The sequence below is a fragment of the Blautia sp. MSJ-9 genome, assembly GCF_018919065.1.
Classification (GTDB): Bacteria; Bacillota; Clostridia; order Lachnospirales; family Lachnospiraceae; genus Blautia_A.
Genome location: NZ_JAHLQG010000012.1, coordinates 1 through 115,343 on the forward strand (window position 1 = coordinate 1; position 115,343 = coordinate 115,343).

Sequence of the window (115,343 nt, forward strand, 5' to 3'; positions counted from 1 at the left end):
TTTCCTTCCAGTGCTTTTTCTTTTTTTCCGTATATGCGGTTGCCAGCCAGCTTAATCGCCATATGTAATGCCGAAGTACCCGAAGTTAACGCAACTGCATATCCGCAGCCGATAATCTCCGGAATTTCTTTCTCGATTACCTCAATATTTCCACCGGCAGTAGTCATCCAATTTGTGTCATAAGCTTCCTGCATATACCGAAGTTCTTCTCCATGCATTGTAGGAGATGCCAGCCATATTTTCTTATCAAATGGTATCCATTTCGTTTCTTTATACATTCTTCTCTTTCTCCTGCATTCCAGAAAGATCTTCCACATCTATATAATCCATTTTCGGTGTTTCAATCTCTGGCAGTGAATCCAGTAATTTTATATGTTTGTGGTACATATTCAGTAATTCAGTTTTAAACTTACTGACATCCAGAAGAGCACTGTTATAATCTCTTTGAAGGCTTTCAAATTTTGTTTCCGCTGTACTGATTATGTTATGAGCCTCTTTTTTCGCATCTTCCACGATCTGTCTGGCAATTCTTTCCTGTTCCTGATGAAACAGTTCTGTCTCATTTTTAATTTCTTCTGCCTTTTGATTCGCTTCTGTGACAATCATCTCACTCATTCTCTGAGCATTCAGAATCGCATCCTGAATGGTTTTCGGATCAGCCTCAGAATTGTTTTCATTCCTTAAGATTTCAAGCTGTCTTTCGAGTTCTATGACTTTCTGTTCCAGTTCTACATTCTTATCCTGAAATTCAACCCTGTCTGTTCTCTCTCTGTCCACCGTATTATTAAGACGTTCAATCTCACCATTTAAATCTGTGATCTGTCCTTCCCATTTTCCCTGTCTCTTTTCTACGATTTCCATTTCGGATTCCAGTCTCGCTATATAATCATCTACATCTGCTTTGTTATATCCTATAAAAGAATTTCGAAATATTGGTTTACTCTGATTATCTGTGCTCATTTTTTATCCTTCCTGCCAGTTATTTCTCATCGGAATGTTTCTTTTCCCATTGTTCCCATTCTTTCTGACGTTCTGTTTTCTCATTATGTCTGTGTTCTGTCCCATGGCTTCCATGGTATCCATCTCCATGGTAATATCCATAACTCTTATTTTTCTTCAGTTCTTTCACACTGTTTACCACGCATCCCATGATCTCCATTCCTGATTTCTTCAACCTGGAAAGTGCATCTCTGATTTCTTCCATGCCGGCCTTGTCAAATCCAACAACCAGAAGTGCAATATCCGCAAGCTGATTCAGACTCATGGTATCTGCAACCTGTCCGACTGGTGCGGTATCCATAAGAAGTACATCATACCCTTCATGCAAATGACTGACCAAATCCAATAATGCATCGTCCAGTGGTACCGGCTTTCTTTCCAGAACAGATGGCAGGATATCCAGATTTCCGGTAAGTTTCGTAATCGCTTCTTCAGTTGAAGTCTCTCCTCTGTATAAAGCATTCAGAGAATGTTCATACTCCACTTTATTCAGAAACAGACCTCCCAATTTTGGATTTCTGGTATCGAAATCAATCAAAAGAACCTTCATTCCAAGTTCCGCCAGCTGAACTGCCAGATACGCGGTGACTGTTGTTTTCCCCTCATTTTTGGCAGCAGATGTGACATAAATACATGGGTGATCCATTGTTTTTATGCGATTCTTCAAAATATGAGCTGTTGAAACATAATTATCAAGAATATCAGAACCTGCCCAGTCATCTTCGCCTGTTAATATGAGATTTCTTTTTTTTCTGAAAAATCCTTTTTCCTCTGGTATCTCTCCAAGAATTTCCAGTCCAAACAATCGCTCCATATCTGAAGTTTTCAGTAACGTCGGACTCAATAAAAGCATGATCACTGACAATCCTACGCCAAACGCCATTCCCAGGACAGCCATATATACCCACATAGAAGCATTCAGGCTTCCACCTATCAGGTACTGTGACTTCGGCTGATTGATAACAGAAACATTCCCTATCTTCAGCGTTTCCACCAGAATATTCGGTGCCACCTCCATAATCGCATTCAGAATCTCTATCCCTTCTTGTGCACTTCGCCAATACAGGGTGATTTCTATTACCTGCGTTTTATTGTATTGCTCCATAATGAGATTGTTATAGATATCCTTCGTAGAAACTCCCATCAGATTCAGTCTCTCTACTGCCGCATCAAGTACCTTATCACTTTTCATGACGAATATAACAGAATCTACCATATCCTCCGCCAGATAAATATCTGTAGAGTTAGGGTCATTGGACTGCGTGGTAAATAATCCATTTTCATTCTGGGAAGTAACCGCGATTGCTGCTTTTATCGCATAGGATTTACTCATCTCTCCTCTCATATAAGAAACTACTGATAATGCAATTCCCAATATCAGTCCAATGCCTGTACATAAAACAATAAGAAGCAAATGTTTTCGTACTGCATATATAACATCTATTAACTGTAGCTGTTTTCGCTCATATCTTCCATGCTCTTTTCCTGAAGCAGTATTATTATATTTCTCTTTATTATCTTTCTCCTCTGCCAACGCTTACTGCTCCTCTCTTTCTGCTTTTCTTTGTTTATTTTTTTTGATCAAAACTATTATTAGTATAAACAAACCAAGAGCAAATCCTGCTGTTGCAAATAATGCTCCGATATCAGCGGTTGTCCAACGCTCAAATGTAAATGTCTGGATTTCAGTCTTATCTTCAACTGAAATCTTCTGCTCCTCTTTTCCACTGATCACTACCATGTAATCTCCTGGCTCCAGCCCTTCAATTGTCGTTTCAAGACCGGTTGTATTCCAGGACTTAATTACATTCTTCTCGGAATCATACAGTCCAATATTGACATCCGATACCTGACCGCGGAAAATTTTATCCCGCACGCCTATGGAAATTCGAATCAGACGATTGGTAAGTTCTATTTCCGTACTGCTGTTTCCGTCAATCAGACCTTCACTGTTAACAGTAAATGTATGATCACCATAGTCCATCTGGTAATCTTCTACTGCTTTCGTTTGTTTAATATGATACTTTGTGTTCTTCTTCAGATTAGAGATCGTAAAGCGTCCCTGTTTGTCTGTTTCAAACTTATCTACTGTCTTTCCGTCATCTGTACTCAATGTAAAGCGGGCGCCGGAAATATATGTCGTGTCATATAAAGCATCTTTTAAAATCACATTTACTGATGTCATTTCTTCGGAAACCGCTGTTATTTCAGAATCACTTGTATCACTCTTACTTCTTAATTCCACCGAGGTATCCGCTGTATTCAGCGCATAATATTTCGGTGCTTTCGTCTGTTTCAATGTATAATTGCCAAGGTATAATTCCTGGCTTTCCGCATATCCATTCTCATCTGTCTTAATGGTATCTACAATATCTCCTTCCTTATATCTGGTCGTTCCGTCTTTCGTAATAATGTTCTCAGCAGCAATCACATTAAATTCTGCCCCGGATACTGATTCCCCACTGTCCCTATCATTCAACTGCATACGGATAATATTTTTTGATGGAGTTAAAGATACAGTGACAATGTACGGCTCATCCCAGTCATATGACTGATCTACCGTAAATTCCGTGTTTTCCCCCACATCATACCCATCAATTTTAGAAAGGCAATGTAGATAATAGCTACTGAGTGGTATTCTTTCCGGTAAGTAGAAAGTACCACTTTCATCTGTCTGATATTTTTTATAATCTGTTTTCTTAGGATAATATGTGCTCAGAACCTGTAAAGCAGAATTCGTACCATATAGTTCAAATTCTATTCCTTTTGTCTTTATAGTACGGTTAGTTTCACCATCCACTGTCTGAACTAATATGGCTGCTTTATCCGTTCCATCTCCATTTCCAGCACCAGGATCTGGATCTATATATTTTTCTTTATCTTCCTCACCATCACCTTCTCCACCAGCATTTCCTCCTCCACTTCCATCCTTTTCGCTTCCTTTTCCCTGTTTCCAGGAATCACCTTCTTCATCGTCTACCTGGCCATAAGCATGATTTCCACCACCAGGATCCTCATCATTAAACTGTTCATAGCTGTCCCCCAAGTCCTTATCCACATAATCCTCATCCGGAATACGGACCAGATACAGTATCAGAAGCAGCATGACAAGAAGCACACACAGCAACAGTCCTACCATGCTGTCTGCCAGCGGCTGCCAGTAATTTATCTCTTCATTGTTTTTATTTAATTTTTTCATCCTTTATTCCTGTTCTGTTGCTGTCTCAAATGCCTCTATACTCATTGGTTTATAGAAATAATATCCCTGACCGTATACACATCCTGCTTTTTTCAGATTTGTGATCTGTTCTGTATTTTCGATTCCTTCTGCCATCAGCTCAATATTTAATTTTCTCGCCTGTTCGAAATAAGAAGCAATTTCGTTATCTTTATCTTCTGCAAGGAAACGAAGATCCAGCTTCAACGCATCCGTTTCCATATTTTCCAGCATATTGACAGAGATGTAATCTCCGTCAAATCCGTCCATGATAACCTTAAATCCAAGGCGTCTCAGTTCTCCCGCTACTTCCACAGTCGTTTCTTCACTCTGTGTATAGGCATTCTTGGCAATCTCCAGTTCCAGGGCTCTCGGCGGGATTCTGTACTTCTCCAGCATCTGTCTGAAGAATCCCACAATATCAATTGCCATGATATCTGTTTTGGAAAGGTTTACAGAAACCGGTACAGGACGGATTCCTGCATCGATCCATTTACGGATAGTCTTACACACAGATTCCCATACATAAGCATCCAGCTTGGTGATAAATCCATTTTTCTCCAGAACCGGAAGGAAAGATCCAGGCTGTAATACACCCAATGTTGGATGATTCCAGCGGACCAGAGCTTCCGCGGCTGCAAATTTTCTGGTATTAATATCCACTCTCGGCTGTAAATAGAAGGTAAATTCACCCTTTTTCAAACCTTCTCTGATCTGCGGCATCAAAAGCTGTTCATTAGCACTGCCACCCGTGACTGCCTGTCCTCCCGGTGCTGACAGGGAATATCCCGGATTCTTAGGGATTCTGTCCAGTCGGCTCAGGATTTTCTTTATGTCTGCATCCTGTTTCTTTCTGCTCTGTTCTTCCACAGACGGAATTACAAATTTATGGAAACTGTCAATAAACATCCCATATTCTCTGAGCATGGTATTCCATATCATACGGTACAGAATGTTAAACAGAATAGAAAGGATAACGCCTGAAATAGAGGTATAGAATGCGGTCTTGATACCACCAAGCAATACGCTTACACTTTCCAGAGCTGCATCTACGGAACTGAATCCGATTCCGCTGATACCTGTGATCAGACCAATAAATGTTCCCAGAATTCCAAGTCCTGTCAAGGCTCCCGGAATCTGCAGAATCAGTCCCTGCCAGGTTCGAAGCGAGAGAACATCTTCACTGATGTACTCTTCAATACCGCTTACGATCTCTTCCTGTTCTTTCTGTGCTTCTGCTTTTGCCTTATAGCTTCGAAACAGTTCATCCAGAGTTTTCTGTCTGAACAGATATTCCAGTTTAAATACTCCGATCCAGTTCTCTGTTGACTGGACATCCAGGGTCTGCTCAATGTTGTGACGCCCTGTTTTAAATCCGAAACTGTACATCATTGCCGGAAAAAGTCCCATTGCAAATCCCAGAAATGTGATAAAGCACATCACAGCCAGTACTAACATCGACAGTGTATCCGGAGCCAGACTGAATAGCAGACCGCCTGCAAGCAAAAGTAATGCGCCTGTCCCAATAATAATTTTTCTCATATATATTCTCCTGTTTTCTCGGTATTCTATTTTCTTTAACGTCCCTTAGCTTTTCGCTATGTTCTGTGCTTCACCTCTTTATGCACTGGCACTCCTGACATTAAAGCTGCTCTTTTCTTTTTCATGACAGACGTTTTCGTAATGATACGTCGGTACGATCTCTGCGACCATCTCTTTTATCTCATCTGTTTCACGATAACTTGCCTCATCCAGCTGTATCAGCTTCTGTTTAAACCATTCATCGTTCATTTCAATGGGTTTTCCGATATGTATCAGTTTATTTTCCGTACTCTGCATTCCTTCTTCTGCCATCAGAAGCTCTTCATATATTTTTTCGCCCGGACGCAGACCTGTATATTCGATTTTGATATCAATGTCCGGTCTCAGACCTGACATACGGATCAGATTTCTCGCCATGTCATCTATCCGGACAGGTTCTCCCATATCCAGAATATAAATTTCACCACCTGCTGCATAATAGGAAGCCTGCAATACCAGGGATACAGCTTCCGGTATAGTCATAAAATATCGAATAATATTTTTGTCCGTTACTGTCACAGGACCGCCCTGCGCGATCTGTTTCTTAAATAACGGGATCACACTTCCGTTACTTCCCAGCACATTTCCAAAACGCACTGCTACGAAATTGGTATTTTTGTACTGGCGGTTAAGCATCTGGATGATCATTTCACAGATTCGCTTCGACGCACCCATAATGTTGGTGGGATTAACTGCTTTATCTGTCGAGATCAGAACGAATTTCCTGACATCTGCCCTTGCCGCTGCCACTGCGGTCTTATAAGTTCCCATTACATTATTCTTTATCGCTTCATTTGGACTGTCTTCCATAAGCGGTACATGTTTATGGGCAGCTGCATGAAAAACGATCTCCGGATGGTATTTCTGCATAATGTCATTGATCCTGTTTGTATTACGCACGGATCCTATCAGAACGTCCAGTTTCATATCCGGATATTTTCTCTTCAGCTCCTGCTGGATTTCATATGCATTATTTTCATAAATATCAAAAATAATCAGCTGTCCCGGTTCATTGGCTGCAATCTGTCTGCACAGTTCGCTACCAATCGAACCTCCTCCACCGGTTACCAGAATCGTCTTTCCTTTGATACCGGCTAATACTTCTTTATTATTTACCTGCAATTGTTCCCTTCCCAGAAGATCCTGCATTTTTACTTTACGGAGCTGGTTCAGGTTTACCTCATTGCTTACCAGTTCATAAAGCGTAGGAACTGTCTGAAGTTTACATCCAGTTTCTCTGCAGATATTCAATATTTCCTGCCTGTCTGCGCCAAATGCTGACGGTATCGCGAAAATAATATCATCAATCTTATAAAACTTTACCGCTTCCGGAATATCATATCTGTTTCCTACGATTGGAACACCATCGATATCCTGTCCTGCCTTCTCCGGATCATCATCAATAAGGCAAAATACCTGCATTCCTTTTGAAGGTTTCCTGTGCAATTCTTCCACAAAACTTCTGCCAACTTCTCCGGCACCAACTATCAATATCCTGTCTGTCTTTTTCATTCGTTTCTCTCTGCCTGTACCCTTTGTATCTCTGTTTTTACTACATTCTCTGCATATGTCAAACAGATAAAATCATCTGCTTTCGCTATATAACTCTACATTGAATAACTGCTCTGCAGTCGATTCGGTTAAAGTTCGATTTTCGTCTACTTTCCCATAGTGCATTTTCATTGTAACAAACCGCTTTTCACAGAACTGTCACACTTCACTCTTTTACAACAAAAAAAGACCAAAAATCACTTTTACTGTAATCTTTGATCTTTCGGGATATGTACTGTAACTATTGTACCTTCTCCAATTTTGCTCTTTATTTCAACAGATGCCCCGCACATTGCATACAATCGCTGTTTTACATTCTGTATTCCTACATGAATTTTTCCATCCTGCGGCATTTGTTCAGGGTCAAAACCTATTCCATCATCAGCGACTTCTATCTCAAAGTAATCTTCCTTCTCCCTTGTAGATAAGGTCAGCGTACCACCATCTTCCTTCCCGCAGATTCCATGCTTCACTGCATTTTCTACCAGTGGCTGAATGGATAATGCAGGCACCAGAAATTCTGTAGCTTCAATATCATATCTGATATTGAGATCCTCATCAAACCGCATCTTCTCAAGATTCAGGTAAGCTCTTACATGCTCCAGTTCCTCACTGAAAGAAACCGGTGTATTCCGCTTTACAGATTCCAGAATATGTTTCAGATAGTCCAAGAAATCACTGATTGCTTCCTTCGCAAGTTCTACATCCTTATCACACAAATGATAAATCGTATTCAGGCAGTTATACATAAAATGCGGCCGTATCTGGCTGATCATAATAGAGACTCGCATATTGGCAGCCTCCTGTTCTTTTCTTGCCAGATTCTTATTCTGTTCTGCCGTTGATGTCACGAACATAAGAATTGCCGAAATACTCAGCGCAATATCATTCAGCGAAATACCATAATAAAAAATCAATACGACAGCCGATGCAAACGGAAGAACAAGATACGACAACATCGCTATAAAGATTCCTTTTTCAAGTTTCTTTCTATATTGAATAATCAGCGACAAATCCAATACCATTCCACACATCGGAATCAATAACGAAATGATGTGTCCCGGAGCTCTGTGATAATAGTTTTCAGCATCAATATAATAATACAGATGAGTAAACTGCGATATAATCGTCATGACGCTCGCAAAAACTGTAATAAAATAAACTGCCAAAATCCTTTTTCGAGGAACGGACTGAACAATTTTTTCGGGCTTTGATACGCTGCTTCCCTTTAAGTATTTTTTTGTCAGGTATTTTCTCCATTCTCCGATTTCCGGAAACAGATAACAGCAGACATATCCGTGAAAAAAGAACAAAAGAATGTCATTTAAAATAAAAGCACCAAAATTACTTACTCTCACCATCACTGCTGCTGTCTTTCCTGCTGCACCACGATAGCCCCACGCAAAAGTATCACTGACCAGCAGCAGAGCACTGCCTGACAGAAAACATATCAGCCAGCGCCTTTTTTCTTTGTCAAAAGTGCTGCTTATAAACATACAATAAGCCGCAATCAGGCAAAAAATAGCCCCCCACAAAAGCAACGCAACATGAATAGACTGTCTGTCAAACATTATCCTCTTAACCCCCCCCCACTTTCTTTTTGCCTGTCTGTCCTTACTCAGCTCCCCGTTCGTAAATTCAGCCCAGCTATATTGCGCCATATACTCTCCCCGGTATTTATTGATGGCATAAAGTTTCCCCTGACACCAGTCAAAATAATCGCACTCTATTTTTTCAATACAAACTCTGGATTTTCCTCTTGTATTCTCAACAATATCATCACATTTCAGCGTCTTCAATGTATCGGACATATCTTTTTTCATATTACTCAAATAACTGGCGTGCTGATCATTCTGCCACAATGCAGCCATAATCTCCGCATTTGTACAATATGCCCCATTCCTGTCTACAAGATACGCAAACATCTCTTTTGTCTTATCATACTTAAATGTAACCGGATTTCCATCCACATATATCTCAAAATTTCCAAAAGTACGGACCATCACCCGTTTCCGTGAAGCCTGTACAACCGGGTACCTGAGATAATCCAACTCTTTTCTGACCTTCTTCGTCGTGATTGGTTTCATCAGATATCCACTTACATGCATATCCAAAGCATCTTCCCTGTAATCCCCATATCCTGTCGCAAAAATAATATTAACGGCAGGATTTATCAGCTTCATCTCCTTCGCAATCTCTACTCCACTCATATTTCGCAGCTGAACATCCAGAAACACAACATCACAGATATTTGATCTGTAAAATTCCAGTGCCTCTGATGCCTTGCGAAAACTATAAACTTCCGCTGAAGGCTCCGCTTCCCCTATCGCATGAACCAGACCCTCAAGCGCAATTTTCTCATCATCCAACGCAAGTATTTTCATTTCTTCTTATATGATAACCCCAAAGCCGTTATCACCATTTCCTCCTCTGCCATTCCCAATGTTGCACGAAACAATTACTCCGTTCCCGGTAATAAATGTCAAACTTCCATCAGACTCAAAACTTCCTGTTCACATACTCCTTAATCGCATCCGCAGACCGATTCAACACCAGCTCCTCCGGAAAATCCAGCTTCGTAAGCAATTTCCTTGCCAGATCAAACTCCCCGATCAGCAAATCAAAATGCGCATCACTGTCCATTACCACCGGAACCCGATACTTCTTACACAAATTCAACATCACTGTATCATTCTCCACCGCATTCTCACGATTACAATCCGGATCCAGCGAATGATTATTCAACTCCAGAACCTTCCCATACTCCTTCGCACCCTGCACAAGCGCCTCATAATCAATCTCATATCTCCCATCATCCGGATGCCCGATAATATTCACATACGGATTCTTCATCACATTCAGATACCCTTCCGTATTCTCCAACTTAGAAGCCGGCTTCATACAAGGAATATGCAGACTCGCAACCACCACATCCATCTTAGAAAGCGTCCGCTCCGACAAATCCACAGACCCCTGCGCATCCAGAATATTCACCTCAGATCCAAGCAGCAGCTCAATCCCATACATCTGTCTCGGCACAACCTTAAGATTATCAAAATAATACTTATGACAAGTCCCCGGCATCATCGGTGCATGCTCCGTAATCCCAAGCACCTCAAGCCCCTTCTCAGAAGCCGCCTTAGCCATCTCCCTCAGCGAACAATACGCATGCCCGCTAGCCACCGTATGTGTATGCAAATCCAACACAGAATTATATCTCATAATACCTCTCTCCTCATTCGTACAAATATTTCACTTCATTATACGTCCATCCCCTTACATTCCACAAGTAAATTTTATTTTACATCCAACACCCCGCAAGGATTTTGCATAAAATGCAAAATCCTGAGACATACCGCCCCTTTCCACTGCCAACAACCAGCGCAGAAAAATAGTTTATTTCGTGTGCATTTGCAGGATACTTAGATATTCTTAGGTATCAAAAATCCGCGTTATGAGAAGAAAAGTCCTCTGTCTGAGCGCCAGCGAGTAATCCAGACTTTTCTTCTCATGCTTTTAGCGGATTTTCGATACCTTAGAATATCTTAGTATCCGAAACCGCACACGAAATAAACTATTTTTCTGCGCGTCCCTCCCACCAGACGAAAAAAAACAGAGCCCGCAATCCCGCGAGCCCTGCAATTTTTTTCTCCAAAGAGGAATAATTCACATATTATTTTACGATAAAGGATTTTCTCTTACTTACAACATCAAAGATAACCGCTGCCAGCAGAACCAATCCTTTAACAACCTTCTGAATATTCTGGTCAATACCCATAATACTCATACCTAAGTTCAAAACACCCATCAAAAGAGCACCAATAATAACACCCGGAACAGTACCAGTTCCACCATAAGCAGAAGCACCACCAATGAAACAGGAACCAATCGCATCCATCTCGAAGTTCGTACCAGCCTGAGGGTTAGCAGAATTCAGACGAGCCATAGTAACCATACCTGCGATAGCAGCCAGAAGACCCATATTCAGGTAAGCCAGGAAATAAACCTTATTAGTATTGATACCAGAAAGCTTAGTAGCCTTCTCATTACCACCAACTGCATAGAAATAACGACCTGTAGTTGTCTTAGAAGCAATATATGTATAGATTGCAATGATAACTGCTACCCAGATCAGAGAATTCGGAATACCTTTGTACTGAGCCAGACGGAACATAAATGCAAGGATAACTGCACAGATCAGAACCATCTTGATTGCTGTACCGCCAAAAGCCTCTACACTGTAGCCTTTCTTTGCACGATCTGCACGATTCTTAAGAACAAGTAAAACATATACAACACATACAATAACACCAACTACGAAACAAAGAACATTAAATCCTTCTTTTCCAAACGGATCAGGAATATAATTGTTGAACAGTGCCAGATAAGAATCAGGCATTGGTGCCAGTGTCTGTCCCTGAAGAACTACGTTTGAAAGACCACGGAAAGCAAGCATACCTGCCAGAGTTACGATAAACGGAGGGATTCGAACATAAGCAATCCAGAATCCCTGCCAAGCGCCGATTGCAATACCTGTAATCAGCATAACCAACATTGTAAGATATGGATTCATATTATTGAGAACCATCATCTTACCACCAACTGCTGCAACGAAACATACAACAGAACCAACAGAAAGGTCGATGTTACCACCTGTTAAAATACAGAACAACATACCAGTTGCAAGGATAAATACATAAGCATTCTGTGCTACAAGGTTGTTAACGTTCTGTGGAAGAAGCATAACACCTTTGGTGTTTGCCGTAAACATGATGACTACCAAAACCAGTACGATCACCATGGTATATTTCTTTAATACCTCTGAAAAACTAAGCTTTTTCTCCATCTTCTTTACGCTCCTTTTCCTGATTTTACGATCTTGGACATGATCAGCTCGGAGGTTGCCTCTTCTTTGCTGACTTCACCGACGAACTTGCCCTCATTCATGATATAGATTCTGTCTGACATTCCAAGAACTTCCGGAAGTTCAGAAGAAATCATGATAACAGATTTTCCTGCTGCTACCAGATCGTTAATAATACAGTAAATTTCGTATTTCGCACCTACGTCGATACCACGGGTAGGCTCATCCAGAATCAGAATATCCGGTTCTGCAAACATCCACTTCGCAAGAAGGACTTTCTGCTGGTTTCCACCACTTAAGTTACCTACATTCTGCTCTACAGACGGACATTTTGTTTTCAGTTTCTTTCTGTATTCCTCAGCTATCGCATACTCTTTATCTGCGTCGATAACCTGTCCATTGCTGATTCCCTTCATATTTGCAAGGGATGTATTCATTTTGATGGATTTGGAAAGGATCAGTCCGTTTCCTTTTCTGTCCTCTGTAACATAAGCAAGTTTATTATCAATTGCTTCCTGTACAGTATCCAGTTTCACTTCTTTTCCGTTGATAAACACCTGACCGGAAATTTTGGTTCCGTAGCTCTTTCCGAAGATACTCATCGCAAGCTCTGTACGTCCTGCACCCATCAGTCCGGAAATACCTACTACTTCTCCTTTATGAATCTTAAATGATACATTATCTACCACTTTTCGCTCTGAGTACAGTGGATGGTAAACAGTCCAGTTCTTTACTTCCATGGAAACGTCTCCTATCTTTACGTCAGGACGTCTCGGGAAACGGTCTGTCATCTCACGGCCAACCATACCCTGAATGATACGCTGCTCTGAGAAGTCATCTTTCTTCTTATCCAGAGTCTCAATCGTAGAACCGTCACGGATAACGGTAATCTTATCTGCAACGTATGAAATTTCATTTAATTTGTGAGAAATGATGATAGATGTCATTCCCTGTTTCTTAAATTTCAGCAACAGATCCAGCAGTGCCTTGGAGTCATCCTCATTTAAGGAGGCTGTCGGTTCATCCAGAATCAGAAGTTTGGCATTCTTTGCCAGCGCCTTTGCAATCTCTACCAGCTGCTGCTTACCTACACCAATATCCTTGATCAAAGTTCTGGAGGACTCCTCCAGTCCTACTATTTTTAAATATTTATCTGCTTCTCCATAAGTCTCGTTCCAGTTGATGGAGAATGATTTTCCTCTTTCATTGCCCAGGTACATGTTCTCACCAATTGTCATATACGGGATCAGCGCCAGTTCCTGGTGAATGATTACGATTCCTTTTTCTTCGCTGTCTTTAATCGTGTTAAATTTACAGATCTCACCATTATAGATAATATTGCCTTCATAAGTTCCATACGGATAAATACCACTTAATACATTCATCAGTGTAGATTTTCCGGCTCCATTTTCACCTACCAGCGCATGGATCTCGCCTTCTTCTACCTGAAGATTTACGTTGTCCAGTGCTTTTACACCTGGGAAAGTTTTGGTGATATTTTTCATTTCCAAAAGTATCTTAGCCAACTTCTATTTCCCTCCCTTTTTTATAAAAGAATCCTGCCTGCGGCGGGTTAACTTAGAGCGTGTTTGAAAAATACTTTCTGCATTGCAGAAATGATTTTTCAAACACACTCTGGTAAATACAGGCGGGAATTATCCCCGCCTGTAATATAAAATACTTTTTATTACTGGATCTGATCTTCTGTGTAGTATCCGGAGTCGATCAGCATTTCTTTGTAGTTGTCAACAGTAACAACAACCGGGTCGCAAAGGTATGTTGGGATAACGCCTGTGCCGTTGTCATAGGATTCTGTATCGTTAACTTCCGGTTCTTCACCTTTCATGATAGCGTCAACCATATCAACTACTGCAGATGCAAGAGCACGTGTATCTTTGAATACTGACATAGCCTGTTTTCCAGCTACAAGGTTTTTAACGTTTGGTGTATCACAGTCCTGACCGGTGATGATCGGATATTCTCCAGTGTAGGAAGCTGCAAGTGCATTTTCTACACCAAGTGCTGTAGAGTCGTTGGAGCAGAGAACTGCGTCAAGGTTTGTTCCGTCTGAGTAGTTACCAGCAATGATTGTATCCATTCTGTCCTGAGCTTTTGCACTGTCCCAGTTAGCAGTTGCAACCTGCTCGAACTCTGTCTGACCGGATTTAACTACCAGTTTGCCTTCATCGATGTATTTCTGAAGTACATCCATTGCTCCGCCGAAGAAGAAGTTACAGTTGTTATCACCAGGATCACCTGTGAATAATTCGATATTGAATGGTCCGTCCTGATTGTCAAGATCAAGTGCATCTACTAAGTATTCGCCCTGTTTCTGACCTACTTTGTAGTTATCAAATGTTGCATAGTAGGAAACTGCGTCTGAGTTCATAAGCAGACGGTCATAGGAGATAACCGGAATTCCTGCTTCTTTTGCCTGTTTCAGTGGCTCGCCAAGGCTGCTTCCGTCGATAGATGCTACAACCAGAAGGTCACATCCGTTTGCTACCTGGTTCTCAAGCTGTGAAACCTGTGTGCTTACATCGTTGGATGCATACTGAAGGTCTACTTCGTAGCCAGCTGCTTCCAGCTCTTTCTTCATGTTCTCGCCATCCTGATTCCATCTCTGAAGGTCCTTGGTAGGCATTGTAACACCGATCAGTTTCTTGTCATCCGCTTTAACAGCTACACCCGGGATGACTACCATTCCAGCTACCATTGATGCGCAAAGGATTGCAGATACCAGTTTCTTTTTCATTGTAAAAACCTCCGTTTCTTTTTTTACGTTTCTCACGTTTTCTTGATGATGTTACTATAGCACACGGAAGTCTGGACTTGGTTGGCAAGAAACAAGACATTTTAAGAAAAATAAAAATGCCCTGCATAGAACAGGACATTTTTGTTACAAAAAAGTGCTAGAAGGAAGTAGCTGATTTACGCAGTAAATCCGCGGATTCCGAATGTTTGCAGAATTGCGGGAGCTGCCTAGCAGCGGAGCAATTCGTCAGTATCGTAACTCCCCCAAAACCTCAGCTATAATCCGCATTCAGATAAACTTCGTCTCTTCGGTGAAAACCACCGTCAATGATTACTTTGTCTATATTCTCTTTTGTCACCGCAATTGGTTCAAGGATTCTGGACGATACATCATAAGTTCCGTCGTTTACAGTCTCTGTCACGCCTTCCAGCTCGGAAGGGTCTTTGCCGCTTCCGATCTCCACCGCATATTTCGCAGCTTCTCTTGCAAGATCTTCGATTGGCTTAAATGCAGTCATGTACTGCGTTCCCTCTACGATTCTCTGGCAGGCAGCCAGATCTCCATCCTGTCCCACGACAATTACATCTCCCGCCATCTGGTTCTCTGCAAGCACCTCCACGACCTGACTGGCAATATCATCATTTCCACACATGATGCCTTTGACATGCGGATATTTCTCCAGTGCTTCTTCCATATATCCTTCCGCCAGTTCTGCCATCCATCCTTCACAGTTTGCTTCATAAACAACATTAAGATCTGAATTCTTCAACACGTCATCAAAACCATTCTTGAGCATGTGGACATTATTGTCCGTGGAAGATCCCTGGATCATAAAAATATCTCCACCCTGAGGAATCGCATCGATCAATGCCTGTGCCATAATTTCGCCTACCTTGCGGTTATCAAAGGATATATAAAGATTCGTATTCGAGTTGTTAATCATTCTGTCATAAGAAATAACAGGGATTCCTGCATTCTGGGCTTTCTGTATCACGTCTGAAAGAGCGCCACAGTCCCTGGCAATCACCACGATCACATCCACCTGTTTGCTGATAAAATATTCAATCTGGCTGATCTGTTCTTTAGCATCTGCCCCTGCATCCTGCACATTTACGTCCGCACCCATTTCTCTGGCAGTCGCCACAAAAACGTCTCTGTCGCGGATCCATCTTTCGATGACAAAAGAATCCACTGTAAGTCCGATCTGTATCTTATCGTCTTCTTTCTTAGCAGACGCTGTCTTTTCCTGTTCACTTTGTGTTTCCTCTGTAGAAGAACCACATCCGCCTAGAATCAATGCTCCTATACCAATCAGTAGTGCCCCCAAAAATATCCTCTTTACAGCACCCTTCTTTTCTGATTTTTTCTTCTTATCTGTTATATGTCCCTTCATCAGCCTAACCTCTCTCTGAACTCACTCGGTGTCACACCCTCATATTTCTTAAAGATCCTGCTGAAATAATTCGGGTCACTATATCCGGACTGTGCACATATCTCTTTGATAGACAGCTGAGAATCCTGCAAAAGCTCTCTGGCATTTTTCAGTCGTATTTCTGTCAGATGTTCAATAAAGTTCTTGCCCGTCTCCTGCTTAAATAATTTACTGAAATAATACGGACTGATATCCACTTCTCTTGAAACATCATCCAATGAAATATCCTTGCGGAAGTTTTCATCGATATATTCTTTCGCCCTGTCTATAACACTAACTGCCTCTTTCTCCTTAGAATCCTCCATCTTTGCACCGATTTCTCTTGTTTTGTCCAGAAACCAGTTTCTCAGACTTTCCATGTTCGGGCATGCCTGGAGTTCCCTGATATATCCGCGTCTGTCATTAATATTATATTTCATGGTTCCTGCAAAGAAAGCCCTGCGTTCCGCATCCATTACCAGCTCCAGAATCTTAATCTCCACATCCTCTCTGGAAACGGCAGATTGTCCCTCCATCCATTCAAAAAATTCATTTGCACAGTTAAGAGCACCTGCTACATCCTTCTCCAGAATTCGTTTCTGATATCTGCTCTCCAAATCCCTTGGATATTCTCCCTCATATTTCTGTGCTACCGGCACATCCTCGATATGCACCACATGGCTGGTACTCTCTCTGAGCGCAACTACTGCCTCCTGGAAAGATTCCTTTACGCTGCCCAGTTCTTTGACTCTTCCGATTCCACAACGAAACATACTGTCGATTCTGTTCTCAAATTTATGTACCATGTTTCTGGCCCTTGTAACAATGGCAACTCTCTCCTCGTAATCCTCTTTCTCTTCTTCATATGGAACCAGAAGTACGATTCTGTTACCCATGATCGGACCTACCAGACATTCAAAGAAATCCTGAGCGATCTCGCGGAAAGTAGAGTAGAATTTATTTGCCCTGACACTTGCTCCTACTGCGTTGCTCAACACTCCATTCTCCAGAGAATCGCCAAATTCTACAACCATCATGTAGCCATATTTCTGCTGAATATCCAGAAGCTGTGTATAATTATCCTGATACGTGACAAAATCATCCTGCAACAGAATATTATTGATATAACCACTTTCTATCATAGGTACGACTGTCTCAAGTTTTTCTCTGATACGAAGATCATCACTTCTTTTTTGGCGCGTCTGGTCTACCTTTGCCATCATTTTTGCACAGGTCTCCAGGATTACCTTTTTATTTACAGGTTTGGTAAGAAATTCCTGTACTCCCAGACTCAGCGCCTCTTTTGCATAATTGAATTTATCATAGGCCGTTATGATCACAAAGGCTGCGGAACTGTTGAACTTCTTAATTTCTTTGATTGCCTGAATGCCACTGATTCCTGGCATCTGTATATCCATGAAGCAGATATCCGGCGGATATGCCTGTGCCATCTCCACCACGACTCTGCCTGACTTTGCACAGTGAATCTCACATTCATTTCCATATTCAGATTCAATGATTTTCTTTAACGACTCCAGCATGATACCTTCATCATCTGCTAACAAAATTCTGTACATTGCTTCTCTCCCCAAAATTATATTTTCGCCATACATTCATGCAAGTATACCACCATTCTCCTATCAGACCGGTATATAAATCACAACTTCTGTACCTTTATTTTCCCCGTCACTGTTGATTTCCACAAGCCCCGATTCTTCATAATAAAGTTCCAGCCGGCTGATTACATTGTTCATACCGATTCCGGTGGAATCGCTCTGCTCATTACAGTGCTCTTTATTTCCGGACAGAACACTCTCTATCTGCTCCGGTGTCATTCCTTTTCCATTATCTTTCACACTGATTCGGATATAATCCGCATCTCCGGTAACTGTCAGGTGGATTTTCCCCTCCCACTCAATATCCCGGATTCCATGATTTACCGCATTCTCCACGACCGGCTGTAAAATCATACTTGGGACACGTACATTCTCCAGTGATTCATCTACATCTTTGTTGAAATGAATATCCCCAGCAAACCGGACATTCAGAATGTAAATATAATTATCAACAGCTTCCAGTTCCTCTCCCAGAGTAGCATCCTCCTGTCCTTTCTTGACATTATAGCGGAAAAAGTCTGCCATTTTTTCAACGAAGATTCCTGTCTGCTCCGCATCCTCCATCATAGCAAGCTGAGCACCAGCATTCAGAGAATTAAACAGGAAATGTGGATTGATCTGTGACTGAAGATATTTTAGCTGAGCCTCTTTGAGGTGGTTTTCCATAAGAAGCTCTCTCTCCATCATCTGCTGCTCTTTCTCCATACTTGCCTTCGTTCTTGTTATATACAGATCCAGATTCTCAACCATGGTGTTAAAAGCCCTTGTTACCATTCCAAGTTCATCCTGTGCATCTGTATCATGCATTTTTACATGGAAATTTCCCTGACCTACCAGCTGTGCGGTCTCGGCCATATTTGAAAGAGGAACAAACATCTTTCTGGTCACCTGGAAAAGCAGAACCATTCCGCCTGCTACGATTCCAAGCATAATGATCGTATTGCTGACTTCCAGATAGCGCATTACCGCACGCAACACAGAATATGTATTGGAATTCTCCTGAAACATCAGATTATTCAGTTCCTCGATGGAGGACTGTATGTAACTGTAAAGCTTTGTTGTCTCATCATATTTTCGCTTATACTTCTCCACATTCCTGCCTCGTTTGGCCGCAACAGTCTCGGCTGTGCAGTCCAGATAAGTCTCTGACATTTTTCTGATATTTCGTTCCAGCAGTTTCACAGAATCATCTATATTCTCCTCATTAAGCTTCTCAAGCTGATCTCTGTACTTCGCTTCATTCTGATAGTAGTCCAGAAGCGCCTGAGAACTTTTTACCTTAAGATAACTATACATATTATCCTGTACTTTCTCAAAAATCTGTGAAAGCTCTGTAAGCTCTGTATTGCTGGCATAAACATTATCCATCCTCTGCATAGAATTATTGATTCGTGCATAGAAGAGCATATTCATAGAAAAAAGAAGAATCGCGATCATTCCCACTTCTATAATGATCTTACTGACCAGAGAAAAATCTCTCCATCGTATCTGTTTCATTTCGGCTGTGCCTCCCTTCTCATTGCACGTACTGCCTCTCTGTCCAGGAAGTTAATATCTACGTTGTAATAAGAATTCGTTCTTCCATCCTTCTGATATTCTGTAAGAGCTTCAATACTATATCTGCCAAGCTGTTCTGTATCCACGTCACAGGTAACTGAAATTACACCTTTTTCCACTGCTGTCAGAATATCATCGGAACTATAATAACCTATGATCGTAACCTTTCCCGCAAGATTAAAGTCAAGGACTGCCTGACGTGCACATTCGGTAGTATCTTCATCCATGCATACCAGAATATCCGGCACTTTATCTTTCTGCTGAAAAATATCTGTGACTGCTTCTTCTGTCTCAAAAATTCCCGTTGAAAGCAGATTCTTTCCTGTTACCTGAATACTTTGTGAGTCACCGGCTTTAGCCTGAGCTGCATTGCTGATCTGAGTATAGATCTGACTCTGATTCATATCGTCGATGTTCTTTTTCAACAGAATCAGGATACTTTCTGTATCTTTTGTCACATATTCTGCTACTTTTTCCCCATAGGCACTTCCCAGCTGATAATCACTCACACCGACGAAACTCTGGCGTTTACTGTGAACTGCGTCTCCCATGACAGTGACAACAGGAATTCCTTTCTGAACCGCTTCGTTGATCTTTGCTTCCAGCCCCTGTTCTCCATTATATTGCAGAATAATTCCATCTACGCTGGAGGCGATGCTCATGTTCATATAATCCAGCTTTGTGTAGTCATTGTCATTGCTGCTTTCCTGAAGTTCAAGAATTGCATCGTTCTTCTTCGCCCATTCCTGCGCGCAGCCATAAACAGCCTGCCAGAATGAAGAGTCCGGACTATCTACGATCATGTCATATTTGTATCTGTATACTTCGCTGTTTGCTTCCTCCTGATTGCTTTTACCAGTCAGCCCTTCATAGTAGGATTCTCCCGTTATGTAAAAAACCACCAGAATGCCTGCCAACACAAGGAATATGATTAGATTTGTCTGTTTCTTTTTCATTTCATTCTCCATCAACTATCTAAGTATATTTTTCTACAGCCGGTCATATCATTACCGGTCCTGTAAAAGCCAAACTGTATTTATTATACAATAAATCGGTATGTTTTGCTTTCTTTTTTTCATATAATACAGTGTATTGCCTACCATTTCCTAATTATTCAATGGAGAGATTATGAAAATGATATCAAATAAAATCGCTTCTAAAATTAAATACCGATGTCTTATCCCCTTATGTGTTCTTTTACTTTTTGCGTTCTTTTTCGCTGATACAGACAGACGCATCCAAACCCTCACCACAATCGCAGGCCCCGGTATGCTTTCTCTGGTAAATCAGTCACTTACCTCTGCCGACCAGAATGCAGCCGCAGTTTCCAAATATTTTTCTCCGGAAGTCTCCAACACACTTCCGTCAAAAGAAGCTCCAAGAATCGCCCTTACCTTCGATGACGGGCCAAATTCCAAGTATACGCCCCTTCTCCTGGATGGTCTGAGAGAAAGAAAAGTTCATGCATCTTTTTTTCTGATTGGGGAAAATATTGAAGGGAATGAAGATATCCTTCAGCAGATGCGGCGCGATGGTCACCTGATTGGAAATCACACCTGGGACCATGTACAACTTAATAAAATACCAACTCAGAAAGTTCGCATGGAAATTGAAAAAACAAATAATCGTATCTATGAAGCCACAGGTGTTTATCCCTCCTATGTGCGCCCTCCATTTGGTGCATGGCTCAAAGATATGGAGCTGTCTGTTACCATGCTTCCTGTTTTTTGGGATGTTGATACACTGGACTGGAAGAGTCGGAATATAGGCTCCATACTTTCTATTGTAGAAAAAGAAGTTCGTGATGGTTCCATCATTCTCATGCATGATGGCTATCAGACTTCTGTTGATGCGGCATTAAAAATCGTTGATCTGTTCTCCGAAAAAGGATATGTTTTTGTCACTGCCGACCAGCTGCTGGTTACCTGATCATGTTTACATAATCAGGTATTGTTGTTCCTGTAAAAAGGTTTGCTTTTTCCTAACTGATTCGTTATACTAACAGTAATTACATTATATGTACAAAAGGAGTAATCAAACGAATGGACAAATTATTTAACATGGACAACAAGTTCTTCACCGTAATGGGACGTGTGGCTGACCTTATCATGCTCAATGTGGTCTGCCTGATCTGTTGTCTGCCAATCGTAACCATTGGAGCGTCACTGACTGCACTCCACTATGTCACACTGAAAATGACACGTAATGAAGAATCTTATATCATCCGAAGCTTCTTTAAATCTTTTAAACAGAACTTCAAACAGGCAACGATCATCAATCTGATCATGCTTGTTATTGCAGCTATCCTCTATATGGATTTAAATATCGTACCAAACCTTGGCGGAACTATGTCTCAGGTACTGTATATTCTTTTTATTGCTTTCGGTATTATATATCTGATGGTATTTTTGTACATCTACCCGGTACTTGCGAAATTTTATAATTCTATAAAAAATACATTCCGCAATGCATTCCTGATGTCAATTCGCCATCTTCCATATACACTCCTGATGGCAGTCATCACACTTATACCTTTTGCAGTATTTTTTGTTCCGAATGTCCGCGCCCAGTCCCTGCTGTTTATGGTTCTGATCCTGTTTGGAATTTCACTGGAAGCATTTATCAACGGACATTTTCTGGTAAAGATTTTTGATAACTATATTACAGAAGATACAGATTCCGAAAACACTGATTCACTGGATACTTTTAGTTCAGTTGAATCTGCTGCTACACCTGGAGAAAACATTTCCACAGAATCTGTAACTGCAACAACAGAAAATTCAACTACTGACACAAACAAAACTCTTACTACGGGAGATACTCACACAGTATGAGAAAGTGGGGAGAAAAGCCATATCACTCCCTGGACTATATGCTCAGGGAACGGTTTGGTGAGAAAGTTTATAAAGTTACATTAAACGGTGGAATGTCCTGCCCTAACCGCGATGGCAAGATTGGAACCAGGGGCTGTATCTTCTGCAGTGCAGGAGGCAGCGGTGATTTCGCCGCAGATGCTGCTCTTTCCATCACCGACCAGATTGAAAGTCAGATTGCTATTCTGTCACAGAAACGGCCGATTCACAAATATATCGCGTATTTTCAGGCGTATACAAACACCTATGCTCCTGTAGAATATCTGGAGAAAATTTTCACAGAAGCGATTACGCATCCGAAAGTCGTGGCTCTTTCTATCGGCACGCGTCCTGACTGTCTCAGCCCTGAGATTGTAGAACTCTTATCACGGCTTAACAGACAGAAACCGGTATGGGTGGAACTTGGTCTCCAGACAATACATGAAACAACAGCTCAGTATATCCGCCGGGGATATCCGCTTTCTGTTTTCAATGATGCTGTACAGCGCCTGCGAAAAGAAGGCATTGAAGTAATCGTCCATACAATTCTCGGACTGCCCGGAGAAAGTAATGAAGATATTCTTGCAACCATGGAATATCTGAATCAGATGGACATCCAGGGAATCAAGCTACAATTACTTCACGTGCTTCGCGGAACCGATCTGGCAGCTGATTATGAGGAAGGAATGTTTCAGACTTATGAAAGAGATGAGTATCTGTCACTGCTTATCGAATGCCTGGAGCATTTACGCCCGGATATCGTCATCCACCGTATTACCGGAGATGGCCCTAAGGATTTGCTGATCGCACCATTATGGGCAAGCCGGAAACGTGAAGTATTGAATCTCCTGCACCATCGGATGAAGGAACAACAGAGTTTTCAGGGCAGGCTATATAAAACCGCTCCAGACTCCAACAAACAGTAACTTTCGGGAAATTTTAGACAAGATATCAAATTCTCTGCAACTTTACAAAAGGAGGGAACTATGTCAACACCATTTACTATTTACAAACTGATCGTATTATATATGCTTCAGAACACTGATGATACGCTGACTAACTCACAAATCTCAGAATTTATTCTGGATCGGGAATATACAAATTATTTCCACCTCCAACAGGCAATCTCTGAGCTGGTGGAAGCAGAATTGATCACCATGGACACCCGTTCCAATACTTCCCATTATCGTATCACCGAAGATGGCAGAAAAACCCTCTCCTTTTTCCAGAAAGATGTCTCTCCTGAAATCAAACAGGAAGTCAGAGAATATCTGAAATCCACCGGATTCAAAGCCCAGGAACGCATCGTCACCCCGGCCGACTATTATATTACTAAGCATGGAACCTACTCAGTAAGATGTCAGCTTATCGAGAAAGGAAACTCCCTTATCGACTTAAACATCGCCGCCCCAAATCTCGAGGCCGCACAGTCGATTTGTAAGAAATGGTCTACGCACTATCAGGAAATATATGCAAAAATAATGGAGGAGCTTTTATAGAGCTCCTCCTTTTAATTTAATTCTTTTAATTTAATTCTTCCCCACAGGATTCAATAACTTTCTTATACCAGTAAAAAGAATCCTTTCGTATTCTTGAAAAATCTCCTGTTCCGTCATCATTTTTATTCACATAAATCAGACCATATCTCTTCTTAAACTCACCTGTCGAAGCACTAACAAGATCCGTGCATCCCCAACAGGTATATCCCATCAATTCTACCCCATCATGGATTGCTTCTTTCATCTGTTCTATGTGAAGACGCATATATTCAATACGGTACTCATCATGAATTCTTCCATCTTCTGTTAACTGATCCACTGCACCAAGACCATTTTCTACAATCATAATCGGAATCTGATAACGATCATAAATCTGATTCAGCACATATCGAAGTCCCACTGCATCAATCTGCCAGCCCCAATCAGATGCTTTTAGATATGGATTTTTGAGATTATCTCCTCCGTTTCCGGCAGTCGTTTCGCCCTCTTTTGTTACACTTACACAGTTACTGGAATAGTAACTGATAGATACAAAATCAACAGTACCATTTTTAAGTATCTGTGAATCCTCTGGCATTGTCTTCAATTCAATATTATGTTCTTCAAAAAATCGACTGGCAAATCCCGGATAGTACCCTCTTACATGAACATCTCCTGCAATAGAATTATGAATCTGTCCAAATTTCTGTGCATAAAGAACATCCTGCGGATGACAGGTATATGGATATCCGTTATGATAAGCCAACATACATCCCAGTTTATTCTCTTTATCAATTTCATGTGCCATAGAAACTGCATGTGCACTCGCTACAAGCTGATGATGCATTGCCTGATAACGACTTTGTTCACATACATCTTCCGGATCCAGCATTCCTGCACAAAATACTGCACCAAAAGGCTCTGTCAGCATATTGATTTCATTAAAAGTAAGCCAGTATTTTACTTTTCCTTTATATCGCTCAAATAAAATTTTGGCAAAGCGAAGATAAAAGTCTATCAGCTTACGGTTTTTCCATCCCCCATATTTCAAAGAAAGATGAAGTGGATTTTCATAATGTGAGATCGTAACTAACGGCTCAATTCCATATTTTCTTAATTCATCAATTACACCATCATAAAACTTAAGTCCTTCTTCATTAGGTGTCTCTTCATCCCCATTTGAAAATACTCTGGACCATGAAATAGAAAAACGATATACTTTAAATCCCATTTCGGCAAACAATGCAATATCTTCTTTCCAATGATGATAAAAATCTGTTGCCTGATGATTCGGATAAAATTCTTCTTCCAGCGGAACTGGCGGTGTCAGTCTACGTTCCTTATCCACACTTCCTCCTGTAAGGATATCTGCGATTGAAGGGCCTCTTCCTCCCTCATCCCATCCGCCTTCATACTGATTTGCTGCTGTTGCACCTCCCCAAAGGAAATTCTGCGGCATACGATTATAATTTTTCATGTCTTTTCTCTCCAATTTTTAAACAACAGTCTTTTTATACCACTGTCAGAAATTTGTCCCCCGCATTAATTGCGGTATTTTCTTTTTCCATACATACTGCTTTAATGTAATCGGAAATATTTGTCACTACCATTGGTGTGATCAGATTATATCCCTCTCCTTTAATTGCTTCCAGATCAAACTCAACAAGAAGAGTGCCTTTTTTTACTTTGTCCCCATCAGAAACATAAGATTTAAAATATTTGCCTTTTAAATTTACAGTATCAAGTCCAATGTGAATAAGTACTTCTGCGCCACTATCCGTTACAAACATAATTCCATGCTTGCTGTCCATAATATTGGCAACCGTTCCATCAGCAGGTGCATAAACTTTTCCTTCTTCCGGTATGATAGCAGCTCCATCTCCCAGTACTTTTTCTGCAAATGTTTTATCAGGAACATCAGAAAGTGCCTTTACTGTTCCTGATACCGGTGCACAAAGTTCAATCTTTTCTACAAGTGGTTTCGTATTATTCTGCTGCGTTTTTTCTGCTTCCTTTGACTCTGTTTTCTTTTCTTCCTGTTCAGGCTCAGCATCTTCAAATCCAAAAATAAATGTAAGAACAAAAGATGCTACAAATGATACAACAATCATAATAATTCCATAGAGCAGGTTACTCATTCCCTTTTCTCCAATAAATGCAGGAATAGCCATAATACAGTTCTGAGCAATATAAAGAGATACGTGAAGAAGCCCACCAACAATTCCACCAATTCCAGCTGCAATAGCTGCGGCTACAACCGGACGTTTAAGTTTAAGTGTAACACCATAAAGTGCCGGCTCTGTAATTCCCATCAGTGCAGATACACCAGCTGCACTTGCCAGCTGCTTCATGTTCTCATCTTTTGATTTCACTGCTACTGCAAAAGAAGAACCAGACTGTGCAATATTAGAGCATACCTGTGAAACGAAGATCAAACTATCTGTTCCGCCTGTTGCGATTGCATTCAGTCCGATTGGCGTTAAAGCATGATGCATACCTGTCATAACGATAAATGGGAAAGTTGCTGCCAAAATACCAACGATAATAAATCCAAGTTTTGCAGATAAAAAGTTAATTGCTACTGCCAGTCCATTACCAATAATTGTTCCCAATGGTCCTACTACGATCAGCGCGATCGGTGCACTGATAAGAATTACTAACGTAGGATTCAGAATCAATTTCACCATCTTCGGTGTAATACGGTCTACTAATAATTCAATATAATGTGTAATCCATACCATCAGAATTACCGGAATAACTGAATAGGAATACGTTGCTTTTGTAATCGGCAATCCAAAAAGTGTAATAGCAGCATCTGAAGCTACCATACTGACAAATGCCGGACTTAGGTAAACACCTGCGATAAACAATGCCAATGATTGATTTACCCGGAAAACTTTAGCCGCATTTGCAGCAATCAGGAATGGCATAAAATAAAAGGTAACATCACCAATCATACTGATTACCTGATATGTACTGCTGGTATCAGTTACAAGATGGAATGTGGTAAGTAATGAAAGTACAACTTTGATCATACCAGCTGCTGTAAGAGCAGGAATCATCGGTGTCATACATCCGGTAATCGAATCAATAATTTTTGATACTACACTCTTAGAACTCTGAGACTCGGCTGCTGGCGCATCATCAGTCGGAACACCTTTGTTCTCCAGTGCCTTGTACATCTCATTTACTTCATTTCCGGCAATTACCTGAAACTGATCTTCATGCCAGTTTACTCCGGAAATTCCTGAGACTTTCAAAATTTCTTTTTCATTGATCTTCGTTCTGTCCTTTACATAGAAACGAAGTCTTGTCATGCAGTGAAACAGACGGGTAATATTTTCTTTTCCGCCAAGCGCTGCAATAAGTGTGTCTGCAATTTCTGCATAGTCCTTTTTCATTCTGGGACCTCCTTTAATAATAAATATTAGAATTTATGATTAAAGGTCTTGCCTGAAAAGATGTGCTTTATTTTACTCAAAACACATTTCAGTAACAATCCATTAACACCTTAATTATAAAGTTTCCAACCGTTTCTGGTCTTCTGTGATTTTCTGAATATGAATCGTAAGATACAGCATTTCGTCTTCTGTCAGCTGATAGTGGTATTCATCTTCCATCATCAGATAAATCATTTTCACGCATCCATATGCGTCTTTATACTGTTCTTTAATAATCTGAAATAACTCTCCGTTTTCATCATAATGAAGTTCCTTATGAAGAAATCTCTGTGCAAAATATTTCAGATGAGTAAGAAAACGCTGATAATACAGATTCTCTTCCTGGAATTTTAAATTATCATAATATTTCTGAACTACATCCAAAATCTGATGTACAATAATCGAAATCTGATAACTGTCTGTTTTACTTCCATCTTCTGCATTGACAAAATGCAATGCAAAGAATCCTGCCTCATCCACTACCAGATTTACCTGAAATGTCTGATTTACTCTTTTTAAAAGTTCTAAACCTATTTCATATTCTTTATGATAGAGTTGTTTTATATCCAATAAAAGCATATTTTGAATCTGGATTCCCTGATTCAGTCTGGATATTGCCCCCATAATATGATCACTCAGTGAAAAATAAATACTATCATTTAACTCCAGTCCTTGTTTCTCTTTCACTTCATTCACATAAGCTTCTACAAAATCCAGATATTTTTCCGGAATAGAAGCAAAATATCCCTGTATCTCTTTACTGATCTGTGCTGTTTCCGCAGTAAAAATCTTTTCGATCAAAGTTTCATCAACCTGTTGCCCTTTTTTCTTTTGAAATGCAATCCCGCACCCCTTTACAATAATCTCATGACCCTGTTTATCTTTGGATAGAATCAGATTATTATTTAAAATCTTATAAATAGTCATAAGCTCCCTCTCCCCTGCTGCCAGATAAATAAAAAAAGACCATTACAGTATATAGAAATTCTCTTTATATACTATAAGGTCTTGCCTGACGATAAAAAATATTCCAGTAACAATCCTTCTGAACGATTTATAGTTTATTCAATTGCTATATGCAAGAATAGCAGAAAATTTTCTTTCTGTCTATCTGGAAAAATAGATAAAATAATTCTTTATTTTTTGTGAAATTTTTCTAAATTTTCGCTTTATATTAACCTATAGCTTTTTTTATAATACTGTTACTCCATCTACAGTAATACACTTCGTGATGCACAGAATTTATGCCAATCTTTACAAAAAAACTTTAATACGTTATACTTAAGCAAATATATGTTCTTATAGTCACCACGGTCGGTGCAAAACGTGTGCCACCGGCACACTGCACCATCAAATCATCAACAGATAATTATTTTATGGAGAAAATTATGGATTTATTTGAATATGCAAAATCAAAAACTCTGGATCAGGAGTCTCCTCTTGCTTCCAGACTGCGCCCTACTACCCTGGATGAAGTAGTAGGCCAGCAACACATTATCGGAAAAAACACCTTGCTCTACAGAGCAATAAAGGCAGATAAACTAACCTCAGTTATCTTCTACGGCCCTCCGGGAACAGGCAAAACCACTCTGGCAAAAGTAATTGCCAACACCACAAGCGCTGAATTTACCCAGATCAACGCAACTGTAGCCGGCAAAAAAGACATGGAAACTGTTGTCAAAGAAGCGCAGCAGAATCTCGGCATGTACGGAAAGAAAACCATCCTCTTCATCGACGAGATTCACCGTTTCAACAAAGGCCAGCAGGATTATCTCCTTCCATTTGTAGAAGACGGAACCATCATTCTTATTGGCGCAACAACAGAAAATCCATACTTTGAAGTCAATGCAGCTCTTATCTCCCGCTCCATCATCTTCGAACTGAAATCTCTGGAAATTCCTGAGGTAAAAGAACTCATCCTCAGAGCAGTCAACGATAAGAAAAAAGGAATGGGAAACTATAAAGCCCAGATAGATGAAGACGCACTCGATTTCCTCGCAGACATGGCAGGCGGAGATGCCAGAAATGCTCTCAACGCCATCGAACTTGGTATCCTTACTACACCAAGAAGTGAAGACGGAATCATTCACATCACCCTTGATGTCGCTTCCCAGTGCATCCAGAAACGAGTAGTCCGCTACGACAAAAACGGAGACAATCATTACGATATCATCTCCGCTTTCATCAAAAGTATGAGGGGGTCAGACCCCGACGCTGCAGTCTATTACCTTGCAAAAATGCTCTACGCCGGAGAAGACGTCAAATTCATTGCCCGCAGAATTATGATCCTCGCCTCCGAAGACATCGGAAATGCTGATCCTCAGGCCCTCTGCGTAGCAGTAGCAGCCGCCCAGGCAGTAGAACGCGTAGGAATGCCAGAAGCCCAGATCATACTCTCCCAGGCAGTCACCTACATGGCCTGCGCTCCTAAGAGCAATTCCGCTGTCAACGCCATCTTCGTAGCTATGGACTCCGTCAAACGCACAAAAACCACCGTCCCGCCTCACCTCCAGGACGCACACTACGGCGGTCACGAAAAACTAGGTCATGGAATCGGCTACAAATACGCCCACGACTACCCCAACCATTACGTAGACCAACAATACCTCCCAACCGAAATCCAGGGAGAACACTTCTACGAACTAAGCGACATGGGGTATGAAAAAACACTCAAAGAATACCAGCACTGGATTAAATCTCAATCCTAATTAAAAGTCTTCAATACTTCTTTTAATTGAGTGATAATTGAGTTCTTTTTTTAGGAAACTCAATTATCACTCAATTCACAATGCTCTACAACAATGCACATATTGCGTCGTTTATCAAACCACCTTTGCCTTCTATTTTCTTACAACCCACCTGCCACTTCTATTAGAACCCTGTCTTTCAATCAATCCCTCTTTCTGCAAATCTTTTATTATCTTCTGGACTTGTTTTCTTGTAAGCTCAAACTCTTCCATAAGTTTAACCTGTGTTATTTTAGGATTTTCTTCCATCTGACACAATATATTCTGTCTAATTTCGGCTCCTTTTCGGCTCCTTTTTGATTATTTTCTAATTTGTTTTCTTTCAAGAATGCTTCATGCACAAATAATCTTGAAATAAAATAGCTATGATCCTCATCTGTCTCAAACTCCGGTTTCGGCAAACGTATCTGACTTGGATTAACAATTTTCTTATCCAACTGTGACGGAACATAATCCACATCTTCATCCATTTGCCTCCATCGCTTAGCTCTGGATAAACGATCACGATATTCAATCATCTGTTTCATCAGATGTGCACCATTTTTTCCAACCTCCGTTTCTATCAGAAAAACATCTTCACCTACGTTCACACCATCTATAATTGCCTGTTCACGCGTATATTCACTGACTATATTTTCATTAAAGAAAGCAAAAGTCCGGTTATCAGGTGTTGCAGTTAATCCAATAATAAAAGCATCAAAATAAGTCAGCACCTGACTCCAGACATTATAGATAGAACGATGACATTCATCCACAATGATACAATCAAAAAACTCTGGTGGATATTTCTCATTATAAGCTACTTCTTTCGGAGCTTTGCTTTCAGCAGTTACATATTCAACAAACGGAGCTTCTTCTGCTGATTCATCCAAATGTCTTTCCCGCCCCTGTTGCCATCTGCACTAGTGCCCTTGGACGATTATCCGCAAATGATTGATCCAGATTATTAATCGCATTAATTTGACATTTTCTGAATCCCTTTACATCTAAAAGTGAAAACTGCTTCATATTATTTCGAATCGTATCTGGCTGCTGAATCAAATCAAATAATGTCTCAGGCCGATGAAAAGAAAACACTGTACTGGTAGGAAATTCACGAACCGCTACACCAAGAGAAGCTGTAAGATTCAATCTTTTCAAATCCTGTATCGCCCATCCAGACTGACAAAGCTTATCATCAATCACACAACGTGCTTTTTCTTCCGGTGTCATATCCTTCTTCATCTCCCTTATACATATTCATCATCTATGTAGTACCTTACTCTCTATTAAAAATAAGTATATCATCACCCCACATACTTCGCAAGAACATACGATTTTTTATAATACTCTTTTTCTTTTCCCTCTCTATTATCCCGCCCAAGAATTAACCACTTACAACTCCCCCGCAGGGCATTTTGCCTCCTGCAAAATCCCCAGACATACATCTTTTTCCACGTCCAGTAACCAGCGCAGGCAAATAGTTTCTTTCGTGTGCATTTGCAGGATACTTAGATATTCTTAGGTATCAAAAATCCGCGTTATGAGAAGAAAAGTCCTTTGTCTGAGCGCAAGCGAGTAATCCAGACTTTTCTTCTCATGCTTTTAGCGGATTTTTGATACCTTAGAATATCTTAGTATCCGAAACCGCACACGAAAGAAACTATTTGTCTGCGCGTCCCCCCACCCACGAAAAAAGCAGCCCCTTTCCCTTCCGAAAGAAACTGCTTTTTTCCATCCTTTTATTTAATTCCCATAACTTCCATCTGCGCCAGAATCGCATCCACACACTTCTCAAATCCCAGCTTTCCTGAATTCAGGCACAGATCATAATTTGTCGCATCACTCCAGTCCCCGCCTGCAAATTTACGATAATAATCCTGTTTTCTCTTATCATCTTTGCGAAGGAACTTCTCAATTTCCTCATCACCACCGCTAATCTTCTCTCTGGACTTCTCAACACGGAATTCCCATGGTGCATGAATAAATACTCTCAGTGTATTCGGTCTGTCTCTGAACACATAATTCACGCATCGTCCCACGATTACGCATGGCTCCTTCTCAGCCAGATCATTCGCAACCTTTGCCTGATAATTAAAAATATTCTCATCAGAAATAAATCCCTTCTGATCCGGTGCTATCAGTGCCCCTTTATAAAGACCGGTCTTATTAAACAGTGACGCTTTTACTTTTGTCCCTTCTTCAACCTGACCAAATAACTTTACATCAATACCGCTCTCATCTGAAGCCATCTGAATGATCTCTTTACCATAAAAAGGAACTCCCAATCTCTTAGCCAACATCTGGCCAACTGTACGTCCACCGCTTCCATACTGTCTCGCAATGGTAATTACAAAATTCTCCATAAAACCCCTCCTGTTTATTCTCCAAGATATGCCTTCTGAACAGACTCATCATGAAGAAGATCACTTGCCTTACCTTCCAGTGTAATCCTTCCGGTCTCAAGAACATAAGCTCTGTCAGCAATAGAAAGAGCCTTCTTCGCATTCTGCTCAACCAGCAGAACCGTTGTTCCGCTCTCACTTACCTCTTTAATAATATCAAAGATCTCATTTACAAAGATTGGTGAAAGACCCATGGACGGCTCGTCCATCAGAATGATCTTTGGCTGACTCATCAGCGCACGTCCCATAGCGAGCATCTGCTGCTCACCACCACTTAAGGTACCTGCTGTCTGATTCTGACGTTCCTTCAAACGTGGAAAACGTTTATACACTTTCTCAATGGTCGCATCAATCTCATTTTTATCAGATCTTGTAAAAGCACCCATCTTCAGATTCTGAAGAACAGTCATATTTGCAAACACACGTCTTCCTTCCGGAACATGTGCCATACCCATTGTTACGATTTTGTGAGGCGGAACCTTTGTGATATCCTGTCCGTCATAAATAATATGTCCTGATTTTGCACGAAGAAGCCCGGTCACTGTATGCAGAGTAGTAGTCTTGCCTGCACCATTGGCACCGATCAGCGCAATAACCTCACCTTCATTTACAGAGAAAGAAACACCCTTCAATGCCTGAATCATTCCATAATAAACCTGTATGTCCTGTACTTCCAGTAATGCCATCTGTCTCTCCTCCTATTCTCCAAGATATGCCTTGATAACTTCCGGATCATGGAGCACATCTGAAGTCTTGCCCTGTCTCAGAACATGACCAAAGTTCAGCACAGTCAGTTCCTCACAGATACCTGAAACCAGCTTCATATCATGCTCGATCAGAAGAATGGTCATATCAAAGTTATCACGAACAAAACGGATGGTATCCATCAGTTCCTCAGTTTCATTAGGGTTCATACCAGCAGCCGGCTCATCCAGAAGAAGAAGCTTCGGCTTTGTTGCCAGTGCTCTGGCAATCTCCAGCTTTCTCTGTTTACCATAAGGAAGGTTGGATGCAAGGATATCTGCCTCTTTGTCCAGATCAAACACCTTCAGAAGTTTCATGGCTTCCTCATTCATGGTCTTCTCAACCTTAAAGTATTTCGGAGTATGTACAATACTTGTAAAAAGGCTGTATTTATCATGATTGTGAAGTCCTGCCTTTACATTGTCCAGCACACTCATCTGATGGAACAGACGGATATTCTGGAATGTTCTGGCAATTCCCGCTTTGTTGATATCAATGGTACTCTTTCCGGTGATATCCTGTCCGTCCAGATTGATAATTCCTTCATCCGGCTTATACACACCTGTAAGAAGATTAAAGATTGTAGTCTTACCGGCACCGTTCGGCCCAATCAGACCATAAAGCTGTCCTTTCTCGATGGAGACATGGAAATCATCCACTGCATGAAGACCGCCGAATGAAATATTTAAATGATTTACTTCCAGCAATGCCATAGCTTATGCCTCCTTTTTCTTAAATCTGCTTAAAAAACGCTCTCTCATCTCAATCGCCTTCGGTGCCCAGTTGATCAGCATCATAACGATCAGTACGATTGCGTAGAACAGCATACGATAATCGCTCAGTCCACGAAGAAGCTCTGGAAGGAGATTCAGAATTACTGCCGCGATGATAGAACCACGCATATTTCCGATACCGCCAAGAACGACAAATACCAGGAACATAATAGACATGTTATATCCGAAGTTCTTCGGAAGTGCTGTTAAAGTTGCGAGGTTATGAGCATAAAGCACACCACCGATACCGGCCAGCGCTGCAGAAATTGCAAATGCTTTCAGTTTGTACTTTGTAATATCAATACCGATAGATTCTGCTGCGATACGGTTATCACGGATTGCCATGATTGCACGTCCGTCACGTGAATTGATCAGGTTCAGAACCACAAATAAAGTAACCAGAATTAGAACCACACCAATCGTAAATGTTGACTGTCTCGGTGTACCTGTGATACCCATAGCGCCACTGATGATCATCTTTCCGTCAGGTTCCATACCCAGAGACATCTGGTCTTTCATGGAAAAATGAATTCCGTTACTGTCGATTCCCACATAAAGAACATTGATGATATTCTTAATGATCTCACCAAATGCCAGTGTTACGATAGCAAGATAGTCACCTTTCAGACGAAGTACAGGAATACCGATCAGGAATCCGAAGATACCTGCACACACAGCTCCGATGATCAGAGCAATGAAGAAACGAAGCCCTGCATTTGTAAATGTGTCCATAGTTGCCTTTGTAAATGCTGCACTGGTGAATGCACCGATACACATAAATCCGGCATGGCCAAGACTTAACTCACCCAGGATACCAACCGTCAGGTTCAGGGAAAGTGCCAGGATAATATATACACAAAGGGGCACCAGCAGACCCTGCATCAAGTTAGAAAGCAGATTCCCTGCAATCAGTCCCTGTACGATCAAATATGCTGCAAGAACCATTCCGTATGTAATGAGATTGCTTTTTGTTGTTTTGTTTAATTTCTTCTTTTCCATGTCTGCCACCTCACACTTTCTCCTGAATGTTCTTACCAAGAATACCGGTAGGTTTCACAACCAGAACCACGATCAGAACACCGAATACAATGGCATCTGCCATCTGTGAAGAGATATATGCTTTACCAAAAATCTCCAGGATACCCAGAACAATACCACCGATAAAAGCACCCGGAATAGATCCGATACCGCCGAATACTGCAGCAACGAATGCCTTGATACCAGGCATAGCACCTGTATATGGTGTCAAAGACGGGTATGCAGAGCAGAGAAGCACACCTGCGATTGCTGCAAGTCCGGAACCGATTGCAAAAGTAATGGAGATTGTTTTGTTTACGTTAATACCCATTAACTGGGCAGCGCCTTTATCCTCAGATACGGCAAGCATTGCCTGTCCTGTTTTTGTCTTGCTGATAAAGAGCATCAGACCTGCCATGATCAGGATACCGCCGATAATGGTTACGATGGTTACACCTGTAATCACGATAGAACCACCTGCAAGTTTCAGGGATGGAAGGCTGATCACGTTACTGAATGATTTAGTATCTGCTCCCCAGATTAGAAGGGCTACATTCTGAAGCAGGTAGCTGACACCGATGGCTGTGATCAGAACAGCCAGAGGTGAAGCTGCATTACGCAGTGGTCGATACGCAACGCCTTCGATCACAACGCCCATGAGTGTACAGATGATAATGGACAGCAGGATAGCTAAAATCGGATTTAATCCCATGCCGCTGACTGCGACATAAACCACATAAGAGCCGACCATGATAACATCTCCATGAGCAAAATTCAGCATTTTAGCGATTCCGTATACCATGGTATAACCAAGGGCGATGATCGCATATACACTTCCGAGGCTGATACCACTGATAAGATATGATATAAAACTACTCATAGAAGTCTTTCCTTTCTTATATTTAAATAATTTTATTGTGTGTAAAACTGGCAGATTTGCCTTTAGCGAAATCTGTCTTGTTTATTTTGCCAAAAGCAAATCTGTCATTAACGCATTAATGTAATAACGTATTAGGCAACAGGGCTGTCTGCATAATTCAGACAGCCCCGTTGGCATACAAACCATTGTCCACTTTAGGAACAATCGCATTTTATTTCTTATGAAATCTTTTCAGTTATTCCGATTTCATTACTCCATTGCTGCGTAAGCACCATCTTTGATCTCTACAGCTTTCGGAGCTTTGTTCGGCTCACCGTCTTCTGTCCATGTGATCTCGTCACCTGTAACACCTTCCAGTGTGATCTCGGTCATGCCTTTTTCAAGTGCTGCACAGATATCTGCAACATCCATGTCTGCTTTTACATCTTCTTTTTCTGCTGCTGCTTTGATTGCGTATACTGCATCATAAGCATCTGCTGCGAACTGGTTTGGTGTGTCTTTGTAAGCATCTTTATATGCTTTTACAAAGTTCTGGGTTTTCTCATCTGTAGAATCTGCTGCAAATGGTGTAAGAAGCATCAGACCTTCTGCAAGAGATGTATCAAAGTTTTCTACACCAAGGATACCGTCCATACCATCGCATCCGAAGAATTTAGTTTCAAATCCCATGCTGTCTGCCTGTGCAAGGATCAGGGAAGCTTCTGTATAATAAATTGGAAGGAATACTAATTCAGCACCGCCGTCTTTTGCTTTCTGAAGCTGTACGGAGAAGTCTTTATTGTTATCAGCAGTGAATGCTTCAGAGGAAACGATCTCAATACCCTGATTAGCTGCTTCTGCTGTGAAGTTCTGTGTGATACCTGATGAATATACATCAGAGCTGTCATAGATAATAGCTACTTTTGTAGCAAGTTTATGCTCTCCAATGTACTGAGCTGCTGCAGTACCCTGGTTCGGGTCAGAGAAGCATACACGGAATACGTTCGGGTTAGCAACACACTCTGTTGCAGATCCGGATGGGGTGAGCTGGAACATATTGTCTGCTGCTGTTTCATTTGCTACAGCTACACAAGGTGTGGAAGTAACTGTACCAACCAGAATGTTCATTCCCCAGTCTTTTAATGCATTGTAAGCGTTCAGGGATTTCTCTGCATCGTTCTCATCATCTTCGAATTTGAACTCTACCTGATATCCGTTGATTCCGCCGTCTTCGTTTACTTCGTTGATAGCAAGTTCTGTTGCATTCTTTACAGCCTGTCCGTAGATTGCTGCTGCTCCGGTTACAGGTCCGATTCCACCGATCTTAAATGTAGCATCATCTGCAAATACAGATACAGGTGCAACTGTTGACATTACCATTGCTGCTGCCGCAGTAACACTGATGATTTTTTTCAGGTTTTTCATAATAAAATCCTCCTTATATTTTGTCAGCCCTTTCGTCCCTCTTACGGCTCATAAGGTTAGCTTCCGTTACCATTCATTCCATCTGGTACATCATTTAGTTTCTAGTTTCCGCAAGTTCATTTATTATGTAAAGGAACTGAAAAGTAACAAAAAGCCAACTGGGTTCCCAGCCGGCTTTGGCTTCCACTGACACTTTAATATGTTGCTGTTTTAAATTATATCACCATATATTTGACCATGCAAGAAAAACTTTATGGAAATTTAAGTTTTTTCCGTCTTTCATGGACACTTGACCGCACTGCACACGCAATTTTATCTCATTTTCAGTTTTATGTAAACTACAGTAATCATGCTACATAAATGTCCGCCACTCCTTTTACCAAAAAAGGTACACACAGAAACCGTAACAATTTCTATGTGTACCTCAAAATTCTGATTTAATTTATCAAATCTTATTTCTCTCTAAAACCGCCAATTATGCGATTGCTTTTTTAGCGATCTCAGCAAGTGCTGCAAATCCTTCTGCATCGTTTACTGCAAGTTCAGCAAGCATCTTTCTGTTGATGTCGATGTTTGCAACTTTAAGTCCGTGCATCATTTTGCTGTAGGATAATCCGTTCATTCTTGCTGCAGCGTTGATACGTGCGATCCAGAGCTGTCTGAACTGACGTTTTTTCTGCTTTCTTCCTGCATAGGAGCTAGCAAGTGCTCTCATTACAGACTGTTTAGCAACTCTATACTGTTTGGAACGGGCTCCTCTGTAGCCTTTTGCCAGTTTTAATGTACGATTATGTTTCTTCTTTGCGTTTAATCCGCCTTTAATTCTTGCCATTTCTTAAATTTCCTCCTGTTCGTCTATCTCGATAAATACTTAGTTTAACCGCATTTTATAAATATGGTAATGCTTTCTTCATGCTCTTAACATTAGTAGCATCAACAACAGTAGATTTTCTCAGATTTCTTTTTCTCTTCTGAGATTTCTTTGTTAAGATATGGCTCTTATAAGCTTTATTTCTTACTAATTTTCCTGTACCTGTTTTTTTGAAACGTTTTGCTGCTGCTCTACAAGTTTTAATTTTTGGCATTGTAATTTCCTCCTTAAACTGTATCTCTATTATATTTAACGCTTTTCCGTTAAAAACATGGTCATGCTTCTGCCTTCAACCTTCGGTGCCTTCTCCACTGTTGCCACGTCTGCAAGCTGTTCTGCAAAATCATCGAGTACATGTTTGCTGCTTGCCATATGTGCCATCTCTCTACCACGGAAACGTAATGTTACCTTTACTCTGTCACCCTTGGAGAGGAACTTTCTGGCGGCGTTGACTTTCGTATTCAGGTCATTGGTATCAATGTTTGGAGAAAGTCGCACTTCTTTGACATCGATGGTCTTCTGCTTCTTCTTGGCTTCTTTTTCTTTTCTTGCAAGCTCGTAGCGGTATTTACCATAATCGATAATCTTACATACCGGTGGTTTCGCCTGCGGGGCAATTTTTACCAGGTCAAGCCCTGCCTCCTGAGCTTTGAACATTGCTTCTTTCGCGGACATGATTCCAAGCTGTTCTCCGTCCGAACCGATTAAGCGTACCTCTTTGTCTCTGATCTGTTCGTTAATCATTAAATTGCTAATTGTAGTGCACCTCCATACCTGTTAGATAGATTCTAATGACTTCTCGTCGCCCTCATATTTACATAAAAAAAGCGTGGACAAAATCCACACCCTGCTATCACACTCATCGATATCCTGCTCCAGAACATCCCGATAAAATATCTTCGATGTTCTGCAAAACAAATATCAATAATTTCTGTGCAATATAAACCCAAGCCGCTGAACTTAAATGCGCTGAGGTGAGAGTGGAACTCTGCTTTGTTTTCTTACGTACTTGTATAAGATACCATGTTTCTCATGGCACGTCAAGTACTTTTTTTATTTTTATCTTTAAATTTTTATCTGGAGATTTCACAGGTATATTTTTTCAGAAACTGTACATCCTATTTTCGAAACCTATTCAAAATATTTTTCAGGAGGATATCACTATGACAATTCTTAAATGTTCAGCAGTTAAATGTGTCTACAACAAAGATCAGCTCTGCTCCAAAGGTGAGATCGATGTAACCGGTGAAAATGCTACCAATGCCAATGAGACAAGCTGTGGAAGTTTCCAGGAACGTGTCGGAAATTCCATGACCAACAGCTTCACCAACGGATGCGGCTGCGAAAAAATCCAGATTGACTGTAAAGCACACAACTGTACCTATAATGACGACTGCAAATGCACAGCTTCCTCTATCCAGGTAGATGGTTCCAATGCTAAGGCTTCCTGTGACACCAGATGTGACACATTCCAGTGCAGCTGTGGAGCATAAACCAGCATTTATTCTATCACAGTGATATAGACAGTTGAATTTTTACTGTATACACACATTGTGTAAAAAAGAGACATGTCCATCTTTAACCGGGCATGTCTCTTTCATTTTACATATTTATCAGCTCATTGTCTGCTTATCTGTTTCTTAAGAAATCTGGAATCTGGATGTCTTTCTTCTGAACAGTGCTGGACGGAGTCTTAGTAGCTCCAAATGGTGTAGCATTCATTGTCGGAAGACTGAAGCTAGGCATGCTCATGTTGCTGCCTGCTGTTGCTGTAGTTCCGGCTGTTGTGCCTGTTACTGTTGAAGAAGGTCTTCTTGCACCAAAGGAAGAAGCTGTGCTTCTTTTTCCGAAAGGGGTCTGCTGAAGATTATCATCATTCAGACCTGTTGCGATTACTGTGATTCTACAGTAGTCAGCAACTGTGTCATCATACATAGCACCAAAGATGATGTTTGCTTCCTCACCTGTAAGCTCCTGAACATAGCTTGCTGCATCGTTTGCATCCATAAGAGAAATATCTCCGGAGATATTGATGATAACGTGTGTAGCACCCTTAATGGTTGTCTCAAGAAGTGGAGAAGATACAGCCTGCTGTACAGCTTCCATAGCCTTGTCGTCTCCTCTTGCTTCACCAATACCGATATGAGCGATTCCCTTGTCTGTCATTACAGTCTGAACGTCTGCAAAGTCAAGGTTGATCAGTGCCGGCAGGTTGATCAGGTCTGTAATACCCTGTACCGCCTGCTGCAGAACCTCGTCAGCCTTCTTCAGAGCTTCTGGCATAGTTGTTCTGCGGTCTACAACTTCTAATAATTTATCATTCGGGATAACAATTAATGTATCCACTGCTTTCTTCAGATTCTCAATACCTGCAAGTGCATTGTTCATACGGGTTCTTGCTTCAAAACGGAAAGGTTTGGTAACAACACCAACTGTAAGGATACCCATTTCTTTCGCTGCTGCTGCGATCACAGGTGCAGCGCCAGTTCCGGTTCCGCCTCCCATACCACAGGTAACGAATACCATATCCGCACCTTCCATTAACTGCTTTACTTCTTCAATGCTCTCTTCTGCTGCTTTCTGTCCAACCTCAGGCTGTGCTCCTGCACCAAGACCCTTGGTAATCTTCTCGCCAATCTGAAGTACAGTTGGAGCTTTACACAGAGTTAAAGCCTGTTTATCAGTATTCACACCTACAAACTCTACTCCGCCGATGGCCTCTTCCACCATCCTGTTTACTGCATTATTTCCGGCTCCACCTACACCGATCACTATAATCTTTGCAGATGATTCAGCCTCATTTGACATAATCTCTAACAATGTACTTCCTCCTTTATTTATATCTGATATCCTTCTCAGTAGTTTATATCAAAGTTACATATAGATATATCATATATTTTTTTTTGAAATTAATCAACCATTAATTTCGTTTTTTTATACTTTTTTCACGATTTTTCGGCAACTGCTGCTTGTCCAATATCTGTCATCCTGCTTTTTCTTCCAGTTTATCCAGACTCTGACAGAATACCAGAACAGCCGCTTTTATCGTATTTTTATCAGTATTCTTCGTCTCCGTAATAGTCTCCACCATCACCAATATAGTTACCATACTCATCATATTGGTCAGAACTGTCACTGCTGTCGTTTCCATATCCTGTATCGTAACTGCCAGAATCTTCCTCCCAACTGTCCCCGGATGTGTCAGCGCTCTGATCTTCCGTATCACTGCTGTCACTGTTCTCCTGCGCTGCTGCATCCAGAGATTCCTGTGTCGGCTTCGGTCCTACATAATTTCCGTCTGCATCATACTCACCTGCGCCGGTATAGTCACCCTCTCCATCATAACCACCGTTCCAGTTCTCTATCGCTTCCTCAAGGGCAGTCTTCGGTTTTGCACCTACATAATTGCCATTTTCGTTATATTCGCCATCTCCGGTGTAATCGCCGTCTTCATTATAACCGCCATTCCAGTTCTCAGCTGTAATCTCCGTATTATCCTGCTCTTCCTTTTCTTCCTCAAATGTATTGGTATCTGTAGATACACTCTCCATATGAAGAATTCCTTTCTTTCCCTGAATCTTCGGCATGATCGCTATGACACGATTCATCTTCTCTTCCAGATTCTCATCCTTTCCAAGCTGTACTGTAATGTCACCATAGATCAGGCTGATAGAATAACTGCTGTCAAACTGGATATGATCCGGGATCATGTCATTCTTCTGAAATATCGTGGAAAGCGCAACTGCTGTATTTAGTACAGTATCACCCTTGATATCCAGCTTCTCATCCATCACGATCTTATTTACCTGGATACCATCAAAATAAGGCACAGTCTCGTCCCTTGTCTGGGATCCCTCGACAAAGATCCCATTTCTGTCAAAATAAATATAACTGTCCAGATATTTGATACAGCCTACGATTTTCTTTTCCTTTACACTGATACAGATCGTACTGCGGTTTAACTGTGTTACTTTAAATGCATCCACATATATGATATCATCCGTCTTCGTCGTACTGTAAAACAATGGTGCAAGGACCGAATTGGAAGCCAGCGGTCCCCGAAGCACCATCTTCTTTACTTCTTCATCTGTATAATGAGAAGTTCCCCTCACTTCTACAGAATCTACTTTATAATAAGAAAAAAAGGCTATCATAGCAACAAGAATCCCTGCTCCTATCACCCCTGCAATAATCTTCTTTGTCTTCTTACTCATAGGAGGTTTCTTCCCATAATTACTTTTTCTCATAAATCCTCAAATCCTCGCCGGCGGACTGCCATATCTCACAGCCCAAAGCCTGTAAATCTCTGCAAATGTGCTCATATCCTCTGCTTATAAAGCCTGCCTGTGTGATACAGGTCTCTCCTTCTGCCATAAGCGCTGCAATGATCAGCGCCGCTCCTCCTCTAAGATCTCCTGCCTGCACAGTAATTCCTGTAAGCGGTCTCCCGCCCCGGATCACAGCCTCATCACCATTTACCACGATATCCGCACCCATCTTATTCATCTGGAAAGCACTTCCAAATCTCTGATCAAAAATGCGCTCTCTGATCACGCTTTTGCCCGATATTCCAGTCAGCACTGCCATAAGTGGAGCCTGAAGATCTGTCGGAAATCCCGGATAGGTTTCAGTTTCCACTAATTCTGCCGGTCTGACTGCCCGCTTTCCATTGACCTTTAGTGTACCACCATTCGCTTCATATTGTCCACCTATTTTCTGATATACTTCCAGGAATGCTTTTAATTCTCCTTCCGGCACATTCCGAAGTACGATCTCACTCTTTGCCGCGGCAGCTGCACATAAATAGGTGCCTGCCACGATCCGGTCCGGTGGTATCGTATATTTTCCAGGTCCCAGTTCCCGAACTCCCCGGATATAGATTTCCCCGGTTTCTTCGCCTTCAATCACCGCTCCCATGGATTTCAAATATCTGCCAAGCCAGAACACTTCCGGCTCTTTCGCACAGTTATACAGTTTCGTCTCTCCTTGTGCCAATACTGCTGCCAGCATTGCCTGCTGCGTTGCTCCCACACTTGATTTCTCAAAGAAAATCTCTCCGCCACGAAATCTGATACATTCTGCATCCAGTCCGGAAACTGTCTCGCAGATGTCAGCTCCCAGAGTTCTCAGTGCCATAAGATGAAGGTCTATCGGCCTTTTTCCGATAATGCACCCTCCCGGATATCCAATCCTGCACCTTTTATTTCTGGCAAGAACTGCACCAAGAAGAATCACGGAAGAACGCATCCTTCCTGTATAAACCTCCGGAATTTCTGTTTTATCTGCATCGGTACAGTCCAGATAGAGATCATGATCCTCCCACCAGGTAACTGCACCAAGACTTCTCAGGATTTCTTCCATACAAAAAACATCTGAAATCTTCGGACATCCTTTCAGAACACTGAGTCCCCTGTGCATCAGGGATGCCGCCATCATTGGAAGTGCCGCATTCTTAGAGCCCTGTATGAAAATCTCTCCGCTAAGAGAGCATTTGCCCATCACATGGATCTCATCCAAAATTTTCACTCCTAAAGGGCCTCTTACCTTATATTGTATGTTCTTTCCTGCTATCTGTTACTGTTTCGACCATACCTGCCTACACTCATTGCCAGCCCCATCTCACCCAGAAGAAATACCTCTGAAGTTCCGCCATAGCTGACAAAGGGCAAGGTAATCCCTGTATTTGGAATCGTATTTGTTACTACTGCAATGTTCAGAATTACCTGAATTGCCAAATGTCCCATAATTCCTCCGCAGATCAATGCACCTGCCAGATCTTTCGCATGCATGGCAATCACTCCAAGCCGCCACAAAAGCAATGCAAACAACAGAATCAGAAATACAGCCCCGGCAACGCCCATTTCCTCACAAATAATAGAGAAGATCATATCATTCTGTGCTTCCGGTACAAATCCCAGTTTCTGCAGACTGCTTCCGAATCCTCTGCCAAAAATTCCTCCGCTTCCGATAGCATAAAGTCCCTGAATGGTCTGAAAACCTTTTTCATACTTCTCCGGATTTCTCCAGATTGCCAGACGTTCCAGACGGTAACTCTCTGCTGCCAGAAAAATTGCCACAAATCCAATCCCTGTACTGCCAAGTCCGATAAATTGCATATATTTCGGATTCGATGAAAAAATCAAAATCACGCCAATTCCCAGAATAATGATGGCAGTACTCAGATTATTAGAACCAACCAGGCCAACAATAGGAAGAAGTGTCAGCATCGTCCTGCACATAAACCAGAAACCTTCTGTCCTTTTCTGCGATCTCTCAATCTGCCATGCAAGAAACAGGATCACCGCTACTTTTGCAAATTCTGAGGGCTGGAAAGACAACGGTCCCAGATTCAGCCACCGCTTTGACCCGTTAATTTCCTGTCCGAACAAAAGTACTGCCGTAGACAAAACCATAGAAAACAGATATGCAACAGGTGCCAGTTTCAGAAAGAAATGATAATCGACCGAAGAAACCATATACATGGCTCCCATTCCCAGTGCAGTAGCAAATAATTGTTTTTTAAAATAATAGGCAGAGTCGCCGAAACGTACTCTGCCATTATATTCACTGGTACTGAACAGTACTGCCAGGCCAAAAGCCGCAAGCAGTACTACCAGTACCAGCATCGTCCTATCTGTTTTTGATAAATCTGTCGCTCTTTTCTGCGCCATCCGGTTCTCCGAAAAATTCTCTATAGCCGGCCGCTCCCGGATTCTATTCCCTCTGCCGGACAGCTATAAGTCTCTTACTTATAGATATTCTACAGATTTCTTACATATTCCTTAAACATATCTCCACGCTGCTCATAGTTATCAAACTGTCCCCAGCTTGCGCATGCAGGAGAAAGTAAAACTGCATCGCCAGGCTGTGCTTTCTCTGCACATACCTTTACTGCTTCTTTCAGATCCTCACAGAGAATGATATCGTGAAAACCATGTTTCTCTGCCGCTTCTTTGATCTTCTCCTTTGTCTGTCCGATCAGTACCAGGTAACGGACTTTTCCATCAAAGGCTTCGATCCATTCGTCATAGCTGGACTGTTTGTCATAGCCGCCACCGATCAGAAGTGTCGGACGGTTCATTGCCTGGATTCCTTTGATTGCTGCATCCGGGTTTGTTCCCTTGGAGTCATTATAATAAGCAACTCCGTTCTTCTCTGTTACATACTCAATTCTGTGTGCAACAGCCGTGAATTCACAGATACTCTTACGGATACTGTCCATGGACACGCCGTCATAATAAGCCATCGCAACAGCTGCCATTACGTTCTCAAAATTGTGTTTGCCAAGAAGTTTCAGATCCTCTGTCTTTACTACTTCGATCTCCTTTTCTCCATCTTTAAGAACAATTGTATTTCCGTCCAGATAGATGCCTTCATCCAGTTTACGTTCGCTGGAGAAGTATACCACTCTAGGAGTCAGATGCTCGCCAAATTTACGAAGTACTTCGTCTTCATAATTCAGCACACAGACATCCTCTGTTCCCTGATTCTCTGTGATCAGTTCTTTCACACGGATATACTCTTCCATTGTGTGATGGCGGTTCAGATGATCCTCTGTGATGTTCAGGATTGCTGATACTTTCGGTGCAAACTCTTCGATCGTCTCAAGCTGGAAGCTGCTGATCTCGGCAACAGTTACGGAATTCGGCTTCATCTCCAGTGCTTTGGATGTATATGGGGTTCCGATATTTCCTACGACAAATACAGACTCTCGGGCATCCTGCATGATTTTTCCCAGAAGCGCTGTGGTAGTTGTCTTTCCGTTTGTTCCTGTGATAGCAAGTACTTCGCCGTCTCCAACTCTGTACGCCAGTTCAACCTCTCCCCATACCGAAAGTCCCTGTTCATAGAAGCTCTTCACGATTGGAAGATCTGTCGGTACTCCAGGACTGAGGACTACGAGATCAAGACTTTTCTGTACTTCCTTCGGAAGTTCTCCGGCATATACTTCCACCGGATAAGTTCCGTCTGTTTTATGTACAACTGCTTCTTTATCAATCTCTGCATTTCCGTCATAAATGACCGGAAATGCTCCTACTTTCGCAAGAAGGTCAGATGCTCCGATCCCGCTCTTGCCGGAACCGAATACAAGGACCTTTTTTCCCTGTAATTCCATAATAATTTCCTCCTTATTATCAACGATATCTTACAGTGCCAGAAGTGCGATCATGCACATAACAGCTGTAATAACTGAGAACACCGCAACCACACGTGTCTCAGACCATCCGCATAATTCAAAATGATGATGGATCGGTGCCATCTTAAAGATTCGTTTACCGTGTGTTGCCTTAAAGTAAGTTACCTGGATCATAACAGAAAGAACTTCGATCAGGTAGATCAGACCTACCAGCAGGATAAATAACGGCATCTGCATTACATAGGCAGTACCTGCAACAAATCCGCCAAGTGCCAGAGATCCGGTATCTCCCATGAATACTTTTGCCGGATATACGTTAAACAGTAAAAATCCCATCAGGCTTCCCACAACTGCACAGGTGATCGGCTCAATCCCGGATTTCATTCCGATAGAAACCACGGAGAAAAATACTGCTACGATCAGAGTTACGCTAGAAGCAAGACCGTCCAGACCATCTGTAAAGTTTACACCATTTACAGTACCGATCACTGCAAAGAAAAGTACAGGGATCGCAAGCCATCCAAGGTTCAGGAAGTGTCCGCTCCAGAATGGGATTCTCATTGTCAGAGAAATGTCTGTATATTTAACAATATAAAATACAAAAATCGCAGTCAGTACTACCTGAAGGGAAAACTTCTGCCAAGGAAGCAGTCCATCAGAACGCTTCAATACTACTTTCAGATAATCATCCAGAAAACCGATGATTCCAAACCCCAGTGTCAGGAATAATACCGGAATGATCTTTGGATAGTCGCCTACATAAAATAATGAAGTAACTGCTGTGGCGATCAGAAAGATCACGCCGCCCATTGTCGGAGTTCCGGCTTTCTTTAAGTGGGACTGCACGCCCTCTGTTCTTTCTGTCTGACCCATCTTCAGTTTCCTAAGAAAAGGAATGATGATCGGTCCTAATACAACGCTGATTGCAAATGCGATCAATACAGGGATTACAACTTGAAATTCCATCTCACACCTCGTTCATTCTTTCGTTTTTTTACTGAAAGTGTTTTTGTTTTTTACTTTCAGATTGCCTTTAGTATACGGCTTTTTTACTCATTTATCAACCCTGCCGGGCGATTTTTACTGTTCACCGACAATCTCCTGTGAAGTATTTTGGGGGATTCCAAGATATGGCAGGATATTTTCAAAGATGCTGCGGATCACCGGAGCTGCAATGGTTCCGCCATAATAAATTCCCTGAGGATCGTGAATAATACATAATCCAAGAACTGTCGGATTTTCTGCCGGAGCAAAACCAAGAAACGAGGAAATGTAACGGTTAGCACTTCTTGGGAGAGTCTGGGACGTGGCCGTTTTCCCTCCGATAGAATAGCCTTCAATCTTTGCATTTCTGCCGGAACCCTGTGAGACTACCGTTTCCAGAATTTCTCTTACTCTTCTGGAAGTTTCCTGGGAAACGATTCCCTCCTGCACCGGGAATTCAAGCTTCTTCCCTTTTGTTCCATCCGGATTCAGCACTGCAACTCCGAAATGTGGCGTCACCCGTCTTCCGCCATTGATCAGCGAACTGACTGTTGTCGCAAGCTGTACAGGTGTGATCTGAAAAGACTGACCAAAAGAAACCGTCGCCAGTTCTACTTCTCCCATATTTTTCTCCTGATGCATGATCGTTCCAGCCTCTCCAGGCAGATCAATACCTGTTTTCGTCAGAAGTCCAAACTGTCTGAAACATTGATAAAAACGCTCTACACCAAGACGAAGTCCTACTTCAATAAACACAGGATTGCAGGAATTCTGAGCTCCTTCTACGAAATTCTGGGCTCCATGACCGGTTCGCTTGGCGCAATGGATCCTGCGATCCTCCACCAGTTTATATCCAGGACAGTAAAAGCGGTCATTTTCAGAAACAACACCCACTTCCAGTCCGGCAGACATGGTAATAATCTTAAATGTGGAACCAGGCTCATACGTATCATTCAGACATGGATTCCGCCACATCTGATTCAGCAGATCCTGCTTTCTTTCTGCCTCTGTTTTTCTCTTTGTTATCGTTTGCGCCTGTGTGTCCTGAGACACGGCGGTCTGCTGCGTCTGATCTGCCTGCGTTCCTTCTTGTCCTTCTTCCTGTTCTGCTGCTAACTGCACCTGAAGTTCTTCTGTCAATGTAAAAGGATCATTCAGGTCAAATTCTGGGACGTTAACACAGGCATAGATTTCTCCATTCTGCGGATTCATCAGGAGAATGGAGACTCGTTCTGCCTGCTTTTCCTCCATTACTTTCAACGCTGCCTGCTGCACGAACTCCTGTATATTGGCATCAAGACTAATAAGCAGGCTTTTTCCTTCTTCCGGTTCTTCTCTTGTTTCGCCCAGTTTATCAATCTCTACGCCTCTGGCATCCGTAGTTGTCAGAATCTTACCCGGGCTGCCTTTCAGGATTTCTTCATATTTTACTTCCAGGCCGATGATTCCCTGATTATCACCCCCTGTAAATCCGATCACCTTGGAGGCCAGGCTTCCGTATGGATAATAGCGCTTGTAATCCTCATCCACTTTCACACCTGCCAGATTGCTTTCTCTGATTGCATCACCTACGCTTTTCTCTACATTTGTTTTCACTCTTTCTATAGAAGAAACTTTCTCCACCCGTTTACGCACTACAGATTCATCCATTCCCAATTTCTCTGTCAGTAGAGCAATTACTTTCTCAGGCTCCCTGATCTGGCTATGGATCACGGATATGGTACATACAGTCCGGTTAGATGCCAGGACTTTTCCTTTCGCATCCAGTATCTGGCCTCTGGCCGCCTTGATGTCACGTTCCCTTTCATGGAGATCCTTTGCTTTTTCATAGTAATAATCAGACCGAAAGCACATCAGGTGTACCAGTCTTCCGATCAGTCCTGCCATCAGCAGGATGCAGCAGATAAATACCACCCATATTTTCTTCTTATGAAAGGTCATATTCTTTTTCATAAAAAATCCCCGCAGAAATCGTCATACTAATATATGACAAATCCCTGCGGGGGTATGTTTCTTATTCCAGTCCTGCTTCTTCGTTGGTGATTCCATCAGTTTCTGCATTGTTATCCTGCGTAGTCTCTGATTCGTCATCCTCCAGCGGACCAGGTGCATCCGGGTTGGACACTGCATCTCCGGAAGCATCTGTCTCTGTGCTTCCTACACTTGTCACCAGGTTGGTAGACATCTTGTAATTGCCATTGTCATCCAGAATATGATCTCCATTGTCATCCAGCAGATAACCATTTTCATCAATTCTGTTTCCATCCCAGTCGATCAGATTACCGTCTGCATCTACCAGATTTCCATCACTGTTCAGGGAACTGCTGGATGCTGTACTCTTTAAATGGCCTTTGAATCCTTCCCATAACTCAGTTTCCGGTACTGTTCCATCATCGGATTCATCCGGTGTTACATTCAGATATGGAAGAAGTTCAGAAAGAATTCCCTGTGCAATGTACTGTGGATAAGTACTGTTTGCCTGATCATCTACATTCGGCTCATCTACTACTACATAGATCACAACTGCCGGATCATCTACAGGTGCAAATCCAATAAAAGAAACCAGATATTTGCCGTTTCCACGCGGATATTTCTCGGCTGTACCTGTTTTACCACCTGAACTGTATCCCTGTACTTTAGAATGACGGCTGGTACCCTGCTGTACACTTAACGCCATGTAGCTTCGGATATCACTGGAAATTCTTGATGAAATCGTCTGCTTCAGGAGAATCGGTGTGATCGTCTTTACAGTTCCGCCATTGCTGTCCAGGATCTTTGTAACCAGATGTGGCTGATAATAATATCCACCATTGATAACAGAACTCATAGCATTCACTTCCTGGATCATCGTACAGGTAAATCCCTGACCAAACGCTGAGCAGGCAAGCTCTGTTTCTCCCATAGAATCCTTGGTATGGATGATACCTGCCCCCTCATTCGGAAGGTCAATTCCTGTTCTGGTTCCAAAGTTAAACAGGCTCTGCGCCTTGATAAACTGAACTGCTCCCATTTTAGCACCAATCTGCATCATAGCATCATTACAGGAGTTTGCGATTACTTCACCCAAAGTCTCTGTACCATGAGCGCTTGGATATACCGCACACTTGATCATAGTATCACCAAATGTCTGGGCTCCGTCACACACAAAGGTATCGGATTCCTGAATCGCACCTTTCTCCAGTGCAGACGCCATAACAATTGGCTTCACAACAGAACCAGGTTCATAAGCATCTGTTACACAGAAATTACTCCACATACTGTTCAGTGCTTCCACTGTTTCCTCGTCACTCATTGCTTTAATCTCATCTTCTGAATATACATTAGAAAGATCTCTCGGATTATTCAGATCATAACGGTCACCGCCATCCATGGCAATAATTTCACCGGTGGACGGGTCCTCTACGATAACACCGATATTCTTGGCACCCATGGCTTCCTTGAATCCATTCACATACTTTTCAACGATCTGCTGCGCACCAATATCAATGCTTGTCTGTATACTCTTTCCGTTTACTGCTGCAATGATCGTCTGTTCTACATCGGAATCATTGTTAATGTATCCGTACTGTCTGCCATCCACACCTGTAAGTGTACTGTTATAATATCCTTCCAGGCCGATATCAGCGACATCACGGTCCAGCGTAAATCCAATCGTATCACATGCAGTTTCACTGAACGGATAACTTCTCAGATAGTCCTCTTCAAACCAGATGCCCTTGATATTCGCTCTCTCCTTAGCCTGCTCTGCAGTAAGCCCGGAATCTTCATCCTCTGCTTCATACTTCTCAAATTCTTTCTTCTTATCCATAGACAGCTGTTTCATCAGAATCTGATACTGACTCTGACTGGTACTTGGATCCGACAGAAGAGAACGTACCGTTTCTTCATCAATCCCTAACTGTTCATTCAATGCACGGATCGTTGGTTCTACATAATCACTGTCCGAATTTACAGTTTTGCAGTCCAGGATCACATTATAAACCTTATTGCTGGTTGCAAGGATATTTCCATTTTTGTCGTAAATGTCGCCTCGCTTTGCCGGCAGAACCTGACTCTCATATTTCTGCTGCGCCTGGCTTAATACCTGCTTCTTATATTTTGTGCCGCTTGTTGCATTAATATAAGTAATTCTTACTATTAATACTACTAAAGCCAGTAACACTACTGCAAATAGCATTACCAGCTTCTTTTTCATGTTGTAATTTATTCTTCTCTCTGGTCTCTTCTGACCTCTTTTTCTTGTATTGCTCAATTAATCACCTACTTTGAATCTGGTATATCTTGATACTGTCTTACATAGCTGTTTCCGGATGTAGAATAGGTTACTGTCTGATCATCTGACGGATATTTCATTCCCAGTCGTCCTAATGCAGTCTGCTTAATTTGGTTCAGATCTATATTAGATGTTACCTGGCTGTAATATGCGTCATTGTCTTCCTTTAAAGCTGCCAGTTCTTCCTCAAGGGATGCAACTGTATTCATTTTGGCCGTAATTTCTGACTTATACTGAAGATACTTTACAGAACAGAATAATATCGCTGTACACACAACAACGAGAAACGTGACAAATCCCCAGTTCATTGCTGTGGCCTTCTGTCTGTTTCTCTGTGCTGATCTGCTCAACTCATGTTTCTGTCTCTGTACTGGTACCGGCTCTGCCTGTACTCTGCGGTTTCGATTAGTCTGCTGTCTTCCGGGATGCTGTCTCTGTGGCTGTCTCGTCCTGTCCGGAACTTCTGCAAGGCGTCTGACCGTATTTCCTTCAACGTACATTCCTCTGTTTGCTCTGGCATTGGTTCTGCTTCTTCTTGCTGTTTCAGTCCTGGTCGTCTTCGCCATTTCATGCCTCACTATTAATTACAATACTCTCTCAAAAATTCTAAGCTTTGCGCTCTTGGAACGCGGATTCTCTTCCATTTCAATCTCCCCCGGAAGAATCGGTTTCCTTGTGATCACTTTACCTTTTGATTTATTTCCGCATACACATACCGGAAAGTCTGGCGGGCAGGTACATGGATTTTCATTCTTTCTGAAAATCGTCTTAACAATTCTGTCCTCCAGTGAATGGAAAGTGATAATGCAAAGTCTGCCGCCATCATCAAGAATGTCAATCATTCCGTCAAGCGAATCTCTCAGTACATCAAGTTCTCTGTTAAGTTCGATACGGATTGCCTGGAACGTCCTCTTCGCAGGATGTCCCGACTTTACCTGCATCTTCATAGGAATAGATTCCCTGATGATCTCTGTGAGTTCGCCGGTCGTAGTGATCGGCTTCACCTGTCTGGCTGCTACAATGTGTTTTGCAATATTCTTTGCAAATTTATCTTCACCGTAATCACGAATGATACGATATAACTCTTTCTCTTCATAGCCATTGATAATATCACTGGCCGTCTGCGTCTGGCGCTGATCCATACGCATATCTAATGGTGCATCTACTCTGTAAGTAAATCCACGTTCTTCATTATCAAGCTGATAGGAAGATACTCCAAGATCAAGGAGAATCCCGTCGACTTTATTGATGCCTCTTGCTGCCAGTTCCTGTACCATGTAACAATAATTGCTGCGAATGATCGTCGCCTGATCAAAGGCGGCTAACCTCTCACTCGCAGCAATTATCGCATCCTGGTCCTGATCTATGCCAATAAATCTCCCCTTGGCAGAAAGCTTCTTACATACCTCCAGGGCATGTCCTGCACCTCCTAAAGTGCCATCCACGTAGATTCCGTCCGGCTTAACATTCAAGCCTTCTATGGTCTCTTCCAGTAATACAGATTTGTGTTTAAACTCCATCTCCGTCTCCTGTCTGGATCTATTTTGCGAGATACTTTATAATGATTTCTGTATCAGATCGTGATTCCCATGTCCTGCATACTCTCCGCAATGCTGTCCATATCATCATAATTACAGATCTCACTCCACTTTTCTTTGCTCCAAACTTCAATTCTGTTTAAATTACCTGTCAAAACTACATCCTTTTCCAGACCGGCAAATTCGCGCAGAGTTTGCGGTACAAGGATTCTCCCCTGTTTGTCCAGTTCACATGTAGTTGCTCCAGCTACAAAAAATCGTGAAAAAGTTCTGGCATTTTTATTTGTAAGTGGTAATGCTCTGAGTTTCATTTCAAAGGCTTCCCATTCATCCATGGGATAAATAGAAAGACAGCCATCTAGCCCTTTAGTCAGAACAAACTCTTCCCCTAAGAGTTCTCTGAACTTCGAAGGAATAATCAGGCGCCCCTTCGCGTCGATTGTATGGTTGTACTCTCCCATGAACATGTTACTCACCTACTCTCACGAAATCTGAATCTCCCCTTCAGATTTCCAGGTGGTAATGGTCTACTCTGCCATTGTTCCCCCACTCACCACCACTATTCACCACTTTCTACCACTTATGTGCTTATTCTAAACTATTTAGGCTGAAAAAACAAGGGTCTGAAACAGATTTTTTAAATTTAGAACTCTCTTAACATTTCTGAAACATCCATATTTTAAGGTAAAAAATAAATATTTATACGTAAAAAATGGGCTGAAATTCCACTTTCAACCCACTTAGCTTTCAGATATATTGTTTTTTATAATTCTTTGTCTGATTTTGTGGGAGAATTTCCCACATGTCGTCTCCACTGTTCAGGAATATGTGCATATTCAGACTCTTCCCAATTTAAGATTTCATCAGATTCTCCCTGTACAGTTCCGGTTTCTTTCTTTTTCTCCACTGGAACTTCCGGCTTCTCTGAAACAGACTCAGAAGAGTTATTCCCAGGCTGTACTTCTGCCTCAGGAATACTATCCTGCGCTTCGTTTTCTTTTTCCTGCTGATTCTCTATCAGTGCTTTTCTTCTTCGTATACGTATAGCTGCTCTTTTCTGTGCCATCACTCCACGTACAATCACTGTTGGTGTGTAAATTATAAACAAAGCAGCTGATATTACCAGCGAAACTCCAATCCTCGTTCCTGGAATATAAAGCTTATCTGTCCTGAGCCATTCAAAGAAAAATCTCCCAAGCCCGTATCCTGCCAGGTAGATCATAAACAACTCGCCGTCGTATTTCTTCTTTCTGCGAAGCGCCAGCAGAATCAATAAAAGGATCAGACACCACAAACTTTCATAAAGGAACACAGGCTGAACCTGAATATAGGAAATTCCATTGATCGTCAACAGATTATCCCGCATATTTCCGGAAACCTCTCCAGAGCGCACTGCTGAAATTGGAATCTGTATTGCCCAGGGCAGATCTGCATATTCTCCAAAAGATTCTCTGTTAAAGAAATTTCCCCAGCGTCCAATGATCTGTCCCAAAAGTATTCCAAGACTTACAGTATCTGCCATCTTCCAGAAGTTCATCTTGGCAATCCTGCAAAATACTGCTGCAGCGAGAAATCCCGCCAGCAGACCGCCATAAAAAGTATACCCGCCATTTCTAAAATCCAGAATTCCGCTGAAATTTCCTCTGTAAAGTTCCCATGAAAATACTACATAAAACAGTCTGGAACCCACAACTGAAGCCAGCAGCGAAATGATCATCATATCAAGATATTTATTCTGATCCTCACCATTTCGCTTTGCTTCCAGTGTCACCAGCCCTATTCCCAGAAGTGCACCTATTGCGATCAATACACCATATATGGTAAATTCCATCCCAAATATCTGAAATGACCGGGGCACATAAGATAAAACCAGATTAAGTCCTGGAAAACGTATCGACATTTCCATATATCACCTGTTTATCATACATTGAATCTGAATAAAATTACATCTCCATCCTGTACAATGTATTCTTTACCTTCCATTCTTACAAGACCTTTCTCTCTGGCACCTGCATAGGAACCGCAGTCCAGAAGATCCTGATAGTTAACAACTTCTGCTTTGATAAATCCTCTCTCAAAATCTGTATGGATCTTGCCGGCTGCCTGCGGAGCTTTTGTTCCAATCTTGATAGTCCATGCTCTTGTCTCATCTTCGCCAGATGTCAGGAAACTCATCAGGCCAAGGAGATGGTAGCTTGCTTTTACCAGTTTCTCAAGTCCGGATTCTTTAAGTCCCAGATCCTCAAGGAACATCTTCTTCTCATCATCATCCAGTTCAGAGATCTCTTCCTCGATCTCTGCGCAGATTACGAAGATCTCACTGTTCTGCTCTGCTGCATATTTGCGTACTGCCTGTACATGTGCATTGCTTGCACCATCATCTGCCAGATCATCTTCAGCAACATTTGCAGCATAGATCACTGGTTTCCATGTAAGCAGATTGTAAGTAGTCATCCATGCTTCTTCGTCCTCGTTCTCCAGTTCCATTGTGATCGCCATCTTGCCGTCTTCGAGATGTGCTTTTACTTTCTGGAGGAAGTCAAGTTCCTTGGCAGCTTCTTTGTCCATACGTGCTGTTTTTGTCACTTTTGCAATTCTTCTCTCAAGAATCTCAAGATCAGAGAATACAAGTTCCAGATTAATTGTCTCAATATCACGAAGAGGATCAATGCTTCCGTCTACATGGATAACATTGGAATCCTCGAAGCAGCGTACTACATGAACAATGGCATCTACTTCACGAATATTTGCAAGGAACTGGTTTCCAAGTCCCTCACCTTTGGATGCACCCTTTACAAGCCCTGCGATATCTACGAATTCGATGACTGCAGGTGTCACTTTCTTAGAATGATAGAAATCTCCGAGAAGTTTCAGTCTCTCGTCCGGTACAGTAACAACACCCACGTTCGGGTCAATGGTACAGAACGGATAATTTGCTGATTCTGCTCCTGCTTTTGTTAATGAATTAAATAATGTACTCTTTCCAACGTTTGGTAATCCAACTATTCCAAGTTTCATCTCTCTTTTATATCTCCTTTAAATGTATTGATTTTACGGTATTTCCAGATATTTTTTAATATCAGGCGGGCCATTTTACGGACCATTCCTGTCAGTGGACTGAGCAGTGATCCTTTTCTAAAATACTTTCATTATTTTATCATAACCATTTGTGATGTGCAAGGTTGCTGTTTTCTGTCTATATGCTGCTATAACATTAACTGTTACTACCACCATCCCGCAAGGTGTTTTTGCATGTATATGCCAAAGTCCCGAGATATCCAATGCGAATTTATGCGATCAGCATAAATTCTGTATATCACAAAACATATTATAGTGAATTGAGTAAACATAGCTATTAGTCTCTCGACATAATCATCAGCAAAGTTCCCTTATCATAAATAATCTTTGCAGATTCACTGCTGATCTCATTGCTTACAGTCAGACCACTGTCTGCCACTGTTAGATGATAGTTACTGAGAGGATATTTAAATCCTTCAAGAGTCAGACCAGTCACATCTCCTCCCAGCTGAAAAAATGACACATACTTTCCAAACTGCTCGGACTTTCGAAGGACTGTCCCACTGGAAACCAGTTTCATATAATTATAACTATCCACCAATGTCACAGATGCGCCCTGCTTCTGAGCCAGAACAAGAAGCCCGAAGTTCGCCATCAGATGATCTACTCTTTTTCCGGTCACACCCAGAATTGCAATCTCCTTTGCCCCGGTCCGAATGGCATAGTTCATAGCAGACTGCGTATCTGAATCATCTTTTTCCGGTCTCAGTCGTATAATCTCTACTTCTTTTTTCTCTTCTCCGGTTTGTTTCTGTACTTTCCAGTTTGTCATTCCTCCATAAGGAATCTCACTGTTTGTCTTTATCCCTGCAGGAACCTCCAGAAATTCTTTTCCTTCTTCTGACAGGCTGTCAAAATCTCCGATCACCACATCCGGCAGGATCTGCTGTTCCAGAAAAAACTCCAGTCCTCTGTCTGCCGCGATCAGACGTATCTTTTCTTTTCCCGCTTTCTCTGCATTCTTTTTCAAAAAATCGAGGGCAAAATCACTCTGGATATCGCCCCCGCTTACAATTACTGTATCTATCATGCTGTTCCTCAGTCAATTTTTTGTATAATTTCGTCCATCTTCGCTCTGGCATGTCTTACATTTGCTTCCAAATCTCCGTTGAACACATAAGAACCGGCCACCAGCAGATTTGCACCTGCTGTCATTACTGTCTCCATTGTCTCATCATTGATTCCACCATCTACCTGAACATCTACATTCAGATTCTCAGCTTCAATCAGTTCACGTACTTCTCTGATCTTCTCTGTACATTCATCCATATACTTCTGTCCGCCGAATCCCGGCTGTACAGTCATGATCAGAACCATGTCCACATCCTCCAGCATATGGCTGATATCATTTACCGGTGTCGCAGGTTTAATGGAAATGCCCACTTTTACTCCTGCCTCACGGATCTGCTCGATCGTTCTCTCAATATCCTCACATGCTTCTGCATGAACAGTAATAGAATCAGCACCGCATGCAACGAAATCTCTGATATATCTCTCCGGCTCAGTTACCATAAGATGCACATCAAAGAACAGCTTTGATTCCTTTCGAATAGATTTGATCACTGGCATTCCAAAAGAAATACTCGGCACAAAGTCACCGTCCATGACATCAATATGGAGCCATTCGACTCCCTCTTTCTCAAGAGTTTTGATCTGTTCGCCCAAACGATTAAAATCTGCCGACAAAATAGAAGGGCACAACTGATACATAATTAGAATCTCCTTTTCTCTTTCAATTCATTATAAAGTCCTAAATAATCTTCATATCGAAGCTGGCTGATCTTATGCTCTGCCAAAGCTTCCTTTACGCCGCAGTCCGGTTCATGGATATGTCTGCATCCCTGAAACCTGCACTGATCTTCATACTCACGAAATTCCGGAAAATAATCTTTCAGTTCCTGCTCTTCAATATCTGTCAGATATAAAGAAGAAAATCCCGGGGTATCCATCAGATAAGTATCATGTCCCACTGGTATCACCTGTGAATGACGGGTGGTATGTTTTCCACGTTTCAGTTTCTTACTTATCTCTCCTGTTTCCATCTGTACATTTTCCTGCAGTGCATTGGTGATTGAAGATTTTCCCACACCCGAGGGACCGGCAACTACTGTTGTCTTTCCCTTAAGGATCTCACGGATCTCATCTAATCCATCCCCGTTAAAGGTGCTGGAAAAGATTACATGATATCCGCAGCTCTTATAAGTTTCATATAAGAGTTCCAGTTCTTCCTGTGTTGCAAGATCCTTCTTATTAAAGCATATAACTGCCGGAACATTCTCCTTTTCCATCATGATCAGAAATCTGTCCAACAGCATAAAATTTGGTTTTGGATTCTCCATCGCAAAAATCACAAAAGCCTGATCTACATTGGCAACCGCCGGACGGATCAGCGAATTCTTTCTGGGAAGGATGGCAGTCACACTGCCCTCCTTCTCCTGTGCATCCAAAACTTCAATCTCTACATTATCCCCTACAAGAGGTTTCTGTTTATCTTTTCTGAATATTCCTTTGGCTTTGCATTCATAAATCTCATCATTCTCTGCGTAAATATAATAAAATCCTGCAATGCCTTTAATAATCTTTCCCTGCATGAATTACTCTACCTTGGCAAATGTAATGGAGTAATTTCCAAGTTCCTGATAAACTCCGTTGACCTGCTCGGATAAATACAGAGTTCCTTCACTGATTCCAGGTGCTCCTGTGATATCCAGATCGTAAGGGAACTGTAATACCTGATTCTCCAGAACAACTGACGCTGTCGGTGTTCCATTTACATTCTGAACCAGTTCCAGACGTACCGGACCTCCTGTATATCCTGTCGGAGTATTCAGAGTCTGTGTACATTTCCAGACTTCTCCTGCTGCTACAGCTGCACTGTTATCTGTGGATGTATTATCTGCCGTCTGTGCTGCACTGTCTGTTGTGCTGCCTGCTGTATTTGCAGTATCCGTACTCTGCACAGATGCAGGGTCCTGATCTCCTGTACTTACAGTAATTACCACATTAACCGTATCCGGGTCCTCCCAGTTTCCTGCTTCTGGTTCCTGAGAGATTACTTCTCCTGCTGCCACCTCTGTGCTCATTTCCTCTTTTACTTCTACATTGAGGAATTTACCAAAAGTAGTAATCGCATCATTCTTTGTCATTCCCACAACACTTGGAACTTCTACACTGTCACCATAGTCAACGCCACGGCTGACAACCAATGTAATGGTATCTCCGGCTGAAACAGATGCACCTGCATCCGGAGTTGTAGAATATGCATATCCAGGATCAACGATCGGAGTACCGTCATCGTTTAATTCACTGTATTCTTTCTGAACAGTAACATTTAATCCCATATCTTCCAGTGTCTGCTGTGCATCCACACCTGTCTGTCCGTCTACATCCGGAACTGTAATCTGCTGAGCACCTTTACTGATATAGTATTTAATTGTTGTATATTGTTCAACCTTGCTTCCCTGTGGAATATCCTGAGAAGAAATGGTTCCCTTTGCCTGAGTGGAGGCTTCCTCACCCATTGGCTGAATACCAAGTTTCATGTCTTTTGTGATATTCTTTGCCTCATCCTCCGTTTTTCCTAACAGATTCGGTACAGTTACCATTCCATCATCATCTGTTTCTGCTGTATCTGTAGTTTCTGTTTTGGTCTTTGTTTCACTGTTACCGCCGATCAGTCCAGATGCCTTACCTGCAACCAGAATAATTGCAACTAAAATCACAACTCCAAGAAGCAGCATCGCAATAGTCAGTCCATGACCGCCTTTTTTCTTTGTTTTCTCAGGTTTTGCCGTTTTCTTTCTGCGAGGCTTCTCTTCTGGCTCATCATCATAATCCGTTTCATTGATCTCATCTTCCAGAGCCTCCGGTTCTGACTTGGAAATCTGTTTCGGTACATGCTTGATCTCGCCAAGTTCCTCATCTGAGATCACAACTGTCTTTGCCTCATTATCTACAGAAGTCAGTGTTACGAAATCACCCTGCGGATCGATCAGAGAATGCTTCAGATCTGCAATTACATCTTCCATATTCTGGTAACGACGATCTACACTCTTCTGTGTACATTTCAGGATGATCTGCTCCAGACTGTGCGGCAGGTCCTCTGCATACACGCTTGGCGGAACCATCTCTTCTTGAAGATGCTTGATAGCGATAGCTACTGTTGTGTCACCATCAAACGGAACCTTTCCAGTGACCATCTCATACAGTGTGATACCAAGTGAATAAATATCACTCTTCTCATCACTGTATCCTCCACGTACCTGCTCCGGAGAACTGTAATGAACAGATCCCATCACATTAGAACTTATGGTATTGGAAGAAGCAGCTCTTGCAATACCAAAATCTGTAACTTTAACCTTTCCATCCATGGAAATAATAATATTCTGAGGCTTTACATCACGGTGTACAATTCCGTGGCTGTGTGCTGCCTCCAGTCCCATAGATACCTGGATTGCAATACTTGTAGCTTCTTTTACTGACAGTCTGCCTTTCTTAGAGATATACTCCTTAAGAGTAATTCCTTCGATCAGTTCCATCACAATGTAGTAGACTCCATTGTCATCTCCTACATCAAATACATTTACAATATTGGGATGAGTCAGAACTGCTGCTGCCTGAGCTTCACTTCTGAACTTGCGGATAAACGTTGTATCCTCCCGAAATTCCGGCTTAAGAACTTTTACAGCAACAAACCGATTCAGCTTATGGTCTTTTGCCTTGTATACGTCCGCCATTCCGCCGGTACCTATTTTTCCTAATATCTCATAGCGCTCAGCTATGATCATTCCCGTCTTTAACATGCTTTCACCTCATTTGCGAATGGTTCTATCAATACAATTGCAATATTGTCCTTGCCGCCGTTGCGGTTTGCTTCTCTGATAAGTATTCTGCCCTTTTCGTCCAGATCTGTATCAGTGTCAGTAATGATTTCCTGCAGTTGGCTGTCCTCAACCATATTGCTGAGACCATCTGAACACATCAGAACCACATCTCCTGGTTCCAATTTCAGGTCAAAGAAGTCAATATCTACTGTTCTCTCCGCTCCGAGCGCTCTTGTGATGATATTTTTCTTCGGATGTCTTCTTGCCTGTTCAGGGTCAAGTTCTCCCATCCTTACCATCTCCTGCACTAATGAGTGATCCTTTGTTATCTGCTGAATCTGTTCTCCAATTACATAAAGTCTGCTGTCACCTACATTTGCCACATAAGCGTAATGTCCCACGATCGTAGCTGCTACCATCGTAGTTCCCATTCCTCTCAGTTTCTCATCCTGCTGTGCCTGGGTAAGAATCTCGGTATTCACACATTCAATGGCATGACGGATTACTTTGACAGGATTAAAATCTGCATCCTGGCGGATTTCTTCCACCATGGATGTAACAGCATGAGATGATGCATAATCTCCGGCGTTATGTCCGCCCATTCCGTCAGCAACAACAAACAGATTCGGAAGATTTCCAACCGGGTCTGCAGATGCGAACACATAATCCTGATTCATTTTTCGCTTCTGCCCGACATCAGTAGCTGAATATACCCTCATGTCAATTCTCGCTTTCTGTTTTTTCCATATAACTTTTTCTTAGCTGTCCACAGGCACCATCTATATCGCTGCCCATTTCCCTTCTAATAGTAACATTAATTCCACATTTTTCAAGTTTTATTTTGAAATTCTCCACTGCCTGCCTTGTGGATCTCACATAGGAACGCTCCTTGATCGGGTTTACCGGAATCAGATTTACGTGGCAGTTAATGTCCCTGATCCTGCCGGAAAGCTCTCTGGCATCTTCATCACTGTCATTCACTCCGGCAACCAGACTGTATTCAAATGTGATCCTGCGCCCCGTTTCTTCAAAATAATGGCGGCACGCTTCCAGAACCTCGTCCATGCTGTATCTGTTCGCAATCGGCATCAGTTCCCGGCGTTTCACATCATTCGGTGCATGAAGAGAAAGAGCCAGTGTCATCTGAAGCTTTTCTTTTGCAAGGTCATAGATCTTCGGTACAAGCCCACAGGTAGATACCGTCAGATTTCTCTGGCTGATATGGAGCCCGCCATCCTCTGTCAGAATATGTATGAATCTCAGCAGATTTTCATAATTATCCAGAGGTTCTCCGGTTCCCATCACTACCACATTGGATACTCTCTCTCCTGTCATAGCCTGTATTCTGTAGATCTGATCCAGCATCTCCGACGGCAGCAGACACCTGGTCAATCCGCCGATCGTAGATGCACAGAATCTGCATCCCATGCGGCATCCAACCTGTGAGGAAATACAGACGGAATTTCCATGCTTGTATCTCATAAGAACACTTTCGATCACATTTCCATCACTGAGACGGAAAAGATACTTCTGTGTCCCATCAATCTTAGAAGTCTGTACATCCACCATCTCTAATGCAGTGATCGGATATTCCTTTAACTTCTCCCTCAATCCTTTGGAAAGATTTGTCATCTCGTCATAGGAAGTAACAAGGTGTTCATGCAGCCAGCTGTATATCTGTTTTGCACGAAATGGCTTGTCCCCCAGAGAGGTCATCAGTTCTTTTAATTCATCGATTGTCATTGACTTAATATCTGTCATTATTTATTTTCTCCTGAATTTCGCAATAAAGAAGCCATCTGTCTTGTGTACACCCGGCAGAAGCTGAAGATATCCAAGAGCAGTTGTCTCTGAATGAAGTTCCTCTGGCAGATATGGATCAATGCTCTCCAGTTTGAATGGATGATGATTCATAAACCACATCATGTTCTCTTCATTCTCTTCTTTCGCAATGGTACAGGTACTGAATACCAGAACTCCGCCCGGCTTCACATATTCTGCCGCACGATCCAGAATCGTTCTCTGCAGAATTACGATCTCTTCCTGTTTCTGTGGTGTCACACGGTATTTGATCTCAGGCTTCTTACCGATCACACCATATCCGGAACACGGAACATCTGCGATCACTATGTCTGCCTTCAGCTCAGAATCCACATCAAATACAGTAGCATCCATCACATGGGCCTGCACATTGATAGAATCTGTTCTGTGAATGTTTTCTTCGATCAGATCTACCTTGTACTGACTGATATCACGGGCATCTACGGTTCCATAGTCACCCATTTTATCCCCAACATGAAGACTCTTACCGCCCGGTGCAGCACACATATCTATAATGTAGTTTCCCTTCTGCGGATCTGCCACCTCTGCCACCAACATAGAACTCACATCCTGTACCTGGATCTTACCCTGTATAAAAGCATCCAGTGCCAGAATATGGTTATAATTGGAAATCTCATATGCATAAGGCAGATATGGAGCTGGTTTTACCTCCACTCCCTGATTCACAAGACTCTGATAAATCTCCTCCTGAGAATACTTGTGTGTCCTGCAGCGCACAGTGATTGGCTTCTCTTCCAGAAAAGCAGTCAGAATTTTCTCTGTCCTCTCTTCGCCATAGTCTTCAAGCCAGCGATTCACCAGCGTCTCCGGCATAGAGTATCTGACAGATAAATGTCTCACAAGATTTTCTTCTCTTGAAGGCAGTTCCAGATTCTTCCACTCTCTGGCTATCGTGCGCAGTACCCCATTTACAAAAGGTTTCAGATTGTAGAATCCTTTTCTCTGCGCCAGTTTCACGGCTTCATTGCACACTGCACTGTCTGGAACACTGTCCATAAATCTGATCTGATATACTGCACTTCTCAGGATTTCCCTAATAGCAGGTTTCATTTTGTCTACAGTTACTTTTGAATAAGAATCAATAATATAATCTATTAAAATACGATATTCCAGGGTTCCTTCACAGACTCTGGTGATAAAAGCTCTCTCCTGTCTTGGAAGGAACTGATACTTGGAAAGGGCATTGCGGATCGCAATATGACTGTGCTTTCCCTCTTCCTCAATTTCCAGCAAAATCTGTAATATCAGTTCTCTGGTATTTATTCCATTAGTCACGGTCTCTTCCTCCGGCCAGTATGATCAGTCTTAAAAGCTGCAGAATGGATGATGCAAGTGCTGCCACATAGGTAAGAGCTGCTGCTGTAAGAACTTTCTTTGCTCCTTTTACTTCATCAGTTCCAAGCATTCCTGAACTTCCCAGCATTTTCAGTGCTCTTGAAGAGGCATTAAACTCTACAGGAAGAGTCACAAGCTGAAAAAGAACAGCAAAGCTGAACAGCAGAATCCCCAGTGTCAGCAATGGGCGAATAGAAAGGATCAGTCCTGCCAGAAATAACGGCCAGGAAAGTGTTGATCCGATATTCGCCACAGGTACGATCGCGGAACGCAGATTCAACGGCACGTAATTCTGCGCATCCTGAATGGCATGTCCGCATTCATGTGCTGCCACGCCAATGGCAGCTACAGAAGTTCTGTCATATACATCCTGCGAAAGAGCCAGCTGCTTATTTCTCGGATCATAGTGGTCTGTCAGGCTTCCGGAAATCGGTACAACCGTAACATCCGTGATTCCCGCCATACGAAGGATTCTTCTGGCTGCTTCTGCCCCGGTAAGCCCGGATGCACTGCGCACTCTGCTGTAAATAGCAAATGTGCTCTTCACTCTTGCAGAAGCCGCCATAGATAATAACATTCCTATGATCAGCAGGAAATAAGTAGGGTCAAAATAGTATCCGTACATCTAATCACTCCTTATGATCTGTAAAACATGTTCCATCTTCAATGTGATATCCACGGAGAAATACCTCTGTCTCCATTCGTTTCTTACCTTCTAACTGTACCTCTGTAAGGATCAGAGAACCTTTTCCGCATGCGGCATGTATGCCTTCCTTATCTGTCAGAAAAACAGTTCCCGGAGCAGCATCTGTCTGTTTGTCACTGACTCTGCACTTCCATACTTTTAAAGTCTTTCCATTAATAAAAGTATAAGCACTTGGCCATGGATTCAGTCCGCGTACCAGACGCTCCAGTTCCTCTGCCGATTTGCTGAAATCCATCAGTCCCATCTGCTTGGTGATCATGGACGCATACGGTGTCGGGCTCTCTTCCGGCTGTTTCACACGCTCTGCTGTTCCCTGCTCAATAGATGGCAATGTCTTGATCAGCAATTCCGCACCTGCCTGTGCAAGCTTTCCAAACAGACTTCCGCCAGTTTCCTCCGGTGCCAGAGGAATAATGATCTTAGAGATCATATCTCCTGTGTCAAGTCCCTCTCCCATCTGCATGATCGTAACACCAGATTCCTTCTCTCCATCAATGACTGCCTGCTGGATTGGAGCTGCACCTCTGTACTTAGGCAGAAGTGATGCATGAATGTTAATGCATCCATACTTCGGAAGGTCCAGAACCTCTTTCGGAATGATCTGTCCAAATGCTGCAACAATAATAATATCTGGATTGATCTCCTTTAAAGTTTCCAGAAATTCCTGATTATTTCTTACTTTCTGCGGCTGATATACCGGAATCTCATGCATAAGTGCCTCTTCTTTGACAGGAGTCGGAAGTAAAGTCTTTCCTCTTCCCTTTGGCTTATCAGGCTGTGTGACTACTGCTGCCACTTCATATCCGGCTTCGATCAGTGCATGTAATGGCGGCACTGCGAAATCCGGTGTTCCCATAAAAACTGTCTTCATATGTTAAAATGTCACCTCTTCTTTCTCTTGTATTTTCTCTGCTGTTTCAGCATCCGGACATATCCCGGACCTCTGGCCTGTTCATATCAAAACACCACTGGATACAGCATTGAACAACTATTTCCAACACTTTTTATTATTCCTCATCCTCATCATAAGTTACATGATGAAGTTCTCCCTCTACCAGTTCTGTGTACATATGTCCATCCAGATGATCCAGTTCATGACAGAATGCACGGGCCAGAAGTCCCTCGCCTTCATATTCTACCTCATTCATGTCCTCATCCAGTGCTTTTACCTTTACATAGTTCGGACGTGTTACCTGTCCTGCCATTCCCGGTACACTTAAGCATCCCTCATCTCCTGTCTGCTCTCCGGATGTCTCAAGGATCTCAGGATTGATCAGAACGATCGGGCCTTCTCCTATATCAATAACAACGATACGTTTCAGAATTCCTACCTGCGGTGCAGCAAGACCAACACCCATTGCCTCATACATGGTATCAAGCATATCCGTGATCAGATCATGGATACGTGGTGTCATTTTATCCACCGGTCTGCTAACTTTTGTAAGTACTTCATCGCCTTCTACTCTGATTGTTCTAAGTGCCATTTCTTTCTTCTCCTTTTCTCTGACTGAATTTTTAACTAAAAACGTAACTGTTCAGTACCTTCATAGTTACGAGTCAAAATCCATTGAAAATCGCCTGCGGCGATGGGATTTTGACTTGTATGTCTCGGGATTTTGGCATTTTCATGCCAAAACACCTCGCGGAATAGTGGACTTCTGAATAGTTACTGAAAATCAAATTGTATATATAGTTTCCGAAAACCGGAATTTATTTCTATGTATTTCTCAAGCTGGTCTTTGATCCAGACCAGTACCTGGTAATCTTCGTGTTTCAGATAAATGACCTGTCTGTAAATATCCTTTACTTTTCCCACTGCTGCATAAGCAGGTCCGATCACATGAAGGTCATTCTTCTTATAGATCCGCTGCACATACAGCTTCAGATAATGCATCGCCTGAACCAGAAGCTCATCCTCCGGACCTGATCCGAGGACTGCCAGCATATGCGCTGCCGGCGGATAATCCAGGAGCATACGATAACTCATCTCTTCCTCATAAAAAGCCTGATAATCCTGCACAGCTGCCGCCTGGATACTGTAATGATCTGGCTGATAGGTCTGTATCACAGCTTCTCCCGGCTTCTCGCCACGTCCACCACGTCCTGCTGCCTGACACAGAAGCTGAAAAGTCCTCTCAGCACATCTGTAATCCTCTGCATTCAGTGACAGATCTGCTGCAACTACACCAACCAGTGTTACATCCGGAAAATCATGCCCCTTGACGATCATCTGCGTTCCGATCAGCACATCTGCTTCATGTTTTGCAAAAGATGCCAGAATTTTCTCATAACTCCCCTTCGTCCTTGTAGTATCAAAATCCATCCTAAGTGTACGGACTCCCTGAAAAGTTTCTCTCACTACTTTCTCAATCTGCTGTGTTCCTGCCTTAAATCCGCCAATATATGGAGATCCACAGACCGGACATGCCTGAGGTTTTCGCGTTTCATATCCACAATAGTGGCACAGAAGTCTGTCATTATTATGTTCTGAGAGAGCCACATCACAATGCGGACATTTCATCACCTGTCCGCAGGAACGACAGGAGACAAAACCTGCATATCCTCTTCGGTTAAGAAAAAGCATGACCTGCTCTTTCTTCTCAAACCGCGCTTTCATTTTCTCCCGTAATTCTCTGCTGAGCACCGAACGATTGCCTGCCTTCAATTCTTCCCGCAAATCCACAATAGAAACCTGCGGCATAGGTCTGCTTCCATATCTGGCATTTAAACGCACCAGGCCATAAGCACCTTTCTTCGCCTGACTATAAGCTTCCACAGAAGGAGTAGCAGATCCGAGAACTACTCGTGCATGCTCTAACTCAGCTCTCTTAATCGCAGTTTCCCTGGCATGATAACGCGGGCTGCTCTCGCTCTTATAACTTGGTTCATGTTCCTCGTCGATAACTATAAGCCCCAGATTGCCAAACGGCGTAAACAGCGCAGATCGCGGACCGATCATCACCTGAACTTCCCCTCTCTTTGCACGCTTGAACTGATCATAGCGTTCTCCCTGAGACTGTCTGGAATTGATCACAGACACTTTATCTCCGAACCTTGCATAAAATCTGCGCACAGTCTGATAAGTAAGTGCAATTTCAGGAATCAGTACAATGGCCTGTTCTCCTCTGGAAATCGTCCACTCGATCAACTTCATATAGACCTGAGTTTTTCCACTTCCTGTTACACCTTCGATCAGTACAGGTCGCGGAGATTGTTTCTCCCATTCTTCCCTGATCTGCTGTACTGCTATCTCCTGCTCCTGAGTAAGAAGCATCTGGTTTTCTGCCGGAATATCACTGGTATCCATCGAATTTCTCAGTATCTCATCATATTCTATCCGGATGATTCCCTGTTCCTGCATCTTCTTTATAACCGCTGAAGTTGCCCCAAGTTTCTTTGATGCCTGTGCAGAATCCAGTCTCTTCTTCTCCAGAAGTTCCTTCAGAAGTCTTGTTCTGGCTCTGAATCTTGTTTTCTCAAGATCTGCCAGTATCTGATACCCTTCGTCTTCAGAAATGTTCAGACATATATATCTTCTCTCTTTTGCCTTGATCTTCTCCTGGATCGGAAGTACGGTCTTGAGCGCCTGAATCATGGTAGACCCGTAATTCTCTTTCATCCAGGCTGCCAGCGCGATCAATCGGGATTCCGTAGTCTCTTCTCCGCTACAGATCTCACAGATTTCTTTCAGTTTTCCGGATGCAATCTTCGGTTCCTTTGAAAAACCTGTTACATATCCCTTACGCAGCTGACTGGCATTTCCAAAGGGGATGGATACCACCATCCCCACCTTTATCTCCTGTTCCAGTCTCTCCGGTACCTTGTATTGAAAACTCCGGTCCAGTTTGTCGCTGGAAATATCAATTATAATATCTGCATATATCATGAACTCATTCCTGTTGTATCCGGATGTTCTCTGTCCTGGATTCTAAATAAACCTGCTGTTATTTTCCTGCAAGAATATCTGCGATCAGAACACGTTCATCCATCGGATATTTCTTTCCTTTGATCTCCTGATAATCCTCATGTCCCTTACCTGCCAGTACAATAATATCACCAGGTTCTCCATGATGGATTGCATAGGCGATTGCCTCTTTTCTGTCAGCAATTTCCACGTACTTGCCATCTGTTTTTGCCATACCGATCTTAATATCATCAATAATTGCCTGCGGCTCTTCGTCACGTGGATTATCAGATGTGATGATCGTAAGATCTGCAAGCTTTCCTGCAACTTCACCCATCTCATAACGGCGAAGTTTGGATCTGTTTCCTCCACATCCAAACAGGCAGACCAGTCTGTGCGGATTGTATTCTTTCAATGTAGTCAGAAGACTCTCCAGTGCCATTGCATTATGCGCATAATCGATCATCAGTGTAAAATCGTCTGATACTTTCACCATCTCAATACGGCCTTTTACTTTGGCTACTTTTAATGCTTTAAGAATATTCTCTTCTGATACTTTAAAGTGACGGCAGATTGCGATCGCTGTCAATGAATTATAAATACTGAACTTACCAGGAATATCAATCTCTACATGGAAATCCAGCAATCCTTTCAGATGATAGGAAATTCCCAGATATCCTTTGCCGCCTACCAGTTTTGCATCCTCTGCACGGAGATCTGCTTCCGGTGAAAATCCATAAGTTTCCAGACTGCAGGTATGTCCCTCAATGATCTTCTGGAAATGCTCGTCATCTCTGTTTACAATACCTACTTTACACTGTTTCAGCAGCAAAGATTTGCATCTGAGATAATCATCGAAATCTTTATGTTCATTTGGTCCGATGTGATCTGGTTCAATATTTGTAAAGATACCAAAATCAAAGATAAAGCCCTGTGTTCTATGAAGCATCAGTCCCTGAGAAGAAACTTCCATAACCACACAGTCACATCCTGCTTCTACCATTTCATGGAAATATTCCTGGATCACATAGGATTCCGGAGTTGTGTTCTTCGCAGGAATCACTTTGTCACCAATGATCGCTTCAATTGTTCCGATCAGACCTACTTTATATCCTGCATTCTCCAGAATAGACTTTACCATATAAGTAGTTGTGGTCTTTCCTTTGGTTCCTGTGATACCAATGGTCTTAAGTTTCTCTGCCGGATGTCCGAAATATGCCGCTGAAATAAACGCCATTGCATATCGTGTATCTTTCACAAGGATCACTGTCACATCTTCCGGTGCTTCTACAGCTTCTTCTACAACCAGTACTTTGGCACCCTTTGCGATTACATCCGGTACAAACTTATGGCCGTCCACAACCGCACCGCGAATGCAGATAAAAAGAGAACCATCTTCTACTTTTCGGGAGTCATAGATTACATTCTTTACTTCCTGGTCTGTACTGCCCTGAAGGCATGTATATTCCAGTTTTTCTAATAAGGATACTAATTTCATTTTAATCCTCCATATCATTTCCTGCCGTCCCGAAATCTATTCATTAAAGAGCTCACAAAAGTCCGGAGCGGAGGTGTTCTTTTACTAAAGCGTATATTCTATATAAGAATAGCACACCTCCCAAACCGTTTCAACGTTGATTTTTCGTTATCTTAATTGCTTTTTATTCCCTTTTTTGTAAGCAAATCCCACCAATCCTGACATCCCTGCCAAAATTGCTATTGCGAGATATAACCCGATTTCCGTTTCATCCCCAGTTCGTGGTTTGGACGCTGCTGCATAGGAATCCGCTGATTTGGACGCATATCCGTTTCCTCCTCCATAAGTCTGCAGTGCTGTCTCTGTAGGCTGTGGAGTGGCAGTTACGGTATTCTCATTTGCAGTCAATGTGACTTCAGACTGTGACTTCACTGTCTGCGAACCGGTTTCTTCCGCAACTACAATTACCTCATTGATCAATTCCTGGCTGGATAAATACTGTGGAACTGTCACTGTTGCATAAAGAGCAAACGCTTCTCCCGGCGCAATCTGCGGGATCATCGCCTGCGTTCCACTGCTGTTTATGGTTACCCCTTCTTTCTGTACAAATTTCGCCTGTATTCCGGCATTCTGAAATCTCTCTGTACTCAGTATGGAATGTAACGTGCGTTCTCCTGTATTACGAATACAAATCTGGTATGTAATCGTATCTCCTGGATAGGCTTCTGTTCTGTCGGCAGTTTTTTCCACCTCGAATGCAGCTTTTAATTCTGTTGCCTTCAACTTCGCAGATGCCTGACATCCGATATTCTCATTCTTTCCCGGATGTTTTGCGCTCACGGTTACGGTGTGTGTCAATTCCCCAGACTGTCTTTCTGTAAGCTGTGCCGTCAGTCGAAGTTTCCTATTCTCTCCTGGCTGTAAAATTTTTAGAACTCCCTGCATACCGTTTGCTGCAAAATTATCCGCTGATTCCCATGCTGCGTTTATATCCTTCATAGAAAAATTACTGGAAATTTCTATATTTTCCAAGGAAATCTCGCCCGTGTTCTTCACTTCAAGCACATAAGACACAGCCTGTCCTGCACGTATCTCTGTTGCAGACTGTTGCAGTTCTGCTGTAAGTCCGGTTTTCGCTTCAGTTACGGTAAGAACCGCTGATTCTGCGGCAGCCAGTATCTTGTTCTCTTCTTCTGTTTTCATCCAGAAATATGTACCTGTTGTCTCTTGGTCTTTGTATAAAGGAGCATCCTGGCATACCGGATAGGTAACTGCTACAGAAGAAATCTGATACTCTGTTCTCAGTGAAACAGGAATTATCAATGTAAAAGTATCTGTATTTTCATCCGGCTTCGGAACCTCACAGATGAGTTTGGTAATCTCTGTTTCCTCGCCCTTCTGATTCTGAATCTGTACAGATTCCGCCTTCATATCATGCTTCAGACCAGATTCATCCACCTGAAAATATTCAGATATATACGCTGTCAGAAAATATTTGGTTTCTGTTGGCCGAGTATTCTCCTCTTGCTGTCCTTCACTTTCATTTGCAGTGGCTTGATCTGCTGACTCATTTTCAGATGCCTCATTCACAACCTCTTCAGTTCCATCTGCTGTATTTTCCTCATTCTCTTCTCCATTTGCTTCCCCGTTATTTGCTTCGCTCTCATCCGATCCACCTTCACTGGCTTCGTTTTCAATTTCACTTTCTGCCGGCTTTTCCTCCTGCACATTTTCGCCTTTATCCACATCCTGTGTCTTCTTATACAATTCTTTTAGTCCGCTTACTTCAAGCCTGATCTCTGCCTGAAAGTTCTTCTCATCTGTCCACTCAGCACTCTGCTGCAGCAAAACCTCCGGTGCTGCAAGTTCCTGTGCTTCAAATTCTGCCGCAGAAACAGTACAATTTCCCATAATTCCTGCCAGAACGGTTACTACAACCGCTTTTTTTAACTGAATCCATATTCTTTTTTTCATTCTCTTATTCTCCTGAAATTCTTTCTGATTCTACTCTTATAGTCTTTATCCCCTGACTGGTCTCCTAGAGCATATGATCATCTTTTGAGTGGTTTTACAGACACAGACATACGCATCTCCCCTCTCTTCTTTAATTCACAATAGCTTGAAATTATCGCACTGATCCGTGCATGAACATTAAGAATTCATTTCTGCAGAATGCAGAAACAGATTTCCCGTTACCTGTCTGTAACGATGTCTTTACTTTAGCATGTCTCTGTTACAAAAACAAGACATCACTTTTTCTTTTTCGTTTTTGTTTATAATTCTTTTAGAAATTTACCGTTTCTTTCAGAAATTCGACATACTTTGAACATATTTCTCCCGTATAATAGATTTTGGATAGATGAAAAACCACTCTCTATCTCCCCCCTCAAAAAAACACAGCAGCCCTCGCAGAAATGCGGGGGCTGTTTGTTCTTCTGTTTGTTCTTCCTATTTTTCTGTTGCAATTCCTCTGACAGTCTTTTATAATGTAAATTATCTATATGATTGAATATTTAGACAAAATATTTTCACAACATTAAAGAATCGAGGTATTTCCCATGAGCGAGAAAATTACAGTAGTTGCACTGGGCCACAGAGCATTAGGAACCACCTTGCCAGAGCAGAAAATTGCTACAAAAAAAACAGCAAAAGCAATCGCAGACCTTGTTGAAGCAGGAAACCGTGTGGTAATCTCCCACAGTAATGGTCCACAGGTTGGAATGATCCATACCGCTATGAATGAATTTGGAAAGGCACATCCGGATTATACATTCGCACCTATGTCCGTATGTTCTGCTATGAGCCAGGGCTATATCGGATACGATCTTCAGACAGCAATCCGTTCAGAACTGATTTCCCGTGGTATCTACAAACCTGTAGCAACTATTCTTACACAGGTTGTAATTGATCCATATGATGATGCATTCGCTGAACCGGAGAAGATCATCGGACGTGTACTTACCGAAGAAGAAGCAGAAGCAGAAGAGCATAAAGGAAACTTCGTTACCAAACTTGCGGATGGAACTTACAAAAGAATCGTAGCAGCTCCAAAGCCGCAGAAGATCGTAGAACTTGAAACTATCCGCACACTTGTAGATGCCGGACAGATTGTCATCGCAGCAGGCGGCGGCGGTATCCCGGTTATGGAGCAGGGCATTGATCTCCACGGTGCAAGTGCCATCATCGAGAAAGACCTTGCAAGTGGACTTCTCGCTCAGGAATTACAGGCAGATACTCTGCTGATCCTTACAAGCGTAGAGAAAGTAAGCCTGAACCTTGGTCAGGATAATGAAGAATATCTTGATACTATCTCCGTAGAAGACGCTAAGAAATACATGGATGAAGATCAGTTCGCACCAGGTTCCATGCTCCCGAAATTCGAGGCCGGAATTGCCTTCATTGAGAACGGCGAGAACCGCAGAACCATTATCACAGATATCCAGCATGCAAAAGACGGATACTTTGAAAAAACAGGTACTATCATTAAATAATAAGAAAAAGCACAAGTTACCGGATACGGAGTAAACAGTAACGATTGTAAAAGACACATAGTACAGCCCTGAACATCACAACTGTAATATGTGTCTCTTTACATTTCTTTATATTTTACATAGATTTACGTTCCGCGATCTCTGCCATCTTCGCTTCATTCAGTCGTGTATCTCCATGCACACGGCTGTAGGAAAGATATCCGTTCATACGGTCGATCTTAGTAAGGTTCTTAGAACCGCAGACCGGGCATACATCCATCTCAAGTTCCTCATGACCACAGTCATCGCAGTAAGCAAGTGAAAGGTTTACACCTTCATAATATCCCAGAGACATCGCTCTGCGGATGAGTGTACGGATTGCCTCACGGTTGTAATCGATTGGGTAACGTACATACTGAATCTTACCACCATTGCAGAGTTCCCAGAAACGTCCCTCCAGATCCTGTTTCTCAATCGGAGTTACGTCCTCTGTTACGTGACAGTGGAAACTGTTACTTACATATGGACGGTCAGAAACGCCTTTCACAATTCCGTACATCTTGCGGAACTGCTCAACCTGCAGACCACAAAGACTCTCTGCCGGAGTTCCATAAATTGCATACAGATAACCATCCTGTTCCTTGAATTCTTCTACTTTCTTGTTGATATATTTCAGAACTTCCAGTGCAAACTGACCGTCTTCTGCAATAGACTTGCCATTGTAGAGTTCCTGAAGTTCATTTAAAGCTGTGATTCCAAAAGATGCTGTCATCGGTTTCAGAATCTTGCCAATCTTCTCATTCGGTTTCAGATGTCCGCCGTAGAAACCGCCCTCGCAGTATGCCAGCGGGTTGGTAGATGCTCTCATCTGTCCCAGATAATCATAAGTGCGAATATGAAGATTACGAATCATTTCAAGATAGAAATCCAGTACCTCATAGAAATCTCTGCTCTCTGCTCTCGCTTTCGCAAGGATCATCGGAAGATGAAGACTTACTGCACCAATGTTAAACCTTCCTACAAATACCGGCACATCCTTATCATCTGCAGGGTGCATTCCGCCTCTCTCATACCATGGACTTAAGAAAGCACGGCATCCCATCGGGCTGATTACTTTTCCATACTGCTTGTACATACTGGAAATATAACCTTTTCCAGACATAGACAGCCAGTCCGGATACATGGTCTTGGCAGAACAGTCAACACCTGCCTCAAACACATCCTCACTGATCTTGCCCTTTCCATGGATATTCTCATCATAAAGAAATACGATCTTAGGGAAAAGGACCGGTTTCTTACGGCCTTTCTTGCCCTGGCCACCTTTGTGTACTTCAAGAAGAGAAATACTTGCCATTTTTTCAAAACGACCGGTTCCCAGTCCAAGAGTTACAGTTACGAATGGATAATCCCCTCTGGATGATCCAACGGTATTCAATTTATACTCAATTCCCTGCCATCCCTGATCAAATTCTCTGCGGACTTTATCAAGTGCATACTCAATAGCACGTTCCTCACGTCCTGACCAACTCTCATCTGAGTATTTCAGAAATTCCTGAATATATTTGTCATAGCTCTTCTGCGCATACGGAGCAAGGATCTTATCTACTTCCGGTACTGTAAATCCACCATACTGCTGTGCTGCAGTACTCAGGATAATATCACCCATAACATCAAATGCCGTATCCAGTGTCTTAGGCTCATTGTACCATACATTTCCCATCTCAAATCCGCCGCTCAGTACAGATGCCACATCAAAGAGACAGCAGTTCATGGTATCCAGACGTGCAGACTGATCATGAATATAAATATAACCATCTTTACATGCCTGAAGTTCATTACGGTTCATAAAGAATTTACGATAAAGTTCCTTATTCAGTTCATTAAAGATCAGGCTTCGTTTTGTGGCAACCAGTGCACTGTCTGTATTGGCATTGCTCTTATCACCAATATAACGGATTGCCTGACTCTTGGTATATACATCATCCATCATATGGATAAAATCAAGTTTGTAGTTTCTGTAATCACGATAACTCTTGGCTACAGCCGGATTCACTCTCTCAAGTGCTCCTTCTACAATATTATGCATCTCCTGTATCTGGATTTCATTCTTTCCCAGTGCCTCTGCATGTTCCTCAGCAAACCGACAGATAAATTCATTCTCCTTGTCAGAAAACTTATATAAGATTCTGGCCGCAGACTTGTTTACCGCCGCTACGATCTTCTTCGAATCAAACTCTTCTCTTGTTCCGTCTTTCTTTATTACATATATCATACTTCTTGCTCCCATATACAATATATAGTATTATTTTCTTTCGTTAACCACAATTCATTCTATATGTGGTACGATTAACAAGTATAGCACAGTCTCTGTCAAAAAGAAAGAGGCAAAAAATTATTCGTCATATTGCTGAATTTGATACATTGACAGATAATTATCTTGACCATCCAAAGATACCGCAGATATCTCATCTCCCGTGTGTAATTCTACTTCCTCCTGGTGACCCGCTTCGTCAAATTTTACAGTTACATCTCTTCCTGAAGAGTTTTTGATTTCCAGAGCAACAGCTTCCCATCGGGCTTCTATCATATATTTCCCTGGCACGATTATAAATTCATATTCCAGATTATCCCCATCTGTGTTGTCATCCTCTGTTACAGCATCTACAGATCCGACAATATAATGCTCTCCGGTGAACATATAATCATCCGGGTCTTTTTCCTTATCATCCTGTTTAGATTTTGCAGCACTGATAGTCTCAGCCCAGTCATCCTTCCAGTCATTCTCTTCTGCTTCATCAGCACCGCTTTCCTCAAAAAAACTGCCAATATCTATCCCCAGTTCGTCATTGATAAATGACTCTATCTGATACCCGATGCTGTCCCAGTTCTCCGCAATCTGACCTGCCGCCACCGTCAGAACCATAACAATGATCCAGAAAACAGCTGATCCTTTCTTACCTTTCTTCGTTTTCGTATTCGAAACTGTAGTCTGACCTGTGCTGTAAGTCCGCACTGTCTGTGTATTAGCAGCACGTCCTGCTGCTGTTTTTGTTCCTGTAGTCTGCACTCTTGCAGTCTGCGCTTTTGGCATCTGTGTTCTGAAATTATTTGTTTTTCCCGGTTTCTTCACCGTTTTATTTCTGTCCGGAAGTGGTACTTCGCTCTCCTTCATCGCCTTTCGCACCTTTGTAGAAGCATGACGGTAATGCTCTGACCGGTCCTCATTCAGATGATATAATTCCATATCATTTCTATAAGGCATTCCACAATATTTACATCTGCCGTTTGCGATAGGACCATCACAGACCTGACATCTCTTTCCCATATATTGTCCCCCTGCATTTGTTTATATATTCAATTTCATTTATTCTGCTGAATTTATTTTAACATTTTGCCCCAATCTTGCAAAGCAGAAATTGTGTTACTGTTCATTCCAAATGAACAGTAACAATTGTCAAATGCTCATTTTCCTGTTATAATAGCGTGGGAAAAGATAATGGATATTCATGCTATAGAATATGCAAATACAGAAATTACAGGAGGAATCCAATAATGGAACAGATTAAAATTCCTGACGGATATCAGTCAGCTTTAAATCTCCATGATACTCAGATTGCCATTAAGACTGTGAAAGATTTCTTTCAGCAGACACTGGCTCAGAAGCTGAATCTGCTGCGTGTTTCCGCTCCGGTGTTCGTAAACCCGACATCCGGTCTGAACGATAACTTAAACGGTGTAGAGCGTCCGGTAAGCTTTGATATCAAAGGCCAGCCAGAGAATGCAGAGATCGTACATTCTCTCGCCAAATGGAAAAGATACGCATTAAAGAAATATGGCTTTGCTCACGGCGAAGGTCTTTATACAGATATGATTGCGATCAGACGTGACGAAGATCTCGATAACATCCACTCCGTATACGTAGACCAGTGGGACTGGGAGAAGATCATCAACAAAGAAGAACGTAACATGGATACACTGGTATCTACAGTACGTGCTATTTACAGCGTTCTCCGCAAGACTGAGAAATACATGGCAGTTCAGTACGATTACATCGAAGAAATCCTTCCAAGAGAGATTGCTTTCGTAAGCACACAGGAACTCGTTGACATGTATCCGGACCTCACTCCAAAGGAACGTGAATACAAAGTTGTCAAAGAAAAAGGTGCTGTTTTCCTTATGCAGGTTGGTAAGACCTTAAGCAACGGCGAACGTCACGACGGACGTGCTCCGGATTATGATGACTGGGAATTAAACGGTGATATCCTCGTTTACTATCCAGTTCTCGACATCGCACTTGAGCTCTCTTCCATGGGTATCCGTGTTGATGAAGATGCACTTGACAAACAGCTTACTATCGCAGGCTGTGATGACAGACGAGAACTCCCATTCCAGAAAGCTATCCTGAACAAAGAACTTCCATACACCATCGGCGGCGGTATCGGACAGTCCCGTATCTGTATGTTCTTCCTCAGAAAAGCTCATATCGGTGAAGTACATGCTTCCCTGTGGCCAGAAGAAGTGATGAAGGAAGCGGAAACAAAAGGCGTACAGCTTCTGTAGTCAGATAGTACTTAACACTAACCATATCAATGTAGTGGGGTAAATACGAAAGTGAATATTTTGTTTTTTTTAACACCCAAAAGTGATGTAGCATACATTTTTGAGAACGAAACTCTCCGTCAGACTCTGGAGAAAATGGAGCACAGGAAATTCTCCTGTATTCCTCTTCTGAGTCTGGACGGAAAATATAAAGGAACCATTTCTGAAGGTGATCTGCTCTGGGGAATGAAAACATTAAATGTTCCAAGTCTCAAAGCTTCTGAGAGCATTTCCATTATGGCAATTCCACGCAGAGCCACCTACAAAGCAGTTCACGCAGATTCCGATATGGAAGATCTGCTGGATAAGGCAATTAATCAGAATTACGTTCCTGTTGTCGATGATCAGGGATACTTTATCGGTATTATTACCCGTAAAGAGATTATCAAATACTGCTACAAAGAACTAAAAAAATATGCGGAAGCCTCGAATTCAGAGCCGTCTGATCCCGGTGGAAATTAAATATCGAATATAACAAATACAAAGAGCTGCATCCAAAACGATTTTCTGTCGTTTTTCGGACTACAGCTCTTTTTTTCATTTCTTCATGATTCTCTTTTCTGTGCCAATAATTTTCCAAACAGTGCTGCCAATACCTGCTGAAATAACGTTCCGATCATAACCGGAAACATCACTTCTCCCGGAAAATACGCTGCGGCGATCACCGCTCCTGCGCTGATATTCCGCATTCCAGTCCCATACATCATAGAAACCGCTGTGCTGTGATCCCGTTTGAAAATATAAGCAACCAGCCATCCCAACACGTATCCGGAAGCAGCCAGCACCAGAATTGCCAGTGCTACCTTTACTCTCTGCATATTCATGTCTCGAATATAAGGAGCCACCTTAGAAGAATTTGACGTTACCACAAACATTAACGCCAGTTTGGAAAAAGGCGCCAGTTTTCCCGGCCATGTCTTCATCGCTTTTCCATCCGTAACCTGATTCAGTACCATCGCCGCAACCGCAGGCAGAGCCACCATAAATACCAGTTCTCTCATCATCTTCGTCGGATCCATAGTCACTGCGGAACTCAACAGTATCTGCAAAGTTGCCGGGATCAGAAACGGTGCGAGCACAGTATCAACTACCACCAGCGATAAAGACAGTGGACTGTTGCCTTCATAGATTGTCACCCACATCAGGCTTACCACGGCCGTCGGAACCGCAAATTCCAGCACCATTCCCGTGATCAGATCCATATTATCTCCAAAGAACAGATAGCCTGCACCACAGGCTGCAACCGGGATCACTACATGAAGCAGAAGCATAATAATGATCAATGGACCCGGATGGCGAAATACATTCGCCACATCCTTAAATCTGGACTTTAGTGCCCCGGAAAATGTTATAAACGCAAACACGGCCGGCACATAAGGCAGACCGCGTTTGGCAATATCTGGAAAGCATACACCCAGTAACAGACAGGTCGGTGTTACCAGTGCCATCCACTTCTCTATAAAACTGTTAAATCTCTTCAGCATCTTATAAAACCTTTGAAAGGAAGTCTTTCAGTCTCTGGTTCTTTGGATTTGCAAAGAACTCTTTCGGCGTATTCTCCTCCTGAATCTTACCATCGTCGATGAAAAGAACTCTTGTCGCTACTTCTCTGGCAAATCCCATCTCATGAGTAACAACAACCATGGTCATACCGGACTGTGCAAGCTCCTTCATCAGCTCCAGAACCTCACCAACCATCTCAGGGTCGAGTGCGGAAGTCGGCTCGTCAAAGAGCATTACATCCGGGTTCATAGCCAGAGAACGGGCAATAGCAATACGCTGCTTCTGTCCACCGGAAAGCATATCCGGATATGCATTGGCTTTGTCCGGAAGTCCTACACGCGTCAGAAGCTCATCCGCTTTCTTAGACGCTTCTTCCTTTGTCATCAATTTCAGTTCTACCGGCGCCAGCATAATGTTCTGTTTTACCGTTTTATGCGGAAAAAGATTAAACTGCTGGAACACCATTCCGATTTTCTGACGGTGTCTGTTGATATCGACCTTCGGATCTGTGATATCTGTTCCCTCAAAGAGAATCTGTCCGCCTGTCGGAACCTCCAGAAGATTTAAAGATCTCAGGAAAGTAGATTTACCGGAACCGGAAGGACCGATGATCGCTACTACTTCTCCCTGACAGATATCTGTTGTAATTCCGTCAAGAACCTGATTACTGCCAAAAGCTTTTTTCAGTTCTTTCACCTGGATCAGTACATTCTTATCGCTCACTGGTTCTCAATCTCCTTTCCAGTTTATTCATACCCCATGTAAGGATTCCAACGATCACAAGATAGATCGCTGCTGCCGCCATCAATGGCCAGAATGCATTATAGGTACGGCTCTGAATCAGCATAGCACCCTTTGTCAGGTCCATCATACCGATATAACCGATGATAGATGTCTCTTTGATCAACACGATAAATTCATTTACCAGTGCCGGAAGTACATTCTTAAATGCCTGTGGGATAATGATCAGGCGCATCGTCTGGCTGAAATTCAGTCCCAGGCTCCGTCCTGCCTCTGTCTGTCCCTGATCAATAGACATGATACCGGAACGGACAATTTCAGCTACATAAGCACCAGAGTTGATACCAAAGGCAAGTCCGCCTACGATAATCTTATTGATACTTACAGAGCCAAAAATTACAAAGTTCATAATCAGCAGCTGGATCATGGTTGGTGTTCCGCGGATCACAGTCAGATAAACTCTGCAGATTGCATTGAGAATCTTAAAAGAGCCTGACTTATCATGTGCGGAACGGATGATAGCTACCAGAAAACCGATGATCAGACCCACGATTACCGCAAACACTGTGATAATAAGGGTTGTTTTCAGTCCATCTACCAGCCAGAGATAACGATCATCTTTAATAAAGTTCAGATAAAAATCTTCTTTTATACTTGCTAATATCATAGGATTATTCATAAAAACCTCTGTCCCGAAAAGAGAGCTGTTGGCAGATCGTCAACAGCTCTGTTGTTTTGTTCCAATATTATTTCTTTACAATGATAACCTGGCTTGCATCTGCATATGTATCTGTAAAATCAACGCTGGATTTACGGTCTTCTGTTACAGTCATACCTGCTGCACCGAAGTCAGCCTTACCGGACTGTACTGCCGGAAGGATGGAGTCGAATTCCATATCTTCGATCTTCAGTTCATATCCAAGTTTATCGCAGACCGCCTGAGCAATGTCTGCATCGATACCAACAATGTCATCACCTTCGTGATATTCATATGGCTCGAACTCAGCGTTAGTAGCCATTACCAGTGTTCCGTTAGAACGGTCAACATCTTCCGGTGATTCATATGGAGTCTTACCGGCATCCTCACCAATGTAATTATCCATGATACTGTCGATAGTTCCATCATCTTTGAGTTCTTTCAGAGCTCCGTTGATCTTGTCAAGAAGTTCGTCATTACCCTTCTTTAAGCAGATTGCGTATTCTTCTTCTTCAAATGGCTCATCCAGGATCTTAAGGTCATCATTATTCTCTACGAATTTCTGAGCTGGCTGTGAATCAATGATCACACAGTCAATCTGACCTGCTTTTAATGCCTGAACAGCTTCGCTTCCTTTGCTGTAACGTTCTACTGTAGAACCGTCTTTCTCATAATCAGATGCATCAAGGTCACCTGTTGTACCAAGCTGAACACCGATTGTTGCTCCTGCAAGGTCATCTTTTGATTCAACTTTCTGAGCTGCGGATACGCTTCCTGCCATAGAAACTACCATAATCGCACTAAGTGCAAGAGTTGCAAATCTCTTCTGATCTTTCATCTTTCTTCCTCCTCGCATCCGAAAGTATAGATACTGCTGCTGCCTTCTCTCTTCATACAGCAACGTATAATTATGCGTTTCGGTTGTATATTTTTGTTTTTTATTTTAACATACTTTCTATAAAATGCAAGGTAAAACTTGAATGACAGAACCATTTTCCATATAATGTATAATATGATTTCGTTAGAAACATTGCGTTTTTCACTTTTTCATAACATTTTTCCTTTATAGTAACAGATATTGGAAAATAAGAGGTGTATAAATAATTATCATTTTATTTTAAATAAGAGGAGGATTTGTCGATGAAATTTACTAAAATGCACGGAATTGGAAATGATTATGTATATGTAAACTGTTTTGAGGAAACTGTGGAGAATCCATCCGCGGTAGCCAGATATGTCAGTGACCGCCACTTTGGTATCGGTTCTGACGGACTGATTCTGATCAAACCGTCAGATGTAGCCGACTGTGAGATGGACATGTACAATCTGGATGGTTCTCAGGGCGCTATGTGTGGAAACGGTATCCGCTGCGTTGCCAAATATGCTTATGACTACGGCATCGTAAACAAAAAACATATCTCTGTCGCAACCAAGAGCGGCATCAAATATCTGGATCTCACTATCAAAGATGGTAAAGTATCTCTGGTAAAAGTAAATATGGGTTCTCCGATCCTGACAGCAAAACAGATTCCTGTCGTATCCGAGAAGGAAGAAGTTATCAATGAGCCGCTTGTCGTAGACGGAGAAACTTATTACATAACAGCTGTTTCCATGGGAAATCCTCATGCGATCGTCTATATGGCGGATATCGACCATCTTGATATCGAAAAAATCGGTCCATCTTTCGAAAATCACGTAGCATTCCCGGATCGTGTAAATACAGAGTTTGTAGAAGTGATTGATGAACACACACTCAAGATGCGTGTATGGGAACGTGGTTCAGGTGAAACACTTGCCTGCGGTACAGGAGCATGTGCAGTTGCTGTTGCTTCTATTTTAAATGGTCACGTAGATGGAGACAAATCTGTTACTGTGAAACTGCTCGGCGGCGACCTGCAGATTTTCTGGAACAGACAGGAGAACCTGGTTTACATGACCGGTCCTGCAACTACTGTTTTTGATGGTGAGATTGATGTAAGCTTCCTGAAATAAGAATCGTCAGAGGATACTCTTACTGCACGAATATAAGATCACGCCAAAAATATTACATAATAAAATTTCACAAAAGCATACAAAAAACGGATATATGTCATCATGGCACATATCCGTTTTCATTATTCATCTCTTTTATTTCGTTACGTCTTACGTATTTTCAAAACCTGTATCATCTTTTTAAGATTTTCTATGCTTTGCCAATAAGAAAAAGTACTAGCTTCTCTGAATTAACTGAAATTCCTACTACGACAACCGAATTCGGGCAAAATATACCGCAAATTGGGGCGTGCAGATTGCAGGAATGATTTTTCAAACACGCTCCAGGATTAATCCACACTTACATGGCAAATTCCAGTATTCTTTCCACAATAAAGACTGCCGCACATGCGAATAACGCAACTGTCAGAAGACTCTTCTCCTTATACGCTGCGATCAATGCTACCACAAATCCCACTGCTGCGGAGATCACGCTGTCCGTAGCAAAAAGGATTGCAGGAAATGTCATCGCTGCCAGACATGCATACGGCACATAATACAGAAATGATTTGATAAACGGGCTGGTAATTTCTTTTCTGGAAAGAGCCAGTGGAAGCATACGGATCAGATAAGTAACTGCCGCCATTACCAGAATATAGATATAAATGTTATGATTCATGAGCTCTCTCCTCTTCTTTCTCTTCTTCAATTGGGCAGAAATAAGCGGCTGCTCCTGCCACGATCAGTGTTGTAATAATAATCACAAAACCGGAAGAAACTTTTGACAGTAATGGAATCACCTTAAATAACGTACTGATCACCATTGCTGCCACAACTACAGCAAGTACTGCCTTATTCTTCTTTGCAGGAGGAATAATAATTGCAAGGAACATTCCATAAATTGCCACACTCAGTGCACTCATCATGAAATCAGGAAGGATATTTCCGGAAATTGCTCCTGCCAGAGTTCCCAACACCCATCCCGGGATAGCCACACACATGGCTCCATAATTATAAAAAGCACTTACCTTTCCCGGCTGGCTGGCACTGATACCAAAAATCTCGTCTGTGACACCAAATGCCGCTATATAACGGTGAACCGGCGCTTCATCTCTTCTGAATTTCTGTGCAAGAGAAAAGGACATCAGACAATACCGCAGATTGATAATCAGCTGTGTCAGCGCCATTTCCCAGTATGAACCTCCCATTACCATAATATCAAGTCCGGCAAACTGACCCGCTGATGTTACGTTTGTCAGCGAGATCAGCACTGCCTGCCAGATACTTAATCCGTTCGCAACTGCCATCATACCAAACGTAAATGATACGGCAAAATATCCCAGACCGATTGGGACACCGTCCTTCATACCCTTCCTAAAACTTTCACTCCTCATTGTTTCTCTCCTCCTGTCACATTTTTGTGAACCTTTTATCCTGGTGTGCCACTCACTTATCTGCGAATCCAATTGCACAGCTAAAAAAAACTCAGCATAGCAAGACTTATGAACGCAGATAACCCGGAGGACACATCCCTGGCCTCCGGGTTGCACTCAGGACTCCCTGATTTTCTTTATCGCATATGCATAAATTCTTTTATATGTTCTCATGGAATAATGCAGACCATCATCTGTATAATTTCTAAATTCGCATTTGCTTGTATAGCCACAGCGCATCAGATAAGAATAACTGTTGATCCAGGTAAAATTACCGTTCAGCTTCTTCTTCAGCCTGTTATTAAAGCCACGGATCTCCGATTCCTTTCTCGTAGGCTTCATTGCTGTATTACACGGATTAACCGACATATAAAACAGCTCACAGTTTCTGGTCGTCAGCTTTCTGGATAATCCGTTCATATAAGATGCATACTCTGTAGAAACAGAGTCATAGCTGATTCCGTTTCCATTCCGGTGGATCAGATCATTTACTCCCAGATTAAAAATAACAGCAATTGGTCTGGTGCTGTCATCTTCCTTATTTATCTCCTGAAGTAAAAGCTTCTCCCCTTCGTTCTTCATCCAGGAAAGTCCTTCACCACTCTTGCATACAAATCCTACTTTATCAAAAAGCCTGGAACCACATTGTTTCTGCAAAGTACTCCGAAGCATTGCTGTACGTGAATCTCCCACAAAGATGATCTTTTCATATTTGTCCACGCTGTCTGCGAGATTACCTGTATAAATATCCGGTTCCTGGTTCCATTTGTATTTCACAGGATAGAGATGATCATTTTTCGTTACTTTCAGTCTCTCATATGCCTGATACATTGGATTACACTGCTGATTCTTAATGGTCGACCATCCCATAAAAGTATATCCGTTTCCGTTCACATCTCCCGGAAGAATAATAGTATTTCCGGAAGTTACGGTCTTCTTTACCGTTCCCCTCGATGTCTCTATGGTAACTGTTTTCTTAACTACTTTCTTTGTCGTCTTACTTCCCGATGTTGTCGCTGCCCACGTCATAGATGGAGCAATCATAAGCATTAACATGCACGTCAGCAGAATATACAGAATTTTCCTTCCCCGCATGTTCTTCTCCTGTCTCGTCATTGCAGTTCTCCCTGTTGCTGTTTTCTCTGTCTTCAGCAAACTCTTTTCTTATCTCTGTCGTATGGTACGATACACATATCATATTCTTTCCAAGTTTACATCATCTATCAGAAACAGTCAACTGTCTGCGGCAACAATTATTCCTCAAATTTATTTTTGCACTCTTTGCACACTCCATACAGAATAGAATTCTTACACTGCAATGTGAATCCATGACTCTCTTCAATATGATGAGAAATCTCTTCCATAAAATGGCATTCCAGATGAATAATCCTGCCGCATTTCACACATTTCAGATGCAGATGCTGCTCGCATCCACGTCCGGGCTCCACATACTGATAGGCGGCCTGACATCCTTTCTCTGCCACGTATTTGATCACTGTGCCATCCTTTGCCAGCTTGTCCAGATAGCGATAAATAGTTGTGATATTCACCTCGCTGTCATGAGCTTTCAGATATTCATCCACATCTGCTGCTGTCACAGTATGATCATTACTATTCTTCAAATATTCAAGTATTTTCCTGCGGCTTGCTGTCGCATAACTGCTTCCCGCCATAATTTTCCGTATTTCCTCCTGCAAATATTACTATTCACGTCACGTCGTTCTCGGTAACCTGAAATTACTTTTTGTTTGTTATTGTCAGGTAGCTTCTGGTTAAAATACAATTCCTGTCAGTTCAATGATAATACCCCAGAATACCCCCAGTCCATAAAGTAATCCAATAATCCTGAAGTTCTGCTTTCTGTCATGATTCAGACGAAACAGGATCAGAATACCAACTCCTGCATTTACCAACAGTCCTGCCATCATAGCACCTGCTCCGATAATATGCTCCAGATATAACTGGGTGATCACAACGGAAGAAGCACAGTTCGGAATCAGTCCTACAAGAGCCGCGATCAGTTCACCAACTATCGGTGCTCCCGTAAAAAGTCCTGCCAATGTCTCTTCTCCCACTAATCCAATGATAATATTTAAAGCCAGAGAAATCAAGAAAATATACACAAAAACATGCAGTGTATGAGTAAGTGCTGAGGAAAGCAGTCCATGTTCACAATTACATCTCTCCTCTTCACAGATCTCATGAATATCCATTTCCTTCTCCTGTTTCTTCAGAACATGTGTATAAACATATTCCACCACAAGACCTGAAATAATTCCGATCGCCGCCTTACATGCCAGAATTTTAATAATTGTAGCGGCAGGTACTGCATTAGAAATCATGATTGGAAACATTTCATCAGAAGTAGATAAATATACAGCGATCAGTGTTCCCACTGTAATTACACGCCCTGCGAAAAGGCTGGACGCAGCTGCTGAGAAACCACACTGCGGAATCACACCCAGAAGTCCGCCCCATACAGGTCCCAGTTTTCCTGCTGTGCGGATCGTATTCCTCGCTGCAGAACCAGTCTTGTGCTCCAACCACTCCATAAATAAATACGTAAGAAAAAGAAACGGCAACAGCTTAATGCTGTCAATTACTGAATCTATAATAATCTCTGTCATATGAACCTCCCTGTATTTCCTGACCGATCACATATTTGCAACTTATTTACATTTGCATTCTGTTTGTATTTGCAACTTATTTGCATTTCTGTATTATAACGCATTCTTAGCATTTGTCAAGACACAAAAAGACCATTTTCCGGATGATTGGGGGAATACCGAAAAATGGTCTTCTATGCAATAATAAAGGAGGTTATACTTTTATCAATTATTCAGCTACTGCTTTAAATGCTTCGTCAAGGTCCTGAATGATATCATCAATGTTCTCAGTACCAATAGAGAGACGGATTGTGTTTGGTTTGATGCCCTGGTCAAGAAGTTCTTCTTCTGTGCACTGGCTGTGTGTTGTTGTAGCCGGATGGATAACAAGAGATTTAACATCAGCTACGTTAGCAAGCAGTGAGAACAGTTCAAGGTTATCAATAAAGTCTTTTGCTTTCTGTGCATCACCCTTGATTTCAAATGTAAAGATAGAACCGCCGCCGTTCGGGAAGTATTTCTTGTAAAGTTCCTGCTGGCTTGGATCTGTGGATACAGATGGATGATGAACTTTCTCTACCTGTGGGTGGTTGTTTAAGTACTGAACTACTTTCAGTGCGTTCTCTACATGACGTTCTACACGGAGAGACAGAGTTTCAAGTCCCTGAAGGAAGATGAATGAGCTTACAGGAGAGATTGTTGCACCTGTGTCACGAAGAAGGATTGCACGAATCTTTGTAACAAATGCAGCCGGTCCGCAAGCTTTTGTAAAGCTTACACCATGATAGCTTGGATTTGGCTCTGTCAGAGATGCAAATTTACCAGATGCTTCCCAGTCAAATTTGCCACCTTCTACGATAACACCACCAATTGTTGTTCCATGTCCGCCAATGAACTTAGTTGCAGAATGAACAACGATATCTGCACCATATTCGATTGGTCTTACAAGGTAAGGTGTTGCAAATGTGTTATCTACAACAAGCGGGATTTTATGTGCATGAGCGATCTTTGCAATAGCTTCAATATCAACTACATCAGAGTTCGGGTTTCCAAGTGTTTCAATGTAAACAGCTTTTGTGTTGTCCTGGATTGCATTCTCTACTTCTTCAAGGTTGAATACATCAACAAATGTTGTTGTAATTCCGTAAGCCGGAAGTGTATGCTCAAGAAGGTTTGTTGTTCCACCGTAGATGTTCTTAGCTGCTACGATGTGGTCGCCCTGCTGTGCAAGGTTCTCAATTGTGTATGTGATTGCTGCTGCACCGGATGCTACTGCAAGTGCTGCGGAACCACCTTCAAGTGCTGCAATTCTCTTCTCAAATACATCTTCTGTCGGGTTTGTCAGACGTCCGTAGATATTACCTGCATCTGCAAGTCCGAAACGAGCGGCTGCGTGATCGCAGTTTCTGAATACGTAGGAAGATGTCTGGTAGATCGGTACTGCTCTTGCATCTGTAACTGGATCCGGGCTTTCCTGTCCTACGTGAAGCTGTAATGTTTCAAATTTGAAATTTCTGTCTTTTCTTGCGATTTTTTTACTCATGTGTCTGTCCTCATCTTTCTTTCGATTTATGATAATAGTCTTAATTTCTGATATGTTGCTTTCACCTGCCTGCGTTTCATCTGGCAGTTGGTGTTTCTTATTCTCATAAGAAATAATTGCAATTTTTATATTGTAAGTTTAACTCCTGTATTCCATGTTCTGTCTTCAGATCATTAACACAGACACATTCGTTTCTCTTCTATACAAATTAGATTCTGGCTCTTTAATACCCTCATTTCTAAGCCTCTTCTCTTTCTACGTATTTCATATCTGTTTGATATGATTTAGCATAGTTGTATATTATCACTCCATTCCTAGTATGTCAATAGGAAAACGAAAGATTTTTCTCAATAACCTTATCTTAGAATTTTATAACTTTTAATAGTTAATAACTATATGTTTACGATCCAAAATCACATAAGTTACTTCACATCAGAACTTCATAACAGAACAATTCGTAAATGCAAAATCAGGGACAGTCTAACTTCTGCCCCTGACTTTAATTTTATATTCATTTAATGCAGCTCTCAATCACGCCGCCGCCTACAACAATATCTCCATCATACAGAACAACTGCCTGTCCTCTTGTAATGGCTCTCTGTGGCTTATCAAAGCGTACATGCAGAACACCATCCTCAGTCTGCCATGCCACCGCATCCTGTTCCGAATGACGGTAGCGGATCTTTGCTTTCAATCTCATTGGCTCTCTGAGAGATTCGCAGGAAATCAGATTTACTTTTTCAGCTGTCAGTTCTGTATGGAAAAGATCCTCGTTACTTCCCAGCACTACCTGATTTGTTTTCGGGGAAATATCACAAACGTACAGTCTGGCTGCCGCCGGAATTCCCAGACCACGTCTCTGGCCAAGTGTATAGTGAATGATTCCTTTATGTTTGCCAAGGACATTTCCTTCCATATCTACAAAATCACCCGGTTTAGATTTACGTCCTGTGTACTGCTCAATAAACTTCGCATAATCTCCGTCTGGAACGAAGCAGATATCCTGGCTGTCATGCTTTCTGGCATTGACAAAGCCGTGTTCCTCTGCGATCTCACGTACCTGTGTCTTGCGCAGTCCACCTAAGGGCAGTGAAATATGTGCCAGCTGCTCCTGTGTAAGCATGTACAGCACATAACTCTGATCCTTCGTATCGTCTACCGCTTTCTTTAATAAATAACGGCCTCGTTCCTCATCATATTCCACACGGGCATAATGACCGGTTACGATATAATCATACTCCAGCTCTTTCATCCTCTGGAACATTTTGTCAAATTTCAGATAACGGTTACAGTCGATGCATGGATTCGGAGTACATCCATGCTCATAGGCATCCACAAAACGGTCCATCACGTCTTCTTTGAATCTTTCAGAGAAATTAAAGACATAATATTTGATTCCCATTCTGTAACATACACTTCGTGCATCCTCCACATCATCCAGAGAACAGCATGTCTTTTCTCTTTTAATTCCAACATCCTCATTGTGGAACAGTTTCATAGTTGCTCCGATACATTCATCACCGGACTCTTTTGTCAGAAGAGCAGCTACAGAACTGTCAACTCCGCCGCTCATTGCTATAATAGCTTTTTTCATATTTTCATTCCATCCTATCTTAGTAAATCAGCCAAACGATACTAACCTTCGTTCTGCTACTTGTTTATAATCAAACAACTTGTTGGTACACTAGTACATCACATTAGCCTGTCTGATTAAAGGTTATTGTGAAAAACATTCCTGAAAGTTATTCTCTAAAATTATCGTTAAGAGTTATCCTCAAGATTAACATAGCTATTTTATCACATTAGGGCAACGTAAAAAAAGCCCCTTTCAGGGCTTTTTTATATTGCATTGCTGTTTTTATACAAATAATGGTGTGGAATAGTAACGGTCTCCAGAGTCTGGAAGAAGTGCTACGATTGTCTTACCTTTATTCTCCGGTCTCTTGGCAAGTTCAATTGCTGCATAGAGAGCTGCACCTGAAGAAATACCCACCAGAATACCTTCATGTTTTGCAATAAGTTTACCTGTTGCAAATGCGTCCTCGTTCTCTACAGGGATGATTTCATTATAAACTTCCGTATTCAATGCTTTCGGTACAAATCCGGCACCGATACCCTGAATCTTATGCGGGCCGCTCTTGCCCTGAGAAAGTACAGGAGAAGTTGCAGGCTCTACTGCTACTACTTTTACATCCGGGTTCTGGGATTTCAGATATTCTCCAACACCTGTGATTGTTCCACCTGTACCAACACCTGCTACAAAGATATCTACCTGTCCGTCTGTGTCTCTCCAGATTTCCGGACCTGTAGTTTTTCTGTGAATTGCAGGGTTTGCAGGATTCTCAAACTGCCCCGGAATGAAGCTGTTCTCATATTCTGCTGCCAGTTCTTTCGCTTTGGCAATTGCACCGTTCATACCTTTGGTTCCATCTGTTAATACGATCTCTGCACCATATGCTTTCAGAATATTTCTTCTCTCAACACTCATTGTTTCCGGCATAGTAAGGATTACTCTGTATCCTTTGATCGCTGCAAGAGAGGCAAGACCGATTCCTGTATTTCCTGATGTTGGCTCGATAATAACTGCTCCAGGTTTCAGAACACCCTTCTCCTCTGCATCTTCGATCATGCTGAGTGCAATACGGTCCTTGGCACTTCCTGCCGGGTTAAAATACTCAAGCTTCACAAGCACTTTGGCTTCCAGTCCAAGATCTTTTTCAATATTTCCAACCTCAAGGAGAGGTGTGTTTCCAACTAATTCTGCTGCATTCTTATAAATCTTTGCCATGAGTTCGTCCTCCTTATTTCATACTAAATATATATGAATTATATGTTATGTATATAATATGCTATAAACAGGCTATTGTCAAGAGATAAATTTAAAAAATACGATCTGAAAAAAAACAGTTCTGCAACTCATTTACAAGTCGCAGAACTGTCAGTTCAACTGATAAAGCTATCCGATATAAATTTTACTCCACTCATTTTTATCAGTTATTTATGTTTTCTTTTTCTTACCGTTACTGTTGCAATGATCAGTGTGGATGCTGCAAGCAGCAATATCATTACCATAACCGGTGTATTATCGCCGGTCTTAACAGGAGTTATGGAAGTTCCTGCTTCAAGTTCTTCCTTTACCTGTTCAAAAGTCAGCAATGTTTCTGCTGTCTGATTCTGAAAGTTATCTGGTACTGTATTATTTTGGTTGTTTTCCGGAGCAGGATCTGTTTCTTCATCCGATGTTGTAAATGGGTTTTCATCTTCGTTCGGTGTTTCTTCTCCATCTGATAGAATTGGATTCATAGGATCCACAATTGGATTTGCCCCAGGATTATTGCCATTGTCTCCTGAAGTGTCTCTTCCTTCTGTATCCTCTCTGCCATTTTCTTCATCACCTTCGTTATCCCCCTGCTCAGTGTCCCCATCTTCTTCTGATTCTTCGCCTTCCAGATCGTCAGAAATTCCATCTTCTGACTGTGCGTTAAACGTAACACTTTCAATTATCTCAGCAGCATTTTCCTGTGCTGCGTTCAGGGTTCCGCTTTGTCCTAACGTCATCGACGCCGCCAGCATGATCGCCAGCAATTTCTTTCCTCTTTTTCTCATATTTTTCACTTCCTAAGACCTTTTTCTTTATTATATCAATACTTTTTCTCAGTATCGGTGGATTTATTTTTTAGAAGGTGGATTATTTTTAGATTTCACATAATCTTTCAGCAGAATTTTCCTATTAGATGTAAATCGACAAAAAACGCCGGATAACTTTTCAGTCATCCGACGTATCTTTTCTGTATTGGATAATTCGCAGAATAAAGCGGATAAAATCATCCTCTTCGCTACACGGCTCTATCCCGAATAATTGCTCTGCTGTTTATCAGGAGAAGCTTGCACTCCTCCTAATACAAACAATTCCCCTGCTTATTGCTTTTTGTAATTAAAGCAGAGGACTTGCTTAATGTAGTTAGATCACATAGTCATTTCCCATCTGTTCATACCAGTCCTTGAGATCCTGGAGCGTTACCTTATCGAGTACTCCTTCGATAGCATCATCCAGCATTTCCCACAGGCGAAGTGTTACGCACTCTCCAGCTCTGGCACACTGATTGGGGTCATCTTCCAGACAGGCTACTGGTTTCATACTACCTTCCGTCAGACGTAGAATGCTTCCTACGGTGTAAGTCTGCGGTTCTCTTGCAAGCATATAGCCACCCTGAGCACCTCTTAAGCTCCTTACATATCCCGCTTTCTTTAATGATGAAATAATCTGCTCCAGATATTTCTCGGAAATTCCCTGCCTTGCAGCAATATCTTTAATCTTGACCAGCTCACCAGTGTTGTGTATTGCAAGGTCAAGCATTAATCTTAACGCATATCTTCCCTTGGTAGAAATCTGCATCTCTCAAAATCCTCCTGACTTCATGTCCTCTCAGCATCTCTGCTCTCTATTTAGAAATTTTTCCTATTATCATCTAGTCTTATTATATAGTATTCCTAGTTAGTTAGTCAAGATATATTTTTATTTCCTATATGAATATAGTGAAATAAGGGTTACTGTTCACTCCGTGCCCAGTAACACGCTTCGCGATGCACAGAATTTATGCTAATCGCATAAATTCGCGCAGTATGTCTCAGGTTTTCTGTGACATAAAAACAAAAAATCACAGGAGCCTGTGAATTCTTCGATTTCTCCCCACAAGCCCTGTGATTATTTTCTCACTCTATGCGATAAATATTCTGCCCTTTATTATTTCTCCAGTTCATCTGCTGTAGAGAATACTTTGAATCCATTATTCTTAAGAACGCTCTCTGTCACTGCGATATCCTCAGAATGCAGGATCACTACTGGTCTGAGATCTTTTCTGTGGAATGAAGTATAAATGTAATCAAGGCTTACGTTGCTGTCAGCCATGATCTTCAAAAGTTCATCCAGACCACCAACCTGATCTTTCATATCTACTACGATTGCCTGTGTAATACGATTCATATATCCTCTCTGATTCAAAATCATCTCCGCTTTATCCGGGTTATCGCAGATCATACGGAAGATTGCAAATTCCGGGGCATCAAAGCATGCAAAACCATAAATATTAATATCATTATCTGCAAGCATACCAGTTACTCTCTTCAGACTTCCTGCTTTATTTTCTACGAATACGATATTCTGTTTCACCATCTCTTTTTATCCTCCAAAAACTTTAATTAATCTTGATATTTCAGCTCTTTTTATAGTGCTCATAACATTCTGTACTCATTATAGCATCTTACAAAGGAAATGAAAATCCCCTTTCCTGCTGGTATTTTATCAATTCCTGACGCAAAACAAACGCCGGAACATCAAGTCCGGCGTTTGTACACATTATCTTTCTATTTATAACTCTTCATCCACATATCTCTGAATATTAGACGCATTTACATACTTCGTCATATGCTCACCATCAGTAATGACCAGAGTCGGAGCCTGCATGATTCCGAATTCCTTTGCCATCTCCGGATTCTTCTCTGCATCGATGATCTCCAGTTCCTCGCCTTCCAGCATCTTCTTTGCCATCTTGCAATTCGGGCAGGTACTGGTTGTAAACAGATATTTATGAGAGGTCACCGGCTCAATTTTTACATCATCCTTAGTCATCGTAACTACGCTTGTGTGTACCGGCTGCATCTTCTTGATATCTGAATGCATCACATCATAAAGTGTACGGTTCTTGTACTCCTGCGCCTTACCATCGTTCCAGTTCTGAACCGGTCTGTAATATCCGGTGATACGACTGTAAACTTCTGCCTTCTTGCCACATTTCGGACAGGTAAAGTGCTCTCCGCTGATATATCCATGTTCTTTACATACAGAATATGTCGGAGAAATGGTATAATATGGAAGTTTATAGTTCTCTGCGATCTTTCGTACCAGAGCTGCTGCTGCCTTCCAGTCAGGAAGCTTCTCACCGATAAATGCATGGAATACTGTACCTGAAGTATACAGTGTCTGCAGATCATCCTGAATATCCAGTGCATCAAAAATATCTGTCGTATATTCAACCGGAAGATGAGAACTGTTTGTATAGTAAGGAGTATCTCCCTTCTTACCAGCAGTCTTAATATCCGGCCAGCGCTTTCTGTCATGTTTCGCCAGACGATATGCTGTAGACTCAGCAGGGGTTGCCTCCAGATTAAAGAGCTCGCCTTCATATTTCACCTGGTAATCAGACAGACGCTCTCTCATGTGTTCCAGAACCTCTTTAGTAAACTTCTGAGTTCTCTCATCGGACATGTCCCCACCTAACCAGCGTGCATTCAGTCCAACCTCATTCATACCAACCAGACCGATGGTTGAGAAATGATTGGAAAAGCTTCCCAGGTATCTCTTAGTATACGGATATAATCCCTCATCCAGCAGCTTGCCGATGACTTCTCTCTTAATATGCAGAGAACGTGCGGAAATATCCATCAAACGATCCAGACGATTATAAAATTCTTCCGGTGTCTTAGAAAGATATGCAATACGTGGCATATTGATGGTTACAACACCCACAGAACCGGTGCTCTCTCCTGATCCGAAGAATCCGCCGCTTTTCTTACGAAGCTCTCTTAAGTCCAGACGCAGACGGCAGCACATGCTTCGGATATCGCTCGGTTTCATATCACTGTTAATATAGTTTGAGAAATATGGCGTTCCATATTTGGATGTCATCTCAAAGAGGAGACGATTGTTCTCTGTGTCAGACCAGTCGAACTCTTTTGTAATGGAATAGGTCGGGATTGGATACTGGAATCCCCGTCCATTGGCATCACCCTCGATCATTGTCTCGATGAATGCCTTATTGATCATATCCATCTCTTTCTTGCAGTCCTTATACTTGAAGTCCATGTTCTTACCGCCAACGATTGCTGGAAGCTCTGCAAGGTCGTCCGGCACGGTCCAGTCAAGTGTAATATTGGAAAACGGCGCCTGTGTTCCCCATCTGCTCGGTGTATTCACTCCATAGATAAAGGATTCAATGCATTTCTTCACTTCCGGATAGCTTAAATTGTCTGCTTTGACAAAAGGTGCCAGGTATGTGTCAAAGGAAGAGAAAGCCTGAGCGCCTGCCCATTCATTCTGCATGATTCCAAGGAAATTTACCATCTGATTGCAAAGAACGCTTAAGTGCTTTGCAGGGGAAGAAGTAATCTTGCCTTCAATACCGCCAAGTCCCTCCTTGATCAACTGTTTTAATGACCATCCTGCACAATATCCGGTCAGCATGGACAGATCGTGAATGTGAATGTCTGCATTTCTGTGTGCATCTGCGATCTCATTATCATAGATCTCAGACAGCCAGTAATTCGCGGTTACTGCTCCGGAGTTGCTCAAGATCAGACCACCAACGGAATAAGTAACTGTAGAGTTCTCTTTTACACGCCAGTCTTCAACCTTTACATAGCTGTTGACGATCTCTTTATAATCGAGGATTGTAGATTTCATATTGCGGACTTTCTCTCTCTGCTTGCGGTAAAGAATATATGCCTTGGCTACATCTGCATATCCTGCCTGGATCAGTACGTTCTCTACACTGTCCTGAATTTCCTCTACTGTAATCTTATTGTCGGAAATCTTCTTCTGAAAATCAGAAGTAACACGAAGTCCCAGAAGATCGATCATCTCTTCACTGTAATTCTTCTCTTTTGCATCAAAAGCTTTATGGATGGCTGCAGTGATCTTGCCGATCTTAAACTCATCCAATTCGCCGTCACGTTTTACTACCTGAAACATATTAATGCCCCCATCTTCTCTTGTTCGTATGTCCTGTCAAGGACACTGCCGCCTACCGTTCACTCCGCGTCCGGTAAACGCTGTAGGTCTATTGTAGCAGAGTATCTATCTTTCGTCAACACAGAAAAACACCACATAATGTTCCTCAATTTCTCAAAAGGCACAATATATGGTGTTCTTTGCGTTTTTTATTTTTTCTGTACAGGACAATATTTCTGTAAAAAAATACTATTTTTTCTGAAAATCTGCAATTTATCACAAGACTATCCGGCAGATTTTTTATAGCGATATTATAACATAATTTTGCCCATAAATAAACATATGTTCTTTCTTTTATACAACTTTCGCATAGATTTCTTTCGGCACTCTTGCCTTTACAGCAATCCCTGCTTCTGTATATTCTTCTGAGATCAACTGTCCATATTCACGGATAAGTTGAATCTTTCCGGCCTCCTGATATGGAAAAAGACGCTCTACATAGATCTGCTCTTCTGCCAAAAGCTTCTCCAGAAGATTATTTAAATCATCCAGCCCCTGCCCTGTTTTCGCAGAAATCTTCAATGTATAATCGGACTTAAAATCTCTCAGTACAAATGCCCCCGGTGCATCCTGCTTATTAAAAAGTGTGATAATCTTCTTTCCCATCACTCCAAGCTCCCGCAGTGTCTCATATACGACATGCATCTGCATTTCTGCCTGTGGATTCGAAGAATCTACCACATGAATGATATAATCTGCATATTTCGCTTCTTCCAGGGTACTCTTAAATGCTTCTACAAGATGATGCGGCAGTTTATGGATAAATCCTACCGTATCTGTCAGCAGAATCTGCTGTCCATCCTTCAGATTGAGAAGTCTGGTTGTCGGATCCAGGGTCGCAAACAATTTATCCTCTGACAGAACATCAGAGCCTGTCAGTTTATTTAACAGAGTAGACTTTCCTGCATTGGTATATCCTACAATGGCTGCCGTCTTCATATTTCCTCTTGCACGACTTGAACGTATCAGCTCTCTGTGCTTCTCTACCTGTGTAAGCTCCTGCTTCAATGCAGAAATTCTGGTACGAATCAGACGACGGTCTGTTTCCAGTTTCTTCTCTCCGGGACCCCTTGTTCCAATTCCACCGCCCAGACGTGACAAAGATTCTCTTAATCCAACCAGACGGGCTGCTCTGTAACGGAGCTGTGCAAGCTCTACCTGTATCTTACCTTCACTCGTAATCGCACGTGCCGCAAAAATATCCAGGATCAGCAATGTTCTGTCCATTACTTTACAGTCCAGCTCGCGTTCCAGATTATTGAGCTGTGCAGGAGAAAGCTCATCATCACAGATAATACCAGTTGCATCCATGGCATATACCATTGCACGCACTTCCTCGATTTTACCTTTTCCAATATAGGTTCCCGGATGTACGGCTTCACGATTCTGTATGATCTTTCCCACAGTGACAGCCCCGGCTGTTGAGGCAAGCTCTTCAAGTTCGTCCAGAGACTCCTCCACGTTGTCATTATCTCCGGTCTGAACACCCACAAGAACGACCCGTTCTTCCAGCTTTCCAAATTCTTCCATAATATCTCCTTAGTCAGGCAAACGTCTCTGCCTCGCTATTTTGCATACAGTAAAGAATCCTGCTTGCAAGATTCTCCCCTGCGGCGGATCACTTCAGTAGCATAATTTCTCCTACACAATCCAGTGTAGACAATTACTCCAGATAATCTGTATTACTGTGCACTTTCCGCATTATCTGCTTCTGTAGTGTCATCAGTTGCCTCTGCGACTCCACTGTCGGATGTCGTATCTGCACTCTCCACAGAAGCAGAATCCGTACTACTTACACGGGTATTCAAAAACGCCAGTTCTTTCTTTACAGTCTTATCTTCCGGATACAGATCCAGATATTCTTTCGCTTTCTGCAGTGCAGTCTGAAAATCCAGTTTCTTCTCATAAACTGCAATCTCATTAAACAACAGGCTCTGCAGCTCTTCACCTTCTGCCACATGAATTCCGCTGGATATATTAGAAAGCGCACTGTCATAGTCTCCCGCTTCGATATCACACAGCGCAAGCCCGTTGAATCCCTTCGCTCCATTGTCTGCCTGTGATACATACTGCTGGAACATAGTTCTTGCATTCTCGCTGTCGCCCTGCTCCATATATACCATTCCAAGCAATGCCAGAGCTTCTGTATTATTTCCGTCAATTGCCTGTTTCAGCTCATCTACATCATTATCGTAATCATCCATATAGTAATAGACCCGACCGCGATCACAATGATCCTGCGCATTCTTCGCAGTGCCTGACAAAGCGGCCTCCAGATAACGAGTTCCATCAGCCTCCATATCCTTATCCAGGTATGCTCCATAGATCTGAATTGCTCTGTCATAAGTCGCATCCTCACCATATGCCTGCTCAAAATTAGAGGCAGCTTCCTCATAAGAGTCCATAGCCAATGCAGTCTCTCCTGTGAGGAAATAGATATCTGCGTCCATATCGTAGGATTCCGCCAATGCCTGACAATCTGCCAGAGCTTCCTCATATGCTTTTATTTTCAGATAAACGGCAGCTCTATAGGACAGAATGTCCTTTTTCAGATTCTTTCCCACCTTATCACTATTCAGCGCATTTGTAAAATTCGTTATGGCATCTTCATAATTTCCCAGTTTCATCTGGGCTACACCGGCTCCTCTGTAAGATTGAGCAACTTTTACTCCTGCTGCGATCGCAGTTTCATATTCCTCCAGGGCAATCTCGTAATTCCCCTGCTCCAGATCCAAAGCCGCCTGTTTATAGTTCTTTGTATCTTCCGGACTGCAGCCTGTCAGAAGCATAAGACTCAGACAGCCTGCTGCCAGAAGCAGTCCAGTTTTTCTAATTTTCATGCAATTCCCTTGTCGGCTGATCAGTCAACGATCAAACCTTCTGCTTCCATTACTTTCACTACTCGATCTACTTTCTCATGGCAGATCTCATCAGTTCCGGCTTCCACCATTACACGGATCAGTGGTTCTGTACCACTCTCGCGTACAAGAATACGTCCGTCAGTTCCAAGTTCTTTTGCCACCTCTTTTACAATTGCGACAACCTTCGAATTCTCTCTTGCAGTCTTTTTGTCTGCTACACGGACATTTCTGAGAAGCTGCGGATAAACTTTCATTTCTTTTGCCAGATCACACAGAGTTGCTTTCTTCTCCACGCATGCTTCCATGACCATCAGAGAAGTCAGTATTCCGTCACCTGTTGCAGCATAACGGCTGAAAATGATGTGTCCAGACTGCTCGCCGCCCAGGCTGTAATCATTCTCCATCATATTCTCAGCTACATATTTGTCACCAACGGCGGTCTGCTCATATTTCATGCCTTCTCTTTCCAGAGATTTGTACAAACCAAGATTAGACATAACAGTAGTTACCACTGTATCTCCTTTTAATCTGCCCTGCTCTTTGAGATATTTTCCACATACATACATGATCTTATCGCCGTCAACCACATTTCCCTTATGATCTACGGCAATACAGCGGTCAGCATCGCCATCATATGCAAAGCCGATATCCAGTCCATTATCTACCACATATTTCTGCAGAACTTCAATATGTGTAGAGCCACAGTTTGTATTGATATTGGTTCCATCCGGCTGATTGTTGATCACATAAGTCTTTGCCTGAAGTGCATCAAATACGCTCTTTGCAATTGCTGAAGAGCTTCCGTTTGCACAGTCAAGACCAACTTTCAGACCTTTGAAATCACGGCTTGGAATAGAAATCAGATGTCCGATATAACGGTTTCTTCCTGATGCAAAGTCTACGGTACGTCCAATATCTTCCTTGGTTGCCAGAGGAAGATCCTCGATCAGGCCATCCAGATATGCTTCGATTCTTGTTTCTACTTCTGCTTCGATCTTCTGTCCATTGCCGTTCAGAAGCTTGATACCGTTATCATAGAATGGATTATGACTTGCAGAAATCATGATTCCACAGTCAAAATCCTCTGTGCGTACTGCATAGGAAACGCTCGGAGTTGTAGTCACATGAAGAAGATATGCATCAGCACCGGACGCAGTCAGGCCTGCAACAAGTGCATACTCAAACATATAGCTGCTTCTTCTTGTATCTTTTCCGATGACGATTTTGGCCTTATGCTCTCTTCCGTAATACCAACCAACATAACGTCCTACTTTAAATGCATGATCTACTGTCAGTTTTACATTAGCTTCTCCACGAAATCCATCTGTTCCAAAATATTTTCCCATAATAGCTCTCCTTTACTCACACTGCTGTCTGTATCTTATTCGATCGTCTGTCTGTCAATTACTCCCGAAATTATTTATAAAGTCCCTGCGGATATACTCCTGCATCTGTGAGATCCTTAAATGCGTTCATTACTGTTTCTTTATCTTCCTGGTAAGTTACACCAAACCATGTATCCTTTGTCTCCAGAACATCTACCTTTGCACTTCCGTTCTTGATCAGACGATCTACCAGCTCTGGAAGAAGATACTCTTTCTTGATCTCATCCGGTGTCAGACCGCCAAGAAATTCCACAAATCCCTTCTCAAGGATCTCCATGAAATCCGGTGTCAGTCCCCACATATTCATGGAAACCAGGTCCTTTACATCCAGCGCTTTCACATTTCCGTCAGTTCTTGACTCAGCGCCGGCCGCAGTTTTAAATATATCATGTGTCTCTGTTACACCTGTAAGCTGTCCATTCTCAATATTGCAGATACCTCTTGTAACACTTCCATTATCGCTTAATGTATTTCCCAGTCGGAATCCCGCCATGCAAATATGAATCTTGCCATCTTTTAGCTGTTCCTGGATCAGGTAGTCATGTACTTTTACATAAGCTTCTTTTCCATAGTAATCATCTGCATTGATAACGATAAACGGCTCATCCAGAACTTTCTTTGCAGCAAGTACTGCCTGGCCGGTTCCCCATGGTTTCGTACGGTCTGCAGGTTTGCTAAATCCTTCCGGCAGATCATCCAGTTCCTGGAAAACATACTCTACTTCTGTGATCTTCTCAATGCGCTCTCCGATCACTTTGCGGAATTCCTCTTCCAGATCCTTACGAATGATAAACACAACCTTGTTAAATCCTGCTTCCAGAGCATCATGGATAGAATAGTCCATAATAATCTCACCGCACGGTCCTACCGGTGCAAGCTGCTTGATCCCTTTTCCAAAACGGCTTCCGATTCCTGCTGCCATAATTACAAGTGCTGTTTTCTGCATAAATATTTTCCTCCTGTTTTCCTTCTCCTATTCTCATGCTTTTTCAGCTGTTTCCTATTCCTTCTTACATCTGCCGGTTCTCCCAGCCCGTCAGTATGCTGTCTTATTCCTCATCCTGCAGATTGCTCAGTTTCGCTGCCTGATCTGCTGCGATCAGACTGTCAATGATCTCATCCAGATCACCGTTTAAGATATTCTCAAGTCTGTGCAGTGTCAGTTTGATTCTATGGTCTGTCACACGTCCCTGCGGGAAGTTATAAGTTCTGATCTTCTCAGAACGGTCCCCTGTTCCGATCTGGCTTCTTCTTGCTTCTGCTTCTGCATCATGCTGCTTTGCAAGCTCCATCTCATACAGACGGGAACGCAGGACTTTCAATGCTTTATCCTTATTCTTAAGCTGTGACTTCTCATCCTGACATGAAATAACGATTCCTGTAGGGATATGAGTCAGACGTACCGCAGAGTCGGTTGTATTGACACACTGTCCACCATTACCAGACGCACGGAATACATCGAACTTACAGTCGTTCATATCCAGATGGAAATCAATCTCCTCTGCTTCCGGCATAATGGCAACAGTACAGGTAGATGTATGAATACGTCCGCCGGATTCTGTCTCCGGAACTCGCTGTACACGATGTACACCACTCTCATATTTCAGTCTGGAATAAGCACCGGCACCTGTGATCATGAAAGTAACTTCCTTGAACCCGCCGATACCATTCTCATTAAGACTCATCATCTCTGTTTTCCAGCGGCGGGATTCTGCATATTTTACATACATGCGGTAAATCTCTGCTGCAAAAAGAGCTGCCTCATCTCCACCTGCACCTGCACGGATTTCAACGATAACGTTCTTATTATCATTCGGGTCCTTAGGCAGAAGAAGGATTTTAAGCTCATGCTCCAGTTCCTCTACATTCTTCTTCGCGTCAGCTAACTCTTCCTTAAGCATCTCGCGCATATCTTCATCTTTCTCTTCCTCAAGCATAGAAAGACTGTCCTGAATAGTCTCTTTATTCTTCTTATACTCACGGTAAGCATCTACGATTGGCTGCAGATCACTCTGTTCCTTCATCAGCTTCTGAAAATGCTCCTGATTGTCTGTAACACCAGGCTCTCCAAGCTCATTGAGCACTTCCTCAAAGCGAATGAGCAGATCGTCTAATTTATCAAACATGTTTCTCCTCCTGTAAATTCCTTCGTCCAAGGACTACCCGGTCTAGTCCGGCGAGGTCCTGTCTTATCTCAATATTCTCAAATCCTTCTTTTTGCAAAAGGCCTGCCACATCTTCTCCCTGACTGCATCCGATTTCATATAGAAGCCAGCCACCTGGAACCAGATAGTTCTTTGCCTGTTTTGTGATAGCCCTGTAGAAATAAAGGCCGTCTTCCATGCCGTCCAGTGCCATTCGCGGATCGTGAAGTCTCACTTCATCCATAAGTTCCTCGATCTCCGCTGTTGGAATATATGGCGGATTTGAAATAATCATATCATAAGCAGTGCTATGATTTCCATTACTATTTTTATGTTCTGTATCTTTTCTGTTACTTTCTGTTGATGTAATACCAGATCCTGTAAAATATCCCGCAGAAAACAGGTTACTTTTTATAAATTCTGCCCTGCTATCCACTTCCAGTGTCCGTGCATTCTTTCCTGCTACTTCCAGTGCTTTTTCCGACAGATCCACACCTGTTCCGTACGCACTCGGAATCTCTTTCAGCAGGCTGATCAAGATACATCCGGATCCGGTACACATATCCAGTATATGCAGTCCTTTCTCAGATTCTTCTGATTTTGCTGTTTTCATACATTCCAGCGCGGATTCCACCAGGGTTTCTGTGTCCTGTCTCGGTACCAGCACGTTCTCATCTACATAAAATTCATATCCCATAAAAAAAGCCTGATGCGTGAGATGCTGCAGCGGTATGTGCTCAGCACGTCTGCCGATCAGTTCAAGATACTGGTCATAGACACTTTCTGTAACACATTCTTCTCCGTGTGCAAAATAATACGCCCGGCTTTTTCCTGTGGTATATTCCAGAAGGAGCCAGGCATCCAGCCCGGCTTCCTCAATCCCTGCCTGCGCAAGGATGTTCTGTCCTTTTTTTAATAATCCTGTCAGAGTTTCTCCGTTCATGGAGTTACACCTTTCTATTCTTGCTTAATACAAACAACAGTCTATTTTTTCAAAATATCCAGTAAATATTTGCAATCCGTTTCAATACTTACTCAGAACCGAATATCTGAATTTTATCTTCCTACTGATCATTCAGCATTTACAGAAGTTGTGTTCTCAGATGCTTCCGTTTCCTCAGCAGGTGGAACTTCAACCCCAAATTCTTCTTTCAGATAAGCTCTCCAGTCAAAGACTGCTTCCACAGCCTTGATAGCAACTTCTGCCATATCTGCTGTCGGTTCCTTAGTGGTCAGCTTCTGCATTGCCAGACCTGGTTTACTGAAGAAATCAGCAATCTTGCTGTCAGATCTGCCTGCCCACTGGATGATTTCAAAGGAAATTCCGGCTACAACCGGCACCATAAGAAGTCTTCCGAACAGTCTCACCCAATAGCCCGGAACCAGTACAAAAATAAAATGCAGGAAAATGCTGACCAGCATAACCAGAAACAGGAAACTTGTTCCACAACGCTTATGCTGTCTGGAGCTTGCCAGAACATTCTCTACCGTAAGCGGCAGCCCATGCTCTACACAGTTAATGCATTTATGTTCTGCCCCATGGTACATGAATGTTCTCTGAATATCCTTCATTCTGGAGATCAGAAGCATATATCCCATAAATAATGCAAGTTTCACAAATGCCTCTACTATTGTAACTACAAATTCAGAAGCCCCTACTTTTCTGCAAAGACTTGCAAGTGCATACGGAAGCAACATGAAAGCGGCAATAGACACTACAATAGAAATTGCAACTGTGACATACAGCAGCCATTTGAACTGTTTGTCCTCTTTTGCCTTCTTTGCCTTACGCTCTTCCTCAGAAAGTGCGGCATTCTTTTCTGCTTCCTCTTCATCCTCCTCGTCTCCTGCGATCTCAGCAGAATACATCAGGCACTTCGTACCCACTACCAGAGAATCTACGAAACTGACTACCCCACGGATCAGAGGGTACTTAAGAAATTTTGCATTTCCAAACGTACATTTGTAGTCTTCTACTTTTAATTCAATCCCATTGTCCGGCCTGCGGACGGCAATGGAATACTTGTCTTTGTGGCGCATCATAATGCCTTCCATTACAGCCTGGCCGCCGATATTTGATGATCTCATTCTTTTCTCCTACGGAAAATATTAATTCCTGTTTTATTCTCCATAAAACAAGAAAGGTTGAGATTTCCCAACCTCAACCTTCTCACATTTTACTATATTCTGATTATTTCAGGCCGTATTTCTTGTTGAACTTATCGATACGTCCACGAGCCTGAGCTGCTTTCTGCTGACCTGTATAGAATGGATGACATTTAGAGCAGATTTCTACGTGGATGTCCTGTTTTGTAGATCCTGTTACGAATGTGTTTCCACAGTTGCAGGTTACAGTTGCCTGATAATAATTAGGATGGATTCCTTCTCTCATGATTTTCACCTCTCTGTAAAGATTCTATTTTCTATTCGTATTCATTTGACGAATTTACTATTAAACAGCTTTATGAGTATAACATATTGTCCCTGGGAATGCAAGTTTTTTTAAAATTTATTTTAACAAATTTTAAAAATTAAGTTACTGAGAACGGAATGAACAGTAACCTAATTTTTCTCCATTATTTTCAGAAAAATTTCTGTTTTTTTACAGTCTGTACAAATTCTTCATTATTTCTGGTTCGTGCAAACATATTCAGGATCTGTTCTACTGCATCCTCAGACTTCATTCCATTGAGCGCTTTACGCATATTGTAGACCGCTTCCTGCTCCTCTTTATTCAGCAGCAGATCTTCCCTTCTGGTACCTGATTTCTGGATATCAATCGCCGGGAATACACGTTTCTCCTGAAGTTTACGGTCCAGAACCAGTTCCATATTACCGGTTCCCTTAAATTCCTCATAGATAACATCATCCATCTTACTTCCTGTATCTACAAGTGCAGTTGCAAGAATGGTAAGGCTGCCGCCCTCCCTCATATTTCTGGCCGCACCAAAGAATCTCTTCGGCATATGAAGGGCTGCCGGATCCAGACCACCGGAAAGAGTTCTGCCGCTTGGCGGAATGATCAGATTGTACGCTCTTGCCAGTCTTGTGATAGAATCAAGCAGAATTGTAACGTCTTTCTTGTGCTCAACCAGACGACGTGCACGTTCTACAACCATCTCAGATACACGTTTATGATGTTCCGGAAGCTCATCAAAAGTAGAATAAATAACTTCTACGTTATCACCGCAGATAGCTTCCTTAATATCTGTAACTTCCTCCGGACGTTCATCGATCAGAAGGATGATCAGATGCATGTCCGGATTGTTTCTGAGAATGGATTTCGCAACATCTTTTAACAAAGTGGTCTTACCTGCTTTCGGAGGAGATACGATCATACCTCTCTGTCCCTTACCGATCGGGCTGATCAGATCCACGATTCTCATGGCTACTGTACCGCCAGGTCTCTCCATCTTCAGTCTCTCATTTGGAAAGATTGGAGTCATATCCTCGAAATTGTATCGTTTCTGTCCTTCGCTTGGATGGAATCCGTTGATCGAAGTCACATATAAAAGGGCACTGAATTTCTCTCCCTGTGTCTTGATGCGGATATTTCCTTTAATGATATCTCCTGTTTTCAGATTAAATCTGCGGATCTGCGACGGTGACACATAAATATCATTCTCTCCCGGCAGATAGTTCTCGCAGCGAATGAAACCGTATCCATCCGGAAGCACCTCCAGGATTCCATCTGCACGTTCTCCACTGTCAAGCTGCTGTACAGTCTCTGCAGGTGCATGATACTGCGGTCTCTCCTGTGTTCTGTCTGCCTGATAGTCCTGTACTCTGTCCTGCATGTTTTCTGTCTGATGCTCCTGATTTCTGTCCTGTACATGCTCCATCTGGCGTTCCTGACTTCTGTCCTGTACCCGCTCTGCCTGGCGCTCCTGACTTCTGTCTTGTGTTCGCTCTATCTGGCGCTCCTGTCCTCTGCCATATTGCTGTGGTCTGTTATATTTCAGTGGTCTTCCGTACTGTCTTGGTCTCTCTGCCGCACTCTCCTGTGCTCTCTCAGCTACAGCTCCCTGCACATTCTCCTGTGGTTTCTCTGCTGCATTTCCCCATACCTCTTCCTGTGGTTTTTCCTGTACGGTTTCCTGCGCTTTTGAAGTATTTTCCAGTTCATCTTCGCGAAGCATTCTCTCGATCAATTCCGGTTTTCTTAATGTCGAAATCCCTTTTAATCCTCTGGCCTTTGCCAAATCTTTTAAAGTTGCCAGTGATAATGATTCATACTTTTCTCTCATAAAATAATCCTCTGCTCTTCATCAATTAATAGTCACAATTATTTTGATTTTCGTTTTTTCAACTTCTTATGTATCTGACTGATTTCTCTATAATGTTTATTTCGTTCTTCTTCTATAACTGTTCATGGGATAATCTGTCCGAAACGACATGAATAGTTACTGCTCACTCCATTCCCAGCAACACACTTCGCGGGATATTACCAGTGAATAGTAACCATGAATATCTAATTATATTTAGTATCCGTGGGACATCGGCTGTCCTGTAGTTCTTTTCTATATTAACATATTTCCTGTAATATTGCCAATACTATATTATTCCAAAATAGTTTTGTTGGCAAGCTCTTTCATCCGACACAAATCGCCGCTGTCTATAATACAAGAATCCAGAGACATCTGCCTCTGGATCCTTATGTTATATGGTATAAAGTTTATTAAGGAAATTCTTATTTACCTGTCTTATTTCCAAACCACGCTGTATGTCTTCTGCACTTTCGCAATGCGGTCATCTGTGAACTTGGAAACAGCTTCCTGTACTGCTGCATAAGTCTTAGGTCTTGCAGATTTCAGGGCTGCAGGATTCAATGTATATTCCTTGAAGGACTCTGCAAAGTACTCTGAGCTGTTCTGTGTAACGTAAGATTTGTTATATGCTGTATACAGAGCTTTCTCCTGTGCGAAAATCGCCTTGAATGCAGCTGTCTGATCTGTATTTCCGGAAATAAATGCTACAAAATGTCCTAACTCATGATAAACAGTATCATCTAATTTTCTAAGTGTGATCTTTCTGTTGCGAGTATCATAATATCCGGAATAAGAAACAGACGGATCTACCACTGCTGTAAATCCAAGTGTTCTGTATGCAGTAAGTACACGACTGTCTGCTTTTGATGCATACTGTCCAACATCGATTGTGCCCTTCACAGAACTGGAAGTTGATACTGCAGTTGTTGTGCCGGTTTTAGCAGTTGTAGTAGTTGTTACTGTTGTTGTTGCATTTGTGGTAACAACTTTTACCTTAGATTTCTTTGTATACTTCTCTGTAACATTCTTTACAACTGTTGTCTGAGTTACAACTGTAGCATTTGATGTCTCAGCTGTCTTCTTAGATGTTGTAGATGTTTCCGGAAGAGCCTTTGTATAAGTCTTGGTTGCGGCTTTCTTCATGGTAACTTTCTTGGTTGAAGTACTCTTGCTTGTTTTGGTGTTTACTTTCGGCTGGGATGCGAGAGGTGTTTCCTCTTCCTCAATGGTAGTCTCCATTACCGGATCCGTGTATGACGGCAGTTCCGGAATCTGATTCTGCTGTACCACAGCCGTACCACCTACTGCTACTGCAAGAACTACTGCTGTAATCCCTGCTGCTACTTTTCTTTTCTTTAATAATTCGACTATTCTCTTCTTCATAATCTTATACACATCCTTTCTGATTATGCCCCTACATGAAATGCGTTCTAAAAATACAAAAACCGCTTATATAACTATAAACGGTCGCCACAAAATCAGCTGACAGACATCAGCTTTCATCATATTCTCTGAAATCGCATCACAAAATCGGATTTAAATGCGGCAACCGGCTGTCATAGTCTTCTTACGACCTTAGACCCTTGGCTTTGCGTCTCTGCTTTTCAACAGGTTTGCCTTTACTATAGTATATGCTTTTTTTCTTTGTTTTGTCAAGGTTTCTTACAGAAATATTAAATATTTCCACCATCTTTTTACATAAATCTCATTTTTCTTTTCCTGTAAATCTGCTATACTGATATAAGACAAATGCATCTGTTTAGTACTTTGACTCACATGTCCTGGATTTCTAATATTTCCATGTCAAAACGGCTCATAAAGCCACAGATTACTGAACAGCTTTTAACCAACTTCATACGATAAAAAAGGAGAAAATAAATGCGGATTTTTCGTATCCGCCCCATTATTGCACTGATCCTGATTCCAGTCCTGCTGCTTTCCGGATGTGGTTCTTCGACAGGTAATTCCTCCGAACCGCCTGTTTATTCCCCGCTTCAGGTACTCGTACCCGAATCTCCGGGAAAAGAAACACTGGGCGCATCCCCGCTGATCCTGGACATTTCTAATAAAGAGCAGGGATATCTCACCGCAGTCTCTGATTCCCAAGACCTGAAAATGAATGTGCAGCTTACTGCCGAAGACGGCGTTATTTATTCCTATTTTATAGATCCCGGAGAAAGCGCTGTCATTCCTTTTTCCAGCGGAAGCGGTACCTACCAGGTCTGCTGTTATCAGCAGATTGACGGTTCCCAGTACGCCGCCCTGTTCGCAGATACCCTGGATATCAGTTTAAAGAATGAGTTTCTGCCATTTCTTTATCCAAATCAGTACGTGAATTTCACACCGGACTCAGAATCCAGTAAACTGGCACTTTCCATTGTTTCCGAAGATACCTCAGATGTGGACGCCCTTCAGGCCATCTACAATTACGTAGTCGAGAATCTTACCTATGATTATGATCTGGCTGACACAGTAGAATCCGGCTACATTCCTGATGTCGATGCAACTTTGCAGTCCAAAAAAGGAATCTGCTTTGACTATGCAGCCCTGACAACCGCCATGCTCCGTGCACGCGACATTCCCTGCAAGCTTCAGATCGGATACGCCGGCACAGTTAAACATGCCTGGATCAATGTCTATATCCGCTCAAAAGGATGGGTAGATAAGGCCGTCGAGTTCAGCGGTGATTCCTGGTCACGTATGGATCCGACCTTCGATTCCAACAGCCAGGATGCGGAAACCATTCAGCAATATATAGGGGACGATGACAATTACAGCGTACAGTTTACCCGTTAATATACCAGCAAGATCAATCAGATATTCGCAATTGAAGCAATGAACTTACCAGTTTTGGTTCAGCAGCTCCACTGCAATGCAATTCTGTTCGGATATCAGACTGTCAACACCCGAATATAACACCAGAATATAATTTTCGTACAGACTGTTCGTGCGCACCACGCCATGTACAGTCTGACAAACATTCAGGAGGCATTTATGCGTCAAAAAAACAAACTAACCAATGAGGAACTCTTTCATTTCTGTGAGCAGTTTTCCATCCTTCTTCACTCCGGTATTTCCTGTGCCGAAGGATTACAGCTTATGCTGGATGACAGTCATACACAAAATGGAAAAGATTTCTACCAGCTTTTGCTGACAGATTTCGAACAGAACGGTTCCTTCGCTCAAACCTTAAAAAACTCCGGGTACTTCCCGGAATCTATGATCTCTTATGTAAATATCGGAGAAGAAACCGGATGCCTGGATGAAGTCCTCAAAAGCCTTTCCGACCATTACGAACAGGAACTGGAAATTTCCGAAAACATCCGAAGTGCTGTCACCTATCCTCTGCTTATGCTTGCAATGATGGGGGCAGTCATCATAATCCTTCTGGTAAAAGTCCTTCCGGTTTTCCGTCAGGTCTTTCAACAGATGGGACTGGAAATGAACCAATTCTCAAACGGACTCCTTAACGCAGGAAATGTGATCAGCCGTTATTCTGCTGTACTGCTTATCCTTGTACTGGTGATCATTATTGGATTCTCTGCACTCTTTTTCACAGAAAAAGGCCGCATTTATCTGCATCAGCTCTCCGGCAGGCTTCCTTATATAAAAGAAATCTCTATTTCCGCAGACTATGCACGTCTGACACAGGCAATCGCCATGGGAATTCACAGCGGAATGGACCATATCATCACACTGGAAATGGCACAGAATCTCCTTTCCCGTCCGGATATCAAAGAGAAAACGAAAAAAGCATGCGATCTTCTGACAGAAGGAATGCTTTTTGAAGATGCACTTTCTGAATCAGGACTCTTCGAAGGGCTGAACGCCCGCCTGATCATCGTCGGACTGCGTGCAGGTGCAGCAGATGAAGTCATGAACAAACTGGCTCAGAGATACCGTGAGGCGTCTCTGACTGTAACCGGAAACATCATTTCCATTGTAGAGCCATCAATTGTAATCGTGTTCTCCCTTCTGGTAGGACTGGTTCTTTTCTCAGTTATGATGCCTCTGCTTGGAATCCTTTCTGAAATTGTGTAAGTTAACTGATATGAAGCAACCTTTATCAGAAATTATACAAGATCACCATTACCAATTTGCTTATAAGCTGATTTTATCCATTCAATCAGAAATTGTGCGAGGTAATTACCATGAATTTATTTGAAACACGATGCATGCGGTTTAACCGGAAATTCCGCGATTTTCTCCCGGTTATTATCCTTGCCGCACTCTGCCTCATTTTTTATGTGGGGATTTCCTATGCAGGCAGAGAAACCATCACACAGGAGCAGACTTCTCTGCGTCAGGCACTGGAACAGGGTGCCATCCGGACCTACGCACTGACCGGACATTACCCACAGAGTCTGGATGAATTGCTGCAGGATTACAACATTTCCTACGATGCCGATAAATTTGTTGTTGAATATGTGCCTAACGGCTCCAACCTTCTTCCTTCTGTCAGCGTACTGGTACTGTCATCCGGGAAAGGAGGATTGTCATGAACTTCTCCAACAGCCGCAAACACCCCATCGACAATATTTTTACAGTTGTACTGCTAGGATTTTTTCTAATTTTCCTGCTTCTCATGATTCTTTTTTCTGCACAGGCATACCGCACCGCAGTTGCAGGAAACCAGGAAAATAACAACCTGTATACCGCATCTGCTTACATAACCGCAAAGTTTCGCCAGCATGACAGCGACCAGACAATTTCCACAGACACTGTGGATGGTTCCCCTGCCTTTTGTATGACTGATACTGTAAATGGCCAGCAATACATTACCTATATTTATCTGAAAGACCATCACCTGAAAGAACTTTTCACTGCTGCCGGAAATACTCCTTCTGCCCAGATGGGTACAAATATCGCAGAACTGAATGATTTTCAGGTACAGCAGGAAACATCTGGTTTTTACCGCATTACACTGAAAGATCCGGACGGAAATACAAGCAGTCTGCTGTTACATTCCGGTTTCGGTTCCTAGAATATGGAGAATTTATCAATGCAAAAATTAACTACACATTCTAAATCAAGCCTGTTTTTGATAGAAATGATCCTTTCTATTCTGATCCTGGCACTCACCTGTACTGCCTGTGTCAGAATCTTCGCAGCTGCAAAAACTCAGCGGACCAAAGCCCGGGAACTTAATCATATCCAGGAGTTGACAACTTCCGCCGGAGAAGTTCTGGAGGGATGGGATGGACAGATTTCCTCTTTTTCCAGAATTTTCGGAGAACCGGGTAACTCTACAGACAATCTTCTACATTATTACTACGACAGCAACTGGAACGGCTGTACAGAGTCTTCTGCCAGATACATCATGAATATTCAGCTAAATACTTTCGAAACAGAAAAAACAGCGGATATCAGCTTCTATGATGCACAGCAGAACTGTCTGTATCAGCTGTCCACGGCATTTCCTGATGACAGCAGAAAGGATGTTACCAGCAAACAGTAACGAAAGGATGACCACTTATGAATAAAAAAAGAAGTTCTTTTCTATCAATTGGAATCCCTTCCATGTGTACGATCTTCGCAGTACTCTGTCTGGTAATCCTGGCACTTCTGACACTTGGAACTTCCAGACAGGATCTGCAGACCAGCCGCTTAACACTTGACCAGACCACTGCTTATTACACTGCCTGTCGGAACGCCACCAATGAATATCATGAACTGACTGCCTATGCGCAGGAAGCATTTACCGGCAGCAAAGATCAGACTGCCTTCAATAAGAAAATGTCCTCCATTACCGTACAGTATCCTGACGCTGCATGGAATCAGACAGAACAGATTTTATCGTTCACCGTTAAATGCACAGATGAACAGTCTCTTTCTATAGAAATCAGTATTCCTTATGCGGCCGGCCAGTCTGACCTCACACCTGAGATCCTTACCTGGAAGACCATCACTACAGCAGACTGGAATCCAGATACCAGACAACCCGTTTATAAAGGAGATACCAAATGACAGAACAATCTATACCTGAATATTTATCCTATGCAACCACCAACCATGCATCTGACATTTTTATCATCGCCGGCCGCCCGCTTTCCTTTAAAATTGACGGCAAACTTTCTACATATGGAGAACGGATGATGCCTGCAGATACAGAAAGCTTCCTGCGCCAGATCTACCATATGGCAAATGACCGAAATTTTGACAGTTTTCTGGAAACAGGAGATGATGACTTCTCATTCTCCATCCCGGGTCTGTCCCGTTTTCGTGTCAATACTTATCGTCAGCGTGGTTCCCTGGCTGCAGTTATCCGTGTGATCGCATTCGAACTTCCTGACCCGGATGTACTGAACATCCCTGAGGATGTCATGTCAGCAGCTGATTTTACCAAAGGCATGGTTCTTGTCACAGGTCCTGCCGGAAGCGGTAAATCTACTACCATGGCCTGTATCGTTGACCGTATCAATCACTCCCGTGAGGGTCATATCATTACCCTTGAAGACCCGCTGGAATACCTGCACAGGCATGACAAATGTATCGTCAGCCAGCGAGAGATCTGCACGGATACCGAGAGCTATCTTGTTTCCCTGCGTGCCACTCTCCGCCAGAGTCCTGACGTTATCCTTCTTGGAGAAATGCGTGATTATGAAACTATCCAGACTGCCATGACTGCCGCAGAAACCGGCCATCTCGTACTGTCCAGTCTTCATACCACAGGTGCCGCCAATACCATCGGACGTATCGTGGATGTGTTCGAACCCACACAACAGAGGCAGGTTTCCATTCAGTTATCCATGGTACTGCAGGCCGTTATCTCTCAGCAGCTTATCCCGGATATCAACGGACATACCATTCCGGTCTTCGAAGTGATGCGTCTGAATCCTGCGATCCGAAACATGATCCGTGATAATAAAGTTCACCAGATTGATGGTGTGATCGCATCTTCTGCACATGAACATATGCGTTCTATGGACCAGAGCCTCCTGGAACTCTACAAACAGCGAAAGATCACAAAAGAAACCGCATTGAAGTTTGCCTCCAATGCAGATATGTTAAAGCGAAAATTATAGCAATCCTCGTAAATAATGCATTTAAGACAGTTCAGCAGAGTGCGGAAGACAAGGAAGATATCTGCAGACGTGCTAACGCACGGCAAAGATATCTGACGCAGGATTTCACGCTCTGATGGGCTGGATTAAGATGCATTATTTTAGAGGATTGCTATAATATAACTATTCTTTTTCATCATTCTTCTCAATGGTATACGCCTGCCCGGACCACTTTTATATAACAGAAGATTTCATAAGTTTTTCGTTGTATCAAAAAAACAGTTCAACTGTCTTTGATATCCGTATATACGGATATCTCACACATTTGAACTGCTTTTTTTCGCTGTACCAGCATCCCCTCTGGTTTCCCCGTCATTCTTATTTCTTCTCGCATTGGAAACAAAGACTCTGCTTATTACTCTTCACGATCAAAGCAAAGAATTGCCCGATCCGGTCAGTGTACCAGGTTTCCCACTAATCCATAAGAAACAACATACATGATCACAGTTGCCATAATGATCCCACAGAGAATTGCCAGGGATGATTTCTTAATATCAATCTCGAGCAGAGATGCGATCAGAGATCCGGTCCAGGCTCCTGTTCCCGGAAGTGGAATCCCCACAAACAGCATCAGACCCCAAAACTCATATTTCTTCACCTGATCACTCTTACTCATCGCCCGGTTCTCCATTTTAATGACCAGTCCTCTGAAAAGCTTTGTTTTCTTTAATACCTTAAATATCTGTCTGATAAACAGCAAAATAAACGGAATCGGAATAATATTTCCAATAATACACAGCGGAATCGCTTTCGCAGCGGAAATCTTCAGCAGAGAAGCAGCAAGCAGTCCTCCTCGAAGTTCCAGCAGCGGAATCATAGAAATAAAGAATACCGCTCCCTCCGGTGAAATGTATTGTGACAGGTTCTGCGAGAACCAATGTACCAGTGCCTCCATAAAGCCTCCTAAATTTTATTTCAGATAATCTTTCAGAAAGTCAATAAACTTCTGCATTTCTTCTTTTGTTCCAATCGTAATACGAAGGAAATTGTCAATCCTGTCTTTCGGGAAGTAACGCACATAGATATGCTGCTCT

General features: G+C 42.3%; 104 protein-coding genes, 1 pseudogene and 1 riboswitch (1 of these 106 running past the window's edge). Of the genes and pseudogenes, 18 read left to right on the top strand and 87 right to left on the bottom strand.

All coding sequences use genetic code 11. From position 1 onward, the window contains the following. From KQI87_RS02540 to KQI87_RS02610, 15 genes and pseudogenes are all read right to left on the bottom strand, one after another. Nucleotides 1–278 (bottom strand): DegT/DnrJ/EryC1/StrS family aminotransferase (locus KQI87_RS02540; protein ID WP_216458787.1); only part of this gene is annotated, 278 nt, incomplete at its 3' end. After that, on the bottom strand, nt 271–960 hold the full coding sequence (locus KQI87_RS02545; RefSeq protein WP_216458788.1) for a DivIVA domain-containing protein: 690 nt from the start codon (nt 958–960) through the stop codon (nt 271–273). The genes KQI87_RS02545 and KQI87_RS02540, both read right to left, overlap by 8 nt. A 19-nt stretch (nt 961–979) precedes the next feature. Next, nucleotides 980–2,533: a polysaccharide biosynthesis tyrosine autokinase gene (locus KQI87_RS02550; protein ID WP_216458789.1), complete on the bottom strand. Its 1,554-nt coding sequence runs from the start codon at nt 2,531–2,533 to the stop codon at nt 980–982. Between the two features lie 3 nt (nt 2,534–2,536). After that, nucleotides 2,537–4,198, bottom strand: a complete 1,662-nt coding sequence (locus tag KQI87_RS02555) for an MSCRAMM family protein (RefSeq protein ID WP_216458790.1) — start codon at nt 4,196–4,198, stop codon at nt 2,537–2,539. Between the two features lie 3 nt (nt 4,199–4,201). Beyond that, nucleotides 4,202–5,758, bottom strand: coding sequence for an EAL domain-containing protein (locus KQI87_RS02560; RefSeq protein WP_216458791.1), 1,557 nt, complete (start codon nt 5,756–5,758; stop codon nt 4,202–4,204). A gap of 78 nt (nt 5,759–5,836) precedes the next feature. Next, nucleotides 5,837–7,297 (bottom strand): annotated as a pseudogene (locus tag KQI87_RS02565) (polysaccharide biosynthesis protein); the annotation flags it as partial. A 254-nt stretch (nt 7,298–7,551) separates the two neighbouring features. Beyond that, complete coding sequence (locus KQI87_RS02570) at nt 7,552–9,732, bottom strand: histidine kinase (protein ID WP_216458793.1); 2,181 nt, start codon at nt 9,730–9,732, stop codon at nt 7,552–7,554. Nucleotides 9,733–9,847: 115 nt separating this feature from the next. Next, complete coding sequence (locus KQI87_RS02575) at nt 9,848–10,570, bottom strand: phosphatase (protein ID WP_216458794.1); 723 nt, start codon at nt 10,568–10,570, stop codon at nt 9,848–9,850. Between the two features lie 451 nt (nt 10,571–11,021). Beyond that, nucleotides 11,022–12,194 (bottom strand): multiple monosaccharide ABC transporter permease, encoded by a 1,173-nt coding sequence (gene mmsB / locus KQI87_RS02580; RefSeq protein WP_216458795.1) that lies wholly within the window; start codon nt 12,192–12,194, stop codon nt 11,022–11,024. Nucleotides 12,195–12,199: 5 nt separating this feature from the next. Then, nucleotides 12,200–13,738, bottom strand: coding sequence for a multiple monosaccharide ABC transporter ATP-binding protein (gene mmsA, locus KQI87_RS02585; RefSeq protein ID WP_117674399.1), 1,539 nt, complete (start codon nt 13,736–13,738; stop codon nt 12,200–12,202). 161 nt (nt 13,739–13,899) lie between these two features. Next, nucleotides 13,900–14,916: a multiple monosaccharide ABC transporter substrate-binding protein gene (chvE, locus tag KQI87_RS02590; protein WP_442860610.1), complete on the bottom strand. Its 1,017-nt coding sequence runs from the start codon at nt 14,914–14,916 to the stop codon at nt 13,900–13,902. Nucleotides 14,917–15,238: 322 nt separating this feature from the next. Further along, on the bottom strand, nt 15,239–16,360 hold the full coding sequence (locus KQI87_RS02595; RefSeq protein WP_216458796.1) for a sugar ABC transporter substrate-binding protein: 1,122 nt from the start codon (nt 16,358–16,360) through the stop codon (nt 15,239–15,241). Beyond that, entirely contained in the window at nt 16,360–17,955 is a 1,596-nt protein-coding gene (locus tag KQI87_RS02600) for a response regulator (protein ID WP_117844168.1), read from the bottom strand. Before KQI87_RS02600 ends, KQI87_RS02595 begins: the two co-directional genes overlap by 1 nt. A gap of 63 nt (nt 17,956–18,018) precedes the next feature. Beyond that, nucleotides 18,019–19,491 (bottom strand): sensor histidine kinase, encoded by a 1,473-nt coding sequence (locus KQI87_RS02605; protein ID WP_216458797.1) that lies wholly within the window; start codon nt 19,489–19,491, stop codon nt 18,019–18,021. Further along, nucleotides 19,488–20,507 carry a sugar ABC transporter substrate-binding protein gene (locus KQI87_RS02610; RefSeq protein WP_216458798.1) on the bottom strand — a complete coding sequence of 340 codons (1,020 nt, stop codon included), beginning with the start codon at nt 20,505–20,507 and terminating at the stop codon, nt 19,488–19,490. Before KQI87_RS02610 ends, KQI87_RS02605 begins: the two co-directional genes overlap by 4 nt. A 178-nt stretch (nt 20,508–20,685) precedes the next feature. On the opposite strand from KQI87_RS02610, the gene KQI87_RS02615 reads away from it, so the two are divergent. From KQI87_RS02615 to KQI87_RS02630, 4 genes are all read left to right on the top strand, one after another. Further along, a complete protein-coding gene (locus tag KQI87_RS02615) occupies nt 20,686–21,480 on the top strand; it encodes a polysaccharide deacetylase family protein (protein WP_253292340.1) in 795 nt (264 codons plus the stop codon). A 113-nt stretch (nt 21,481–21,593) separates the two neighbouring features. Next, the gene (locus KQI87_RS02620) at nt 21,594–22,385 is read left to right on the top strand and encodes a YesL family protein (protein ID WP_118590480.1); all 792 of its coding nucleotides are present in this window, start codon (nt 21,594–21,596) and stop codon (nt 22,383–22,385) included. Further along, nucleotides 22,382–23,329 (top strand): TIGR01212 family radical SAM protein, encoded by a 948-nt coding sequence (locus tag KQI87_RS02625; RefSeq protein WP_118609338.1) that lies wholly within the window; start codon nt 22,382–22,384, stop codon nt 23,327–23,329. The genes KQI87_RS02620 and KQI87_RS02625 overlap by 4 nt, the downstream gene beginning before the upstream one ends. 60 nt (nt 23,330–23,389) lie before the next feature. Next, entirely contained in the window at nt 23,390–23,902 is a 513-nt protein-coding gene (locus tag KQI87_RS02630) for a DUF4364 family protein (RefSeq protein ID WP_117674391.1), read from the top strand. 25 nt (nt 23,903–23,927) lie between these two features. Here KQI87_RS02630 and KQI87_RS02635 read toward each other — a convergent pair whose 3' ends face one another. The 3 genes from KQI87_RS02635 to KQI87_RS02645 form a co-directional block, all read right to left on the bottom strand. Then, complete coding sequence (locus KQI87_RS02635; RefSeq protein ID WP_216458799.1) at nt 23,928–25,358, bottom strand: glycoside hydrolase family 1 protein; 1,431 nt, start codon at nt 25,356–25,358, stop codon at nt 23,928–23,930. Nucleotides 25,359–25,392: 34 nt separating this feature from the next. Then, nucleotides 25,393–27,282 carry a beta-glucoside-specific PTS transporter subunit IIABC gene (locus KQI87_RS02640; protein ID WP_216458800.1) on the bottom strand — a complete coding sequence of 630 codons (1,890 nt, stop codon included), beginning with the start codon at nt 27,280–27,282 and terminating at the stop codon, nt 25,393–25,395. Between the two features lie 114 nt (nt 27,283–27,396). Further along, entirely contained in the window at nt 27,397–28,248 is an 852-nt protein-coding gene (locus KQI87_RS02645; protein ID WP_173680836.1) for a PRD domain-containing protein, read from the bottom strand. A gap of 461 nt (nt 28,249–28,709) precedes the next feature. Between KQI87_RS02645 and KQI87_RS02650 the strand changes: the two genes are divergently transcribed. Next, a complete protein-coding gene (locus KQI87_RS02650; protein WP_216458801.1) occupies nt 28,710–30,029 on the top strand; it encodes a replication-associated recombination protein A in 1,320 nt (439 codons plus the stop codon). A gap of 132 nt (nt 30,030–30,161) precedes the next feature. Here KQI87_RS02650 and KQI87_RS17460 read toward each other — a convergent pair whose 3' ends face one another. From KQI87_RS17460 to infC, 12 genes are all read right to left on the bottom strand, one after another. Further along, on the bottom strand, nt 30,162–30,317 hold the full coding sequence (locus KQI87_RS17460) for a MarR family transcriptional regulator (RefSeq protein ID WP_216458802.1): 156 nt from the start codon (nt 30,315–30,317) through the stop codon (nt 30,162–30,164). Beyond that, nucleotides 30,296–30,940, bottom strand: a complete 645-nt coding sequence (locus tag KQI87_RS16475; RefSeq protein ID WP_253292341.1) for a DEAD/DEAH box helicase family protein — start codon at nt 30,938–30,940, stop codon at nt 30,296–30,298. The genes KQI87_RS17460 and KQI87_RS16475 overlap by 22 nt, the downstream gene beginning before the upstream one ends. Next, nucleotides 30,933–31,280, bottom strand: a complete 348-nt coding sequence (locus KQI87_RS16480; protein ID WP_253292342.1) for a DEAD/DEAH box helicase family protein — start codon at nt 31,278–31,280, stop codon at nt 30,933–30,935. The genes KQI87_RS16475 and KQI87_RS16480 overlap by 8 nt, the downstream gene beginning before the upstream one ends. Before the next feature lie 509 nt (nt 31,281–31,789). Continuing rightward, nucleotides 31,790–32,413: a cytidylate kinase-like family protein gene (locus KQI87_RS02665; protein ID WP_117674389.1), complete on the bottom strand. Its 624-nt coding sequence runs from the start codon at nt 32,411–32,413 to the stop codon at nt 31,790–31,792. 14 nt (nt 32,414–32,427) lie between these two features. After that, on the bottom strand, nt 32,428–33,138 hold the full coding sequence (locus tag KQI87_RS02670) for an ABC transporter ATP-binding protein (protein WP_020993607.1): 711 nt from the start codon (nt 33,136–33,138) through the stop codon (nt 32,428–32,430). A 12-nt stretch (nt 33,139–33,150) separates the two neighbouring features. Continuing rightward, nucleotides 33,151–33,909, bottom strand: coding sequence for an ABC transporter ATP-binding protein (locus KQI87_RS02675; RefSeq protein WP_025578122.1), 759 nt, complete (start codon nt 33,907–33,909; stop codon nt 33,151–33,153). A gap of 3 nt (nt 33,910–33,912) precedes the next feature. Next, nucleotides 33,913–34,968 carry a branched-chain amino acid ABC transporter permease gene (locus KQI87_RS02680; RefSeq protein WP_117674483.1) on the bottom strand — a complete coding sequence of 352 codons (1,056 nt, stop codon included), beginning with the start codon at nt 34,966–34,968 and terminating at the stop codon, nt 33,913–33,915. A gap of 10 nt (nt 34,969–34,978) precedes the next feature. Next, entirely contained in the window at nt 34,979–35,866 is an 888-nt protein-coding gene (locus KQI87_RS02685; RefSeq protein ID WP_216458803.1) for a branched-chain amino acid ABC transporter permease, read from the bottom strand. Between the two features lie 249 nt (nt 35,867–36,115). Next, on the bottom strand, nt 36,116–37,270 hold the full coding sequence (locus KQI87_RS02690) for an ABC transporter substrate-binding protein (RefSeq protein ID WP_117674387.1): 1,155 nt from the start codon (nt 37,268–37,270) through the stop codon (nt 36,116–36,118). 475 nt (nt 37,271–37,745) lie between these two features. Beyond that, entirely contained in the window at nt 37,746–38,102 is a 357-nt protein-coding gene (gene rplT, locus KQI87_RS02695) for a 50S ribosomal protein L20 (RefSeq protein ID WP_119233354.1), read from the bottom strand. Nucleotides 38,103–38,157: 55 nt separating this feature from the next. After that, nucleotides 38,158–38,355 carry a 50S ribosomal protein L35 gene (rpmI, locus tag KQI87_RS02700; protein WP_008706525.1) on the bottom strand — a complete coding sequence of 66 codons (198 nt, stop codon included), beginning with the start codon at nt 38,353–38,355 and terminating at the stop codon, nt 38,158–38,160. A 35-nt stretch (nt 38,356–38,390) separates the two neighbouring features. Continuing rightward, a complete protein-coding gene (infC, locus tag KQI87_RS02705) occupies nt 38,391–38,885 on the bottom strand; it encodes a translation initiation factor IF-3 (RefSeq protein ID WP_117844126.1) in 495 nt (164 codons plus the stop codon). Between the two features lie 419 nt (nt 38,886–39,304). On the opposite strand from infC, the gene KQI87_RS02710 reads away from it, so the two are divergent. Beyond that, the gene (locus tag KQI87_RS02710) at nt 39,305–39,634 is read left to right on the top strand and encodes a DUF1540 domain-containing protein (protein WP_216458804.1); all 330 of its coding nucleotides are present in this window, start codon (nt 39,305–39,307) and stop codon (nt 39,632–39,634) included. A 136-nt stretch (nt 39,635–39,770) separates the two neighbouring features. On the opposite strand, the gene ftsZ is transcribed toward KQI87_RS02710, so the two are convergent. The 26 genes from ftsZ to KQI87_RS02840 all read right to left on the bottom strand — a co-directional run bounded on the left by ftsZ (nt 39,771) and on the right by KQI87_RS02840 (nt 72,212). Then, nucleotides 39,771–40,949 (bottom strand): cell division protein FtsZ, encoded by a 1,179-nt coding sequence (ftsZ, locus tag KQI87_RS02715; RefSeq protein WP_216458917.1) that lies wholly within the window; start codon nt 40,947–40,949, stop codon nt 39,771–39,773. A gap of 248 nt (nt 40,950–41,197) precedes the next feature. Continuing rightward, the gene (locus KQI87_RS02720; RefSeq protein WP_216458805.1) at nt 41,198–42,355 is read right to left on the bottom strand and encodes a cell division protein FtsQ/DivIB; all 1,158 of its coding nucleotides are present in this window, start codon (nt 42,353–42,355) and stop codon (nt 41,198–41,200) included. A 19-nt stretch (nt 42,356–42,374) separates the two neighbouring features. Beyond that, nucleotides 42,375–43,667: a UDP-N-acetylglucosamine 1-carboxyvinyltransferase gene (gene murA / locus KQI87_RS02725; RefSeq protein WP_330655655.1), complete on the bottom strand. Its 1,293-nt coding sequence runs from the start codon at nt 43,665–43,667 to the stop codon at nt 42,375–42,377. A gap of 41 nt (nt 43,668–43,708) precedes the next feature. Beyond that, nucleotides 43,709–44,812, bottom strand: a complete 1,104-nt coding sequence (locus KQI87_RS02730; RefSeq protein WP_216458806.1) for an FtsW/RodA/SpoVE family cell cycle protein — start codon at nt 44,810–44,812, stop codon at nt 43,709–43,711. Between the two features lie 89 nt (nt 44,813–44,901). Then, nucleotides 44,902–46,257 carry a UDP-N-acetylmuramoyl-L-alanine--D-glutamate ligase gene (murD, locus tag KQI87_RS02735; RefSeq protein ID WP_216458807.1) on the bottom strand — a complete coding sequence of 452 codons (1,356 nt, stop codon included), beginning with the start codon at nt 46,255–46,257 and terminating at the stop codon, nt 44,902–44,904. 30 nt (nt 46,258–46,287) lie between these two features. Next, nucleotides 46,288–47,244: a phospho-N-acetylmuramoyl-pentapeptide-transferase gene (mraY, locus tag KQI87_RS02740; protein ID WP_216458808.1), complete on the bottom strand. Its 957-nt coding sequence runs from the start codon at nt 47,242–47,244 to the stop codon at nt 46,288–46,290. A gap of 114 nt (nt 47,245–47,358) precedes the next feature. Further along, the gene (locus KQI87_RS02745; RefSeq protein ID WP_216458809.1) at nt 47,359–49,215 is read right to left on the bottom strand and encodes a peptidoglycan D,D-transpeptidase FtsI family protein; all 1,857 of its coding nucleotides are present in this window, start codon (nt 49,213–49,215) and stop codon (nt 47,359–47,361) included. A gap of 61 nt (nt 49,216–49,276) precedes the next feature. Beyond that, nucleotides 49,277–51,457 (bottom strand): peptidoglycan D,D-transpeptidase FtsI family protein, encoded by a 2,181-nt coding sequence (locus tag KQI87_RS02750; protein WP_216458810.1) that lies wholly within the window; start codon nt 51,455–51,457, stop codon nt 49,277–49,279. Nucleotides 51,458–51,522: 65 nt separating this feature from the next. Then, entirely contained in the window at nt 51,523–52,101 is a 579-nt protein-coding gene (locus KQI87_RS02755) for a hypothetical protein (RefSeq protein WP_216458811.1), read from the bottom strand. Between the two features lie 18 nt (nt 52,102–52,119). Next, nucleotides 52,120–53,055 carry a 16S rRNA (cytosine(1402)-N(4))-methyltransferase RsmH gene (rsmH, locus tag KQI87_RS02760; RefSeq protein WP_216458812.1) on the bottom strand — a complete coding sequence of 312 codons (936 nt, stop codon included), beginning with the start codon at nt 53,053–53,055 and terminating at the stop codon, nt 52,120–52,122. Between the two features lie 53 nt (nt 53,056–53,108). Then, on the bottom strand, nt 53,109–53,540 hold the full coding sequence (gene mraZ / locus KQI87_RS02765; RefSeq protein WP_216458813.1) for a division/cell wall cluster transcriptional repressor MraZ: 432 nt from the start codon (nt 53,538–53,540) through the stop codon (nt 53,109–53,111). 296 nt (nt 53,541–53,836) lie between these two features. After that, nucleotides 53,837–54,973, bottom strand: a complete 1,137-nt coding sequence (gene lgt / locus KQI87_RS02770) for a prolipoprotein diacylglyceryl transferase (RefSeq protein WP_253292343.1) — start codon at nt 54,971–54,973, stop codon at nt 53,837–53,839. Between the two features lie 20 nt (nt 54,974–54,993). Beyond that, nucleotides 54,994–56,091 (bottom strand): redox-regulated ATPase YchF, encoded by a 1,098-nt coding sequence (gene ychF, locus KQI87_RS02775; RefSeq protein ID WP_216458815.1) that lies wholly within the window; start codon nt 56,089–56,091, stop codon nt 54,994–54,996. 337 nt (nt 56,092–56,428) lie between these two features. After that, on the bottom strand, nt 56,429–57,181 hold the full coding sequence (locus tag KQI87_RS02780) for a thiamine diphosphokinase (protein ID WP_216458816.1): 753 nt from the start codon (nt 57,179–57,181) through the stop codon (nt 56,429–56,431). A gap of 8 nt (nt 57,182–57,189) precedes the next feature. Further along, nucleotides 57,190–57,864 carry a ribulose-phosphate 3-epimerase gene (gene rpe / locus KQI87_RS02785; RefSeq protein ID WP_334300716.1) on the bottom strand — a complete coding sequence of 225 codons (675 nt, stop codon included), beginning with the start codon at nt 57,862–57,864 and terminating at the stop codon, nt 57,190–57,192. Beyond that, on the bottom strand, nt 57,864–58,742 hold the full coding sequence (gene rsgA / locus KQI87_RS02790; RefSeq protein WP_216458818.1) for a ribosome small subunit-dependent GTPase A: 879 nt from the start codon (nt 58,740–58,742) through the stop codon (nt 57,864–57,866). The genes rpe and rsgA overlap by 1 nt, the downstream gene beginning before the upstream one ends. A gap of 3 nt (nt 58,743–58,745) precedes the next feature. Continuing rightward, a complete protein-coding gene (gene pknB, locus KQI87_RS02795; RefSeq protein WP_216458819.1) occupies nt 58,746–60,953 on the bottom strand; it encodes a Stk1 family PASTA domain-containing Ser/Thr kinase in 2,208 nt (735 codons plus the stop codon). After that, a complete protein-coding gene (locus tag KQI87_RS02800) occupies nt 60,947–61,693 on the bottom strand; it encodes a Stp1/IreP family PP2C-type Ser/Thr phosphatase (protein ID WP_216458820.1) in 747 nt (248 codons plus the stop codon). Before KQI87_RS02800 ends, pknB begins: the two co-directional genes overlap by 7 nt. A gap of 1 nt (nt 61,694) precedes the next feature. Further along, nucleotides 61,695–62,735, bottom strand: coding sequence for a 23S rRNA (adenine(2503)-C(2))-methyltransferase RlmN (rlmN, locus tag KQI87_RS02805; RefSeq protein ID WP_216458821.1), 1,041 nt, complete (start codon nt 62,733–62,735; stop codon nt 61,695–61,697). A gap of 3 nt (nt 62,736–62,738) precedes the next feature. Further along, nucleotides 62,739–64,091 carry a 16S rRNA (cytosine(967)-C(5))-methyltransferase RsmB gene (rsmB, locus tag KQI87_RS02810; protein WP_216458822.1) on the bottom strand — a complete coding sequence of 451 codons (1,353 nt, stop codon included), beginning with the start codon at nt 64,089–64,091 and terminating at the stop codon, nt 62,739–62,741. Further along, nucleotides 64,084–64,776, bottom strand: coding sequence for a zinc metallopeptidase (locus tag KQI87_RS02815; RefSeq protein ID WP_216458823.1), 693 nt, complete (start codon nt 64,774–64,776; stop codon nt 64,084–64,086). Before KQI87_RS02815 ends, rsmB begins: the two co-directional genes overlap by 8 nt. Before the next feature lie 4 nt (nt 64,777–64,780). After that, nucleotides 64,781–65,728 carry a methionyl-tRNA formyltransferase gene (gene fmt / locus KQI87_RS02820; RefSeq protein ID WP_216458824.1) on the bottom strand — a complete coding sequence of 316 codons (948 nt, stop codon included), beginning with the start codon at nt 65,726–65,728 and terminating at the stop codon, nt 64,781–64,783. A 136-nt stretch (nt 65,729–65,864) separates the two neighbouring features. Continuing rightward, the gene (def, locus tag KQI87_RS02825) at nt 65,865–66,341 is read right to left on the bottom strand and encodes a peptide deformylase (protein ID WP_216458825.1); all 477 of its coding nucleotides are present in this window, start codon (nt 66,339–66,341) and stop codon (nt 65,865–65,867) included. 182 nt (nt 66,342–66,523) lie between these two features. Then, nucleotides 66,524–68,743 carry a replication restart helicase PriA gene (gene priA, locus KQI87_RS02830; protein ID WP_216458826.1) on the bottom strand — a complete coding sequence of 740 codons (2,220 nt, stop codon included), beginning with the start codon at nt 68,741–68,743 and terminating at the stop codon, nt 66,524–66,526. 58 nt (nt 68,744–68,801) lie between these two features. Then, a complete protein-coding gene (locus tag KQI87_RS02835; protein WP_216458827.1) occupies nt 68,802–70,259 on the bottom strand; it encodes a UDP-N-acetylmuramoyl-L-alanyl-D-glutamate--2,6-diaminopimelate ligase in 1,458 nt (485 codons plus the stop codon). Nucleotides 70,260–70,406: 147 nt separating this feature from the next. Further along, entirely contained in the window at nt 70,407–72,212 is a 1,806-nt protein-coding gene (locus KQI87_RS02840; RefSeq protein ID WP_216458828.1) for a DUF7507 domain-containing protein, read from the bottom strand. A gap of 584 nt (nt 72,213–72,796) precedes the next feature. Between KQI87_RS02840 and arcC the strand changes: the two genes are divergently transcribed. Then, nucleotides 72,797–73,729: a carbamate kinase gene (gene arcC, locus KQI87_RS02845; protein ID WP_216458829.1), complete on the top strand. Its 933-nt coding sequence runs from the start codon at nt 72,797–72,799 to the stop codon at nt 73,727–73,729. Between the two features lie 115 nt (nt 73,730–73,844). On the opposite strand, the gene nrdD is transcribed toward arcC, so the two are convergent. Together nrdD and KQI87_RS02855 are read right to left on the bottom strand one after the other, a co-directional pair. Next, nucleotides 73,845–75,980, bottom strand: a complete 2,136-nt coding sequence (nrdD, locus tag KQI87_RS02850; protein WP_216458830.1) for an anaerobic ribonucleoside-triphosphate reductase — start codon at nt 75,978–75,980, stop codon at nt 73,845–73,847. Between the two features lie 120 nt (nt 75,981–76,100). After that, nucleotides 76,101–77,033 (bottom strand): hypothetical protein, encoded by a 933-nt coding sequence (locus tag KQI87_RS02855; RefSeq protein ID WP_216458831.1) that lies wholly within the window; start codon nt 77,031–77,033, stop codon nt 76,101–76,103. 227 nt (nt 77,034–77,260) lie between these two features. Between KQI87_RS02855 and asnA the strand changes: the two genes are divergently transcribed. Together asnA and KQI87_RS02865 are read left to right on the top strand one after the other, a co-directional pair. Continuing rightward, entirely contained in the window at nt 77,261–78,268 is a 1,008-nt protein-coding gene (gene asnA, locus KQI87_RS02860; protein ID WP_216458832.1) for an aspartate--ammonia ligase, read from the top strand. Nucleotides 78,269–78,319: 51 nt separating this feature from the next. Then, nucleotides 78,320–78,769, top strand: a complete 450-nt coding sequence (locus KQI87_RS02865; protein ID WP_216458833.1) for a CBS domain-containing protein — start codon at nt 78,320–78,322, stop codon at nt 78,767–78,769. A gap of 83 nt (nt 78,770–78,852) precedes the next feature. On the opposite strand, the gene KQI87_RS02870 is transcribed toward KQI87_RS02865, so the two are convergent. From KQI87_RS02870 to KQI87_RS02885, 4 genes are all read right to left on the bottom strand, one after another. After that, nucleotides 78,853–79,791: a bile acid:sodium symporter family protein gene (locus tag KQI87_RS02870; RefSeq protein ID WP_216458834.1), complete on the bottom strand. Its 939-nt coding sequence runs from the start codon at nt 79,789–79,791 to the stop codon at nt 78,853–78,855. A gap of 1 nt (nt 79,792) precedes the next feature. Then, complete coding sequence (locus KQI87_RS02875; RefSeq protein ID WP_330655656.1) at nt 79,793–80,533, bottom strand: amino acid ABC transporter ATP-binding protein; 741 nt, start codon at nt 80,531–80,533, stop codon at nt 79,793–79,795. Next, nucleotides 80,523–81,230: an amino acid ABC transporter permease gene (locus KQI87_RS02880; protein ID WP_178761092.1), complete on the bottom strand. Its 708-nt coding sequence runs from the start codon at nt 81,228–81,230 to the stop codon at nt 80,523–80,525. Before KQI87_RS02880 ends, KQI87_RS02875 begins: the two co-directional genes overlap by 11 nt. A 67-nt stretch (nt 81,231–81,297) precedes the next feature. Further along, nucleotides 81,298–82,086 carry a transporter substrate-binding domain-containing protein gene (locus tag KQI87_RS02885; RefSeq protein ID WP_118516572.1) on the bottom strand — a complete coding sequence of 263 codons (789 nt, stop codon included), beginning with the start codon at nt 82,084–82,086 and terminating at the stop codon, nt 81,298–81,300. A 302-nt stretch (nt 82,087–82,388) separates the two neighbouring features. Here KQI87_RS02885 and dapF point away from each other — a divergent pair, with 302 nt between their 5' ends. Next, nucleotides 82,389–83,240 (top strand): diaminopimelate epimerase, encoded by an 852-nt coding sequence (dapF, locus tag KQI87_RS02890; RefSeq protein WP_216458835.1) that lies wholly within the window; start codon nt 82,389–82,391, stop codon nt 83,238–83,240. 190 nt (nt 83,241–83,430) lie between these two features. On the opposite strand, the gene KQI87_RS17465 is transcribed toward dapF, so the two are convergent. Then, nucleotides 83,431–83,556, bottom strand: a complete 126-nt coding sequence (locus KQI87_RS17465; RefSeq protein WP_442860609.1) for a DUF6783 domain-containing protein — start codon at nt 83,554–83,556, stop codon at nt 83,431–83,433. On the opposite strand from KQI87_RS17465, the gene KQI87_RS17115 reads away from it, so the two are divergent. After that, the gene (locus KQI87_RS17115; protein WP_334300717.1) at nt 83,500–83,637 is read left to right on the top strand and encodes a DUF6783 domain-containing protein; all 138 of its coding nucleotides are present in this window, start codon (nt 83,500–83,502) and stop codon (nt 83,635–83,637) included. The genes KQI87_RS17465 and KQI87_RS17115 overlap by 57 nt on opposite strands. Here the strand turns inward: KQI87_RS17115 and KQI87_RS02895 are convergent. The 22 genes from KQI87_RS02895 to KQI87_RS16485 form a co-directional block, all read right to left on the bottom strand. Then, nucleotides 83,581–83,898, bottom strand: a complete 318-nt coding sequence (locus KQI87_RS02895; RefSeq protein WP_216458836.1) for an AzlD domain-containing protein — start codon at nt 83,896–83,898, stop codon at nt 83,581–83,583. The genes KQI87_RS17115 and KQI87_RS02895 overlap by 57 nt on opposite strands. After that, nucleotides 83,888–84,613 (bottom strand): AzlC family ABC transporter permease, encoded by a 726-nt coding sequence (locus KQI87_RS02900; protein WP_216458837.1) that lies wholly within the window; start codon nt 84,611–84,613, stop codon nt 83,888–83,890. The genes KQI87_RS02895 and KQI87_RS02900 overlap by 11 nt, the downstream gene beginning before the upstream one ends. 156 nt (nt 84,614–84,769) lie before the next feature. Beyond that, nucleotides 84,770–85,747 carry an InlB B-repeat-containing protein gene (locus tag KQI87_RS02905; RefSeq protein ID WP_216458838.1) on the bottom strand — a complete coding sequence of 326 codons (978 nt, stop codon included), beginning with the start codon at nt 85,745–85,747 and terminating at the stop codon, nt 84,770–84,772. Between the two features lie 158 nt (nt 85,748–85,905). Next, nucleotides 85,906–86,325: a Fur family transcriptional regulator gene (locus KQI87_RS02910; RefSeq protein ID WP_216458839.1), complete on the bottom strand. Its 420-nt coding sequence runs from the start codon at nt 86,323–86,325 to the stop codon at nt 85,906–85,908. A gap of 99 nt (nt 86,326–86,424) precedes the next feature. Further along, the gene (locus KQI87_RS02915) at nt 86,425–87,279 is read right to left on the bottom strand and encodes a putative manganese transporter (protein WP_216458840.1); all 855 of its coding nucleotides are present in this window, start codon (nt 87,277–87,279) and stop codon (nt 86,425–86,427) included. Between the two features lie 208 nt (nt 87,280–87,487). Continuing rightward, a complete protein-coding gene (locus KQI87_RS02920) occupies nt 87,488–88,801 on the bottom strand; it encodes an O-acetylhomoserine aminocarboxypropyltransferase/cysteine synthase family protein (protein WP_216458841.1) in 1,314 nt (437 codons plus the stop codon). A gap of 511 nt (nt 88,802–89,312) precedes the next feature. After that, nucleotides 89,313–90,395, bottom strand: coding sequence for a tRNA 2-thiouridine(34) synthase MnmA (mnmA, locus tag KQI87_RS02925; protein WP_216458842.1), 1,083 nt, complete (start codon nt 90,393–90,395; stop codon nt 89,313–89,315). A gap of 264 nt (nt 90,396–90,659) precedes the next feature. Continuing rightward, the gene (gene cysK, locus KQI87_RS02930; protein ID WP_216458843.1) at nt 90,660–91,589 is read right to left on the bottom strand and encodes a cysteine synthase A; all 930 of its coding nucleotides are present in this window, start codon (nt 91,587–91,589) and stop codon (nt 90,660–90,662) included. Nucleotides 91,590–91,795: 206 nt separating this feature from the next. Continuing rightward, complete coding sequence (locus KQI87_RS02935) at nt 91,796–92,407, bottom strand: hypothetical protein (protein WP_216458844.1); 612 nt, start codon at nt 92,405–92,407, stop codon at nt 91,796–91,798. A gap of 355 nt (nt 92,408–92,762) precedes the next feature. Then, nucleotides 92,763–93,197, bottom strand: a complete 435-nt coding sequence (locus KQI87_RS02940; RefSeq protein ID WP_216458845.1) for an RrF2 family transcriptional regulator — start codon at nt 93,195–93,197, stop codon at nt 92,763–92,765. A 348-nt stretch (nt 93,198–93,545) separates the two neighbouring features. After that, entirely contained in the window at nt 93,546–93,974 is a 429-nt protein-coding gene (locus KQI87_RS02945) for an amino acid-binding protein (protein ID WP_216458846.1), read from the bottom strand. Nucleotides 93,975–94,169: 195 nt separating this feature from the next. Beyond that, nucleotides 94,170–96,548, bottom strand: coding sequence for a ribonucleoside triphosphate reductase (locus KQI87_RS02950; RefSeq protein ID WP_216458847.1), 2,379 nt, complete (start codon nt 96,546–96,548; stop codon nt 94,170–94,172). Nucleotides 96,549–96,881: 333 nt separating this feature from the next. Next, entirely contained in the window at nt 96,882–98,117 is a 1,236-nt protein-coding gene (gene hflX / locus KQI87_RS02955; protein ID WP_216458848.1) for a GTPase HflX, read from the bottom strand. Between the two features lie 152 nt (nt 98,118–98,269). After that, nucleotides 98,270–99,427, bottom strand: coding sequence for a tetratricopeptide repeat protein (locus KQI87_RS02960; protein WP_216458849.1), 1,158 nt, complete (start codon nt 99,425–99,427; stop codon nt 98,270–98,272). 20 nt (nt 99,428–99,447) lie between these two features. After that, nucleotides 99,448–100,794, bottom strand: coding sequence for a phosphoglucosamine mutase (glmM, locus tag KQI87_RS02965; RefSeq protein WP_216458850.1), 1,347 nt, complete (start codon nt 100,792–100,794; stop codon nt 99,448–99,450). 70 nt (nt 100,795–100,864) lie between these two features. After that, nucleotides 100,865–101,779, bottom strand: coding sequence for a nucleotidyltransferase family protein (locus KQI87_RS02970; RefSeq protein ID WP_216458851.1), 915 nt, complete (start codon nt 101,777–101,779; stop codon nt 100,865–100,867). 103 nt (nt 101,780–101,882) lie between these two features. Further along, the gene (gene prfA / locus KQI87_RS02975) at nt 101,883–102,959 is read right to left on the bottom strand and encodes a peptide chain release factor 1 (RefSeq protein WP_216458852.1); all 1,077 of its coding nucleotides are present in this window, start codon (nt 102,957–102,959) and stop codon (nt 101,883–101,885) included. Then, complete coding sequence (gene prmC / locus KQI87_RS02980) at nt 102,952–103,920, bottom strand: peptide chain release factor N(5)-glutamine methyltransferase (RefSeq protein ID WP_216458853.1); 969 nt, start codon at nt 103,918–103,920, stop codon at nt 102,952–102,954. Before prmC ends, prfA begins: the two co-directional genes overlap by 8 nt. 128 nt (nt 103,921–104,048) lie before the next feature. Then, nucleotides 104,049–105,065: a DUF1385 domain-containing protein gene (locus KQI87_RS02985; RefSeq protein ID WP_216458854.1), complete on the bottom strand. Its 1,017-nt coding sequence runs from the start codon at nt 105,063–105,065 to the stop codon at nt 104,049–104,051. 103 nt (nt 105,066–105,168) lie between these two features. Next, nucleotides 105,169–105,369 (bottom strand): 50S ribosomal protein L31, encoded by a 201-nt coding sequence (gene rpmE, locus KQI87_RS02990; protein WP_118509422.1) that lies wholly within the window; start codon nt 105,367–105,369, stop codon nt 105,169–105,171. A 190-nt stretch (nt 105,370–105,559) separates the two neighbouring features. Then, nucleotides 105,560–107,224, bottom strand: a complete 1,665-nt coding sequence (gene rho, locus KQI87_RS02995) for a transcription termination factor Rho (protein ID WP_216458855.1) — start codon at nt 107,222–107,224, stop codon at nt 105,560–105,562. Nucleotides 107,225–107,680: 456 nt separating this feature from the next. After that, nucleotides 107,681–108,628: an anthrax toxin lethal factor-related metalloendopeptidase gene (locus KQI87_RS16485; RefSeq protein WP_253292344.1), complete on the bottom strand. Its 948-nt coding sequence runs from the start codon at nt 108,626–108,628 to the stop codon at nt 107,681–107,683. Between the two features lie 158 nt (nt 108,629–108,786). Next, nucleotides 108,787–108,873: riboswitch (cyclic di-GMP riboswitch) on the bottom strand. A 250-nt stretch (nt 108,874–109,123) separates the two neighbouring features. On the opposite strand from KQI87_RS16485, the gene KQI87_RS03005 reads away from it, so the two are divergent. From KQI87_RS03005 to KQI87_RS03035, 7 genes are all read left to right on the top strand, one after another. Next, nucleotides 109,124–110,041 carry a transglutaminase-like domain-containing protein gene (locus KQI87_RS03005; protein WP_216458856.1) on the top strand — a complete coding sequence of 306 codons (918 nt, stop codon included), beginning with the start codon at nt 109,124–109,126 and terminating at the stop codon, nt 110,039–110,041. Nucleotides 110,042–110,239: 198 nt separating this feature from the next. Continuing rightward, entirely contained in the window at nt 110,240–111,286 is a 1,047-nt protein-coding gene (locus KQI87_RS03010) for a type II secretion system F family protein (RefSeq protein ID WP_216458857.1), read from the top strand. A 110-nt stretch (nt 111,287–111,396) separates the two neighbouring features. After that, complete coding sequence (locus KQI87_RS03015) at nt 111,397–111,747, top strand: hypothetical protein (protein WP_216458858.1); 351 nt, start codon at nt 111,397–111,399, stop codon at nt 111,745–111,747. Then, nucleotides 111,744–112,229 carry a DUF4860 domain-containing protein gene (locus KQI87_RS03020; RefSeq protein WP_216458859.1) on the top strand — a complete coding sequence of 162 codons (486 nt, stop codon included), beginning with the start codon at nt 111,744–111,746 and terminating at the stop codon, nt 112,227–112,229. Before KQI87_RS03015 ends, KQI87_RS03020 begins: the two co-directional genes overlap by 4 nt. Nucleotides 112,230–112,247: 18 nt before the next feature. Next, nucleotides 112,248–112,703 (top strand): hypothetical protein, encoded by a 456-nt coding sequence (locus KQI87_RS03025; protein ID WP_216458860.1) that lies wholly within the window; start codon nt 112,248–112,250, stop codon nt 112,701–112,703. 17 nt (nt 112,704–112,720) lie between these two features. Next, nucleotides 112,721–113,212 (top strand): hypothetical protein, encoded by a 492-nt coding sequence (locus KQI87_RS03030; protein ID WP_216458861.1) that lies wholly within the window; start codon nt 112,721–112,723, stop codon nt 113,210–113,212. Continuing rightward, nucleotides 113,209–114,270, top strand: coding sequence for a type IV pilus twitching motility protein PilT (locus KQI87_RS03035; RefSeq protein ID WP_216458862.1), 1,062 nt, complete (start codon nt 113,209–113,211; stop codon nt 114,268–114,270). The genes KQI87_RS03030 and KQI87_RS03035 overlap by 4 nt, the downstream gene beginning before the upstream one ends. A 433-nt stretch (nt 114,271–114,703) precedes the next feature. Here the strand turns inward: KQI87_RS03035 and KQI87_RS03040 are convergent, their stop codons facing one another. Both KQI87_RS03040 and hisC read right to left on the bottom strand, forming a co-directional pair. Continuing rightward, the gene (locus tag KQI87_RS03040; protein ID WP_216458863.1) at nt 114,704–115,204 is read right to left on the bottom strand and encodes a COG2426 family protein; all 501 of its coding nucleotides are present in this window, start codon (nt 115,202–115,204) and stop codon (nt 114,704–114,706) included. A 15-nt stretch (nt 115,205–115,219) separates the two neighbouring features. Next, nucleotides 115,220–115,343: the end of a histidinol-phosphate transaminase gene (gene hisC / locus KQI87_RS03045; protein ID WP_216458864.1), read on the bottom strand. It continues 932 nt past the right edge of the window; 124 of the gene's 1,056 nt are visible here — the last part of the coding sequence; its start codon lies off the right edge, out of view — the gene reads right to left on this strand; it ends in the stop codon at nt 115,220–115,222.

Excerpts from the sequence above, each read along its gene's own strand:
- KQI87_RS02950 (WP_216458847.1), bottom strand. The coding sequence starts at position 96,548 with ATGTTTCAGGTAGTAAAACGTGACGGCGAATTGGATGAGTTTAAGATC.
- arcC (WP_216458829.1), top strand. The coding sequence starts at position 72,797 with ATGAGCGAGAAAATTACAGTAGTTGCACTGGGCCACAGAGCATTAGGA.
- KQI87_RS02600 (WP_117844168.1), bottom strand. The coding sequence starts at position 17,955 with ATGTACAGAATTTTGTTAGCAGATGATGAAGGTATCATGCTGGAGTCG.
- KQI87_RS02940 (WP_216458845.1), bottom strand. The coding sequence starts at position 93,197 with ATGCAGATTTCTACCAAGGGAAGATATGCGTTAAGATTAATGCTTGAC.
- KQI87_RS02900 (WP_216458837.1), bottom strand. The coding sequence starts at position 84,613 with ATGAGGAGTGAAAGTTTTAGGAAGGGTATGAAGGACGGTGTCCCAATC.
- fmt (WP_216458824.1), bottom strand. The coding sequence starts at position 65,728 with ATGAAGACAGTTTTTATGGGAACACCGGATTTCGCAGTGCCGCCATTA.
- KQI87_RS02615 (WP_253292340.1), top strand. The coding sequence starts at position 20,686 with ATGATATCAAATAAAATCGCTTCTAAAATTAAATACCGATGTCTTATC.
- pknB (WP_216458819.1), bottom strand. The coding sequence starts at position 60,953 with ATGTTAAAGACGGGAATGATCATAGCTGAGCGCTATGAGATATTAGGA.
- rplT (WP_119233354.1), bottom strand. The coding sequence starts at position 38,102 with ATGGCAAGAATTAAAGGCGGATTAAACGCAAAGAAGAAACATAATCGT.
- mraZ (WP_216458813.1), bottom strand. The coding sequence starts at position 53,540 with ATGTTCATGGGAGAGTACAACCATACAATCGACGCGAAGGGGCGCCTG.
- dapF (WP_216458835.1), top strand. The coding sequence starts at position 82,389 with ATGAAATTTACTAAAATGCACGGAATTGGAAATGATTATGTATATGTA.
- KQI87_RS02750 (WP_216458810.1), bottom strand. The coding sequence starts at position 51,457 with ATGAAAAAGAAGCTGGTAATGCTATTTGCAGTAGTGTTACTGGCTTTA.
- KQI87_RS02650 (WP_216458801.1), top strand. The coding sequence starts at position 28,710 with ATGGATTTATTTGAATATGCAAAATCAAAAACTCTGGATCAGGAGTCT.
- chvE (WP_442860610.1), bottom strand. The coding sequence starts at position 14,916 with ATGGTAGTCATCCCGGGTGTAGCTGTTAAAGCGGATGACAAGAAACTG.
- KQI87_RS02960 (WP_216458849.1), bottom strand. The coding sequence starts at position 99,427 with ATGAAAATTAGAAAAACTGGACTGCTTCTGGCAGCAGGCTGTCTGAGT.
- KQI87_RS02625 (WP_118609338.1), top strand. The coding sequence starts at position 22,382 with ATGAGAAAGTGGGGAGAAAAGCCATATCACTCCCTGGACTATATGCTC.
- KQI87_RS03020 (WP_216458859.1), top strand. The coding sequence starts at position 111,744 with ATGAACTTCTCCAACAGCCGCAAACACCCCATCGACAATATTTTTACA.
- KQI87_RS02945 (WP_216458846.1), bottom strand. The coding sequence starts at position 93,974 with ATGGTGAAACAGAATATCGTATTCGTAGAAAATAAAGCAGGAAGTCTG.
- KQI87_RS02545 (WP_216458788.1), bottom strand. The coding sequence starts at position 960 with ATGAGCACAGATAATCAGAGTAAACCAATATTTCGAAATTCTTTTATA.
- def (WP_216458825.1), bottom strand. The coding sequence starts at position 66,341 with ATGGCACTTAGAACAATCAGAGTAGAAGGCGATGAAGTACTTACAAAA.
- ychF (WP_216458815.1), bottom strand. The coding sequence starts at position 56,091 with ATGAAACTTGGAATAGTTGGATTACCAAACGTTGGAAAGAGTACATTA.
- rsmH (WP_216458812.1), bottom strand. The coding sequence starts at position 53,055 with ATGGAGTTTAAACACAAATCTGTATTACTGGAAGAGACCATAGAAGGC.
- KQI87_RS03025 (WP_216458860.1), top strand. The coding sequence starts at position 112,248 with ATGCAAAAATTAACTACACATTCTAAATCAAGCCTGTTTTTGATAGAA.
- KQI87_RS02885 (WP_118516572.1), bottom strand. The coding sequence starts at position 82,086 with ATGAAAGATCAGAAGAGATTTGCAACTCTTGCACTTAGTGCGATTATG.
- KQI87_RS02920 (WP_216458841.1), bottom strand. The coding sequence starts at position 88,801 with ATGAGTAAAAAAATCGCAAGAAAAGACAGAAATTTCAAATTTGAAACA.
- rho (WP_216458855.1), bottom strand. The coding sequence starts at position 107,224 with ATGAGAGAAAAGTATGAATCATTATCACTGGCAACTTTAAAAGATTTG.
- KQI87_RS02755 (WP_216458811.1), bottom strand. The coding sequence starts at position 52,101 with ATGGCGAAGACGACCAGGACTGAAACAGCAAGAAGAAGCAGAACCAAT.
- KQI87_RS02630 (WP_117674391.1), top strand. The coding sequence starts at position 23,390 with ATGTCAACACCATTTACTATTTACAAACTGATCGTATTATATATGCTT.
- KQI87_RS02985 (WP_216458854.1), bottom strand. The coding sequence starts at position 105,065 with ATGAGATCATCAAATATCGGCGGCCAGGCTGTAATGGAAGGCATTATG.
- KQI87_RS02730 (WP_216458806.1), bottom strand. The coding sequence starts at position 44,812 with ATGGCGCAGAAAAGAGCGACAGATTTATCAAAAACAGATAGGACGATG.
- rpmE (WP_118509422.1), bottom strand. The coding sequence starts at position 105,369 with ATGAGAGAAGGAATCCATCCTAATTATTATCAGGCAACTGTAACCTGC.
- KQI87_RS02570 (WP_216458793.1), bottom strand. The coding sequence starts at position 9,732 with ATGAAAATACTTGCGTTGGATGATGAGAAAATTGCGCTTGAGGGTCTG.
- KQI87_RS02680 (WP_117674483.1), bottom strand. The coding sequence starts at position 34,968 with ATGGAAAAGAAGAAATTAAACAAAACAACAAAAAGCAATCTCATTACA.
- KQI87_RS02880 (WP_178761092.1), bottom strand. The coding sequence starts at position 81,230 with ATGAATAATCCTATGATATTAGCAAGTATAAAAGAAGATTTTTATCTG.
- KQI87_RS02800 (WP_216458820.1), bottom strand. The coding sequence starts at position 61,693 with ATGAGGGTATATTCAGCTACTGATGTCGGGCAGAAGCGAAAAATGAAT.
- KQI87_RS02685 (WP_216458803.1), bottom strand. The coding sequence starts at position 35,866 with ATGAGTAGTTTTATATCATATCTTATCAGTGGTATCAGCCTCGGAAGT.
- KQI87_RS02720 (WP_216458805.1), bottom strand. The coding sequence starts at position 42,355 with ATGAGTAAGAAGACAAAGAAGATTATTGCAGGGGTGATAGGAGCAGGG.
- KQI87_RS02605 (WP_216458797.1), bottom strand. The coding sequence starts at position 19,491 with ATGAAACAGATACGATGGAGAGATTTTTCTCTGGTCAGTAAGATCATT.
- KQI87_RS02855 (WP_216458831.1), bottom strand. The coding sequence starts at position 77,033 with ATGGGAAAGAGATGTCAGGTCTGTGATGGTCCTATCGCAAACGGCAGA.
- KQI87_RS16480 (WP_253292342.1), bottom strand. The coding sequence starts at position 31,280 with ATGACACCGGAAGAAAAAGCACGTTGTGTGATTGATGATAAGCTTTGT.
- KQI87_RS02910 (WP_216458839.1), bottom strand. The coding sequence starts at position 86,325 with ATGGCGGGAAGCAGTTATGCGACAGCAAGCCGCAGGAAAATACTTGAA.
- KQI87_RS02690 (WP_117674387.1), bottom strand. The coding sequence starts at position 37,270 with ATGAAAAACCTGAAAAAAATCATCAGTGTTACTGCGGCAGCAGCAATG.
- prmC (WP_216458853.1), bottom strand. The coding sequence starts at position 103,920 with ATGAACGGAGAAACTCTGACAGGATTATTAAAAAAAGGACAGAACATC.
- KQI87_RS03040 (WP_216458863.1), bottom strand. The coding sequence starts at position 115,204 with ATGGAGGCACTGGTACATTGGTTCTCGCAGAACCTGTCACAATACATT.
- hflX (WP_216458848.1), bottom strand. The coding sequence starts at position 98,117 with ATGGAAGAATTTGGAAAGCTGGAAGAACGGGTCGTTCTTGTGGGTGTT.
- KQI87_RS02745 (WP_216458809.1), bottom strand. The coding sequence starts at position 49,215 with ATGAAAAAGAATATGACCTTTCATAAGAAGAAAATATGGGTGGTATTT.
- KQI87_RS02840 (WP_216458828.1), bottom strand. The coding sequence starts at position 72,212 with ATGAAAAAAAGAATATGGATTCAGTTAAAAAAAGCGGTTGTAGTAACC.
- prfA (WP_216458852.1), bottom strand. The coding sequence starts at position 102,959 with ATGTTTGATAAATTAGACGATCTGCTCATTCGCTTTGAGGAAGTGCTC.
- KQI87_RS02635 (WP_216458799.1), bottom strand. The coding sequence starts at position 25,358 with ATGAAAAATTATAATCGTATGCCGCAGAATTTCCTTTGGGGAGGTGCA.
- KQI87_RS03030 (WP_216458861.1), top strand. The coding sequence starts at position 112,721 with ATGAATAAAAAAAGAAGTTCTTTTCTATCAATTGGAATCCCTTCCATG.
- murD (WP_216458807.1), bottom strand. The coding sequence starts at position 46,257 with ATGGAATTACAGGGAAAAAAGGTCCTTGTATTCGGTTCCGGCAAGAGC.
- KQI87_RS03015 (WP_216458858.1), top strand. The coding sequence starts at position 111,397 with ATGAATTTATTTGAAACACGATGCATGCGGTTTAACCGGAAATTCCGC.
- KQI87_RS02575 (WP_216458794.1), bottom strand. The coding sequence starts at position 10,570 with ATGAGATATAATTCTGTGTTGGATTTGCATACACATACGGTGGCTAGC.
- rsgA (WP_216458818.1), bottom strand. The coding sequence starts at position 58,742 with ATGCAGGGAAAGATTATTAAAGGCATTGCAGGATTTTATTATATTTAC.
- cysK (WP_216458843.1), bottom strand. The coding sequence starts at position 91,589 with ATGGCAAAGATTTATAAGAATGCAGCAGAATTAGTTGGAAACACACCT.
- KQI87_RS02560 (WP_216458791.1), bottom strand. The coding sequence starts at position 5,758 with ATGAGAAAAATTATTATTGGGACAGGCGCATTACTTTTGCTTGCAGGC.
- infC (WP_117844126.1), bottom strand. The coding sequence starts at position 38,885 with ATGATTAACGAACAGATCAGAGACAAAGAGGTACGCTTAATCGGTTCG.
- KQI87_RS02815 (WP_216458823.1), bottom strand. The coding sequence starts at position 64,776 with ATGTACGGATACTATTTTGACCCTACTTATTTCCTGCTGATCATAGGA.
- KQI87_RS02595 (WP_216458796.1), bottom strand. The coding sequence starts at position 16,360 with ATGAAGGGACATATAACAGATAAGAAGAAAAAATCAGAAAAGAAGGGT.
- ftsZ (WP_216458917.1), bottom strand. The coding sequence starts at position 40,949 with ATGTCAAATGAGGCTGAATCATCTGCAAAGATTATAGTGATCGGTGTA.
- KQI87_RS02665 (WP_117674389.1), bottom strand. The coding sequence starts at position 32,413 with ATGGAGAATTTTGTAATTACCATTGCGAGACAGTATGGAAGCGGTGGA.
- mraY (WP_216458808.1), bottom strand. The coding sequence starts at position 47,244 with ATGGAATTTCAAGTTGTAATCCCTGTATTGATCGCATTTGCAATCAGC.
- rlmN (WP_216458821.1), bottom strand. The coding sequence starts at position 62,735 with ATGACAGATATTAAGTCAATGACAATCGATGAATTAAAAGAACTGATG.
- KQI87_RS02780 (WP_216458816.1), bottom strand. The coding sequence starts at position 57,181 with ATGATAGATACAGTAATTGTAAGCGGGGGCGATATCCAGAGTGATTTT.
- rpmI (WP_008706525.1), bottom strand. The coding sequence starts at position 38,355 with ATGCCAAAAATTAAAACTTGTAGAGCAGCAGCAAAACGTTTCAAAAAA.
- KQI87_RS02610 (WP_216458798.1), bottom strand. The coding sequence starts at position 20,507 with ATGAAAAAGAAACAGACAAATCTAATCATATTCCTTGTGTTGGCAGGC.
- KQI87_RS02895 (WP_216458836.1), bottom strand. The coding sequence starts at position 83,898 with ATGAATCATAACATTTATATCTATATTCTGGTAATGGCGGCAGTTACT.
- priA (WP_216458826.1), bottom strand. The coding sequence starts at position 68,743 with ATGATATATGCAGATATTATAATTGATATTTCCAGCGACAAACTGGAC.
- KQI87_RS03035 (WP_216458862.1), top strand. The coding sequence starts at position 113,209 with ATGACAGAACAATCTATACCTGAATATTTATCCTATGCAACCACCAAC.
- KQI87_RS02640 (WP_216458800.1), bottom strand. The coding sequence starts at position 27,282 with ATGAAAAAGGACTATGCAGAAATTGCAGACACACTTATTGCAGCGCTT.
- KQI87_RS02905 (WP_216458838.1), bottom strand. The coding sequence starts at position 85,747 with ATGCGGGGAAGGAAAATTCTGTATATTCTGCTGACGTGCATGTTAATG.
- KQI87_RS02915 (WP_216458840.1), bottom strand. The coding sequence starts at position 87,279 with ATGACAGAGATTATTATAGATTCAGTAATTGACAGCATTAAGCTGTTG.
- KQI87_RS02675 (WP_025578122.1), bottom strand. The coding sequence starts at position 33,909 with ATGGCATTGCTGGAAGTAAATCATTTAAATATTTCATTCGGCGGTCTT.
- KQI87_RS02870 (WP_216458834.1), bottom strand. The coding sequence starts at position 79,791 with ATGCTGAAGAGATTTAACAGTTTTATAGAGAAGTGGATGGCACTGGTA.
- KQI87_RS02710 (WP_216458804.1), top strand. The coding sequence starts at position 39,305 with ATGACAATTCTTAAATGTTCAGCAGTTAAATGTGTCTACAACAAAGAT.
- glmM (WP_216458850.1), bottom strand. The coding sequence starts at position 100,794 with ATGGGAAAATATTTTGGAACAGATGGATTTCGTGGAGAAGCTAATGTA.
- KQI87_RS02645 (WP_173680836.1), bottom strand. The coding sequence starts at position 28,248 with ATGACTATTTATAAGATTTTAAATAATAATCTGATTCTATCCAAAGAT.
- KQI87_RS02970 (WP_216458851.1), bottom strand. The coding sequence starts at position 101,779 with ATGCAGAAAACAGCACTTGTAATTATGGCAGCAGGAATCGGAAGCCGT.
- asnA (WP_216458832.1), top strand. The coding sequence starts at position 77,261 with ATGGAACAGATTAAAATTCCTGACGGATATCAGTCAGCTTTAAATCTC.
- KQI87_RS02670 (WP_020993607.1), bottom strand. The coding sequence starts at position 33,138 with ATGGCATTACTGGAAGTACAGGACATACAGGTTTATTATGGAATGATT.
- mnmA (WP_216458842.1), bottom strand. The coding sequence starts at position 90,395 with ATGAAAAAAGCTATTATAGCAATGAGCGGCGGAGTTGACAGTTCTGTA.
- KQI87_RS02835 (WP_216458827.1), bottom strand. The coding sequence starts at position 70,259 with ATGAAATTAGTATCCTTATTAGAAAAACTGGAATATACATGCCTTCAG.
- lgt (WP_253292343.1), bottom strand. The coding sequence starts at position 54,973 with ATGTCGATACGTTTTCCAGGACTTAATCTGGTTTTATCTTATGTGCCC.
- KQI87_RS03005 (WP_216458856.1), top strand. The coding sequence starts at position 109,124 with ATGCGGATTTTTCGTATCCGCCCCATTATTGCACTGATCCTGATTCCA.
- KQI87_RS03010 (WP_216458857.1), top strand. The coding sequence starts at position 110,240 with ATGCGTCAAAAAAACAAACTAACCAATGAGGAACTCTTTCATTTCTGT.
- KQI87_RS17460 (WP_216458802.1), bottom strand. The coding sequence starts at position 30,317 with ATGGAAGAAAATCCTAAAATAACACAGGTTAAACTTATGGAAGAGTTT.
- KQI87_RS02935 (WP_216458844.1), bottom strand. The coding sequence starts at position 92,407 with ATGAGAAAAAGAGGAAAGAAATTGCTGGCGATCATGCTGGCGGCGTCG.
- KQI87_RS02555 (WP_216458790.1), bottom strand. The coding sequence starts at position 4,198 with ATGAAAAAATTAAATAAAAACAATGAAGAGATAAATTACTGGCAGCCG.
- nrdD (WP_216458830.1), bottom strand. The coding sequence starts at position 75,980 with ATGATATATGTAATAAAGAAAGACGGAACAAGAGAAGAGTTTGATTCG.
- KQI87_RS16485 (WP_253292344.1), bottom strand. The coding sequence starts at position 108,628 with ATGAAGAAGAGAATAGTCGAATTATTAAAGAAAAGAAAAGTAGCAGCA.
- KQI87_RS02620 (WP_118590480.1), top strand. The coding sequence starts at position 21,594 with ATGGACAAATTATTTAACATGGACAACAAGTTCTTCACCGTAATGGGA.
- mmsB (WP_216458795.1), bottom strand. The coding sequence starts at position 12,194 with ATGGAGAAAAAGCTTAGTTTTTCAGAGGTATTAAAGAAATATACCATG.